Origin of the sequence: Bacteroides sp. D2 (assembly GCF_025147085.1) — a bacterium.
Classification (GTDB): domain Bacteria; phylum Bacteroidota; class Bacteroidia; order Bacteroidales; family Bacteroidaceae; genus Bacteroides.
Window position 1 is genome coordinate 1,441,789 of record NZ_CP102261.1, and the last position, 115,343, is coordinate 1,557,131.

The 115,343-nt window shown below is 43.6% G+C and carries 67 protein-coding genes (2 of these 67 only partly in view); 40 read left to right on the forward strand and 27 right to left on the reverse strand.

Annotated elements, in window-relative coordinates:
- Positions 1–1,638, reverse strand: partial view of a glycoside hydrolase family 105 protein gene (locus NQ505_RS05065; protein WP_009001321.1) — the 5' portion only. 174 nt of this gene lie to the left of the window's left edge; the window shows 1,638 of its 1,812 coding nt (coding positions 1–1,638); it begins with the start codon at positions 1,636–1,638; the stop codon falls past the left edge of the window.
- 204 nt (positions 1,639–1,842) lie between these two features.
- Positions 1,843–3,120: a hypothetical protein gene (locus NQ505_RS05070; protein WP_232293069.1), complete on the reverse strand. Its 1,278-nt coding sequence runs from the start codon at positions 3,118–3,120 to the stop codon at positions 1,843–1,845.
- Between the two features lie 333 nt (positions 3,121–3,453).
- Here NQ505_RS05070 and NQ505_RS05075 point away from each other — a divergent pair, with 333 nt between their 5' ends.
- Complete coding sequence (locus NQ505_RS05075) at positions 3,454–5,406, forward strand: NPCBM/NEW2 domain-containing protein (RefSeq protein ID WP_004324134.1); 1,953 nt, start codon at positions 3,454–3,456, stop codon at positions 5,404–5,406.
- A gap of 441 nt (positions 5,407–5,847) precedes the next feature.
- Here the strand turns inward: NQ505_RS05075 and NQ505_RS05080 are convergent, their stop codons facing one another.
- Positions 5,848–6,375, reverse strand: coding sequence for an RNA methyltransferase (locus tag NQ505_RS05080; protein WP_004324133.1), 528 nt, complete (start codon positions 6,373–6,375; stop codon positions 5,848–5,850).
- Between the two features lie 500 nt (positions 6,376–6,875).
- On the opposite strand from NQ505_RS05080, the gene nadA reads away from it, so the two are divergent.
- Positions 6,876–7,814 carry a quinolinate synthase NadA gene (gene nadA, locus NQ505_RS05085; RefSeq protein ID WP_004324132.1) on the forward strand — a complete coding sequence of 313 codons (939 nt, stop codon included), beginning with the start codon at positions 6,876–6,878 and terminating at the stop codon, positions 7,812–7,814.
- Positions 7,815–7,958: 144 nt separating this feature from the next.
- Here the strand turns inward: nadA and NQ505_RS05090 are convergent, their stop codons facing one another.
- From NQ505_RS05090 to leuS, 4 genes are all read right to left on the reverse strand, one after another.
- On the reverse strand, positions 7,959–8,801 hold the full coding sequence (locus tag NQ505_RS05090; protein WP_004302804.1) for a flagellar motor protein MotB: 843 nt from the start codon (positions 8,799–8,801) through the stop codon (positions 7,959–7,961).
- Positions 8,802–8,832: 31 nt separating this feature from the next.
- Entirely contained in the window at positions 8,833–9,414 is a 582-nt protein-coding gene (locus tag NQ505_RS05095) for a non-canonical purine NTP diphosphatase (RefSeq protein ID WP_032851877.1), read from the reverse strand.
- Positions 9,415–9,464: 50 nt separating this feature from the next.
- Entirely contained in the window at positions 9,465–10,382 is a 918-nt protein-coding gene (locus NQ505_RS05100) for a YitT family protein (RefSeq protein ID WP_004302802.1), read from the reverse strand.
- 122 nt (positions 10,383–10,504) lie between these two features.
- Positions 10,505–13,339 carry a leucine--tRNA ligase gene (leuS, locus tag NQ505_RS05105; RefSeq protein WP_009001319.1) on the reverse strand — a complete coding sequence of 945 codons (2,835 nt, stop codon included), beginning with the start codon at positions 13,337–13,339 and terminating at the stop codon, positions 10,505–10,507.
- A 735-nt stretch (positions 13,340–14,074) separates the two neighbouring features.
- On the opposite strand from leuS, the gene NQ505_RS05110 reads away from it, so the two are divergent.
- Together NQ505_RS05110 and NQ505_RS05115 are read left to right on the forward strand one after the other, a co-directional pair.
- Entirely contained in the window at positions 14,075–16,645 is a 2,571-nt protein-coding gene (locus NQ505_RS05110; RefSeq protein WP_009001318.1) for a family 78 glycoside hydrolase catalytic domain, read from the forward strand.
- Between the two features lie 228 nt (positions 16,646–16,873).
- Positions 16,874–18,103 (forward strand): IS4 family transposase, encoded by a 1,230-nt coding sequence (locus NQ505_RS05115; RefSeq protein WP_008997892.1) that lies wholly within the window; start codon positions 16,874–16,876, stop codon positions 18,101–18,103.
- Between the two features lie 101 nt (positions 18,104–18,204).
- On the opposite strand, the gene NQ505_RS05120 is transcribed toward NQ505_RS05115, so the two are convergent.
- Both NQ505_RS05120 and NQ505_RS05125 read right to left on the reverse strand, forming a co-directional pair.
- Positions 18,205–19,122 (reverse strand): HEPN domain-containing protein, encoded by a 918-nt coding sequence (locus tag NQ505_RS05120; RefSeq protein WP_008646918.1) that lies wholly within the window; start codon positions 19,120–19,122, stop codon positions 18,205–18,207.
- Positions 19,123–19,180: 58 nt separating this feature from the next.
- Complete coding sequence (locus NQ505_RS05125) at positions 19,181–20,932, reverse strand: AAA family ATPase (protein ID WP_004324127.1); 1,752 nt, start codon at positions 20,930–20,932, stop codon at positions 19,181–19,183.
- Between the two features lie 130 nt (positions 20,933–21,062).
- Here NQ505_RS05125 and NQ505_RS05130 point away from each other — a divergent pair, with 130 nt between their 5' ends.
- Entirely contained in the window at positions 21,063–21,959 is an 897-nt protein-coding gene (locus NQ505_RS05130) for a DMT family transporter (RefSeq protein ID WP_004324126.1), read from the forward strand.
- Here NQ505_RS05130 and NQ505_RS05135 read toward each other — a convergent pair.
- Positions 21,956–25,948 (reverse strand): hybrid sensor histidine kinase/response regulator transcription factor, encoded by a 3,993-nt coding sequence (locus NQ505_RS05135; protein ID WP_004324125.1) that lies wholly within the window; start codon positions 25,946–25,948, stop codon positions 21,956–21,958. The two genes, NQ505_RS05130 and NQ505_RS05135, sit on opposite strands and share 4 nt — an antisense overlap.
- A gap of 236 nt (positions 25,949–26,184) precedes the next feature.
- Between NQ505_RS05135 and NQ505_RS05140 the strand changes: the two genes are divergently transcribed.
- The 14 genes from NQ505_RS05140 to mutS all read left to right on the forward strand — a co-directional run bounded on the left by NQ505_RS05140 (position 26,185) and on the right by mutS (position 45,664).
- Positions 26,185–26,625, forward strand: a complete 441-nt coding sequence (locus tag NQ505_RS05140; protein ID WP_004324123.1) for a hypothetical protein — start codon at positions 26,185–26,187, stop codon at positions 26,623–26,625.
- A gap of 32 nt (positions 26,626–26,657) precedes the next feature.
- Positions 26,658–27,098 carry a hypothetical protein gene (locus tag NQ505_RS05145; protein WP_004324120.1) on the forward strand — a complete coding sequence of 147 codons (441 nt, stop codon included), beginning with the start codon at positions 26,658–26,660 and terminating at the stop codon, positions 27,096–27,098.
- Between the two features lie 55 nt (positions 27,099–27,153).
- Positions 27,154–30,399 (forward strand): SusC/RagA family TonB-linked outer membrane protein, encoded by a 3,246-nt coding sequence (locus NQ505_RS05150; protein WP_004324119.1) that lies wholly within the window; start codon positions 27,154–27,156, stop codon positions 30,397–30,399.
- 23 nt (positions 30,400–30,422) lie between these two features.
- Positions 30,423–32,219, forward strand: a complete 1,797-nt coding sequence (locus NQ505_RS05155) for a RagB/SusD family nutrient uptake outer membrane protein (protein ID WP_004324117.1) — start codon at positions 30,423–30,425, stop codon at positions 32,217–32,219.
- A gap of 24 nt (positions 32,220–32,243) precedes the next feature.
- Positions 32,244–33,425: a glycan-binding surface protein gene (locus tag NQ505_RS05160; protein ID WP_229036687.1), complete on the forward strand. Its 1,182-nt coding sequence runs from the start codon at positions 32,244–32,246 to the stop codon at positions 33,423–33,425.
- A 41-nt stretch (positions 33,426–33,466) separates the two neighbouring features.
- Positions 33,467–34,282, forward strand: coding sequence for an alpha/beta hydrolase (locus NQ505_RS05165; RefSeq protein ID WP_032848394.1), 816 nt, complete (start codon positions 33,467–33,469; stop codon positions 34,280–34,282).
- 239 nt (positions 34,283–34,521) lie between these two features.
- Positions 34,522–35,721, forward strand: coding sequence for a glycosyl hydrolase (locus tag NQ505_RS05170; RefSeq protein ID WP_004324111.1), 1,200 nt, complete (start codon positions 34,522–34,524; stop codon positions 35,719–35,721).
- 35 nt (positions 35,722–35,756) lie between these two features.
- Complete coding sequence (locus tag NQ505_RS05175; RefSeq protein ID WP_009001316.1) at positions 35,757–36,827, forward strand: glycoside hydrolase family 26 protein; 1,071 nt, start codon at positions 35,757–35,759, stop codon at positions 36,825–36,827.
- Between the two features lie 18 nt (positions 36,828–36,845).
- Positions 36,846–38,024, forward strand: a complete 1,179-nt coding sequence (locus NQ505_RS05180) for a glycosidase (protein WP_009001315.1) — start codon at positions 36,846–36,848, stop codon at positions 38,022–38,024.
- Positions 38,021–39,388, forward strand: a complete 1,368-nt coding sequence (locus NQ505_RS05185; RefSeq protein ID WP_009001314.1) for an MFS transporter — start codon at positions 38,021–38,023, stop codon at positions 39,386–39,388. The genes NQ505_RS05180 and NQ505_RS05185 overlap by 4 nt, the downstream gene beginning before the upstream one ends.
- A gap of 7 nt (positions 39,389–39,395) precedes the next feature.
- On the forward strand, positions 39,396–40,679 hold the full coding sequence (locus NQ505_RS05190) for an acetylxylan esterase (RefSeq protein WP_032854159.1): 1,284 nt from the start codon (positions 39,396–39,398) through the stop codon (positions 40,677–40,679).
- Between the two features lie 13 nt (positions 40,680–40,692).
- Positions 40,693–41,883, forward strand: a complete 1,191-nt coding sequence (locus NQ505_RS05195) for an AGE family epimerase/isomerase (protein WP_009001312.1) — start codon at positions 40,693–40,695, stop codon at positions 41,881–41,883.
- A gap of 27 nt (positions 41,884–41,910) precedes the next feature.
- Entirely contained in the window at positions 41,911–42,729 is an 819-nt protein-coding gene (locus tag NQ505_RS05200) for an SGNH/GDSL hydrolase family protein (protein ID WP_032854065.1), read from the forward strand.
- 346 nt (positions 42,730–43,075) lie between these two features.
- Positions 43,076–45,664, forward strand: a complete 2,589-nt coding sequence (mutS, locus tag NQ505_RS05205; RefSeq protein ID WP_032854157.1) for a DNA mismatch repair protein MutS — start codon at positions 43,076–43,078, stop codon at positions 45,662–45,664.
- 67 nt (positions 45,665–45,731) lie between these two features.
- Here the strand turns inward: mutS and NQ505_RS05210 are convergent, their stop codons facing one another.
- The 14 genes from NQ505_RS05210 to NQ505_RS05275 form a co-directional block, all read right to left on the reverse strand.
- Complete coding sequence (locus NQ505_RS05210; protein WP_009001309.1) at positions 45,732–46,376, reverse strand: chloramphenicol acetyltransferase; 645 nt, start codon at positions 46,374–46,376, stop codon at positions 45,732–45,734.
- The gene (gene lgt, locus NQ505_RS05215; RefSeq protein WP_009001308.1) at positions 46,373–47,206 is read right to left on the reverse strand and encodes a prolipoprotein diacylglyceryl transferase; all 834 of its coding nucleotides are present in this window, start codon (positions 47,204–47,206) and stop codon (positions 46,373–46,375) included. The genes NQ505_RS05210 and lgt overlap by 4 nt, the downstream gene beginning before the upstream one ends.
- A gap of 49 nt (positions 47,207–47,255) precedes the next feature.
- On the reverse strand, positions 47,256–48,164 hold the full coding sequence (locus NQ505_RS05220) for a ketopantoate reductase family protein (RefSeq protein ID WP_009001307.1): 909 nt from the start codon (positions 48,162–48,164) through the stop codon (positions 47,256–47,258).
- 47 nt (positions 48,165–48,211) lie between these two features.
- Positions 48,212–49,315, reverse strand: a complete 1,104-nt coding sequence (ychF, locus tag NQ505_RS05225) for a redox-regulated ATPase YchF (RefSeq protein ID WP_009001306.1) — start codon at positions 49,313–49,315, stop codon at positions 48,212–48,214.
- Between the two features lie 66 nt (positions 49,316–49,381).
- The gene (gene araJ, locus NQ505_RS05230) at positions 49,382–50,524 is read right to left on the reverse strand and encodes an MFS transporter AraJ (protein WP_009001305.1); all 1,143 of its coding nucleotides are present in this window, start codon (positions 50,522–50,524) and stop codon (positions 49,382–49,384) included.
- A 252-nt stretch (positions 50,525–50,776) separates the two neighbouring features.
- Positions 50,777–52,084 carry a Fic family protein gene (locus tag NQ505_RS05235; RefSeq protein WP_009001304.1) on the reverse strand — a complete coding sequence of 436 codons (1,308 nt, stop codon included), beginning with the start codon at positions 52,082–52,084 and terminating at the stop codon, positions 50,777–50,779.
- A gap of 149 nt (positions 52,085–52,233) precedes the next feature.
- Positions 52,234–53,643 (reverse strand): alpha/beta fold hydrolase, encoded by a 1,410-nt coding sequence (locus NQ505_RS05240; protein ID WP_009001303.1) that lies wholly within the window; start codon positions 53,641–53,643, stop codon positions 52,234–52,236.
- Positions 53,644–53,817: 174 nt separating this feature from the next.
- Positions 53,818–55,029, reverse strand: a complete 1,212-nt coding sequence (locus tag NQ505_RS05245) for an alginate lyase family protein (RefSeq protein WP_009001302.1) — start codon at positions 55,027–55,029, stop codon at positions 53,818–53,820.
- Positions 55,030–55,090: 61 nt separating this feature from the next.
- Positions 55,091–56,341: a glycoside hydrolase family 88 protein gene (locus NQ505_RS05250; protein WP_009001301.1), complete on the reverse strand. Its 1,251-nt coding sequence runs from the start codon at positions 56,339–56,341 to the stop codon at positions 55,091–55,093.
- Between the two features lie 8 nt (positions 56,342–56,349).
- Positions 56,350–58,731, reverse strand: coding sequence for a glycosyl hydrolase family 95 catalytic domain-containing protein (locus NQ505_RS05255; protein WP_009001300.1), 2,382 nt, complete (start codon positions 58,729–58,731; stop codon positions 56,350–56,352).
- 5 nt (positions 58,732–58,736) lie between these two features.
- Positions 58,737–61,577 (reverse strand): beta-glucosidase, encoded by a 2,841-nt coding sequence (locus NQ505_RS05260; RefSeq protein ID WP_009001299.1) that lies wholly within the window; start codon positions 61,575–61,577, stop codon positions 58,737–58,739.
- A 46-nt stretch (positions 61,578–61,623) separates the two neighbouring features.
- Positions 61,624–63,234, reverse strand: a complete 1,611-nt coding sequence (locus tag NQ505_RS05265; RefSeq protein ID WP_009001298.1) for a RagB/SusD family nutrient uptake outer membrane protein — start codon at positions 63,232–63,234, stop codon at positions 61,624–61,626.
- Positions 63,235–63,246: 12 nt separating this feature from the next.
- Positions 63,247–66,396: a SusC/RagA family TonB-linked outer membrane protein gene (locus tag NQ505_RS05270; RefSeq protein WP_009001297.1), complete on the reverse strand. Its 3,150-nt coding sequence runs from the start codon at positions 66,394–66,396 to the stop codon at positions 63,247–63,249.
- A gap of 573 nt (positions 66,397–66,969) precedes the next feature.
- Positions 66,970–71,046: a hybrid sensor histidine kinase/response regulator transcription factor gene (locus NQ505_RS05275; RefSeq protein WP_009001296.1), complete on the reverse strand. Its 4,077-nt coding sequence runs from the start codon at positions 71,044–71,046 to the stop codon at positions 66,970–66,972.
- A 261-nt stretch (positions 71,047–71,307) separates the two neighbouring features.
- On the opposite strand from NQ505_RS05275, the gene NQ505_RS05280 reads away from it, so the two are divergent.
- Positions 71,308–72,756 carry a hypothetical protein gene (locus tag NQ505_RS05280; protein ID WP_009001295.1) on the forward strand — a complete coding sequence of 483 codons (1,449 nt, stop codon included), beginning with the start codon at positions 71,308–71,310 and terminating at the stop codon, positions 72,754–72,756.
- Positions 72,757–72,786: 30 nt separating this feature from the next.
- Entirely contained in the window at positions 72,787–73,557 is a 771-nt protein-coding gene (locus tag NQ505_RS05285; protein WP_009001294.1) for a hypothetical protein, read from the forward strand.
- A 134-nt stretch (positions 73,558–73,691) separates the two neighbouring features.
- Here the strand turns inward: NQ505_RS05285 and NQ505_RS05290 are convergent, their stop codons facing one another.
- Entirely contained in the window at positions 73,692–75,551 is a 1,860-nt protein-coding gene (locus tag NQ505_RS05290; RefSeq protein ID WP_009001293.1) for a BACON domain-containing protein, read from the reverse strand.
- Between the two features lie 308 nt (positions 75,552–75,859).
- Between NQ505_RS05290 and NQ505_RS05295 the strand changes: the two genes are divergently transcribed.
- From NQ505_RS05295 to NQ505_RS05340, 10 genes are all read left to right on the forward strand, one after another.
- Complete coding sequence (locus NQ505_RS05295) at positions 75,860–77,386, forward strand: sulfatase-like hydrolase/transferase (protein ID WP_009001292.1); 1,527 nt, start codon at positions 75,860–75,862, stop codon at positions 77,384–77,386.
- Positions 77,387–77,499: 113 nt separating this feature from the next.
- Positions 77,500–79,158: a hypothetical protein gene (locus NQ505_RS05300; protein ID WP_032854062.1), complete on the forward strand. Its 1,659-nt coding sequence runs from the start codon at positions 77,500–77,502 to the stop codon at positions 79,156–79,158.
- A gap of 21 nt (positions 79,159–79,179) precedes the next feature.
- On the forward strand, positions 79,180–79,584 hold the full coding sequence (locus NQ505_RS05305) for a hypothetical protein (RefSeq protein ID WP_009001290.1): 405 nt from the start codon (positions 79,180–79,182) through the stop codon (positions 79,582–79,584).
- 21 nt (positions 79,585–79,605) lie between these two features.
- A complete protein-coding gene (locus tag NQ505_RS05310) occupies positions 79,606–81,237 on the forward strand; it encodes a DUF1735 domain-containing protein (protein ID WP_009001289.1) in 1,632 nt (543 codons plus the stop codon).
- A 28-nt stretch (positions 81,238–81,265) separates the two neighbouring features.
- Positions 81,266–82,252 carry a glycoside hydrolase family 43 protein gene (locus tag NQ505_RS05315; protein ID WP_032854061.1) on the forward strand — a complete coding sequence of 329 codons (987 nt, stop codon included), beginning with the start codon at positions 81,266–81,268 and terminating at the stop codon, positions 82,250–82,252.
- Positions 82,253–82,392: 140 nt separating this feature from the next.
- Positions 82,393–85,578, forward strand: coding sequence for a SusC/RagA family TonB-linked outer membrane protein (locus NQ505_RS05320; protein WP_009001287.1), 3,186 nt, complete (start codon positions 82,393–82,395; stop codon positions 85,576–85,578).
- 20 nt (positions 85,579–85,598) lie between these two features.
- Positions 85,599–87,485 (forward strand): RagB/SusD family nutrient uptake outer membrane protein, encoded by a 1,887-nt coding sequence (locus NQ505_RS05325; protein WP_009001286.1) that lies wholly within the window; start codon positions 85,599–85,601, stop codon positions 87,483–87,485.
- A 22-nt stretch (positions 87,486–87,507) separates the two neighbouring features.
- Complete coding sequence (locus NQ505_RS05330) at positions 87,508–90,594, forward strand: SusC/RagA family TonB-linked outer membrane protein (protein WP_009001285.1); 3,087 nt, start codon at positions 87,508–87,510, stop codon at positions 90,592–90,594.
- 25 nt (positions 90,595–90,619) lie between these two features.
- The gene (locus NQ505_RS05335; RefSeq protein WP_009001284.1) at positions 90,620–92,416 is read left to right on the forward strand and encodes a RagB/SusD family nutrient uptake outer membrane protein; all 1,797 of its coding nucleotides are present in this window, start codon (positions 90,620–90,622) and stop codon (positions 92,414–92,416) included.
- A 29-nt stretch (positions 92,417–92,445) separates the two neighbouring features.
- Complete coding sequence (locus tag NQ505_RS05340; protein ID WP_009001283.1) at positions 92,446–93,348, forward strand: BT_3987 domain-containing protein; 903 nt, start codon at positions 92,446–92,448, stop codon at positions 93,346–93,348.
- A 103-nt stretch (positions 93,349–93,451) separates the two neighbouring features.
- Here NQ505_RS05340 and NQ505_RS05345 read toward each other — a convergent pair whose 3' ends face one another.
- The gene (locus NQ505_RS05345; protein ID WP_009001282.1) at positions 93,452–97,462 is read right to left on the reverse strand and encodes a two-component regulator propeller domain-containing protein; all 4,011 of its coding nucleotides are present in this window, start codon (positions 97,460–97,462) and stop codon (positions 93,452–93,454) included.
- 208 nt (positions 97,463–97,670) lie between these two features.
- Between NQ505_RS05345 and NQ505_RS05350 the strand changes: the two genes are divergently transcribed.
- From NQ505_RS05350 to NQ505_RS05380, 7 genes are all read left to right on the forward strand, one after another.
- Complete coding sequence (locus tag NQ505_RS05350; protein ID WP_009001280.1) at positions 97,671–99,728, forward strand: alpha-L-arabinofuranosidase C-terminal domain-containing protein; 2,058 nt, start codon at positions 97,671–97,673, stop codon at positions 99,726–99,728.
- 88 nt (positions 99,729–99,816) lie between these two features.
- Positions 99,817–101,364 carry a sulfatase gene (locus tag NQ505_RS05355; RefSeq protein ID WP_009001279.1) on the forward strand — a complete coding sequence of 516 codons (1,548 nt, stop codon included), beginning with the start codon at positions 99,817–99,819 and terminating at the stop codon, positions 101,362–101,364.
- Positions 101,365–101,394: 30 nt separating this feature from the next.
- Positions 101,395–102,525, forward strand: coding sequence for a family 43 glycosylhydrolase (locus tag NQ505_RS05360; RefSeq protein WP_009001278.1), 1,131 nt, complete (start codon positions 101,395–101,397; stop codon positions 102,523–102,525).
- Entirely contained in the window at positions 102,522–104,189 is a 1,668-nt protein-coding gene (locus tag NQ505_RS05365; protein WP_009001277.1) for an arylsulfatase, read from the forward strand. Before NQ505_RS05360 ends, NQ505_RS05365 begins: the two co-directional genes overlap by 4 nt.
- A 5-nt stretch (positions 104,190–104,194) precedes the next feature.
- Positions 104,195–106,399, forward strand: a complete 2,205-nt coding sequence (locus NQ505_RS05370) for a glycoside hydrolase family 2 protein (protein ID WP_009001276.1) — start codon at positions 104,195–104,197, stop codon at positions 106,397–106,399.
- A gap of 781 nt (positions 106,400–107,180) precedes the next feature.
- The gene (locus NQ505_RS05375) at positions 107,181–107,642 is read left to right on the forward strand and encodes a hypothetical protein (protein WP_009001275.1); all 462 of its coding nucleotides are present in this window, start codon (positions 107,181–107,183) and stop codon (positions 107,640–107,642) included.
- A 245-nt stretch (positions 107,643–107,887) separates the two neighbouring features.
- Positions 107,888–109,615 (forward strand): ATP-binding protein, encoded by a 1,728-nt coding sequence (locus tag NQ505_RS05380; RefSeq protein ID WP_009001274.1) that lies wholly within the window; start codon positions 107,888–107,890, stop codon positions 109,613–109,615.
- 433 nt (positions 109,616–110,048) lie between these two features.
- Here NQ505_RS05380 and NQ505_RS05385 read toward each other — a convergent pair whose 3' ends face one another.
- Complete coding sequence (locus NQ505_RS05385; RefSeq protein ID WP_009001273.1) at positions 110,049–111,182, reverse strand: AAA family ATPase; 1,134 nt, start codon at positions 111,180–111,182, stop codon at positions 110,049–110,051.
- Positions 111,183–111,353: 171 nt separating this feature from the next.
- Between NQ505_RS05385 and NQ505_RS05390 the strand changes: the two genes are divergently transcribed.
- Positions 111,354–113,003 (forward strand): DUF6377 domain-containing protein, encoded by a 1,650-nt coding sequence (locus NQ505_RS05390; RefSeq protein ID WP_009001272.1) that lies wholly within the window; start codon positions 111,354–111,356, stop codon positions 113,001–113,003.
- 211 nt (positions 113,004–113,214) lie between these two features.
- Positions 113,215–115,343, forward strand: partial view of a SusC/RagA family TonB-linked outer membrane protein gene (locus tag NQ505_RS05395; RefSeq protein ID WP_009001271.1) — the 5' portion only. The gene runs 871 nt beyond the window's last position; the window shows 2,129 of its 3,000 coding nt (coding positions 1–2,129); the start codon lies at positions 113,215–113,217; the stop codon falls past the right edge of the window.

Genomic DNA, 115,343 nt, shown 5'->3' on the forward strand with positions numbered 1-115,343 from the left:
TGACACTGCATCCCATCCTTTCAATGCAATTGGCATGAACTTTTTCTTATCCAGCCAGCCATACCTGATACCACGTATTATACCCATTGTAAATATAGCCGTACCCGAAACTTCCTTGGGAGAATCGCTACGATCGATTACATTATGCCAGAATCCGTCAGGACTCTGATATTTTATCAGAGAATAGACAAAAGTCTGATATTGCTTGAGTATTGCTTTGTATTTGGGATGATTCTTAGGCAATGCCATTAATACGTCAGACATAGCCCAGATAGCCCACCCGTTGGCACGTGCCCAATGAGGGAGTTTAACATCAGGACGTGATGTATAATTGGCATGCATATAAAGACGAGTGTCTTTATTCCATACGTGTTTCGTAAAGTCTATGATCTGATTGGCTGCATCATCGAAAAATATTTTTCGCAACTCCAGTGAATCGCTGTATAATCCAGCTTGTATCAAGAAAGGAATACCCATAAACATATCATCTACCCATACAGTATATTTTTCCGGCGTATCACGGGTGTAGTTGGTCATTCCTTCACTTCTGATTTGTCCGAAACGTGCATAATTTATCATTTTATCTATGTATGCCTGATAAATATCCCTATTTTTAAAATCCTTATCCATACGCAAACGGTATAGAATGGGAAGTGAGGGAGCTAATGTAAAATCAAGCAATGTGGAGTTAATCACCATTGCATTGGCTGAATTATATGCCCGCAAATGATTGACTTGATAGTCCACAAATGGCATGCCTTCCATCTGATAGTCGCAGAAGTCAGTTGCCCATTGGGTATATTGATGTGCTCCGGTCAATTCACCAAGTTGCTGCATAGCCCAGGCAACACCTCCATTATGGTAATTCCATTGATAAGTAGTTCCCCAAACTTCGGGATCTATCATTTCTCCGAGTACTTCTATTTTAGGAATTGTCCAAGTCACCGGACCATGAAGTCCTTTATACATATATCCAAATTTAAATTCCTGTTCCGGTTCATGCACTACGTCAATGCCACCTTGAAAAGGTCCGATAATGAGCCAGTTGGTAAGATCGGATACTTGTTTATCAACATGATTCAAATTTGTTAATCCTATTTGAGGATAACTTCGGGCAGTGGATAAAACAGCATCATTATCACTGGGTGGTTGTAAGAACACACACCATTCTTTGCCAAAAGTAGCCGACTTAATCAACACATTGTTATTACCACTTTTCAACGGAAGCAAAAATGAAGAAGTCATTTTCATACTTCGTTCCCCCCGGTTTATCTTAATATCCCGTTTCCCTTTATTTTCATAAACCAATTGTCCGTTACACCAGATTTTACAAGCATCGTTATGCTCCGTTTCTACACGTATGGTGGTATCACGTGGAAACGACAGCTGTGTATAGGCATAGGCCACAGCTTCTTGTCCCACCCCAAAGGTACGTCCAAAATCCACAAAGTTTAACGTGTTGAAAGAAGTACTACACGAAGCAAGTCCCAACTTGTAGGCAAAGGGAGTTTCTCTAATCAATTTATCACCAATCTTCTTTACTTTTTCTACAGGTGATTCTTTGCTTTGTTGAGGAAGAGCAGTACCTACCCCCAACAATGCAGATAATAACAAGCATATCCATTTCTTCTTTTTCATCGGATCATTTCAGATTATATAGATTTAGCTAACGTGTCCCAACAGGACAATGATAACAATTGCAAATCTATCCCAAATCATCCGCAACCCTGCAAACAAAAGGCCAAGAAAAGAGAGAAAAAGGTAAAACAAAATGTGAACAAAATATGAACAAAACAAGACAACCATCTATGTATAAGATGGTTGTAAGAAAAGAAAGTGCTATTATCTTTTATCCGGATCGAAATTTTCTTCATATACAACCTTACCGTCAAGATTGGAAACTTTCACATAATCTACAGCACCACATCCCTTAAATCTTAACGTAAGTTCATTGGCATATCCTAAAGGTTCTTTATAATCCATTCCTAACACTTCTTCTCCATCTACGTAGAAGGTAGTTTTCTTATTCACTACTTTGATAGTCATGACGTGCCATTCGGAAGAGTTGAAATTAAACCGGCTTAAGTTGTACTCATCTCCCTTAATTGTATTTTCTCCACTGATGAATTTGATATATGCATATCCGTTTTCATTCATGGCAAAGCCATGCATAGCTGTATCCGAATGTATATACATGATAATATCCGAGCAAGGAACTGCATTCTCCTGTTTTGAATTGCGGACGCGTGCCTCGTATATGAAATTATCTCCGTCTATCAACTTTTCTTTATAAAACACATAGCTGACAAACATGTGATTAGTATGCGCCTCTTGTGGGACATTTTCTATAGGCAAACTTACATATCCCGAATCATTGTAAGCCTGCTCCATCGGAAAAACCCGAAATATTTTCTTTCTTTCTTCACGGACGAAAACCGACCACCCCGTCTTACGGCACTCCACCGGAATGGTCTTTATAATTCTATCTTTATACTTCAGATGACAGAATGCTTCACCTTCATATATATAGGTAGCATTTATCTTATCTATATTTTCATTTAGTTTTCTTTCGGATATATCTCCATTCGCTTCTTCATACATAACAGTAATATCTTCAAATAATGAAGCTGGTATATGATAAGAGAATGTAACTGTAAGCGGACAAATTCCTTTTACTTGCGAAGTGGTAAATTCTATTTTTGAGAGCAGATACTCCACATACATATCTTTCAACTTATACGTATACAACATATATCCACCTATTATCAATAATAGTATAATAGCAAAATTTACATACCATTTATTTTTCTTATAGATACGATTCGATACTTCTTCCGGATCTTTCGTCACTTTATTCGGAGCTTTTTCTAACTGGGAACTATCTGCTTTTTTGTCTGTGTCATTTGTATGTTCCTTCGTTTCTTCAACAACGTCTTCTGTCTGAATATTGGTAGTCTCTTCCTTCTTCGTTTTCTTCATTACAAAGTCAGTATACCCCGAATAACCTAAAAAACGACACAAAGCATCTTTTGTCGCCAACTGCGGATTACCTGTCTTCTGTTGAAAAAATCGTTTAAGTGTGTTAGCATTTACATCGATCTTCGTTGTTTCGAAGATCATATTTTCCAGTGTTTTAAATTGATTTAAGTCCCAGGACTCGGAAGAACCCCACGACTCTAATAAAATATTATATTCTTTTATTATTTCCTTTATGTACCTTTTGTCCTTATATTCGTCCATCATTTATATCAAAATTAAACACGAACCAATTAGTTAGAAATAAAAATCCGCTGTGAAAATACAAATAAAATCTAGTAATTGTCAAGCATAAAGTGGTTTATTTGCGTTTTGTCCAGATTTTGTTTTCATTTTATTCTCTTTTTTATTCAACTTCATCAATCCTATCCTATACTTTTGCAGTAAAGAATTTATTTAATACTAATTTCAAATACAATGAAAAAATACTTCTCCGCATTATTAATCATACTGCTTTCGAGCTTTACAACTGCTCCCCGTATAGTATGGTTAGATGAATTAGATCTCTCTAACGTCGATCAATCTGCAGGTAAAGCAATAGCCAATCAATCAATGTGGAAAACACCACTTTCTATCGCCGGAGAAAAATTTGACCGGGGTGTAGGTACACATGCCGCAAGCGTATTCCGCATAAAACTTGACGGCAAAACAGTCTCCTTCAAGGCATCTGCAGGGATAGATGATTCCGCACCCGAACACGAATTAAAACAAGCCAGTGCCGAATTTATAATTTTAGGAGATGGCAAAATCATCTGGCGAAGTGGAATCATGCATGCAGGAGAAAAAGCAAAACAAATAGATATTTCTGTTAAGGGTATAAAATCTCTAATCTTACGTGTCGATCATGCAGGAGATGGAATAGCCGGAGATCGCACCAACTGGGTAAATGCCAGGTTTGAAGTGAAAGGTGCCGATCCTGTTTCGGTAAAAAAAGAACGTGAACAGGAATACATCCTAACTCCTGCTGTGGCAAGGCAGCCTATGATTAATGCTCCTTATATATATGGTGCCCGCCCGGGAAATCCATTTCTGTTTACAGTACCTGTTTCAGGAGAAAGACCACTAAATATAACTGCAACTAATTTACCCGAAGGATTATCCATCGATAGCAATACCGGCATTATTACAGGAAAAGCGATAAATCCGGGAACCTATACTGTTCATATCTCCGCTAAAAATCAATATGGAGAAACTACTAAAGACTTAACTCTTGAAATCGGGGAAAAGATAAGTCTGACTCCTCCTATGGGCTGGAATAGCTGGAACATTTTCGGAGCAGACATTGATGACAAGAAAATAAGAAGGATGGCCGACCGCATGGTAGAACTGGGACTCGTCAATTATGGATATGCTTATATAAATATCGATGATGGATGGCAAGGCGTACGTGGAGGAAAATACAATGCAATAATGCCGAACGATAAATTTCCTGATATGAAAGGTCTTGTTGATTATGTACATAGTAAAGGTCTCAAAATAGGAATATATTCTTCTCCGTGGGTACAAACTTTTGCCGGATACATTGGCAGCAGTGCTGATACACGTAATGGTAAAGTTGTCAATTCAAGCCGCAGATATGGAGAATTTTCATTTGCTAAAAATGACGTAAAGCAATGGGCAGAATGGGGATTCGATTATATTAAGTACGACTGGGTAACTAATGATATAGCCCATACAGCAGAACTATCATATCTTTTACGCCAATCGGGAAGAGATATTCTATATAGCATCTCCAATGCTGCCCCATTTGAACTGGCAGAAGACTGGAGCAATCTAACAAATGTCTGGCGGACAACAGGAGATATTTATGATTCCTGGTGTAGTATGACTACCATAGGTTTCCTTCAGGATAAGTGGCAACCATTTGCCAAACCAGGCAGTTGGAATGACCCGGATATGCTCATTGTAGGAAAGGTTGGCTGGGGAAAAAATATACATTCTACACATTTATCTCCTGATGAACAATATACTCATATCACTTTATGGAGTATTCTAGCGGCGCCTTTACTGATAGGATGCGATCTGGAACAGATGGATGATTTTACAATGAATCTATTAAGTAACAGAGAAGTAATAGCCATTAACCAAGATATTGCCGGTATACAAGGTAGCAGAGTATATGCTGATAATAATAAAGAAATTGAAGTATGGAGTAAACCATTAAAAGATGGTTCCATAGCAGTCGGATTATTCAATCTATCCGATAATAAACAGGACATATCTATTTTCTGGGATCAACTGAATATTCAAGGTAAACAGAAAGTGCGTAATCTTTGGGAGCAAAAGGATAAAGGAGTTTATATAAATAAATACCAATCTGACGTACCTTCACATGGTGTACTTTTCATAAAAATAGAACCTGTGAAATAAAACAACTTGATATGATTGGCAGGTAAAGACAAACTAATAAAATGTGTTGTGTTAGTGTTGATAGTGAAGAACAAACAGATTTGAATTACACATTCAATACTTATTAACCGACTTTATTAACCGGAGTTAGTAAAGTCGGGGTATAACCTTCCTTATTCTGAATTTACCAACATTTATTCTGCTTTTACAGGACGTACATAAACAATATGTAAGAGCTATAGATGCTACTTGCAGGAACTATAGATCCAATGTACAGCGCATATATGTCCAACACGCAGGATATATATCTCCTGTAAACAGTATCTATATATCCTGCAAAGAGTATAATTACATCATTTGGATTCTATACTTATAAACAATCACACCTCTATTGATTATTAAACAATTAACTATGATATAAACCAGTTATAAACGACTTATTAACCAACTGGATTTATGCTATTAACGTAACTTTTTGAACAAATCCCAAATCACAATACCGGTAGTTACGGAAACATTCAAAGAGTGTTTCGTTCCGTATTGAGGAATCTCTATACAGCCATCCGAATGGTCAATAACCTCCTGCTGTACCCCTTTCACTTCGTTTCCCATTACGATAGCGTACTTCTTGGTTTTATCCAGCTGAAGTTCATCAAGCATGATGCTTCCTTCCGCCTGTTCTACAGAATAAACGATATACCCTTCGTTTTTGAGGTTATCAACAACATCAACAGCGTTATTAACATACTTCCAGTCGACAGTGAACTCTGCCCCCAGTGCAGTCTTATGCATTTCAGGGTGTGGAGGAGTGGCCGTTATACCACACAGATAGATACATTCAATACGGAAAGCATCCGAAGTACGGAACACAGAACCTATATTGTGCAAACTACGAATATCGTCCAGCACTACTACCAGAGGCAGTTTTTCAACTTGTTTAAACTCTTCGGCACTGATACGGTTCAGTTCTGTTATTTTCAGTTTACGCATACGTCTTTTCTTTTATTATGTTCTTGTCCACAAAGGTAATTCTTTTCAGTTAACAAGATGTTGATAACGGTTTAAAACCTGTCAAAACTATCGGCAAAGATTTTGAAAAATAATTCTTGCATTATTCAAAAGAAGGTATAAGAGGCCTTCGTTATGAACATTCCAAAAAACTAACCCAAAACTTTCTACACAGACATAAACATATTTTTCAGCACTTATCTGCCTGTTTATATCCATAAAGTTTTTAACTTTGCACTTTATCAACAGGGAGTTAATAGCAAACTCCTATTTGACGGCATTTAACAATGCTTTCATTGATAATGAAGCAAGTAGGATAGAATATCTTGTCCTTCACATCAGTTCATAACCAACTCATAAAACAGAAGTATGGACTAATAACTTATCCGGCAAGAAAAATCGTATTTATTTGCTAACATTATTAACAGGCTATCATCACTAACAAAGGATTTTTTTAAAAAGAAAGAAATAAGAATATTATTATGAATGAACTCATAAAGGCTATTAACGAGCTAAAGAAAGAAAAGAATGCAATCATTCTGGGACACTACTACCAGAAAGGGGAAATACAAGACATCGCCGATTACGTTGGCGACAGTTTGGCATTGGCTCAATGGGCAGCCAAAACGGAAGCGGACATTATTGTGATGTGTGGCGTTCACTTTATGGGGGAAACGGCAAAGGTGCTTTGTCCGGACAAGAAAGTGTTGGTACCCGACATGGCGGCAGGTTGTTCGTTGGCGGACAGTTGTCCGGCGGATCAGTTTGCACAGTTTGTCAAAGAACACCCGGGATACACCGTTATTTCGTACGTCAACACAACAGCTGCCGTGAAAGCAGTGACAGATGTGGTGGTGACTTCCACCAATGCGAAGCAGATCGTGGAAAGCTTCCCAAAAGATGAGAAAATAATCTTTGGTCCGGATAGGAATTTGGGTAATTATATCAACTCTGTTACGAACAGGAATATGTTGCTTTGGGACGGAGCCTGTCACGTGCATGAACAGTTCTCTGTTGAAAAGATTGTGGAATTGAAAGCGCAGCATCCGGAAGCGTTGGTCTTGGCACATCCCGAATGTAAGAGTACAGTATTGAAACTGGCTGATGTGGTAGGGTCTACGGCAGCATTGTTGAAGTATGCAGTGAATCATCCGGAAAACACCTATATTGTGGCTACCGAATCGGGTATCTTGCATGAGATGCAGAAGAAGTGTCCGCAGACGACGTTTATCCCTGCTCCACCGAACGATAGTACGTGCGGATGTAACGAGTGTAGCTTCATGCGGTTGAATACGTTAGAGAAGCTCTATGAGTGTCTGAAGAATGAGTCACCGGAAATTACAGTAGATCCGGAGGTGGCAAAGAAGGCAGTGAAGCCGATTCAGCGGATGCTGGAGATTTCAGCTAAGTTGGGATTATAAAGAAATTTGGTTTCTATTATTGTTCTTGAATGAATAACAGTTAGAAACTGTCTTAAAATAATTCAATTCTTTAAAGATAAAAAAATCCTCTCGGTTAATAAACTGGGAGGATTTTTTATTGTTGATTATTGAATCAATTATTTTTTATTTGGATTCTTCCGAGCTTTGAAGCATCTGGAACAACTTATCCAGTTTCGGAGCCATGATAATTTCCGTACGGCGATTCTTACTTCTGCCTTCGGCTGTTTCATTATCATCCACAGGCATATATTCACCGCGACCACTAGGCTGAATCTGCAAAGGATTTACATTGTAATTCTTGATGAGGATACGAACTACGGAAGTGGCACGGATCACACTTAAATCCCAGTTATCTTTGAATTGTACAGTATTGATCGGTTTGTTATCCGTATGACCTTCGATAAATACATCAATGTCCGTCTGCTTGTTTAGTACTTCCGCCAGTTTGCCGAGAGCTTCCTCTCCGCGTTTATCCAGGCGGGCACTTCCTGATTGGAATAATAGTTTATCGGACATAGCTACATATACTTTTCCGTCTTTCTCACGAACGGTCAGCTCGTCGGTACTGAAACCAAGTAAGGCATCTTTTACATTGCTCAAAAGATTCTGTACCTTATCGTTTTGCGCTTTAATCATATCCTGCAACTCATTGATGGTACGTTCTCTTTCGTTCAGCTCGTTTTTCTTCTGGCTCAACAGGGCATTTAGTTTTTCCTGTTCAGTCATGTTGACATTCAGCATACTCTGATATTGGCGGATACTGTTTCCCATTTTGGTCGTATCACGCAAAAGGTTCTTGATTTGTGCCGACATTTGCGCGTTTATATTGCGGCAGTCGGTCAATAATCCTTGCAAACTATCTTTGCTTATAGTAGCTGCCATTTCTGCCTGCATGAACTTCTTTTTTGTTACACATGAAGTACATAACAGTAACGTAAGTAAAGTAAATAAAGTAATTTTCTTCATTGTGTTTTATATTTTAAGTGGGTATGTATAATTAGCTTTGCAGAAACTCACAAAGTTTCTGTACAGCCAGTGCACGATGGCTGATTTGGTTTTTTATATCATTTCCCAATTCGGCAAAAGTCCGGTCGTAGCCTTCAGGCTTAAATATAGGATCGTAGCCAAATCCGGAATCACCGCGTTTTTCTTTGATAATTTCGCCTTTTATCACTCCTTCAAAGAGATACTCCTTTCCGTCCAATATCAACGAAATAGCGGTGCGGAATTGCGCTTTACGGTTTTCCTTTCCTTCCAGTTCGTGAAGAAGTTTGAGCATATTAGCCTGGGCGTCATGTCCTTCACCTCCTGCATAGCGGGCGGAATAGACTCCGGGAGCTCCGTTCAAGGCTTCCACTTCCAATCCCGTATCATCGGCAAAACAATCCAGATGATAGTTTTTGTAGATATAGGAAGATTTTAATAACGCATTTCCTTCCAGTGTTTCAGCTGTTTCGGGAATATCTGTTTGGCAACTGATATCATTGAGACTTAGTAATTCCACTTGATCTCCTAAGATAGCGGCTACTTCTTCCAGTTTATGAGCGTTATTGGTAGCAAATACAAGTTTGCGTTTCATCATCTTATTTTTTGTTTTAACAAGGTTGTTCAATACTTTTCAACCAGTTATTATTTCACTTTTAGCTTATCGAATCCTTCGCCATACACGCCGATAACAGAACTTTGAGAGATAAAAGCATTCGGATCAATGCGTTTTACCAAACGGAAGATGTCGAGTGACTGACGTTTCTTGGCAAGTACTACCAATACTTTCACATTGTTTTTACTGTACCATCCCGTACCGTCGAGTACTGTTACTCCCCGGTCGGCATCTTTAATAATCCGGTCGGCTATTTCGTCATATTTCTTTGAGAAGATAAAGAATTGAACCGATTGACGGGCACTGTTGATAATCCAGTCGAGCACAACGCCGATGATAAACAGAGTGACAAAACCGAAAATAACCCGGCGCCAGTCATGAAATATAAAGTAACAGGAACTGATAATGAATACATCACAAATCATAATCATTCGTCCGAGTGATACATCTTTGTATTTATTGACGATAGCGGCGATAATATCTGTTCCACCCGTACTTCCATTGTAGTTGAAAGTGATACCCAGACCTACACCGCACATGGCTGCACCGATAATGCAGGCCATGAAATCCTGCCCTGTACCGAGTAACAACGGTTTACCGTCCGGCGTCATATCCGGCGCTTCTACATAATTGTTCACCACCAACTGGAATAACCAAAGCAGAAAAGTCAGTGTAAAAATAGCATAAGTGGTTTTTATACTAAATCTTGGACCTAATACCCGGATGGCAAAGGTCATCAGAACTGCATTAATAATGAAGTATGACCATTGGATTGGAAATCCCGTTGCATAATAGATAATAGCTCCGATACCGGTAGTTCCTCCGGTAGTTATCTGATAAGGTAACAGGAATGCAGCCCATCCCAAAGAATAGCTTATCAATCCGAGAGTGATGTAGATATAATCTTTCACTTCTCTCATTACTTCTGCTTTTGATAGTTTATGCATAGGATTTTAAGTAATAGGATTTTTAAAGTATTAAGTAATAAGTATTAAGTATTAAGTATTAACCTGGTGGATATATTGGGATAGCGGCTACGGATAATACTTAATACTTATTACTTAATACTTTAAATTACAACGTTTACAATCTTCTTCGGAACGACAATGATTTTCTTTGGAGTCTTGCCGTCAATCCACTTCTGCGAACGTTCGTCGGCCAATACCGCCGCCTGAATAACGTCCGAAGCTTCATCTGCTGCAAATTCCATATTGAAACGTGCCTTTCCGTTGAAAGAGATGGTATAGTTGACAGTATTTTCTTTCAGATATTCTTCATTGTATGCAGGCCATTGGGCGTCGCATACGGAAGTCTCGTGTCCCAATACGTCCCACAACTCTTCGCAGACATGCGGAGCGAAAGGAGCGAGCGTGATAACGAGCTGTTCCAGAATCTCTTTCTTGCTGCATTTAAGGTTGAAGAGTTCGTTTACGCAAATCATGAATGCGCTGATAGATGTATTATAAGAGAACTGTTCAATATCACCTGTCACCTTCTTAATCAATTTATGAAGGCTCTTCAATTCTTCTTTCGTTGCAGGTTCGTCTGTCACCAGATATTCGTCCGTGCGGCTGTAGAACAGCGACCAGAATTTGCGGATAAAACGGTGTACACCGTCGATTCCGTTTGTATCCCACGGTTTAGACTGTTCTACCGGGCCGAGGAACATTTCGTACATACGAAGTGTATCTGCACCGTATTTCTCAACAATCATATCCGGATTGACTACATTGAACATTGATTTACTCATCTTTTCAACTGCCCATCCGCAAACGTATTTTCCGTCTTCGAGGATAAACTCGGCTGTTTTATATTCAGGACGCCATGCTTTGAATGCTTCCAAATCCAAAATATCATTAGATACGATATTTACGTCTACGTGAATAGGGGTAACTTCGTACTGATCTTTCAGGTTCAGTGAAACGAAAGTATTGGTGTCTTTGATACGATATACAAAGTTACTGCGACCTTGAATCATTCCTTGGTTTACTAACTTTTGGAATGGCTCTTCCATTACAGACACATCCATGTCGTACAAGAATTTATTCCAGAAACGAGAGTAGATCAAGTGCCCTGTTGCATGTTCGGTACCACCTACATATAGGTCTACATTTTTCCAGTACTGGTCTATTTTCGGATCAACCAATGCCTTATTATTATGCGGGTCCATGTAGCGGAGATAGTAAGCCGAAGAACCGGCGAATCCCGGCATGGTGTTCAGTTCCAGCGGGAAGACGGTTACATGGTCAATCTTCTCATTTTCTACGACACATTTGTTTACTGTATCCCAAGCCCATTTAGTTGCGTGTCCTAATGGAGGTTCACCTGTTTCGGTAGGCAGGAATTTAGCGACTTCCGGAAGTTCAAGCGGCAGGCTGGCTTCGTCGATCATATAAGGCATTCCGTCTTTGTAGTAAACAGGGAACGGCTCACCCCAGTAACGCTGGCGGGAGAAGATAGCGTCACGCAGACGGTAGTTCACTTTCACACGGCCCAGATTGTGGTCTTTTACATATTTCTTGGTCGTTTCTATCGCTTCTTTGATAGTCAGTCCGTTCAGTGAAAGATCACAGTAAGGAGTGACATCCGGACGCGGAGAGTTACACACGATACCTTCTTTTGCATCGAAACTTTCTTCGCTAACATCACAACCTTCTACCAACGGACGGATTTCTAATCCGAAATGTTTGGCAAATGCATAGTCGCGGCTATCATGAGCAGGTACAGCCATAATAGCTCCTGTTCCGTATCCGGCCAGTACGTAATCGCTGATCCATACGGGTACTGCTTCACCTGTGAACGGATTGATGGCATACGAACCACTGAATACACCGGTAACGCTACGGTCGGCAATGCGTTCACGTTCCGTACGTTTTTTGGTACGGTCGAGGTAAGCGTCTACTTCTGCTTTTTGTTCAGGAGTCGTTAATTGTGCCACCAATTCACTTTCCGGAGCTAATACCATAAAAGTAACACCGAACATGGTATCTGCACGAGTGGTGAAAATTGTGAATTCGAGGTCACTGTCTTTTACTTTGAATTGCACTTCAGCACCTTCCGAACGTCCGATCCAGTTTCTTTGGGTTTCTTTCAGAGAATCTGTCCATTCGATCGTGTCCAATCCATCAAGCAAGCGTTGTGCATACGCAGATACACGCAAACACCATTGGCGCATTTTCTTCTGGATAACAGGAAAACCGCCACGTTCGCTGACTCCGTCTACTACCTCGTCGTTAGCCAGTACAGTTCCTAATTCGGCACACCAGTTTACCATTGTTTCACCCAGATAAGCGATACGATAGTTCATCAGGATTTCCTGCTTTTCTTTTTCGCTTTTGGCGTTCCATTCTTCGGCAGTGAAACTGATTTCTTCGCTGCAAGCGGCGTTCAGTCCTTTGTTTCCGTAGATGGCGAAGGCTTTTTCCAGTTCTTCGATAGGACGGGCTTGCTGTTCATCGTTGCAATAATAGCTGTTGAACATTTTTTGGAAGGCCCATTGCGTCCAGTGATAATATTCCGGGTCGCACGTGCGGATTTCACGGTTCCAATCGAAAGAGAAACCTATTTTGTCCAACTGCTCGCGATAGCGGTCGATATTGTTGACGGTAGTGATGGCAGGATGCTGTCCGGTTTGGATAGCATATTGTTCTGCCGGCAGACCGTAAGCGTCATATCCCATCGGGTTGAGTACATTGAAGCCCTGCAGTCGTTTGTAACGGGCGTAAATATCCGAAGCAATGTATCCCAGCGGATGACCTACGTGTAGGCCGGCTCCTGATGGATAAGGAAACATGTTTAGTACATAAAATTTTTGCTTCGAATCATCTTCCGTAACTTGGTAGGTTTTCTCTTCTACCCACCTTTTCTGCCACTTCTTTTCAATTTCTCTGAAATTGTACTCCATAGTGATAAAGTTTTTATTTATAGTGATTTATACTGTTATTTCTAATTCGAGGCACAAATTTACGTGTTTATTTTCAGATAACCACGCTTTCCCTATTGACTTTCTTCTTTTTATTTTGTATATTTGAGGTCAATAATAATAAAGAAATAACAATGAAATATATAAATTTTATTACATAAAGTTCAATAGGTTAATATGCGAATTGCATAACGAGGATAACGAATGGGCAAGAAACTGTGAAGGTTCTTGCCCATTTTTGTTGCAATAATTCTATTTTAGGTATTGAAAGTGTCAAAAAAGAGTTTATAATAAACTTGGATACCGTTTATAATAAGCCTCTTCGTTATTTATTAAAAACTTGAATAGAGTTTATTCGATTTCGAGGATTTCGTGTAAAGAAGAAAGAATGATTGCAATGAATAACTGGCATCTTCTTTTCTTATTTGGTAAATAATAGGTACAATAGGCTGAATGATTGTATTGATTATATTATTTTACAATATATCATTGTTTTGCTTGATAATCGATCATTCAATGTACAAAGCTCCTGTCGTCTGTTCAATCAGATCGGACTTATGAGTCAGTTCCGGATTGAATAGAAACCAGCATTGAGTCAAAAAAAATGCAGAAATCGTCTGTCATATCATATAATTCTGTAATTTTGTTGTGAAAGCCCTGTAAAACTAAAACAGCATTTCCAAGTTAATCTTTTAATACTAAAAAATACATATAAGTATGAAAATGAATCTGCATTGTTTTGAGAATCTTATCCCGATAATGATTCTCGCGCTTTTCTCGAATAGCGGACTGATAAACGCAACCGAGGTTGGAAAACGTACTGACCCATTGGAAGCATCAGCCTGGAACGAATCCAAATGGATTTCAGCAGTAGACGCCCCTGTAGTGAAAGGACATAACAACGGTCGTGCGGCCGATGGCGCGAGTTGGTTTGTGTCCACCGTGAAAAACGAACAGAAAATTGTCTCCGCCAAGTGGATGACTGCTGGACTGGGAGTTTACGAGTTGTATGTGAATGGGAAACCTGTAGGTGGGGAATTCCTGAAACCGGGCTTCACACACTATGCCAAGACCAAACGTTCTTTCACCTATGATATTACAGACGTTATCCATACCAAGCCAAACGCCGAGAACATGCTTTCCGTACAGGTGACGCCGGGATGGTGGGCTGATAAAATCATAACCCCCGGAGGACATGACGGCATGATAGGCAAGAAATGTGCCTTTCGCGGTGTACTGGAATTGACTTTTTCTGACGGAAGCAAGAAGCGCTACGGTACCGATCTCGAAAACTGGAAAGCCGGAATTGCCGGTCCGGTGAAACATGCCGGTATCTTTGACGGAGAAGAGTACGATGCACGCGAACCGATGGGCTTCGAATGTGTGAACAAACTCTCCATACCCGAAGAGAACACCGAATTTTCTGGCGACATTCTGCCTTCGGACGGAGCGGAAGTCTATCTGCGTACAGATCTTGCTCTTGCTCCTATCAGAGCATATATTTGGAAGAATATAGAAGGAGCGAAAGAGAACGAGTTCGGTAAGGTGATTATCGCCCGTGAGTTCGCATCGGGCAAGGAGATGACCGTAAGTCCGGGAGAGACGTTAGTGGTGGACTTCGGGCAAAACTGTGCCGGTGTACCCTCTTTCGTATTCAAAGCTGCCGAGGGAACAGTGTTGACCTGCCTTCCCGCAGAGTTGCTCAATGACGGCAACGGTGCTAAGATTCGTGGCATGGACGGTCCGGAAGGAAGTTGCCACCGCGAAAACCTGCGCATTCCCTACACTGGTATCCGCCTGGATTACACCTTTGCTGCCGGAGATAATTATGTGACCTACTACCCTCGTTGCACCTTCTTCGGCTACCGCTACGTCTCCATAACTGCCACCGGAAATGTCTCTATCAAGTCGTTGAAGTCCATCCCCGTTACTTCTATCACAAAGGAACTGGAAACCGGCACTATCACCACAGGCAACGACCTTGTGAACAAGCTCATCTCCAACACTTATTGGGGACAGCTATCCAACTACCTCTCCATACCTACCGACTGTCCGCAGCGCGACGAGCGTCTGGGCTGGACAGCAGACACACAAGTGTTTGCCGAAACCGGTACGTTCTTTGCTAACACCATGAAGTTCTTCCACAAGTGGATGCGTGATATGCGTGACACCCAAAACAGTTTGGGTGGATTCCCCGGAGTGGCTCCCTTGGCACAATACGGTGATGAGAAAATGCGTTTGGGTTGGGCCGATGCCGGAATCATCGTGCCTTGGACGGTATGGAAGCAATTCGGTGATACGCAAATTATTGAGGAGAGCTGGAACGCCATGGACCTGTTTATGAACCACATCAACGACACCAAATATAACCACGAGACCCTCTGCGGTGAGAACGGCAACTACCAATGGGCTGACTGGTTGAGCTACGAACCGCTGGAAAGTTGTAGCGGACTGGCTTTCTCTCCCCAAGGTCCGCTTCCCGATGCCGTCAGCTATTGGAACTATTTGAGCGCTTCCTATTGGGTGATAGATGCTTTCATGATGCGGGATATGGCTGCCGCCACCGGTCGCAATGCCTCCAAGTACCAACAAATGGCTGATTCAGCAAAGGCATACATCAAAGAGAACTTCCTCAACGAAGACGGCACCTTCAAAACCGCCATCCTCAACACCATGCAAACTCCTGCCTTGTTTGCCTTGAAGAACCAGCTTGTGGAAGGCGAAGCCAAAGCGAAGATGATAGACCGCCTGCGTGAAAACTTCGCACAGCACGATCTTTGCTTGCAGACCGGATTCTTGGGCACATCCATTCTCATGGCTACCCTCACGGAGAATGGCATGGAAGACATTGCCTATGAACTCCTCTTCCAACGTAAGAACCCAAGCTGGCTATACTCTGTGGACAATGGAGCCACCACCATTTGGGAACGGTGGAACAGCTATATGATAGACAAAGGAATGGGACCACGCGGTATGAACAGCTTCAATCATTATGCCTACGGATGCGTATGTGAATGGATTTGGGAAACTGTTGCCGGCATTGCAGCCGATCCTGCTACTCCCGGCTTCAAGCATATCATTATGAAGCCCATTCCAGACAAGCGATTGGGACACGTAACTGCCGAATACCGTTCCGCCGCCGGACTCATCAAGAGCGCCTGGAAATACGAAGGAGATACCTGGATTTGGGAATTCACCATTCCTAAGGGTGTTACCGCTACCGTAACCCTTCCCGGAGAGATGAAGTCAAAGGAGTATGGAAGTGGAACTTACAAGGTGACCAAATAGTTTTTCATGTAAGAATTTGATAGTAAGGAGATGTATCGAAACTCTCTTTTAACGTGATTACTCTCATTACAAATAGCTGTGATGAGGGTAATTCTTCATTTTTACAATATATGGTTATTATTGCTGTCCGGTAAAACTTATTTCTGATTAAAAATTAGGGCTGATTCCATTTGCAGGAGTCAGCCCTAAATGGTTACTTTAGCTGTTACGACACAAGTTTAAATAACCATGGGTAAAAGTACACATTTTAGCGGACAGCCGCTCTATTGTCAGGTAATAAAATTGCTTGATAAGTCAAAAGTTCTAAATCACAGTCGTTCGAACGGCGGAGAACGGTATGTGAAGCGTTTTGACGGGTGGACGCATCTGGTTGTGATGCTCTATGCTGTAATCATGCGTTTCGACTCCTTGCGTGAGATAACAGCCTCTTTACAGGCAGAGGCACGCAAATTATGTCACCTGGGTATCTCGGTGATGACATCCCGGAGCACTTTGGCGGATGCCAACAAGAGACGTCCGGAATCCGTGTTTGAGTCCATATACCGGGATTTGTACGCCACTTACCGTAATCACCTTTCTTCGGACAGCCGAAGTCACAAAGAGCCCAAATGGATGAAACGGCTGCAGATCATAGATTCCACCACCATCACCTTATTCTCCAACCTGCTTTTCAAAGGCGTAGGGCGGCATCCCAAGACCGGAAAGAAGAAAGGTGGCATAAAAGTTCACACCGTCATTCATGCTAACGAAGGTGTACCTTCCGACATTAGGTTCACCTCTGCGGCTACCAACGACTCATTCATGCTAAAGCCTTCAACCTTGAACAAAGGTGACATAATGGCTATGGACCGTGCCTATATAGACTACCAGAAGTTTGAGCAAATGACCCAAAGAGGAGTTATTTATGTAACCAAGATGAAGAAGGGATTGAAATACAGTGTCTTGAGTGATACTATGTATCAAACTCCTAAGGGGCTTATGGAGGTACGTATACAGCAGGTGACTTTCACCAAACAGCTTAAGAATGGAGAAACTATCAATCACCAGGCATGTGTAATAACGTATGCCGATGAAGAGAAGCACAAGCTCATATCCCTGCTTACCAACGACAGAGAGTCAGACCCTTCTGAAATAATCGCCATTTACCACAAACGATGGGAAATCGAGCTGCTGTTCAAGCAGATGAAGCAAAACTTCCCACTGAAATACTTTTATGGCGAAAGTGCAAATGCCATTAAGATACAAATATGGGTGACCTTGATCGCCAACCTATTACTAATGGTCATGCAGAAAGGGCTGACTCGATCATGGAGCTTCTCGGGACTGGCAACAATGGTCAGGATAACCTTGATGTACTATGTGGACTTTTACAGCCTATTCAATCATCCCGAAAGAGACTGGGAAAGCATCCTGGAAGCCGCATCCGAGTCACCTCATCAGACATCACTTTTCGATTAAGGGCCTTGCGTTAGCCTAAAAAGAAACTCGACCACTGAAAATCAGTAGCCGAGCTATGCATATTATACCTTTGCTAAGTTTTATCGGACAGCAATATATGGTTATATCTTGTCTTTCTCTTCTTTTTCTATCATCTCGTCGTAATACGTCATGCGTGCAGCACATTCCCGGATAGTCACTTCGCGCAGCACCTCTGTTCGTGCCAGCATATACTCGTATTCCTCTTTGTTAACGGTGAACAGCCGGTTGTATCGCGCTTCGATATATGCCCTGCATAATTTATCAAACGCTTTATTTTCTTCGGGAGTATTGGTCGGAAACACATTAGCAAATCCTCGTGAACAACTTCTGACCATCGCTCCCAGTACTTTCAATTCATGAGATTTAGGGCGAATACCGCTATACACAAGAGTAAACGTTTTGTAGTAACGTTCGCAGGCTTGATGTAATAAGAAAGAGCCATATTTAAAATTACCTTTTTCGTAAGCAGTATGCCCCGAATCTAGAAAACATTCTCCCATGTAGAAACATTCTTCATATTCTTCCTCTGCATATTGCTTAATCTCCCGATACGGCAACTTCTCAGGTTTACCAATCTGAAACGTACCATTGTCATACAATAGAATTCCGTCTTTTATAATTTCATAAAAGAAATAATGCTTTCTTCTTATAGCTCTATTAATGGTCACTGGAGTTTCTACAATAATATTAGGCGGTGCCGGATGCCGCTTTCCTTCCATTCTTGTATCATATTTAGGAACGATCACCTCGCGCGCATGCCTCTCTGCTTTATTTGCGTCTCTCGTATCACATATCACCAGAATATCCAAATCACTTTGGTAGTAAGTAGTTACTCCACGTTCGTCGTATGTTTCATCCCAGATGACATATTTTCCCCGCGCATAACTTCCATACAAGATAATCATACGCACATTCGTAAGATTCGACAATATCAGCTCTTGCAACACCGCCAACTCTTCTTGCGTGCGTTTGGGCAAACGTTTTATTGATCTTTTCATATTGTTAGCCTATCTGTTTTTTGCATAATGCGCTTGTAATGCGAGTGCCTTTTTTGTATTAAACCTCTTCGCATATCGGCATATCCATTCCTTTGTACACCACCACAATCTTATGAAGCTGTGTAGTGCCGACTGCTCTCTTCACCGTATCAGTGTCAGCATAGCGATTGGCTTGGTCAATAGCTTCCTGTCGCAGTTCTTCCACGCGGTTTTCGGGATCTTTATACTTGGCATACTTCAGTTCCACAATGTAGCTGTGCTTCATGTCTGAATAGATATCCAGTAGCGGACAGAGGAAAATATCGACATAACCTGCCTGTGTGTCCTGTTCGGAAATGGGACGGTAGAAACGGTTTTGTGCCGTCATGGCAAGCGTAAAGCCGTGGACAAAAAATTCACCTTTCTGCTTGTCTCGCTGGGAAGTGTAGCGTTTCAGGCAGTCGGCAATATAACCGAAATAGGCTTTCCAGTCGCCATCGTAGGCAAGAGCACTGGCAAGTTCGTTTTTTTCGTAACTACTGAAATTGAGTTCGGCTTCGTTATAGGTACTTAGCAGATAAGTGTAGATTTGTTCGCGGACTACCTGATTAGGGATGGTGAGTTTGGTCTTTCCTTTATACGTGCCGCTAATGGTGAGCATACCGAAATAGTAGAGCAGGCTCACAAAGTTGTCGGGGTTGGTGATATTGACAGCAGGAAAACCTTTTTTCAGTTCTCCGGTGACGTAGCCTTCGCTCACCAATGTCTGTATGATGGAGGCATCATGGGCAAACTCTTTGTCCTTCCGGATGAGCATACGTAATTTTTCGTAGTCGATACGGATATTGTCTTCTACCATATCCCGGGGGGCTTTGCCTCGTTGAATATAATTCTTGACGAAGTAGAGTACCATATTAGAGTTGTACATAGTGGTTTCACCATAACATTCTTCCGCAAAGCAGTAGTTGTCATACCAAGGTTTCATTATTTCTATCAATTCGTCCACACTGTGGTTGAATGGACTGGTGGTGGAATAATAAGTGAGCATTTGGCGCACTTCTTCTTCCGTGAAACCTATCATCTCGTTGAATTCCGGTGTGAGCGAGTAGTTGGTTCCGATATTGAAACCACTTGTGAGGTCGTCCATTGTCACGGGGCTTACGCCGGTGATGAAACAACGCTCGATGCTGGAATAGGTTCCGGCTTTGATTTTATTGAAAAAAGCGCGCAGATAACCTTCGCCATGTGTTTCGTCCGTATAGCGGTGCAGGCTTTCTATATCCGAGAGGATAGCATTGGTGAAATGGTCGTATTCGTCGATAAAGAGGTAAATACGTTGGTTGGTCTTATTACATTCTGTGAACAGGTATTCAAATTGTTCGACAGCTCCTTCTTTTTTGTCGAGTTCTTCCTTGATGCCTTTGGGGAGATAGTCGGCGTAAATGTCACAGAAATAGTCGAACATTGTTTGGCAATGCGCGTCCAGCCCCTTGCGATAGTTGTGCAGTTCGCCTACTATTCCGGAGAAGTTGAGGTATAGTACCAGATAGCTGTTCCGGTCGCGCGTAGGGTGCTTTCCGATGTAAAGGTCGCCAAACAGCGCTTCGAACTTATCCTTGGCAAGTATATCATAATAGTGCTGCAACATATTTACAGTGAGGCTTTTGCCGAAACGGCGCGGACGAATAAAGAAGAAAAACTTGTCCGCTTCTTCTATCATGGGTATAAACCGGGTTTTGTCCACATAATAACAGTCGTCGCGGCGGATTACTGCAAAGTTCATCATGCCGTATGGGATACGTTTTCTGTCCGGTGCTATATATTTTTCCATAACTTATACCTTATTTTAGGAGCTTTCTTTGAACATAAACAAAGGTACGGGCTTTTTGTTACTTCTCCAAACAAACATTCCATAACTTCTCGCTATCTTTGCACTCTATTAAACAAACATCACCACCATTATGGAATTGAAGCATGGATATTACCATCTGATTGCGATACTTGTAGTTGCTATCTGGGGATTGACTTTCATATCAACCAAAGTATTGATTAATCACGGACTGACCCCACAGGAGATATTCTTCTATCGTTTTCTCATTGCTTATCTGGGTATTTGGGTGATTTCTCCCAAACGTCTGTTTGCGGGTAATTGGAAAGACGAACTTTGGTTGATGGCAGGAGGTTTCTTCGGTGGTTCACTCTATTTCTTTACAGAGAATACAGCTTTGGGGATCACACAAGCATCCAATGTCGCTTTCATCATTTGCACAGCTCCCCTGCTTACTACCATTCTTTCCCTCCTCTTTTATAAGAGTGAAAAAGCCACCAAAGGTTTGATTTATGGCTCCATATTAGCTTTAATCGGGGTGGGACTGGTGGTCTTCAACGGTAGTTTTGTACTCAAATTATCTCCGGTAGGGGATTTGCTCACTTTACTTGCCGCCCTGTCGTGGGCATTTTATAGTTTGGTGATAAAGAAAATGACAGGGCGTTACCCCACAGTATTTATCACCCGCAAAATATTCTTTTATGGAGTATTAACCATACTTCCCGCCTTTCTTCTTCATCCGTTACAACCTGATTTCGATGTACTTTTAAAACCGGTTGTATTATCCAATCTCTTATTTCTGGCCGTCCTGGCATCCTTGGTTTGTTATGTCCTTTGGAATGTGGTATTGAAACAGTTGGGAACCGTTAGAGCCTCCAATTATATCTATCTCAATCCGTTGGTAACAATGGTGGCATCCATAATCATTCTTCACGAACAAATCACATGGATTACATTATTGGGAGCAGGTTGCATTATTTTTGGAGTCTATCAGGCAGAGAAAAAGTGGAAGAGTAAAACTTGTATTTAGTTTGTATTGTTATTTTTTATGTATTCGGAAGGCACATATCCGAACTCTTCCTTGAAATATTTTGCAAACTGCTTGGGAGAAAGTCCTATTTGATAAGCTATTTGGGAAACATTCAGCTGACTTTGCTCCAACAGTTGTTTTCCGCGTTTGACACGTAGTATTCGTATAAACTCAAGAGGAGATTTGCCGGTAATCATTATTAGTTTCTTATAAAGATGTCCGCGGCTCATCCCTACATAAGAACTTAGTTCTTCAACAGAAAATTCGGAATTATCCATATTTTCTTCAACTGCACGGATCGCTTTTTCTATGAGTTGTTCGTCCAGGGAACTTACGGTTATTTCACTCGGAGATATGTCAATGGTTTTGAACTTCTCGTGGTTGTTTTTCGTCCATTTTAGTATCTTTTGAATACGCAGAAGAAGTATTTCCAAATTGAATGGCTTAGTAATGTAATCGTCCGCTCCTTCTTTTAATCCGCTTAATTCATGTTCGTCGGCTGTGCGTGCCGTTAGTAGAATTACAGGGATATGAGAATAACGGATGTCTGTCTTTATTTTACGACATAGTTCCATTCCATCCATTTCGGGCATCATAACATCGCTGATGACAATCTGTATGGATTGATGGGCAAGTATTTCCAATGCCTCTTTTCCATTGGGTGCGTCAAATACTTGATAAGTGCCTTTAAGGCAGTTGATAAGAAAGTTACGAAAATCGTCATTGTCTTCAACTATTAATAGGGAAGTTTTATGAGTATCTGTTGTGTCGGACACCTCATCAACTGCTTTTTCCCGGATTTCAGCCTCGTCTTGTTTTTCATCATTGACTGCATAATTGTGGGTGACAGGAAGAGTGATGGTAAATATCGTCCCTTGAGGAATATGGTTTTCCACCGTGATTGTCCCGTGATGCATAGTGACATACTCTTTCACAATATGTAGACCGATACCGTTTCCTATATAGGTAGTGGTAGAATGTTGTTCTTGAAAAAAACGGTCGAATATTTTATCTTTATTTTCATCTTTAATGCCGATACCGGTATCGGCAACCTGTATTTGTGCGTTCTCTGTTCCATTGGCTGTTATCTTGTCCAGTGCAACGATGACTTCTCCATTCTCGTAATTGTATTTTACAGCATTGGATAAAAGGTTAAGCAGGATACGCTGTATCTTGTTACGGTCAAAATCCATATCCATTTTCGTTTCGTTTATGTGTAGACGGATGTTTATGCCTTTTTTGACGGCTTGTGGGATAAAGGAACCGCATACTTCTTTTACGAAGTCCGAAAGATTACCGTGGGAAAGCATTAACTGCGTTTTCTGTTGGTCTAATTTCCGGAAATCGAGCAATTGGTTTACTTCATTTAAAAGAGTTTCCGAATTTCGGTGTATCAGTTCCAGCTCTTCTTTTACTCCTTTCTCCAGATTAGAAGACAACAATTTTTCTAAAGGAATGATTATCAACGATAAAGGAGTGCGTAAATCATGACTGACATTCGTGAAAAAGCGCATTTTGGCTTCATCCATCTCATGTTGCTGGATTATCTCCATCTCACGCTTTTGCTGGCTAAGGTTGCGGATGTGCTTACGTTTCATTTTCAGGAAGAAGAAAATGATAACACCTGCTAGAAGTAGGGTATAGCCTATATATGCCGGAACGGACAACCAAAAAGGAGGTAAGACATGTATCGTAAGGCAACTGGCTTTACTGTTCTTATAACTGTTATTATTCTCGTATACTTTTACTTCCAATTGATAGGTTCCGGGAGAAAGCTTATTAAAGTAAATCCGGTTTCCTTCCAGTTTAACCCACTCTTCGTCCTTGTTCAGACGATAAGCATATTGTAATTTATGCAAGGAGTTGTAGTCCATGGAAGAAACCTCTAATGCAAAGTTACTGTCGGAATAGTCCATCGTTATTTCATTCAGCAATTGGATATTTTTGTTTAGTAATATACGTCCGCTACTGTTTTTGCTGCCTACTTCCATGCGCTGGTTGGCGAGGTAAAGACTGGTATATATAACCGGATGGCTTTCATGACGGTAGTTTATGAAACGTGGATTGATACGCAGATAGCCCCCAGAGCCCCCCATCAGGATTTCACCTTGTTGAGTACAAGTAATGGAATGATTGTTAAAAGCCATATTTCCTATTCCGTCTTCCTCAAAATAAGGATAACAGAGAAATTTGGACGAAGGTTCCGGTGAGTTGGTCGCTATGATGTTTGTCACGCCATGGTCGGTAGTAACCCATATGTTTTTTTCTTTATCTTCAGTGATTGCCCGTATATAATCATGAGACAATCCGTTTTTGGTAGACAAATGAATTCGTTCTTTTGTATTTTTGTTATATACATCCATACCTTTCCGGGTGCCAATCCATAAAAGCCCCCTTGTATCCTGATAAATACAGTTGATGTGTACTTCTTCAAATAAATTTGAAGCTGAATTGTTGTTTTCCAGGAGCGATATTTCTTTGGTTTCAGTGTTCATGCAATACAGTCCGCTACTGGTTCCTATATAGAGATTGATTCCGTCCGCACACGAGAATGTGGTGATACTGTTGGTGAGCATTCCGGTTTTTTCCATAGTATAAGGCGTTATATTTCCGGTATTATCCAGACAGTAGATTCCGTTCATGATGGTTCCCAACCAAATGTTCCCATATTTGTCTTCTGTGATGCAGCGGACATAATCGATAGAATATTTTTGTTCATATGTAGTTGCCACTTTGCTGAATTTTCCATTTTGCTCATAGAACGCCCCGTTGCCGTAGCTGCCGAACCAAAGCCGTCCTTTTGAATCCTTATATGAACATACAATTATATCGGAAGGGATAGCATCCTGTTTTTTCGAAATGAAAGTATAGTTGTTTTTTTTCCTGTCATAGTAAGCCAGTCCTTCCCCGTCAAATCCCAGCCATAGATTTCCGTCTTTGTCTTCCACAAGGCAACTTACATCTTCTTGCTGGGGCAACCGGCAGGTTTCAAATGTGACATTGTGCAGACTTGTGAAGGTGGCTCCCAATTTGCTTGTACCTACCCACATTATGTCCGAATGGTCTTTATAAAAACAACAGATATGATTGTTGGGCAATGAAAATGGATTGTCCACTTCTTTGCTAAGTCTCTCATATCCTTTTCCGTCCTGATGATAACTAATGTAAATGCCCTTGTTGTCCGTACCAATCCATATATTCCCTTTTCCATCGTCTATAACGGCTGTGATAAGTTCGTTGGTAATTTCTTTTTCTCCGGGAAAAGAAAACCATTCTTTGGCATTAGGGTCATAACAACATACTCCTTTGGTATGGGGGACATAAAGCCAAAGCCTGGAAAAGGTGTCTATGTACATTCGTTGTTTCCATCCGAGAGGCAGGACAATCTGCACTTCTTTGCAAAGGCTTTGCGCTCTCCAGTCGATGTGATAAATATAGCTGTCCGACAATAGTACATAAGCGTTTGACTGGTAACAGTCGATTTGCAGCACCTGGCAATTTTGAGGAAGAGATAAAGTATAAAGTTCTTTTTGCCTGAATACATAATAATAGAGGGTGGAATTGACTGTGCACCATAAATTCAGGTCTTTATCTATATATAAGTTGTCTGGAGTTCCATATATTCCGAATTGTTCCAGTATAGGAGTTATGTGATCATCAATTTCATCCTTCTCGCGATTATAGAAATAGTAAGATTTGGGAGTTTTTATCCAGATTGTGCCCGAAGCGTCTTCCGCTGTAAATTCAATGTCGTTGTTGTAGGCTCCCAGTTGTGTGGTGGTGTATGTCTTGAATTGATAGCCGTCATATCTGCTTAACCCGTTGAGAGTGGAGAACCACATAAAACCGTATCTGTCGCACAGGATAGATTGCACATAGTTGTCAGCTATACCGGATTTTACATCAAAGGTACGGAAATTAAGTCTTTCGCTAGCTTGCAACGTTAGGACAAATAGACAAAACAATGCAGATAAGAGATGTTTTTTCATATGGATTGATTCGTTTTTTGCAAAGATATGAAAATTAGGAATCGGAAATCCCTTTCCGGTCGTTTCTGATATTCCGAAATGTATCAGGATAGTAGCGCAAATGTATCAAGATACAAAAAGGACAGCCTGAAACTCATTTGGAGAAAGAGGGAGGGCTGCCCTCTCTCTATATTTGCTATCGAAATAAACTATGGATACAGGTATCAAAATAGGAAACCGGAATTAAATAACAGGATATGAAACGAAAACTATTAATAGCTGCAACTTCTTTTATGATAGCATCTTCCGTATGCGGAAAGGACTTTAATGTATTGACAAAAGACTTTCAGCCCTGGGGAAATACACAATTTGACATGGAAGGCATGAAAATAACATGGACACAGAAGTGGCAGGGTGGTGGCTGGTGGTTGGCGCAGGATTGTTCGGAATATGAATCCGCACGGATTGAGTTTCGGGAGGTTTTGCCCATGGATGTCGTGTTCATAGTCATCTATTCGGCGAAGGATGAAAGAAATGAGAAACTCAAATCTAAGGTTACAATTCCTGCCGGAAAAAAAGAGGCGGCGATTATGTTGGATATTACTTATAAGAAATCCATAGACGGTCTGGGTATCAGTGGTTCGAAACCGGGTACGGTTTGTGTGAAATCTCTGGTTTTGGAAGAAATGAAACGATAACTTTTTTATTAATCTTAATAAAACGATGTATTATGAAGAAAAATTTATTAATTGCCGTACTTTTGCTTTTAACTGTATCATCAGTGTGGGCGAAAGATTACAATGTGGAAACCAAAAAGTTTAAATCTTGGGGGGAAGCACAGTTTGATGCGGAAACAGCAACCATTACTTTTACTAAAAATTGGCAGGGAGGCGGATGGTGGCTGTCCCGCCTGGATTGCTCGGCATATGATTGTATTGTGATTGAGTTTGAGGAGGCTTTGCCTATGGATGTCATGTTTATGGCAACTTATTCCGCTAAAGATGATAAAGATCAGAAAATTAAATCCAAGGTTAAGGTTCCTGCAGGAAAAAAGAAAGCTGTTCTTGAACTGGAACCGGCATATAAAAATTCTGTTGACGGTTTGGGTATCAGTGCAACAAAAGCGGGAGTAGTCAAACTGAAATCCTTGAATCTCAAGGAGAAAAAATAGTTGCGGTGTGAAAAGAAATGGCAAATTTTAAAGGTTAACATTTAATTTGATATATATGAAAAAGAATTTTCATAAGAATATGTTGATAACAGGGGCTTGTCTGGCGTTGTTATTCGGAGGAATAGTGAACGTACGGGCTATCGCACCGGAGGAGTATGAAGCTGTACAGCAGAGTAGGACAATTAAGGGTACGGTTGTCGATAAGAATGGTGAGGCGGTCATTGGCGCCAATGTAGTGGTGAAAGGTACGTCCAAAGGTACGATAACCGATGTAGACGGTCGGTTTACGTTGAACGGTGTGCCGGAAAAGGCTGTATTGTCCGTTACTTTTGTCGGCTATAAATCGAAAGAAATAACTTTGAAAAGTGGGCAGTCCCAAATAAAGGTGGAGCTGTCGGATGACGCGGAATTATTGGATGAGGTCGTGGTAGTGGGTTATGGTACGATGAAAAAGAGGGACTTATCCGGCGCTGTGTCACAAATCAAAGGGGATGACTTGATGAGGGGAAATCCGGCGGATTTGAGCCAGGGACTTGCGGGAAAAATAGCTGGTGTGGTAGTGAATCAAAGTGACGGTGCTCCCGGTGGTGGTATCAGTATACAGATTCGTGGTACGAACTCTTTTTCTACGGATTCACAGCCTTTGTATATTGTAGATGGCGTACCTTATGACGCGGGGGGGACACCAAGCAGCGATGCCAATTCCGGAAATAATGAGTCCAATCCTCTGGCATTTATCAATCCGCATGATATACAGTCAATTGAAGTCTTGAAGGATGCGTCGGCTACGGCTATCTATGGTTCACGTGGTGCGAACGGTGTTGTATTGATTACGACCAGGCGTGGAGAACCGGGGGCGGATAAGGTGAGGTTTACTGCTAATTTCTCTTTTTCCCGGATTGCTAACCGCGTAGATGTATTGGATGCTTATCAATATGCGCTATACAGGAATGAGCAAGTAGAGAATAGTTATAAGTATCATGGAAAAGCATACACTTCTTTGCCTTATCCGGGAAAGTGGTCGTATAGCAATTCCGACAAGTCTCAAGGTAAGTACAATCCTGCACCGGAAGATTTTCTGAATCCGGGCATTTACACGGATGAGTACGGCAATGCAACGAAAGTCGGTGTGGCCGATTGGCAGGATTTGATTTATCAGGACGGTTTCTCGCAAGAATATAATATCAGTGTGTCCGGTGGCTCCAGAAACGGTAGCTGGCACTCGTTCTCGGGCAACTATCTGAAACAACAGGGTATTATCAAGGAATCTGGTTTTACACGTTATTCGATTCGTGCCAATATGGGGCGCAAGATTAAGAGTTGGCTTGATATGGGAGTGAATATCAGCTTTTCTCATACGGACACCGACTTTTCCCGGACGAACTCTAATGATTATGGAGTTATCCGTTCCGCGCTCGTGTTTCCGACTACTTATGACCCGAGTGACGATGAGACACTGAACTCGGACGAATTGAGCTGGCTGGCATCCAACCCTTATGCTTATATTAACTCGGCAAAGGATAACCTGAAGTCCAATAATGTATTTACTTCTTCTTATTTGGAAATAAAGCTGTTCCCGTTCTTGAAATTCCGTCAGAACTTGGGTATTAATTATACAAACAGGGAACGCGGCACGTATTATGGTCGCAGGACATCAGAAGGTTCCGAAGCTAATAATATAAACGGTAAGGCAGGACAGTCTACCAACTGGAGTATGGGAATTACTGCCGAGTCATTGTTTACTTTCGATAAGACATTCAAGAAAATCCACTCCGTTAATGCCGTGGGCGGTTTTACTGTCGAGAAGAGGGACTATGGAAGTAAATCGATGTCGGCTACGGGATTCCCCAGTGATTTGACTCAGGAATATGATATGAGCCTAGGTACACTTCCCGGCAAATTGAAGAGCGACCGTACGGATTCGTCATTGGCTTCATTTTTGGGGCGTATCAATTATACGTTGATGGATAAATACATCTTTACGGCATCTTATCGTGTTGACGGTTCCAGCAAATTCACGGAAAACAATAAATGGGCAAACTTCCTTTCGGGAGCTGTAGCATGGCGTTTGTCGGAAGAGAAATTTATTAAGAATCTGAATATTTTCAGTAATTTGAAGTTGCGTCTCAGCTATGGTGAGACGGGTAATCAGGGGATTGGAAGTTACCGGACTTTGCCCATGTTGAATCCTGCTAATTATCCTTTTAGTGGTGGTGCTATCAGCAGCGGTTTCGCAGAAGTGGAATGGCGTGGTCCCGTAGCGGAAGATTTGCATTGGGAGACAACTGCCCAGTATAATGCCGGATTGGATATAGGCTTCTTTAATAATCGCGTCAACCTGACTGTGGATTATTATTATAAGAAAACACGCGACTTGCTGCAGGAGGTGAAAATACCTTCCAGCACCGGTTTCTCAAGTATGATGGTGAACAGGGGATATGTGACGAATGAAGGGCTGGAGATTTCCGGGAAATTCTATGTATTGCGGAATACTCCTTTGAAGTGGGACATCGACGCCAATATATCTTTCAATAAAAATAAAGTTGGCGGACTTGATTCTGACCAGTTTTCCGCAAGACTATGGTATAAAGCGGATGATGTATTCTTGCAGCGTAACGGCTATCCTATCGGAACAATTTTCGGGTACGTAGAAGATGGTTTCTATAATAATCTGGCTGAAGTCATGGCTTCCCCGGATCCAAGTGTCCGTGCGAAAGGAAAGAGTATGATAGGAGAAATAAAGTACCGGAATTTTGACGATGACCCTGCCATAACGAATGCAGACAGGGTAGTGATTGGTGATACGAACCCTGACTATGTATATGGTATAACCAATAATTTCCGGTGGAAGAATTTCACTTTGAGTTTTTTCCTGCAAGGAAGCCAGGGAAATGATATTTTTAATGGTAACCTGATGGAAGTAAAGATGGGCAATACGGCTAATATTCCTGTAGATGCTTATAATACTCGTTGGACAGAAGCAAATAGGGCTTCTGCCAAATGGCCTAAAGCGGTGAATAGTTATGAACGGACTATGTTAATTTCAAATCGCTACGTGGAAGACGGCTCTTATTTGAAGTTGAAGAATCTTAGTATCGGTTATACATGGAGACCTAAGTTTAAAGGTATCAGTTCTATCAATATTTATGGAAATGCTACCAACTTGTTTACCATTACCGGATATAGTTGGTTTGACCCTGAAGTAAACGCCTTCGGTTCTGATACTTCCCGGCGTGGTGTGGATATATATTCTTATCCGAGCAGCCGTACATTCTCATTAGGACTAAAAGTCGATTTTTAAACTGACCATTAAGATATAGAATTATGAAATTATATAAATTGTATGTTGTTTTAAGTCTTTGGGCAACGGGCAGTCTGGGACTGGCTTCTTGCAGTGACTTTTTGAAGGAGGAACCTTATGCTTTTGTCGGTCCCGACCAGTTGGGCAATGATAATGCGGCTGTAGATTTATGGCTGACCGGAGTATATAGTAAATGGGGAAACAATATGTTCCGTTATAGTAGTTTTCCACGTTGCCTGGAACTTGATTCCGATTATATAACCGGGCCGGACTGGGCTTTCAGTAATTTGGGAGCGGGAAACTTTCAGGCGGACGAGTATGCGACTTCTATTTGGACGGGTTGTTATAATTTGATTCATCGGGCAAACGTAGCCATACATTATGTAAATGAAATAACCGGTGCGGATGAGAAAGTAAAACGGAATGCGTTGGGAGAACTTTATTTTCAGAAAGCATTCTCTTATTTCTTGCTGACCCGTGCATATGGTGAAATTCCGTTGTTTGATGTCGCTATCAGTGAAGGAGCCAGCTATAACCAGCCTCGTCGTCCTATTCCTGATGTGTATGCGGAGATTATACGTTTGTTAGAGCAGGCAGCCGGTATGATGTATAAAAATACGGATGCCGAATATCAAAAGGGACATGTCGCTGCGGGCACTGCGATTGGCCTGCTGGCAAAAGTGTATGCCACTATGGGGGCGGGTGCGCTTCCGGCAGGAGAAAAGATGATTGTGAAGTCCGGTCCTTCCTATAGTTATAATGCAGGAACGAAAATATTGACTAATCCGGTTTCGAATACATTCGAGAAGACACAGGTGGCAGGTTATGAATCGCTTAACTGGAAAGACTGTTATGAGAAAGCGGCGTATTATGCAGGTATTATAATGGGGAGGAATCCTGATGTGAGTTATGGGACTTACAGACTGTTGTCTTTTGATGAATTGTGGAAGAAAAGCGGTTTTGATGAAAGTGAACATATGTTTTCCGTACGGACAAGGAGTGCTGACGAAGAGTATGGTAACGGAGTACATCAATGGTACTGCGGCATGCAGGATGCCGGAGGGGTATTGCAGAAAGGCCCTTGGGTAGGCAATCGTTTTCATTGGTATTGCTTGTTTGATAACGAGGATTACCGTATAACGAAAGGAGTCAAGCATCGCTTCCAGTATGACAGTCAGGTGAAGAATGGCAGGGGATATTATTATCCGGGAACCCCGGAATATAAGTTGATGGCTACCGGTAAGAATATGGACGACGTGAAAGTGCAGGAACCTGTAGCGCCATTCAATGACGGACTCACCTATACGAACAGCATATCATCTAATTGCCTCGCCTTTACAACTAAATATGCCGATGTGACAGACCCCACGATTGGCCGTACGGATGCTTATTGGCCATTCTTGCGTTATGCTGATATTGTATTGATTTACGCAGAGGCACAATGCGAATTGAATGACGGGATTTCACAGGATGCGATTGATGCTTTGAATGATATTCGTATCCGTTCGAATGCCAAAGAGGCTTCTGTAACCGGAGACGGTGCTATTGAAACGAAAGTGGAGTTACGTTCGGTCATTTTTGAGGAACGTGCAAAGGAACTGGCTTATGAAGGTGACCGTCGTTGGGATTTGCTCCGTTGGGGAATATATTTGGACGTAATGAATTCTTTGGGTGGAATCAATGAAGATGGTACGCGTACTCCTTATGACGAGGGAAGTATTAACAAACGTCGTGAATTCCGTCACTTGCTGTATCCGTTGCCATCGTTGGAAGTTTCTACCAATATGGCTATTGATAAAAATAATCCGGGCTGGAACTAAGCCGTATGTTCAACCCAATAATTTATGAATAATATGAAGACTTTGAATAGAATATTGATAGGGACAGTGTTGTTGGCAACTCTGTTCTCTTGTCAGGATGTTGTAACTTATAATGATGGTTATGATGATGGCATGAACTCATTTGGAGCACCCGATGTGCAGGGCATCTATTCTCCGGATGATACGGATTTACAGGTTCCGCTGACCAAAGGGGGATTTGGTGAAATGATTGTGTTGGTCGGGGAGAACTTGAGCAATGTGACGAAAATTACTTTCAATAATATGGAAGTGGATTTGTCGGAAGTGTATGCGACGTCAAAAAAGGCGTGTTTCCCTTTACCGGGGGATATGCCTGAAGAAATCACGAACAAATTATATTATGAAACAGAGCGGGGGAATACGACTTGTGAATTCAAACTGGATGTCCCTGTGATGGAAATAAACGGTCTGTATAATGAATTTGCTTTGCCCGGCACGTCCTTACAGATAAAGGGCAAATATTTTGAATTATATGGATTTGGCAAGAATTCGTCATCTGTCATCAAGTTTGGCGATACGGAACTGGAGATAGAAAGCGTGACAGACCAGGTGATTACTGCCAAACTTCCGGGGGATATTCCGGATAACTCGATGATTGTAGTGGAATGGAATGGTACAGAAGGACATTGCTCTTATCAATTACCTTATCGGCAAACGGACAATCTTGTTTGGGACTTGGCTAATCCTTCGGATTATGGTATTTGGGGCGGTAAGGATTTTATAACCGATGGTTCCAATACAGGAGACCCTGTAGCTTTGGCCGGTTCTTTTTTCCGGGTAAAAGGCACTTATAAGGCTTGGAGTTATACAGGATTGCCTTCCGGCAGTATTATATTAGATGAGGAAGTTGCCGCTAATCCTTCTGACTACCTGTTCAAATTTGAAGTTAATTCGGCTTCGGATTATCCGTTCTATGACATTACGTCGAAGACAGGCGGTTATCTGATTAAGCTGAATGGCGGTAATTACCAGTGGAAATATTCATTAGATGAGAATATGAATACATTTGGAGAATGGTATACTGTAACTCTGGAACTTGAAAATGTAGCTACTGCCGGATTGGTTTCCGGAAAAATAGCTTTAACTTTGGCAATGCAACCTAATGTAGAATGGAATGTAGACCATAGTTTTGCCAATATCCGTATTGAAAAGAAGATAGGACAGTAATTCGATAGTGAGTTTGCACTTAACTGATAAATAGAAGTAGAATGATAAAAAGAATTTGTTTTTTATTGAGTCTTTTGATGTGTGGCGTCCTTTATGCCCAGGATATTACGTATCGTACTGTAAAGGATTTGTCATATAGTTCTTCAAAAGACCCTTATGCAACGGAGCGTTGCAAGCTGGATGTTTATTATCCGGAAAATAAGACCGGATGTCCTGTGGTAGTTTGGTTTCATGGCGGGGGGCTTACCCAAGGCAATAAATCAATACCGGGCAGGCTGAAGAAAAATGGAATGGTGGTTATTGCCGTAAATTATCGCCTACTTCCGAAGGTGGCTATTTCCGAATGTCTGGATGATGCCGCTGCTTCTGTTGCGTGGGCTTTCCGGGAAGTGGAAAAATATGGGGGTGATAAGAATAAGATATTTATATCCGGCCATTCTGCAGGCGGCTATCTGACGGCTATGGTCGGTCTGGATAAAAGATGGTTGAAAAAATATGATATAGATGCTGATTCTATTGCCGGATTGATACCTTTCAGCGGGCAGGTGATTAGTCATTTTTCTTATCGGAAGATGAATGGCATAGATAATCTTCAGCCTACTGTTGATGAATTTGCTCCTTTGTTTCATGTTCGCAAGGATGCTCCGCCTTTGGTTCTCATTACAGGCGACCGGGAATTGGAACTTTTCGGACGTTATGAAGAGAATGCGTATATGTGGCGGATGATGAAATTGGTCGGGCACAAAGAAACATTCCTTTATGAAATCGGGGGTCATGGCCATGGCCCTATGGGCGATCCGGCATTCTATATCTTGAAGCAGCATATAAAGAGGATATTAGGAGAGCCTGAAAAATAATTCAAAATAAGACGGCATCCGTTAGTTAGAACGGAACTGCTTGACGAAATCCCTGGCAATGTTTATTTTGTCAGGGATTCTTTTTTCCCCGAATGTATCTGAATACTGTTCCAAATGTATCATGTGACAAATAGGATAGTGTGAAAACCATTTGGGAGCCATATTTCATGTGCACATCTCTACTTTTGCTTTCGGAAAGATAATTCTTTATTACCTACATTAAACTTAAAAATATTACAATGAAAAAAAGTAGACCGACCATTGGTATAGTGAAATCCCGAGTGTTCCTGACAGGGACTGCGTTCGTACTTATGGCATGTTCGTCGGGAGAAGAATTTGCCGGGCATTCGGGCAAAGGAGAGGAACCTGTTATTACACCTGTCCTTTGTACTTCCGGTGCTTCGGAGCAAGCGGTGAAAGTATATGATTTCTTAAGGGAGAACAGGAATAAGAAAACACTGTCCGGAACAATGGCATGCCCGAGTTGGAATGTCAATGAGGCGGAATGGGTATATCAGCATACAGGCAAGTATCCGGCTATTGCTTTTTTTGACTATCTCTCTTTGGAGTATTCCCCTTGTTCGTGGATTGATTATTCGAAAACGAAAATAGTGGAAGACTGGTGGAACAAGAACGGGCTTGTGGGTGCGGGCTGGCATTGGAGAGTGCCATGTGTCCAAGGAAGTGCCGAACGGCACTATACTCCGGGGGACGGTTCTGTAGATCCGGGTACGGGAAAAAGGACGACGACTGTTTTCAGTGCTGCTAACGCTACAAAGGAGGGCACTTGGGAAAACGAAGTCGTCAAGGCCGATTTGAAGAAGCTGGCGGGCTATTTGAAGTTGCTTCGCGATAAGAGAATTCCTGTAATATGGCGTCCTTTGCATGAGGCTGCCGGTAATATCTATAATTATAAGAATGGAAAAGCCTGGTTTTGGTGGGGAAATGACGGGGCGGAAGCGTACAAGAAACTATGGATTTATATTTTCAATTATTTTAAGAAAGAAGGAATCAACAATCTGATTTGGGTATGGACTACACAAACTAAGGATAGCGAGTTTTATCCGGGGGATGAATACGTCGATATGGTGGGGCGTGATATGTATCCTGCAAAGGATGAGTACACTACTGGGGAATACTGTTTCAGGCAGTACGGTACGATAACTGCTTCTTGTCCGGGTAAGCTGGTGGCATTGAGCGAATGTGGAAATGGCGAACAAAGCGGGAAAGTGTATCATCTTGCCCGGATATCCGCCCAGTGGGAGGCAGGGGCAAAATGGACATACTTTATGCCGTGGTATGATTACAGCCGTACGAAAGAATTGGATTCGGAAGCTTTTACTGCGACATCCCATAGGTATGCAGATAAGGATTGGTGGGTGGATGCAATGTCACAGGATTATGTAATCACCCGCGATCAATTACCCTCTTTTAAATAATACTTAATAGCTTGAAGATGAAAAATAAACTAGTTATGGCAGGCGTTTTCCTGCTTGCTTTAGGAATGGGCGGATGTGTGATAAGAGAGCAACAGTCTGCTTCGAAAACTGCGGAGACGGAGGCATTGTTGGATAAGTTAATCCGCTTGCCGAAGAAAGGATTCATGTTTGGTCATCAGGATGATCCGGTATATGGTATCCGGTGGGATGGAGACGAGAACCGTAGTGATGTCAAAAGTGTGTGTGGCGATTATCCGGCAGTGATGGCTTTTGACCTGGGGCGTATTGAAAGGGGAGGAGAGAAGAACTTGGATGATGTTCTTTTCGAACGGATACGAGCAGAGATTATAGCACACTATAACAGGGGTGGTGTTTGCTCTCTTAGCTGGCATGTGGATAACCCTGTGACGGGAGAAGCGTCTTGGGATGTGAGTGATTCAACGGCAGTTGCTTCCGTCCTTCCCGGAGGAGAGAATCATGGGAAGTTTCTTGGATGGCTGGATAGGGTAGCAGATTTTATGAATTCGCTTGTCACGAAGGAAGGAGTTAAAATACCGGTGATTTTCCGTCCCTGGCATGAACATACGGGGAGCTGGTTTTGGTGGGGACAAAATCTTTGTTCTGCCGAAGAATATAAGTCGTTGTGGAAAATGACTTATGATTATCTACAGGAAAAGGGAGTGAATCATTTGCTATATGCTTATTCTCCGGGTAGTGAGCCCGATAATGTGAATGAATATCTGGAACGCTATCCGGGTGATGGCATGGTAGACTTGTTCGGGTTTGACACTTATCAGTTTGAGCGTGAAAAATATGTGGATACTATGGAGAAGTCATTGACGATTCTTACGGAAGCCGGAAGGTTGCATAATAAACCGGTTGCAGTGACGGAGACTGGATATGAAGCTATCCCGGATTCCACCTGGTGGACGGAAACCTTGTTTCCTATAGTTGACAAGTATCCTGTCAGCTATGTATTGGTGTGGCGGAATGCCCGCGAAAAGGAAGCGCATTATTATGCCCCGTATCCGGGACAAATATCTGCACTTGATTTTGTGGAGTTTTATAAGCATCCTAAAACCATTTTTGTGTCTGATTTGAAATGAAATTAAAATACTAAATAGATGAAAACATTTAAAGAAAAAATCCGCGACTTATTTGATGATTACGAGAAACTGGTAACTCGTAAGAATATACCAGTTGAAGGTGGAAATGGAATTTTCACACGTTATCAATATCCTGTTCTGACTGCTGCCCATACCCCTGTGTTTTGGCGCTATGACTTGGACGAAAAGACAAATCCTTTCTTGATGGAACGTATCGGCATGAATGCTACGTTGAACTCGGGAGCTATCAAATGGAACGGTAAATATTTGCTGGTGGTGCGTGTTGAAGGAGCGGATCGTAAATCTTTCTTTGCAGTGGCTGAAAGTCCTGACGGTATAGATAATTTCCGTTTTTGGGATTATCCCGTGACTATGCCTGAAGACATTATTCCTGCGACAAATATTTATGATATGCGCTTGACGGTTCATGAGGACGGGTGGATTTATGGTATTTTCTGTGCCGAACGTCACGATGATACGGCACCTGCGGGGGATCTTTCTTCGGCTACCGCTACAGCGGCTATTGCCCGTACCAAGGATTTGAAGACTTGGGAGCGTTTGCCGGATCTGAAAACGAGGAGCCAGCAACGGAATGTAGTTCTTCATCCTGAATTTGTGGATGGAAAGTATGCGTTGTATACCCGTCCGCAGGACGGTTTTATAGATGCCGGAAGTGGCGGTGGTATCGGTTGGGCATTGGTAGATGATATTACTTGTGCGGAAGTAAAGGAAGAGACTATAATCGACCGGCGTTATTACCATACGATCAAAGAGGTAAAAAATGGTGAAGGCCCTCATCCTATTAAGACATCGAAGGGATGGTTGCACTTGGCGCATGGTGTACGTGGGTGTGCAGCCGGTTTGCGTTATGTGTTGTATATGTATATGACTTCTCTGGAAGATCCGGCGAAAGTGATTGCTTCTCCTGCAGGCTTCTTTATGGCGCCGGAAGGAGAAGAGCGTATCGGAGATGTTTCTAATGTATTGTTTGCCAATGGCTGGATAGCTGATGAAGACGGTACGGTTTTTATTTACTATGCTTCTTCTGACACCCGTATGCATGTGGCGACTTCTACAATAGACCGGTTGGTCGATTATTGTATGAATACACCTGTGGACGGTCTTTTTACTTCTGCTTCAGTGGAGACGCTGAAGAAACAGATTGATAAGAATCTGAAACTGATGCATACTTTATGATAGGGCTCAGGGAAAAGATAGGCTATGGTTTCGGTGATATGGCTTCGTCCATGTTCTGGAAATTGTTTGGCTCTTATTTGATGATATTTTATACGGATGTGTTTGGCATGCCTGCAGCAGTGGTGGGTACGATGTTTCTCATCACTCGTGTTTGGGATTCGGCGTTCGATCCTATAATCGGGATTATTGCCGACCGGACGCAATCGCGGTGGGGAAAGTTCCGTCCTTATCTGTTGTATCTGGCTGTTCCGTTCGCCGTGATTGGTGTGCTGACTTTTACAACTCCCGGTTTCAGTGATGACGGGAAAGTTATATATGCGTATTTTACATATTCGTTAATGATGATGGTGTATTCAGCTATCAATGTACCTTATGCTTCGTTGTTGGGAGTGATGAGTCCGGAACCGAAAGACCGGAACATGCTTTCTACGTATCGTATGACTTTCGCTTACATCGGAAGTTTTATAGCATTACTTCTGTTCATGCCGATGGTGAACCGGTTCAGTATGGGACACGACGAGCAGCATGGTTGGATGATGAGCGTCATTGTAATTGCAGTGTTGTGTACGTTGCTGTTTTATGGTTGCTTTGCATGGACTGCTGAACGGGTAAAACCTATTAAAGAGCAGCAGAATTCCTTGAAAAGTGACTTGCAGGATTTGCTTCATAACCGTCCCTGGTGGATTCTGTTGGGAGCCGGTGTAGCTGCATTGGTCTTTAATTCTATTCGTGACGGGGCAACGGTTTATTATTTTAAGTATTATGTCATAGAAGAAGAATATGCTTCCGTTTCTTTATTTGGAATTTCCTTTGTATTGAGCGGGCTTTATTTGGCTGTCGGGCAAGCCGCCAATATTGTCGGAGTGGTGTTGGCAGCTCCATTGAGCAATCGTATCGGCAAAAAAAAGACATATATGTGGGCTATGTCGATAGCGACGGTACTTTCAGTAATTTTCTACTGGTTTGATAAAGAGCAACTGATGTTGATGTTTATTTTTCAGGTGTTGATAAGTATTTGTGCGGGTAGTATCTTTCCGCTTCTATGGTCGATGTATGCAGATTGTGCTGATTATTCGGAACTTAAAACGGGTAACCGAGCTACGGGACTTATCTTCTCTTCTTCTTCCATGAGTCAGAAATTTGGCTGGGCTATCGGAAGCGCCGTTACGGGCTGGTTGCTGGCTTTTTTCGGTTTTGAGGCTAATGCGGTGCAGAGTGAGGAAGCTATTCATGGAATAAGGATGTTTCTGAGCTGGCTACCGGCTATGGGTACGGTGCTGAGTGTCATCTTTATCAGCCTTTATCCGCTTTCTGAAAAAGAAATGAGAAAAATCACTAACCAATTGAATGATAAAAGAAAATGATAAGATTATGAAAATACATAGATGGATTATTAGCCTGGTATTCTGTTGTTGCGTAACTTTTCTTTCCGCACAAATCCGTGGAACGGAAATTACTGTAGTCGTATCTCCCGACCATACGGACTGGAAGTATCAGTTGAAAGAAAAATGTTCGTTTACAATTCAGGTATATAAGGCACAAAACCTTTTGTCCGAAGTGACAATAGACTATGAGTTGGGGCCGGAATGGTATCCGGTGGAAAAGAAGAAAGGGATTTTATTGAAAGACGGAAAGACAAGTGTAACGGGTTGTATGGATGTTCCCGGTTTTTTACGCTGTAAAGTGCGTGCGTCTGTTGGCGGACATGTATATGAAGGATTGGCTACTGTGGCTTATGCACCTGAAGAGTTGAGGCCACATGCATCGGTTCCTGCAGATTTCAGCCAGTTTTGGAATACTGTTTTGAAGGAAGCCCGGCAGATTCCTTTGCTTCCTGTTATGGAGCTTATTCCTGACCGTTGTACGGATAAGGTAAATGTCTTCCATGTCAGTTTTCAGAATATTTGTAACGGTTCGAGAACGTTCGGTATTCTTTGTATACCCAAAAAGCCGGGTAAGTATCCGGCGTTACTTCGCGTGCCCGGTGCCGGAGTGCGTCCCTATTCGGGAGATGTCCATATGGCTTCCAAGGGAGTGATTACGTTGGAAATAGGCATTCATGGGATTCCTGTGACGATGCCGCAGATGGTATATGACGTATTGTCGAAAGGAGCGCTTAACGGATATCCTCATCAAAATGACAATAGCCGGGATAAGAGTTATTATAAGCGTGTTTTCGCTGGTACTCTTCGTGCAGTCGATTTTATAGCTTCTTTGCCGGAATATGACGGGAAAAATATGGGAGTGACAGGTTCCAGTCAGGGAGGAGCACTTTCTGTTGTAACGGCGGCATTGGACAAACGGATTACCTTTTATGCAGCTGTCCATCCTGCGATGTGTGACCATCAGGCACATTTGAAGAAGACTGCCGGAGGATGGCCTCATTACTTCTATTATTTTCCTCAACCATCAAAAGAGCGGATTACCACAGCAGCGTATTATGATGTGGCAAATTTTGCACGACTTATTACTGTACCGGGTTGGTTCAGTTGGGGATATAATGACGAAGTATGTCCGCCTACCTCTATGTATGCAGTTTATAATATTATTACAGCTAAAAAGGAGTTGCATCCTTATTTAGAGACGGGACATTATCTATATCAGGAGCAATCTGATGAGTGGAATAAATGGCTTTGTCGTCAACTAGGTTTATAAATTGGCAGATGATATGGAAACGACAGTTAGAAAATTAAAGGAAGAAATGCAGTGTATGCTAACGGGCAATATTCTTCCGTTTTGGATGAATCATATGGTGGATTCGGAGCATGGCGGTTTTTATGGACGAATTTCCGGCACAGGAGAACGTATTCCCGGAGCTTCTAAGGGTGTTGTTTTGAATGCAAGAATTTTGTGGACTTTCTCATCGGCTTACCGTTTGTTGCATAAGGACGAATACTTGAAAATGGCGAACCGTGCCAAACAGGAATTGATAACTCATTTCTATGATCACGAATATGGAGGGGTATTTTGGTCAGTATGTGAAGACGGTTCTCCTTTGGATACTAAAAAACAAATTTATGCATTAGGTTTCGCTATCTATGGATTGAGTGAATATCACCGGGCTACGGGAGACGCAGAAGCGCTTGAATATGCTATACGTCTGTTTTATGACATTGAAGAACATAGCTTTGATCGGATTAAGAACGGTTATTGTGAGGCGTTGACCCGTGAATGGAATGAAATAGAGGATAGGCGTTTGAGTGAGAAGGATGAAAATGAGCGGAAAACGATGAATACGCATTTGCATATTCTGGAGCCTTATACAAATCTTTTTCGTGTTTGGAATAATGAGTATCTGGAGCGTCAGCTACGTAACCTTATAGAACTCTTTACCGACCGGATACTGGATCTTGAAACCGGGCATTTACGGTTGTTTTTTGATGATGACTGGAATAGTAGACATGACATAGTTTCGTATGGGCATGATGTAGAAGCATCGTGGTTGCTGCATGAGGCTGCCTTGCTCATCGGTGATAAACGACTGATAACCCGGATAGAACCGCTTGTGATAGAGATAGCGGAAGCGGCTTCCGAGGGGTTTCTTCCAGGTGCGGGTATGATTTATGAAATGAACGGGAGTTGCGGTTCAATAGATGCCGAGCGGCATTGGTGGGTACAAGCGGAAGCGATTGTTGGATATATAAACCTTTACCAGCATTTTGATGACCGTTTGTCACTGTTGAGGGCAGTACGATGTTGGGAATTTGTGAAAAGACATCTGGTTGATTACGACAATGGAGAATGGTTTTGGGGAATACGTGCAGACGGAACAGTGAACCGTGCAGAAGATAAGGCGGGTTTTTGGAAATGTCCTTACCATAATGGGAGAATGTGTATGGAGATAATGGAGCGGTTTTAGATGAATAATAGAGAAAGGAGTATTAAGATGAAGAAATGGATATTAATCATTTTACTTTTTACCGGATGTTCGGCAGACCATCAGGCACAGGAAGGGGGAGTGCAGACACAGGTGAAGGTAGATTTCAGTAAGATGCATTTCGGTTGTGACGGGAATAGCATTACTGCGGGTAATCAGTGGTCAAAAACGGTTGTTGATATACTTGGTTTTGCCACTCATCATAATGTTGCGGTAGGATCGGCAAAATGGGCATGTTATATTGATACGCAAGAATATGGCAGTAAGGACTTTGCCGGTATTTCCGGTGGGTGGAAATCTACAGATGATAAAGTGGAAATACAGAAAAGACACAATAATGTGGCAAAAGTGCATATTCAGAAGTTTATATCAGAAGTAGAAAACGGTAGTTTTCCGGCACCGGATATATTTGTTTTTTCTATGGGTACGAATGATACAAAAATAGGAAGTGCGCTTGACGCTTTGAAAGAGGAAATATTGGATAAAGTAGATCTTACTACTATGGCAGGGGGAGCTCGCTGGTGTATTCAGACTATTATTGAGCGTTTTCCTGAATGTCGGGTATTTCTCTGTACGCCTATCCAGTCGGGAAGTGCGTCTCATAATGAACTGAACTTGAAAAAAATAGCAGTTTTGCGGGAAATATGCAATGCTTTTTCTGTTCCGGTGATTGATTGTTATTCTGAATGTGGCATTAAAGCGGAAGACGAAGTTTGGGGAGAACATGGGCGTTATTTGAAAGACGGGTTGCACCCGGATGTAGAAGGGCAACAATTAATGGGGCGTTATATTGCGAAGAAAATACAGGATTATTTAGAGGTAAATTAACCTATGGACATAAAAAAAGGAGCAACGCCTTGCTCCAACCTTTGTTAACCTTAAATCTAATACTATGAAAAACACATTGCAAAGATACGGACTATTGGGAAATTAGCAAATTATCCAAGAAAAATAGCATGTTTTATAACACGTTTTAATGTTTTTCTCCTACTTGTTAAGAAATAAGCCCTCTTTTTTTGATGGAATGCAACACTAATTGTGAAAATTGAATTGGAGGATACCGTTGATTCTCTGCCGAAAAACCGTTATCTTTGCAAAGATATTGCAATTGTTTACCCTAAATAAAAAAGAAAAGGAGAGAACCGTGAACGAAGAAGAAATCGTCCTCACCCCGATGATGAAACAGTTTCTGGATTTGAAGGCCAAACATCCGGATGCAGTGATGCTGTTCCGTTGCGGTGACTTTTATGAAACATATTCTACGGATGCTATTGTTGCATCGGAAATATTAGGAATCACACTGACAAAACGTGCTAACGGGAAAGGAAAGACTGTTGAGATGGCGGGATTCCCGCATCATGCTCTCGACACCTATCTTCCGAAATTGGTTCGTGCCGGAAAGCGTGTTGCTATCTGTGACCAGTTGGAAGATCCGAAAATGACGAAAAAATTGGTGAAACGTGGCATTACCGAACTGGTGACTCCCGGTGTTTCTATCAATGATAATGTCCTGAATTATAAAGAAAATAACTTCCTTGCTGCCGTTCATTTCGGGAAAGCTTCCTGTGGGGTTGCTTTTCTTGATATTTCTACCGGTGAATTCCTAACTGCAGAAGGACCTTTTGATTATATTGATAAACTGTTGAACAACTTCGCCCCGAAGGAAATTCTTTTTGAACGTGGCAAACGTTTGATGTTTGAAGGTAATTTCGGCAGTAAGTTTTTCACGTTCGAGCTGGATGATTGGGTGTTTACAGAAACGACGGCTCGTGAGAAATTGCTGAAACACTTTGAGACGAAGAATCTGAAAGGTTTTGGGGTGGAGCATTTGAAGAATGGTATCATTGCTTCCGGTGCTATCCTGCAATATCTGACGATGACGCAACATACGCAGATTGGTCATATCACCTCATTGGCTCGTATTGAAGAAGATAAATACGTCCGTCTGGACAAGTTCACTGTGCGCAGTCTTGAGCTGATTGGCAATATGAATGACGGCGGAAGCAGTCTGCTCAATGTGATTGACAGAACGATCAGCCCGATGGGGGCGCGTCTGCTGAAACGTTGGATGGTTTTTCCATTGAAAGATGAGAAACCAATCAATGAACGTTTGAACGTAGTTGAATATTTCTTCCGTCAACCGGAATTTAAAGAACTGATTGAAGAGCAGTTGCATTTGATAGGGGACTTGGAGCGTATTATTTCCAAAGTGGCTGTAGGCCGTGTGTCGCCTCGTGAAGTTGTTCAGTTGAAAGTTGCTTTGCAAGCAATTGAGCCAATAAAAGAGGCATGCCTGGAAGCTGATAATGCCAGCTTAAATCGTATTGGTGAACAGCTGAATCTTTGTATTCCTATTCGTGACCGGATTGCTAAAGAGATAAATAATGATCCTCCTTTATTGATAAATAAGGGCGGAGTAATTAAAGACGGTGTGAATGCAGACCTGGATGAATTGCGCCAAATCTCTTATTCAGGAAAAGATTATTTGCTGAAGATACAACAGCGTGAAAGTGAGTCGACGGGTATTCCGAGCTTGAAAGTTGCTTATAATAACGTATTCGGTTACTATATCGAGGTTCGTAATGTCCACAAAGATAAAGTTCCGAAAGAATGGATTCGTAAACAGACGTTGGTTAATGCGGAGCGATATATCACACAGGAACTAAAGGAATATGAAGAGAAAATTCTGGGTGCCGAAGACAAGATTCTTGCGTTGGAGACTCAATTATATACGGATTTGGTTCAGGCATTGACGGAGTTTATTCCGCAGATACAGGTGAATGCGAATCAGATTGCACGTTTGGATTGCTTGTTGTCATTTGCCAATGTGGCCCGTGAGAATCGTTATATTCGTCCGGTCATTGAGGATAATGATGTGTTGGATATTCGCCAGGGACGTCACCCGGTGATTGAAAAGCAGCTTCCGATTGGCGAGAAGTATATTGCTAATGATGTAATGCTGGACAGCACTACGCAGCAGATTATTATTATTACAGGTCCAAACATGGCCGGTAAGTCTGCGCTTTTACGTCAGACAGCATTAATTACGTTATTGGCTCAAATCGGTTCGTTTGTTCCTGCGGAGAGTGCGCACATTGGTTTGGTAGACAAGATATTCACTCGTGTAGGAGCGAGTGATAATATATCGGTCGGAGAATCTACATTCATGGTAGAGATGAATGAAGCGGCAGATATTCTAAACAATGTTTCTTCCCGAAGTCTGGTGTTGTTTGATGAGTTGGGACGTGGTACGTCTACTTATGACGGTATTTCCATTGCTTGGGCAATTGTAGAGCATATCCATGAGCATCCGAAAGCTAAAGCACGTACCTTATTTGCTACGCATTATCATGAATTGAATGAGATGGAGAAATCCTTCAAGCGTATCAAGAATTATAATGTATCGGTGAAAGAAGTTGATAATAAGGTAATCTTCCTTCGTAAGCTGGAGCGGGGTGGTAGTGAGCACTCTTTCGGTATTCACGTGGCAAAGATGGCTGGTATGCCGAAAAGTATAGTGAAACGTGCCAATGAGATACTGAAGCAGCTCGAATCTGACAATCGCCAACAAGGAATTTCCCGTAAACCGTTGACGGAAGTGAGCGAGAACCGTGGAGGGATGCAGTTGAGTTTCTTCCAACTGGATGATCCGATTCTCTGCCAGATTCGTGATGAGATTCTGAATTTGGATGTGAATAATCTCACTCCGATTGAGGCATTGAATAAGCTGAATGATATCAAGAAGATAGTCAGGGGGAAATAATTATTTCCCCTTAATTTAAAATCTGTAATATGAAGCAATGGGGAGAATGATAATCCTTGTTTGTGCTTTATTTTAGTAACTCTTCTACTTTCCTGTAAAACAATGAAAGATGATGCCCGTCTACAAATCCATGATGAATGGTCATAGCGATAGGCATTACTAATTTGCCTTCTTTGGTGATTGCTTTTCCTGCATTCAGTAGCGGATAATTGTTGCCACTTTGTTTTTCTTGTGTACCCGTGATTGAAGTAAAATATAAATCGGGAGTTGCGCTTAACAGGATCAGACCGTAATCTCCGTGGGCTACCTCTCCATTTTTGGCTGCATACGGATCACCATCCTCGGGAATAGAATCAATAATTTTCCGGGCTTCCTGGTGAAAGGTGTCAAAATCTTCGTGATAAGGAAAGCGTATGGTGAAGAATTTGCCGTTCTCTTTTATTTTGATTGGAGATAGAATATCTATTTTATCATAGAGCACTACGCGACCTTCCGGATCAATGCGATAGCGTAATTCGGGAATCTCATTGGCTGCACGGAGCACAGCATAAAGGTAGTGCAAGAAGAAGAATTGATGAGCCTCTTTGGCCCGTTTCTTTGCTCCTCCGTATTCTACTTCGGAGGTAATGGATAATTGTGGATTCTGGAAGTGGCGGAAGAAGTTGAAATTCTCCTTCCGCTCCCAAGTTTCTATATCTATGATATGTTTCATTTCTTTTCTACTTTCTTCCGGTCATAGAAGAACATGAAATAAACGCCTATGATGACAAATGGAACGCTTAACCATTGTCCCATGTTGAACGTCATGCCGTTCTCGAATGCTTCCTGATTTTCTTTCACGAACTCGATGAAGAAGCGGAAAGTAAAGATGTAAGTCAGACAGAGTCCGAAGAAGAATCCGCGATGTAATTTCTTGCTGTAATTCTTATACAGATAAATCATGATGAAGAACAGGATAAGATAGGCGATGGCTTCGTAAAGCTGTCCCGGATGACGGGGCTGCATATCAATGCGTTCAAAAACAAATGCCCAGGGCACATCAGTCGGTTTACCGATGATTTCAGAGTTCATCAGGTTGGCAAGGCGAATGAAGCAGGCTGTGATTGGAGTAGCTACGGCAATCATGTCTACCACATCCATATAGTGGAGCTTTGTCTTACGGCAATATAACCAGAGCGAAATCATCAATCCCAGTGTGCCACCATGACTGGCCAATCCCTCGTATCCGGTAAACTTCCAGTTTCCGTCCGGCATAAACTTGATGGGAAGAATCATTTCCCAGAAATGTGACAGATAGTATCCCGGATCATAGAATAAACAGTGTCCCAGACGGGCACCGATCAGAATACCAAAGAAACAGTAAAAGAAAAGCGGGTCAAACTTCTTTTCTTCTATCTTTTTATCCCGGAACTGGTAGTGAACAACAACATAAGCAAAGAATATTCCTACTGCCCACAATAATCCGTAATAACGGATAGAAATACCGAACAGGTTGAATAGTTCGGGATTCGGGTTCCAGTTGATGTTGAGAAGTGAATACATAGGCTTGGTAGTATTATTTATTTAATAGGTTTCATTCTTTCTCTAGTGGCTATTCTTTGAATTTTTCTGCAACCATCCGGTAGGTCGGTATGTCAATACCTTGTTCTTCGGCTGCTGCAATCATATCGAAGAGCAGTCCCTGTATCTCGGATTCGTGTCCGCGTGCCAGATCTTTCTGCATGGAAGCAGTGCTTTCGGGATCCAGTTTATCGATAACTTTCAGATTGTAAGTAACAGGAGCTTCCGGGAATTCCACACCTAGCTTCTTTCCTAAAGCAGCGCTCTCTGTAGTGAGCCCGATGAATGTATCCCGTACCTTTCCCGGCTTTTGGACTTCACCCATCGGGACATCGTAGTAAGCCCCTGTTAAAGCCATTGCCGAAATAAACGACCATTTGATAAACGTATCCCGGTTGATATCCGGTGAAAGGTCTACTTTGATACCTGCTTCCTGCAAATCCTGTTGGATAGCTTCCAGTAATCCGGGTTTAACGATAGTGCCGCGATGAGCGCCGTACACCAACCGGAAGATTTTCCCCATTTGGGTGATTTCTCCTGTGCCGGATACAAACCCCACAATATAGATGCAACCATCCAGAACGGTGACTCCCGGAACAAGTTTCTGTATCCGCGGTCCTGTTCCATACACATTCAGTATGGGGATGACAACCGTATCTTTGTGAGCGGCTCTTTGAATGAGTTCTACAATAGAATCGACCGAGTAACCTTTCACGCATACAAATATCACATCCGCTTTTCCATTGAATTCTTCAGCGGTAGTTGCCGGAATCCGGAGCGTATGTTCGCCTTTTAAATCCGACTTCAGTTTTAAACCATCCGTTTGTATTGCTTGCAAATGAGCACCACGGGCAATACAGGTCACATCTTTGCCTGCCAGCGACAAAAATCCTGCGATACTGCCGCCTACACCTCCAGTTCCTGCGATGAGATACTTCATGTTATTAGCGAATTAATAATTAATGAGTCGTTGGTGATTATTGATAATCACACATTGAAACGGAAATGCATGATGTCTCCGTCCTGCACTACATATTCTTTTCCTTCCACACCCAGCTTTCCGGCTTCTTTCACTGCTGCTTCCGATCCGTATTGAATATAGTCCTCGTATTTGATAACTTCGGCACGGATAAAGCCTTTTTCAAAGTCAGTATGGATAACACCAGCACATTGAGGAGCTTTCCATCCCTTTTCGTAAGTCCAGGCGCGTACTTCCTGCACACCGGCTGTGAAATAGGTTTCAAGATTCAATAACTTATAAGCTGATTTGATAAGACGTGCTACGCCCGATTCTTCCAAGCCTACTTCGGCAAGGAACATCTGGCGGTCTTCGTACGTTTCCAGTTCGGCAATGTCCGCTTCTGTTTTGGCTGCAACCACCAGAATTTCAGCATTCTCGTCTTTCACGGCTTCGCGTACCATATCTACGTATTTATTGCTGTTTACTGCACTTGCTTCATCAACGTTGCAAACGTACATCACCGGTTTGCTGGTTAGCAGGAACAGTTCGTGAGCAATCTTTTGTTCGTCTTTCGTTTCGAAAGTCACTGTACGTGCAGATTTACCTTGTTCTAGTGCATCTTTATATTGGACGAGTACATCATAAGCTTGTTTAGCAGCCTTATCTCCACCTGTTTGTGCCTGTTTCTGTACTTTTTGAATACGGCTTTCGATTGTTTCCAGATCTTTCAGTTGGAGTTCGTAATCGATGATCTCTTTGTCACGGACAGGGTTTACACTTCCGTCTACGTGTGTCACGTTGTCGTCGTCGAAGCAACGGAGCACATGGATGATTGCATCTGTTTCACGGATATTGGCAAGGAACTTGTTTCCCAGTCCTTCACCTTTGCTTGCGCCTTTTACCAGTCCGGCGATATCTACGATTTCTACAGTTGTAGGAACAATTCGTTGGGGATGTACCAGTTCTGCCAGTGCGTTCAGACGTTCGTCAGGAACGGTAATTACACCTACATTCGGTTCAATTGTACAGAAAGGGAAGTTTGCCGCTTGTGCCTTTGCGTTCGACAAACAGTTGAAAAGAGTCGACTTACCCACGTTCGGTAGTCCGACAATACCACATTGCAATGCCATTTATCTATTTCGTTTTTATTTAATTATCGATAATTTGACTGCAAAGATAGGCATTTTGGTAGAGTTTTAGTATTTTGCTTGGTATTTCTTATAAAAAATCAAGAACAAAGTGAATCCAATCAAGGCAAACGGTACACCTGTCAGGGCAGGATAACGGTATCCGCCACTAACAGCCAGTCCGCCTACATAGGCACCGATGGCGTTTCCGAGATTGAACGCAACCTGTACGCAGGCTGCTCCCAGCATTTCTCCTCCTTTTGCTACACGGATAATCAATATCTGTTCCGGACTGGATACAGCAAACAGTCCTGCCGTACAAAGGCACATTAACAGGGCGGCTGCCCATTTATATGGAGAGAGAAAGAAGATAAGCAGCAACATCACGCAGATAAGTGCTTGTGCGGCAGTTCCCACCTTTCCGGGAGTGTAACGGTCGGAAAGACGTCCGCTAATCAGGTTTCCCATCACCATACCGAAGCCGGCAAGAATCATTAAGGGCGTAATGCTTTCTACAGAGAAGCCGGACACATTGGTAAGCAGCGGATTGATGTAGCTATACCAACAGAATACACCGCCGTTTCCTAAGGCTGTGGCACCAAGAATCAACCATGGAGCCGGAGTTTTAAGAAAACGGAACTGCCCTTTAAAGCCGGTGTCCTGCAAACCTTCTACATGGGGAACCCATCGCCAGATATAGTACATGATAACAATTCCCCAGATACCGACCAGTAGGAAAGTGGCACGCCAGGAAAGCATGGTACTTAAAGAAGTTCCCAGAGGTACACCGAATAGGTTGGCAATGGTCATTCCGGCAATCATGATGGAGACGGCTTCCGAGCCTTTGCCTTTATCGGCCAGTTTTTCGGCAACAATAGATCCTACTCCGAAGTATGCGCCATGAGGTAAGCCGGAGATGAAACGGGCAGCGAGTAACACCCAGTAATTGGGAGCCATAGCCGCACAGATGTTACCTATCATAATCAAAGTAATTAATACCAACAGAATATGTTTTAATGGATATTTGCGGGCCAATGTCAGTACAGGGGCACCAACGCAGACGCCTAATGCATAAGCAGATATGAAATGCCCTGCGGTAGGAATACTAATACCTAAATCTTTTGCCACATCGGGCAAAATTCCCATCATCACAAATTCGGCAATACCCAATCCCAGTGTACCGAACGCCAATGCAATAAGACTCTTCTTCATACCAAACTTTACCTAATACCTGTTGCTTTTTACCTTTTGATCTGCCGCTTTTTTATTTCGGCTGCAAAGGTAAAACAAAATCTTTCAAGGTGAGTTCAAGCCGGACGATTTTGATTTAAATCAATTTGTACAATATCAGTGTAAACGTCAGGTAATACATTTTGAGGCATCATATGATATATGAACTATGCCTAATTATCGACTCTTTTCAATTCTTGCAAATTCTTCAAATATTTGCAAGAATTGGAAAGACTAAGTAATTGATTTAACAATTTCATCAAACATTTCTCCTTTTACATACCCTTTCTTTACTTTATTGAGTGATATTTCATCTATCAGTTTTCTTTCTACAAGACCGTCAATATCATTTTTAGCAGTAGTATGAGTGACAGAGAACCTGTTCTGCAGTTCTTTTACAGTGAATAATATTTTAGGGTTATCATTAATAAGCCTAAGAATATCTGCCTGGCGTTCGTTGATATTATCTAATTTATAGAATACAGATGCCTGATGTTTCTGGTCTAATTTACGTTTAATATAAGTTTGTAGTTCTTTAAAGGCAAGCTCCAGCACCCGAAGGTTATAAGCTATGAAATATCCCATGTCTTTCTCATCTGCTTCCGTGTATAAGTAAGCATTTTCATAGGACTTTTTTGATTTGGCAATAACCCTTGAAATAGATAAGTATTCAGTCAACCAGTAGCCACTTTTTAGCATATACCAATAAAATAGGGCTCTTGCTGTACGTCCGTTTCCATCCACAAAAGGATGCATATAGGCAATCATAAAATGAATGATAATGCCTCTGATGATCGGATGAATAAATACTTTGGGATTGTTTTCATTGAAGAATGTACATAAATCTTCAATAAACGGAAGAATGTCTTCATATGGAGGAGGTGTATGTACTACTTCATGTGATATGGCATCTTCCACCACTACTTCGTCATTCGTTCTGTATCTCCCAGCATCAGCTGGGTTTTCTAATGTCTTTTCGGTCATTAAGACATGAATTTGTTGTAATAGCCCAGACGATAACGGGGTATTTATATGTTGAGTTATAAAGCGTATGGTCTGATAATTGTTGAATATCATCTGTTGAGACTTGTCTTGTGGAGAAAGGCTTTTTCTCAACATCTCCTTTGCTACTTTTCTGGTAGTTGCGGCTCCTTCCATTTGGCTGGAAGATATGGCTTCTTCCATTAATGAACTAATTAGATATTGTTCTTTGTTTTCTGCTGGGATGATTGAACTACTTCCCCAGGAACCACCGAAGTTCATATCAAACTCGTGACACATTCGTTGCATGGCATTGGTTATACTGATAGATATACCATACTTTTTCCATACGATCATTCGTTTTGCTTTTCGTGATGCTTTTATGTAGCACCACAATTCTTTATTGGATATTCCATCAGGAGTCCTTTGATATTTTACATCAGACCAGTAACTATACTTATCATTGTTTTTTTCTATGATTGCTTTGAGTTTTTCAAGCGGTTCAGTCAGAAGAACACTTAAATATTCTTTCTGACTTATTTGAGGTGGAAGTTCAATCATACTATCACTTGTTTATATTATATTGGGACCTACAAATATAACGTTTTTCTTTCCAATTCTTGCAAATTCTTCAAATATTTGCAAGAATTGGAAAGAATGACGATGTGATATTAAGAAATGTCGTCTGAAAGGTATATCGTAAAATGGGCTTATTGTTTCTTTATCCATTCCATGATATCCTTTAAAACTTCCGGGCTGATGGTTTCTTCCAGTTGCCCGTATTCCGCCAGTGTTCCTTTTTCGCAAGTCTGAAACAGATGGTTTAAGTTGGGATAGGCTTTGATAGTTACATTTTTATTTCCATTTCCAGTGATTCTTTCTTGGATGGCGGTCAGGTTCATGGCGGCATCCACTTGAATGTCTTTTTCTCCGTTCAGTGCCAGAACCGGACATTTTAGTTCCTTCAAGTCTTCGGCCGGGTCATATCGCATAAAATGCAGATACCACGGAGAAGTCATCGAACTGATTTGCGCAGATATCTGCTGGATGGTATTTAAATCTTTCAATTGTTCGGGAGACATTGTTTGGGTAACGTCTGCATACAATTCTTTCTGTAACTCTTCGGGAGTTTTATCCGTTTGTTGCAGTATGGCGTATCTGTTTCGGATAGACGGTTTCACCCCCTGCCAAACGGCATCCGGCATTCCTTGAGACTTAGAGATTAACTCTGCCTGCTTCAACATCAGACTATCACCTTTCACACCGGCTCCTGCCAATGAAACGACAAATGCGATCGACGGATCTTTTTTTGCAACGATGAATGCAATGATTCCACCTGCACTATGTCCGATGATACCGATTTTCTTCGCATTAATTTCTTTTCTGCTGCGCAGATAATTGATAGCAGCCTCCGTATCTGTGGCAAAATCCTCATTGGTAGCTGTTGCATGATTACCTTGTGAAGCGGCAGTTCCCCTATCATCACATCTAAGTACGGCAATCCCGTTCTGGGTCAGATAATCGGCGATGACGAGGAAAGGCTTGTGTCCCATGATTTCTTCATCCCGGTTCTGTGCACCGCTCCCTGTCACCATAACCACTGCCGGAAACTTAGTTCCCTTTTGGGGAAGAGTCAATGTTCCGGCAAGGTTGATGCCATCCTGCTCATTCCTCACAATGACCTCTTCGTTTTTGTAGGGGAAAGGCGGTTGAGGCTCCTGCGGGCGCTTGGGGCGGCTGGCTTCTCCCTTTTCCAAATTCAACGGAATAGGCATTCCCTGTGTAAACGTCCCACTGATTGTTTGATTACTATCCAATTTTCCTTTGTAAGAGGCATGGATAATGGGTATCTGGATTGTCAATATAGAATCATTGAAAGAAGTGGTCTGCGTCTTTATGCCGTTAGCTCCCTGGTCGGGGCTGTCCAATGTCGTCACATAAGTTCCCTGTCCTGTTTGACTGATATGGAATACAATAGTCAGTGAACCGGTGGGAATGGAAAGTTTTCCATGCCAGGTTCCCGAAATGTCCTGGGCAGAAACAGGGGGTGAGAAGAACATTCCGGCTATTACTAGTCCGGTAATGAGGGTAACGATGCGGGCAGCTTTAATTATTTTCATAAGAGGAAAAATTAGATTTGATCTTATTGTAAATATAAGATATAACAAAGGTAATAATTTTCCTCATTATAAAAATAAGACATTACCCAATCTTGTCAGAATCTGGTAATATCTTATTCAGAAACATCTTAATCTATTCCAATATCGTGTAATATTTATAATATACCTATTGAATTATTCTAAACTATATAACAATCGCCTTCTGTCCGTACTGGATGGCTTCAGATATTTTTGGCAGATCTCCTCCCAACCCGATTTATTGTCATAGAAAGAAGCACGGTGCAATATCCAACAACTTGTTTGCAACTCTTTTTCCCAATCCCTGCTTTGCTGGTATGGAAACTCACTTTGTGGCTTTCCGATAAAAGAAGCCATATACTTCAATGCTTTCGCGATGCAACGCCCGTCTTTGGAAGTGCTGTTGTAGACATCTATACCTAATGTATGGCCGATTGCACACATATCCATTATAAGAGCCAGATTGTAGTTTGTGTAACTAAGTCCGTTGGTGCGCTCCAGTTCTCTAAGCTGTCTGCCGTCGGGTTCGATTTGTGGGAACAATCGTAACTTTGCAAACTCACTGATTGTCTTCCGTGCCAGGACGGAATCTCCGGTGAAGAGCGCATATACCGTTTGTTGCACGTCGAAAGATACTCCATGATTATTTTCAGATGTCCTTGCCTCGTCGGCTACAGGACTGGTGCGAATCCATTCCAGATAATCGGTAAACCAATCTTTCAGACCGGAACGGTCTGCTATTGTAAAGTCGGTGGAAGTATTCATCATCTCCACTGCATCCAGTAAATTGATAAACGCATAAACATCAATCATGCCGAATCCTCTGCCCTTGTTCTCATTATGTCCCGGAATCATTTGTGCATAATTCATGTTGGGATTCATGCGAGTTTCAGGGTTCAGAAACCAGATACGGGTGAGTTCAGCAGCTTTGGCTGCATATTTCTCATTGCCGGAGAAATAGTAGGCGATTCCTAAAGTCGATATATCATTAATTGTCTTTCCGATGTTCGTACAGTCACTGGTTGCATTAGGGTTGCGTACTCCGTCTTTGCGGATATAAGGCAGACCGTCGGGCTTCGTCGGATCGGGCCACCAGTAAGGTCCCATACTAACGTAGTCGTGTTTGTCCCCGCTACCCGCAACCATCGTTTTATCCATCACGGAGACAGGTTTACTTTTCAGGGCTTTGTCCGCCTCATTCATCAATTTAGTGATGGCAGACGCATATTCTTTCGACTCCATACGGGCTTTTACCTTAGCCAGTTTCTTTCCGTCGTATATTCTGGTAGATGGAATTTGCGCAGTTACCCTTCCTGCTCCGGTGAATAGGAAGAGAATGACCATCCATAATTTAGCAGATTTCTTCATGTTTTTATCCGTTAGTTTAAACAATTAAATCCTCCGTTTTTCTTACCGATATGATTTAAGATTAAAACTGTTTACCCGTTTTTTCTAATTTGTTTTTACGCATCAACGCTTCTATGAAATAATAGTCGGCATAGACAATAGGTACGTCCACTTCCGTATTAGTCGGTTTGGTCCCCGTGCTGTGCAATAACAGGAAACCGTTGTCTTTCTTTAGCATAGCGCGATAATGCTTCGTCAGGTTCTCTATGATCTTATCCGCATTGCTCCTGTAGCGTTCACCCTTTTCAGGATCATACAAGCTAAGTTCATAAAGTGCCGAAGCGATAACCGTAGCCGCTGAAACATCACGTGGCTCGTCGGGTATGCCAGGCGCATCGAAATCCCAGTAAGGAATAAGATCCTCCGGCATATTGGGATGAGTAAAGAGATACTTCTCTATGTTTTGAGCCTGCTCCAAAAACTCCGGTAACCGGGTTTCGCGATAACACATCGTATATCCGTAGAGCGCCCATGCCTGTCCGCGTGACCAGGCAGATTCATCGGCAAAGCCCTGATGAGTATTCTTTTTTAATACCTGCCCTGTAATTGTATCATAATCTATCACATGATAACTGCTGAAATCAGGCCGGAAATGATGCTTCATCGTAGTTCTTGCATGGTCGACCGCTATCCGGTAAAACGTAGAGTCTTTGCTCTCCTTAGTAGCCCAGAACAGCAGTTCAAGGTTCATCATATTATCAATAATCACCGGACATGCCCATTTGGCCGTACTATGATCCCACGACCGGATAATCCCTGCCGCCGGTTTGAAGCGTGTAGCGAGCGTGCGTGCTGATTGCAGCAAGACCTCCTTATAGTGTTCATCTTGCGTCAGACGGTATCCGTTGCCAAAGCTGCAATAGACTTTAAAACCCATGTCGTGAGTACTTCCGTTCATCTTTTCCTTCTCTAATATATCAGTATGTTGCTGGGCTTTCTTTTTCCAGAAATTGTTTTGGGTATATTCGTAAAGGAACCAAAGTTCTCCCGGAAAGAATCCGCTTGTCCAGTCTTTGGACGGCACCAGGTTCAGTGTCCCGTCCGGTTCCGAATTGCGGGGGTTGGTCAGTTCTCCCCAACCGTTCTTTTCCCGTTTCGCGCGGCTTTCGGGTGACTCATTGACGATGGCATAATCTATCTCATCAAAAGCAAACCGGAGCTGTTGCTGTGCAAACTCCATGTTATCTTCAATGAGGTTGGTTGCCGGTTGGGGAGTGCAGGCGGCGAAACCTGCTCCTAGTGCCAGAATAGCTATTTGTTTTTTCAGTCTCATATCTTTTATTAATGGTTTAAGTAATAGGTATTTCCTTTTTGGGTGGCAAATCTGATCCGGTTCTTACTTTCCCGGATAGTTTTCACTTTCTTTCCTTTGGCGTCTTTGATTGTAAAATTGGCAATATCCTTGTATTGAATGACGCATTCGCCACCCGCTCTGGATAAGACATTCATTTGAGTCATGAGCCCCTGTTTCCAGAAAACGGAAACCACAAAGTTTCCCCGGGCTACCAAACCTTCATAACTTCCGTCTCTCCATGCAGCCGGCAGGGCGGGGAGCGGGTCGATATACCCTTCATGACTTTGAATCAACATTTCTGCTACTCCGGCAGTCCCACCCAGGTTTCCGTCAATCTGGAAAGGCGGGTGCATATTCCACAGGTTTTCAAGGATATACTTCTTCAATAACAGCTGGTATCGTTGGTACGCCATATCCCCGTCTTTTACCCGTGCCCATAAGTTTAAACGATGGGCGACACCCCATCCTGTCGATTTATCTCCCCGGTTGTTTAAAGTTACGGTAGCCGCCTTCAACCATTCAGGAGTCTCCGCATTAATCAGCGTACCCGGATAGAGTGCGCATAAATGCGAAATATGGCGATGGCGCGGATCTCCGATGTCACTATACTTTTTTTCTTCACGATATTCTTTTATCTGCCCCGATTCTCCAATTTGGATGGCATCCAGTTTGCCAATCTGCTCTTTTATCGTCCGGAGAAAAGGCGACTCCTCTTTTAAGATATCCGCTGCTTTCAATACATCATGAAAACTCTCCCAAATCATTCCCTGATCGAATGCACAACCTTTCGTCTGGTAGGTCGTACCATTATGATATTGTTCAGGCGAAGAAGACGGGTCGGCTAGCAAATATTCTTCCTCTGTCGGTTTCAGAGTTTTCGAAAGAAATTTGGCCATACCCAGCATGGCGGGATAAGAGTGTTTCTTCAGTATATCCTCATCCCTGGTGAAATCATAATAATCCCAGAATAATTTGGTGGTGAATCCTCCCGTTCCAGGTCCCGAATGTCCGCCGGGGCTATCTATTGAGAAAGCGTTTGCCCCCGTTCCGATGGTCCATCCGTTTTCTTCGGGGATGGCCGATAAGGCGTCAGGGTTATTCTTTTTGATATAACCTGTCGCTTTCTCGTTGGCCGATTGACGGAAAGCCTCATTGTATTCCACATAAGGAATAAATACTTCCGCCAGATTCGTGTTAAAGGCAGCCCAGTAATTCATTTGTATATTGATGTTATGCCAGTAGCCTCCGGACCAGGGCGCATATTCATACTGGCTCCATGCTCCCTGGAGATGGGGTGGCAACGAACCCTTTCTCGACGAAGCGATTAATAAATAACGTCCGTACTGGAACAATAATTCATCCATATATAAACTTTCTTTTCCTCTCTGATAGTCGTGCAACAGGCTGTCAGTCGGTATACCGGGAGTCTCATTACAAAGATGCAAGTCCACCCGGCTGAAGAGAGACTGATAATCGGCTATATGCTCTTTGCACAATGCCTCATATCCTTTGTCGGCCGCTTTTTGTATGCATTGGCTGACAGCACGGTGCGGATGCTCGTTTCCGGTAAACTTATTTTCCGGAGATGCCGTGAATACCGAACTTTTCAGTTGATAAGCAGTTTGTGCATTAATCAGTAACACTACGCTGTCAGCCTGTTGTATGCGGATGGTTCCGTTGTTTCCCAATTCGTCGTTCATCGCTTTTAGCTGTCCCCCACTGGGAATTACTTTAATCTGCGCTTCATACGGAAGCCGGAAAAACTGTATATCTCCGGTCAGGGTAATCAAGTCATTCTGCGCTGATACCTTGCCTGTACGTCCGGTTCCTTCGTCGTTATATTCGTGCAGGTAAGGAAGCACGGGACGAAGAGTGAACGAAATTTTTCCGGGTTGGTCCGCTTTGAGCTTTACGACGATTACATTGCTTGGGTAGTTGGCGAAATATTCCCTTGTATAGTTCACACCCTCGTATTGGTAGTTTACCCTGGAGATAGCGTCATTGAGGCGCAGTGAACGTTTGTAGTTCAATGGCTGGTCATGGTGAATACCCTCTATATATATTTCCGCAAAGTTGCCGATGCCCCCTTTCTTGTACGGTCCTTTGACGCCGAATGTTTTTTCTGTCAACTGAATACGCTCCGTATCCGTGCGTCCGAATATGCAAGCCCCCATATATCCGTTCCCTATGGGTAAAGACCATCTCTCCCAATATTTGTCATAAGGGAATCCGCGACTCTTTACAATGTTTTCAGCTCCTTCATTAGGTGCAGGCTGACTGTACCACAACGAATATTCTTTCTGTTGTGCTGATGCCGACGGCAGAATAAACAGACACATAATAAATAAGAGGAATAGTCTGGTTTTCATATATCTTATTTTTTAATTTGAGGTAATTTGATTTCTGTAATGCCCACTCTGTCACTGCCTAACACGATACGCAGGTCGCTGGCAGTAGTTCCTTTGAAAGGAAAGTTCAACAGCTTATGATACTCTTTCACTGTGCCGGAGTACACCGTCAGGAACTGTCCGCCACCACTGGAAAGCTGTATTTCAAAATCGGTTTCCAGTCCGTTATCGCGATGAAAGGCAATGGAAATGCCATCCACTTTCGCTTCGTTCTGTAAGGCAAAGGTGATGTAATCCCCTTTGTTTCCCTCCCAAAAAGTGGTAAGGTCGTTATCCACCACGTTATTCACCATTTCCTGATTCGTACTTGCACTTATTGGAGATTCGTTTTCCTTGCTTTGCGGAGTAGAGTCGTTTATGCGGTCAGTCACCGTTAACGTGCCGTTCAGACGAATATCCGTAGAAGAAGCCCCTACCATCAGTGTGAAATCACCGGGCTCTACTACCCAATGCATATCCGCGTTCAGCAACTCTAATGCCTTCCGGTCAATGGGAAAAAAAACTTCCTTTGTTTCACCTGGCTTCAGATGGATTCGTTCAAACCCGGCCAAGTTCTTCTCGTACGTAGTGACGCTGCTCAACACATCGCGCACATAGAGTTGTACTACTTCATCTCCTGCCCGTTTGCCTGTATTCGTCACTTTGCAGGTGACATACGTCTTTTGATTAGGAGTGATAACTGCCGGGGTTATTTTCAAGTCGGAATATTCGAAAGAGGTATAACTCAAGCCATGTCCGAAAGCATACAATGCACCGTTTGCACGTGACATATTGCCATCCATTCCCGGATTCTTCCCCCCATCAATTTGAGAAGATGGTTTGCACGGGAAATTGAAAGGAATTTGTCCGACCGTTTTCGGGAAAGTGACAGTTAGTTTACCACCCGGATTATAATCTCCGAAAAGCACATCGGCTACCGCTTTTCCACCTTTCGCTCCCGGATACCACGCTTCGAGAATGGCGGGAACAAACTTGTCAGCCCAGTTAATAGACAAAGGTCTTCCGTTGATAAGCACCAGTACGACGGGTTTGCCCGTAGCCACTACTGCTTTCAACAGGTCGAGTTGCCTCCCCGGCAGATCGAGACTACTGCGGGATTTGTTCTCTCCGCACGTACGCTGTCCACCTCCCAATACAACTACTGCTACATCCGCCTCTTTTGCCTGACTGACAGCTCTGTCTATTTCCTTTTGCTCTTCTTCCGTCAGCGGAAAATCAATCAATTCCGATTCCGGCCAGTTCGCATCTACCAGTTCGCATCCTTTGCTATAAAGCACTTCCACTTTCCCGTCCGTCTTCTCTTGAATACCTTTCAGTACAGAAGTCACCTCTACCGCCAATGGCCCATAATGTCCCAATGCATAAGAACATTCATCCGCATTCGGTCCGCAAACCGCTATCTTCTTGATACCTGAAATATCCAGCGGCAACACGTCTTGATCGTTTTTCAGCAGTACGATCGATTCTCGGGAAGCCTGCAGGGCGACTTCCTCGTTTTCTGCTTTTTCCACTTCTTCATCCGCCCCTTTCAAATCTGTCTGATACGGATGATCGAACAGTCCGACTAGAAACTTGACACGCAGAATATCCCGTACCCGGTCATTGATGACCTCTTCACTCAATCCCCCCTCTTTTACTAATTCCCTCAACGGCAATACATAAGAATCGGGAGAGCGGAACGTGCAACGGACATTTAATCCGGCTTCTACGCTTTGCCTTACCGCCTCTTTCATATCCTTGGCAGTATTATGTTTGGTATAAAGATACTCCACAGCATCACTGTCGGAAACAACATATCCACGAAATCCCATCTCTCCGCGCAGGCGGGTAGTCAGCCAGTAATAGCTGCTTTGGATAGGAAACCCGTCATAATCATTGTAAGAACTCATCACTCCCAGCAATCCCGCTTCACGGATCACCCGCTTGAAAGGATAAACATGAACCATCTCAACCTCGCGCGGAGACATCTGCGGATCAACGCGGGACATGCCTTCACGTCCGCCTTTGTTGTTACTGTAAGCGATGAAATGCTTTCCCGTGGCAGCCACCTGATAATCCTGCTGCATCCCCCGCACCATTTCAATGCCCAGTTCGGCTACCAGATAAGGAGACTCCCCGTACACTTCTTCATAACGTCCCCACCGCTGGTCGCGCCCCACATCGAGTATGGGTGCGTAAACATTGGTATACCCCAGCATACGGGCTTCCCGTCCGGTGATAACACCGACCTGGCGGATGAGTTCCCGATTCCAGGTATGTCCTAATCCGAGTTGAGTAGGAAAGTTCGTTGCTTTGTAACTTTCTACCCCACGAATCCCTTCGTTGGTGAAATCGGTAGGAATACCCAACCGAGTTTCTTCTATAAAGAACCGCTGCACCTCATTCAACGCCCACGCATGACGGGAAGCAGGCCAGACATATTCATTGTCCGATGGAGGAAGTCCCCATTGTTGAAATCCGTTCAGGTGCTCGTCAATGGCTCCGATACCATCTTTCCACAACTGGTTCTTCCATTCGGGAGTGGGCAGATCATCCTTTAATACCCTCTTATACCCATACAGAGTGACCATCTGACAGGTCTTTTCTTCCAGCGTCATCTGCTTGAGCAAATCCTCGATGCGTGCATCGACAGGTGCTGAAGGATCTTCATAAATGTCCTTCATCCCGTTCTTGTTAAAGTCTATCCATCCCTTTTTATACATCTCGGTACGGACAGGTTTATATATGGCAGGTGTTTTAACTGTTTTCTGTGCAGCAAGAAATCCGCAACTTCCTGACAAAAGGACTGTAATTAATAGCTGTTTCATGGTTTTTCTGTTGGGGGTATAATGTTTCTCAAAACGGGAGATAAGACTATTCTGCTGTGTTACTCCAATAAGAGTTTTGTTTCAGAAGTAAGTTCACTCCCAATTCTTTCATCGGAATAGGCAGGAACTGATGCCTTTCTTCCGTATTGGCTGCATATTCTTTAGCTGCTTTATAATACCCGCTGGTAGTCCACCGTTTGTCGTTCGTGGCTTCAGTCAGTTTGTTATGAGCGGCATCATAATAAATTCCCCAGCGGATAAGGTCGTACTTGCGCAGGCTTTCGAAACAGAGTTCACGGGCTCTTTCGTCGCGCACTTCCTGTTGGAATTCCGCGTATGACAGGTTCTCCACTTTATCGATTCCGGCACGTTCGCGCACCTCATTGATTGCATCGTAGGCCAGGTCAGTAGGGGCTTTACCGGCTTCGTTCTCGGCTTCGGCCAGCATGAGCAGCACATCGGCATAACGCAGCACCGGATAGTTGATCTGGTCGTTGTTCTTCTCTTTAGGAGAAGTAGTGGTCCATTCCCTGCGGTATTTGCCGCAACGGCGTGTCACGATTTCCGTATCTTTCCAGTATACGGCAGCGTCGTTGGTGTTGAGTTTGTAAGTAGCCATTGATAAGTCGCGACGTAAGTCACCGGGGTTTTTCTCGAACAAATCCCATAAGATCAATGAGCCGCAATAGAACCCGTAGGCATATCCCTTACCGGTAGCAGAAGTGTTTTCCTGCCAGTTTCCGATAGTGTTTCCTATGCGTGAGTAGGTAAACTTGCCGTCCACGCGGGTACCGATGAATTCCACTTCCCACATACTTTCATTGTATTCCGTATCATACTTGTCGGAAGCAATGTTTTTCCAGATCGCATAAATATCTCCCTGATATAGCTTGTGCTTATGCGAGTCATATACAGCCTTGGCATACTTGGCCGCTTTTTCATAAAACTCCTTGCCGCCATTGGAGGGCGATCCGGCACGCCATAAGCAGACGCGTGCCAATATGCCTTGAACAGTTGTCTTTTTGACGTGTGATGGAGACAGATCGTATTTGGAGTCATCCACCAGGTCGATGCAGTCTTCCATCTCCTTGATAATCCAGTCAATGGCTTCTGCATGCGGAGTTGCCGCAAGGGAACTGTTATTGATGTCGGTCACGGTTTCCGTGCGGATGGGTACTTCATACCAGCTCTGTACAAGCAGAAAGTGGTAGTAGGCACGCAGGAATTTGGCTTCCCCCTTAATGCGGTTCTTCACGGCTGCATCCGGAATGTTGGCTGCATCGATATTGTCCAATAATACGTTGGCGTTGTTGATGCCGGAATAGAGCTGGGTCCACGTCTGGTAAATATCATTATTACTTGAATTGTGTGAGTTGGTATAAACCTGACCGCTTTGGTTCAGGCGGGCATAATAACTCAAGTCGTCGGTATTGGATAGGATATTCGAGTACCTCTCACCGTATACATGGTCGGTAGCCAGTGTCCAATAAACTCCGGCCAGTGCCATCATACAGTCACTTTCATTTTTGTAGAAGATTTCGGGAGAGACGAAATCATGCGGGTTTCTATCCAGGAAGTCTGAACAGGATGACAGTAGTAAGGACATACATCCTAATGCCAGTACAGCGGTCTTTAAATTGCGATATATCTTTTTCATGTTGAATACTCTTTAAAATGTTATGTTTACGCCAAATGATGCATTGAATGAACGCGGGCAGGAAGACCAGTCGAATCCGGGAGTCAATACGCTGTTGCGGACGGAAACTTCCGGGTCTGAACCGGAATATCCCGAGAGGGTGGCTATATTTTCAGCGGAGAAGTACACTCTGGCTGCCTGAATACCCAGTTTGTAGAGCGCTTTTCTTCCTAAGTTGTATCCTAAAGAGATGGTCTTTAACTTCAGGAAAGAGCCGTCTTCCACGTACAGAGAACTGTAATGTTTGGCGTCCAGAGCTTTCGCTCTCGGCATGTCACTGGTAGGATTGGCTGCGCTCCAGCGGTTGTTGTAAGAGGCGAACATATTCGTATTGGTCCGGTTGCTCGGGTTTTCGAAAACCATTCTGTTTGCATTCAGAATATCGTTTCCATAGCTCCATTGCAGGAAGATGTTCAAGTCCCAGTTCTTATAGACAAAGTTGTTGGTGAATCCTCCCGTGTGTTTCGGTTGTCCGTTGCCGATAATGGTACGGTCGTCGTCGGTGATTTTGTTGGTTCCGTCGTTGGACAGTTTCTTGTATCTGGGGTCACCCGGTTGTACACTGTCGGAGATTCTGGGGATTCCGTCTTTCAGTTTGTATGATATGGAGCCGTCCGAATTAGTGGTCTGGTTAAAATCGTCGTACTTGTAAGTACCCTCGTAGATGTAGCCATACAGTTTTCCGGCAGATTCACCTACGCGGCTGATATAAGCAGGCATATTGTTGTAGGCATTGTCCCATCTGACGTAGCTAAGCATTTCTTTCTGTCCGGAGTTGAGGGCGATAATTTCATTATTGTTGAATGCAATGTTGAAGTTAGAGCTCCATGTGAAGTCTTTCGTTGTGATATTGGTGCTTTCCAGGGTGATTTCAAAACCTTTGTTACGCAGCTTACCGATATTCAGTGTTGCTGTGGCATAACCCGAACTTGCCGGAACTTCCGCGTTCAATAACAGGTCTTTGGTCGTTTTGATATAGTAGTCCAGTGTCAGGTTGATGCGGCCTTTGAGGAAGCCCAGATCGATACCGAGGTCGAACTGTTCGGTCGTCTCCCATTTCAGGCTGGGGTTGGCCATGGAATTCAGTACATAACCGGTAGTGAAAGAGCTGTCCCACGGATATTTATAGTAGTCGCTGTGTGTAATCAGCTGCGCCATATGATCATAATTTCCGATGCGGTTGTTACCCGTCAGACCCCAGCTTGCGCGTAATTTACCGTTTGATAGCCAGGGAAGATTCCCGCTTACAAAACTCTCACGTGAAAAAGTCCATGCCAGCGAACCGGACGGGAAGTATCCCCAGCGATTATCCTTGGCAAACTTGGAAGAGCCGTCGGCACGTATGGTAAAGTTTGCGTAATATTTTGATTTATAATTGTAATTGAAACGGGTGAAGTAAGACATCATAGCATTGTCGCCCAGCGATGCGGTAGTTGTCGGAGTAGCTTCACTCTTACCGATACCAGCCATGCCGAAAGATTCGTTCGTGATGTAATCCTGCGTGATGCTGGTCGTATAGTCGGAATATTTCTGGAAAGTCAGACCGGCCAGGGCGTTGAAACTGTGTTTGTTCTTGTTGAACTGATAAGTCAACGTATTCTCATTCAGGTAATTTCTGGTTTCCTGTTGAGTCAGCTTGGCATTGATACCCTTGCTTTGTGTATTCTTAGGATGCGAGTTACCTGTACGGGTCTGACTGCCGTTGAACTCTTCTCTTTTGATGTCCCGTCCCGTATATCCGGCGGTAGTCTTGAATTTCAGGTTCTTGATAATTTCCCATTCCACTCCTAAGTTGGCTTGCAGGTGATTAGTCGTGTTGCGACGGTATTCATTCCGTGCGGAAAGTACCGGATTGAAACGATAGTCATCGCTCATCGACACATCTTCATCATACATGGCCGCCAACAGGTCGGAACCCGACGGAGAAACCGGACGGTATCCCCAAACACTGTATAATAAGGAATGAGACATCGACGAAGCCTGTGCCGACGGACTGACTCCGTTCTGCACGTTACTGGCGAAATTCGCATTCGCATTTACCTTTATCTTCTTATTGATTTGCTGGCTGAAATTGAAACGTCCCTGATAACGGCTCAAATCCGTATTGATAACAATACCCTGCTGATTGCTGTAAGAGAGCGAAGCCGAATATTTCATCTTGTCGCTACCGCCGTTCAATCCCACATAGTGATTGTGGCTGACGGCTGTACGGTAGATTTCATCCTGCCAGTCATAATCTCTAAAAGTTTTGTAATCTTCCAGGGTGACACCATTCTTCAGATAATAATTGGAGAAGTCGTCTGCCGACATGATTTCCTGTTGTAACAAAGCGAAATCATAACCGCTCATCATATCCATCGTTTTGTTGACTTTGCTTATGCTGACGCTTCCGTTATAAGTCACTTTCGCCTTGCTGGCCTGTCCCTGTTTGGTAGTGATGATAACGACACCATTGGCACCGCGCGAACCGTAAATAGCTGTGGCGGACGCATCTTTCAAGATGTCGATAGATGCGATGTCATTCGGATTGAGGGCGCTCATGCTGGAACTTTCCTGCGGAAATCCATCTATTACATAGAGAGGAGCCGTGCTTTGCGTCAGCGAACCCGCTCCGCGGATGACGATATTGAAGTTATCCCCCAAAGCTCCGTCGGTAGAAGTCACCTGTACACCGGCAATACGGCCACCCAGACTCTCCGCGATATTGTTTACCGGGGTTCTCGTCATATCACTTATATTGGCCTTGCCGATAGAACCGGTCAGGTCCCGCCTTCTGACGTCACCGTAACCCACAGCCACTACAGTTACCTCTTCCAATGTCTGGGCATCTTCTTCCATTACAATATCGAATCTTTTCTTATTGCCCACTTTCACTTCCTGGGTTTTATAACCTACAAAAGAGAATTTCAGAACGTCGCCGGATTTTACGTTTCCCAATTTGAATTCGCCGTCCATGTTTGTAGTCACTCCATTTGTTGTTCCTTTTACCACCACACTGACTCCTGCGAGTTCCCCGGAGGCATCGACAACTTTACCTGTAATTTGGCTTCCCGTCTGTGCTTGAATAGCAGATGCACACCAGAACGAAATAACCAATAGCATGAAAGCTACTTTCTGTTTCATAAATATTAGTTTAATAAATTGTTAAATAAAAGATTTCTGTTCTATTTCTGATAACTACTTCGATCGCAGAGATAAAGAGATAAAACTCCGACGATGTTTTTCTGACTCAAAAATAGGACGTTCCGACGAGAGTCGATTACACAGGCTATTCTAATGCTTGTAAAAACGGACACTCCCTGAAAAATACGTCATTTTACAAACGTATGGTGGAATATTACAAACTAACGTGCGGAAATGCAATCCATCCGTTCCGCCGATGAGGCAATATTTCCAGTCTCCCTCTTGCTTTTTGCTGTTTAATTTTGTATCTTTAGAGTTTCTCATCCTTCTAAAGACAGATAGTCATATTATAAAGTGACTAATGTCATCTTATAAGGTGATATTTATCATTCTATAAGGTGACTATTATCCCCTTACAACGGGACGACTACCCGACTGCATAAAAGCTCACTAATTCCTGCACTGAAAATCCTTAATCTCTGCACTGAAAAACCTTAGATACAACGATGAAATAATAATCTGTTACGGTGCAACAATCAAACATTTAATCGTTTTGAAGGATGACAGTAGGCGTTATTTTCCCTCCGCTTTGTTCTTGAACTCGGTTGGTGAAACGCCATACAATGCCTTGAAGCAATTGGAGAAATAGGCCAGACTGTTATAACCCACCGCACAATATACTTCTGTAATTGTCATATCTGTTTCTTTCAACATCTTGGCAGCAGTTTCCAACCGGAAGTTGCGGATAAATTCATTCGGCGAATATCCGGTGATCTGTTTTATTTTCCGGTAGAGGTTCGATTTACTTAAACCGAGTTCTCTGCAGAAAGCATCCAGGTTCAGGTCGGAGTTGGCAATGTTCTGCTGCAAAGTGGCATACAAGTTCTGCATAAATTTCTCGTCCACAGATGTCATATCCACTCCCAGGGATTCGAGCGAGAAGTTTTTGCTGTACAGGTCTTTCAGCCTTTCCCGGCTTTGGATGATGTTGTCCACTCTGACTTTCAATATCGAAGCGTCGAAAGGTTTGGTGATGTACTCGTCCGCTCCGGCGGCGTATCCCTCCTTAATATCGTTTGTACCCGTCTTGGCAGTGACCATGATGATAGGGATATGGCTGGAATTCATGTCTTTCTTCAGTTGCCGGATCAGTTCGATACCGTTCATTTTCGGCATCATCAGGTCGGTGATAATCAGGTTTGGCAGCAGGTTGATGGCTTTGGCGAGTGCTTCTTCACCATTGGTCACTCCTATTACGTTGTATTTATCCGCCAGACAGGAACAGATATAGTTGTTCAGGTCGCGATTGTCTTCTACTATCAGAATCGTGGCCTGCTTCTTGCCCGAATGCTCGGCTTCGAAAGCAGTGTCCGGAAGTTCCACATTAAATAATACGGTTTCGTTGGAGGATGATTCTACCATCGTTTCCGGGTCGAAACCGTTTTTGTCGATAGGCAGGACAAATTGGAAGACTGCGCCGGAGTCGGGAGCATTGTCTGCCCATACCACTCCGTGGTGCATTTCTATAATGGCTTTGCTTAGACTTAGTCCGATGCCCGTTCCCGATTTGGAATGTTCGTTTTGTGCTACCTGATAGAAAGGACGGAAAATTTTCTCCAGTTCGTCGGGATCAATGCCGACACCGTTGTCCTGAATGGATACGGTGAGGTATTTTATTTCCGGGTTCTTATACTTGTTCAGTCTGGCAGGCACGAAGATAGCAAGTTCGGAGAGTGATTTCACATTCAGTTCCACTCGTATGGAACCTCCGTCCGGTACGTTCTTGAAAGCATTGGAGAGGAAGTTGAAATAAACTTTCTCCAACAGGTTCCAGTCGAACCACACCGGTTGCTCGTCTACGGCATGTTTGAACCTTAAATGGATGTTCCGGTACAGTGCCAGATCCTGGAAAGAGCTTACCGCTTCGTGTGTGAACTTGACGATGTCATGCTCGGAAACTTGTAGTTTCATGGTTCCGCTTTCATTCTTTTGCAGGTCCATCAGGTTGTTGACGATACGGAGCAGGCGTTGCGCGTTGCGCAGCATCAGCTGGGATTTGTAATGAACATCATCCACCAAATCCGTTCGTCTTACGAATTCCTCCAATGGAGCCATGATTAAGGTCAACGGAGTACGCAGTTCATGCGAGAAGTTGGTGAAGAGACGGTTCCGTTCCTGATAAAACTCTTCGTGCACTTCCGCTTCCATCTGTTTGAGCCTGATGTTGTTTTGCAGGCGTTTCTTCTCCGTAAAATAGCGGATGATGAAAGCGATCAGGGCAATGGCGACGGCACTGTATATCAAGTAAGCCCACCAGGTCTTCCACAGGGGAGGCAGGACAACGATTTCCAGTGTGGCTCCCTGTTCATTCCAGATTCCGTCGTTGTTGGAGCCTTTCACGATGAAGTGGTAAGTTCCGGCCGGAATATTGGTGTAGTAGGCAGTGCGTCGGTTGCCGACCTTGTTCCAGTCGGAGTCGAACCCTTCCAGTTTGTAGGAATATTCGTTTTTGCTGTTGAAGATATAGTTCAGCGCACAGTATTCAATGGTTATATTGGTCTGATTATGATTGAGTACGATTTTCTTTTGGGTGGAGATGTTCTCCTGCAGTACATTTTCTTTGTCGTTGGGGCATACCAGTTTGTTGTTGATATATAGTTTGTCCAATATAATGGGAGGGACGTTGGGGTTGGTGACAATATCATTGGGGTTGAACAGGGTAAAACCGTTGTTGCCGGCAAAGAAAATCCGGTTGTCGGACAGGCGGAATCCTGCACAGGGAGAAAACTCCTGTATCTGTATTCCGCTTTCTTTGTTGTAATTGGTAATGCTCCGGGTACGGAGGTCTAATCTCGAAATGCCATTTAGCGTGCTGATCCATAAACTGTTGTCGGCTCCCTCCACCACTTTGCAAACCTGATTGCTTTGCAAGCCGCTTTTCTCATTGTAGGTGGTGAATTGCTCGGTCGTGATGTTGAATTCACTTAGTCCGCCATCCATGCTGCTGATCCATATCCTGCCGGAACGGTCCTTTAGAATACTGCTGATATGTTTGGCAGTTAGTCCGTTGGTGTGGTTGTAGGAAAGCAGGGAGTGATTGATCTTGTCATAAAAGAATAAGCCTTTCTCTTTGGTGCCGATTAGAAACACATCGTTACTGATTTCGCATACACAGATGACACTGGCAAAACGGAAAGTGCCCTCGCCTTTTACGGCAAATTCGGTCTGCACGTGAAGCGATGGGGTATCTGAAATAAACATCAGTCCCTCTTTCGGACTTGTAGAACCTACAATCAGTTCTCCAGAAATGCTTTTACTGATGTGGTAAATCGGATTCCGGTCATTATTCTGGAAAATCAGTGAGAAATGGTGATTGTGCAGGTTGAATTCATAGATTTCCCCGATGCTCGTTCCGCATAAAATCCGGTTCTTGTCGTAATAGACGGTTTTAATGACGCTTTGCATCGACTCACCGGGATTGTGCGGGAGTATGTATTGCTGGAAAGTCTGCTGTTCGAGGTCGAAAGTAATCAATCCTCCTCCTTCGGCTCCGATGTATAAAGTCCCGTCGTGTTCGATGGCAGGACCTAAGATACCCAAGGTTTTGTTTAGGGACGAGCTGGGACTGTAAAAGTCGAAGAGATGTCCGTAAGGGTTATAGTAGCTGATACCTCCTGCATACGTTCCGATCCAGATGGTTTGCATCCGGTCGAACAGAATGCTGTAGATGGAATGATGACTCAATGTGCCCTGTGTGCCGTAGCGATAGGTTTGTATCCGGTTGGTCACCGGATTGAGGATGTTCAGGCCGTCGAAAGTGCCTATCCATATTTTACCCGAGGGAGACTCGTTGATGCAACGGATGTTATTGTTGGATAGTCCGTTCCGGGTATTGTAACACACCACTTCCGCCGGATCGTGTTTGATGACATAGACGCCGTGTGTGTCGTTTCCCAGCCATATATTTCCTTTTCTGTCGATGTGCACTTTTCTGATCCGGTTCGACGGGATAGGCAGTGATTCGGAATTTTGTTGGAAGGAACGGACTACTGCCTGTTGCTGTAAATCGTAGATAAGCAGTCCTTTGTTGTAGGAGGCGATGTAGAGTTTGTGGTCCCTTTCAATAATATCATTTACCCAATTTCCTTTCAGCTCTTTGGTGGAGATGTTTTTCAGGGAATCTCCTTGGGGAGTGTAGGCAAACAGTCCTTCGGAGGCGGCTCCTACCCATAAGGTACCCTGCTGGTCAAGACAAAGTGAGGTAATCTTGTTCTTGTCCTTGTTTTCCTGCTGGTTGATATGATACCGTTTAAACTCGTTCTTATTCTTGTCGAGCCTGTTCAGGCCGTTTTCTGTGCCTATCCACAGGTTGCCTTCTGCATCTTCCGCCATGCAATTAATGATATTGCTACTGATACTGTGCGGATCGTCGGCATGGTTCCAGTAAACCTCGAAGGAATTTCCGTTGAATTTATTGAGTCCGTTGCGTGTACCAAACCATATATATCCTAATTTGTCCTGATAGATACAGGTGACGTTCAGCTGGGATAATCCATCTTTGACAGACAAATGAGAGAAATGATAAGGCTGATTGGCAAAAAGAAACTGTACGGAAATAGCAAGCAGCAATGTACAAAAAAGTCTTTTCATAAGTGGATGATTTTAAGGAAAGAGTGTTTTTACTTGCAACAAAAATAGCAAAAAACAGTAAAACACCTCCCAAAGACTCCCATTATTTTGTGCCCTTTTCCCTATCAGATAGATAGTTGAACGATTCTTATAAGGTTTCGACGGAAAATTATAAGTGCGAAAAGGAATTTGCAATTCTTTGGTGCATATTAGAAAATAGATTGGAAAGGAAGTGCCTATTTTTACCATCGTAGAATTTGTTGAATTGAAAAACATATTATTATGAAAAAAAGCATTCTTTTTAATCGGACACTGCATCTGGTGTCTTATGTATTACTGTCTCTTACGTCCTGCCTGTTTGTATCCTGCGACAAGGACGATGACTGGGACAAGAACCTGGGAAATAACCTGCTGGAGGGAATCTGGACACGCGAAAGCATATCACAGAAGTTTGTAGCGACCTTCAATGCCGATCACACTTCGTACATCTGTACCTATAATATAGAGACGGAGGCACTCGAACATGTGGATTTGCAGGGCAAATATCGTGTGGTGGATGAATCGGTATTGATTTATCAGAGCGGAGACAAGCATCGGTTCAAACTAAGTGAGGACGGCAATACGGTAGAGATCACTTACGGATATGATACGGGCAGTCCGGAAACGGAGAAAACATATACCTATCAGCGGTTTGTTGAAGTGCAGGAACCGGAGCCGGAACCCGAAGAAAAGGAACTTGAGTTTGCAGACGTGAATGCCGCAAAAGCCACTCTGGGTAGTTTGAAAGCCGGTGCTTCGGTAACGGTGGGAATGAGTAACTGGGAAGATGTGGTGGTAACGAAAGTCAGCCTGCGTAAGCAGCTTACTATCGAAGATACTCCGATGACCAACAGTAGTCTGGCAAGTGGAAATCTGACTTTCACCGTTCCGGAGAATATGCCGGTAGGCTCTTATTCTTTGATAGTGGCTTACACGGTGAATGGCAAAGCGAAAGAGGTGATGTTTGATGCGGTAACTTGCACGGTGAAAGAAGAGGTGACGCCTCCCGAACCCGGAGCCAAAGTGTTGGTGTTCAAAAATCAAATGATGGGAAGTGCGCAGAATCGTGATTTCGGCTGTCTGTTGACAGTGACCGATGCCGGCCAGTTGGATATACAGACTGCCTGCTACATGAACGACGATCCTACATTAAATGCCGACGAGAACAAGAAACGCCGTTCGGAGATAGATTTGATTGCAAACACTTATTCCGGTCCTGCTTTTGCTTTTGGTAATTTCGATAAGATTGCTCATAATCTTAGGAACTTCAGATGTAACGGGACGAATCTTTTCACAACGTCCAAAGATGATGCCAAGGATAAAGAGACTGCTATCACGATGTTCCCGGGATATGCCGATATTCAGACTAAATTCCTGGTGCTTCAGGAAAGCATCGAAAAGGAGAAGAACATTATAGATTTAGTCAGAAACGATCAGTTGGCGGAAATTTCGGAAACGGCGACTCCGGCTTTGTTCGATGGAACTTCGAAGATAGACCGTATCACTGTGCAGAGCATCAAGCCTGGTGAGTCTGTGGGAAGAGACCGGTTTGATCTGAATGGCGTAGTTGTTTTCAAGAGTTCTAAGAACGGTAAGATAGGTATTATGCTGATTCGTCAGATCAATGAACTGGATGGCTCCAATGATGCTGCCGACGCTACCATCGTTTTCGACCTTTATTATCAGAAATAAGTGTTTTATCCAAACTAAATAAAATATCGAATGATGAAGAAAGTATGTTTATTGGTAATCATGGTTGCTGTTGCTCTGATGGGGCATGCACAATCCTTGAGGAATAATTTGTTGAAAGGGTATAAACCCGGGGATCAGTTGGAAAAGGGAGTTTATACGAGCGATCAGGATACACCGCGTTTCAATACCTGGTATGGTGCGTTCAATGCGAAAGCGGTGGAAGTGGAAGAGGGACCTGTTATCGGTGAGCCGCTTTCTTATAAAGGTTACAATGAGAGCGGACCGTCGATTAATCTGGCGGGCGAAGGGCAGTTGAACCGGGTGAGTGTTTATCCGTTGACGAAGAGTAATAAGGAGTATGCCCGTGGTGCGTATTATCTGGCTTTTCTGGTCAATTTCGAGAAACTGGGTTCCACTAAGTTTTATGATTTTGCAGGCTTGGATATTAATCCGCTTAGCAGGGCTGTGCGCGGCAAAGTGTTTGTGGCCGGTGAAGGGAAAGACAAGATTAAATTCGGTGTGGCGGTACGTACGGATTGTACCGAGGGTACTGAAACTTACGATTACAACCAGACGCATTTATTGGTACTGAAAGTGGATTACGACAAGAAGCAGGCTGTTTTGTATGTCAATCCGGATTTGAGTCAGGGCGAACCGGCAAATGGGCTGGTTGCAAATGCCGAAGGAGATGAACTGAAAAACGGGCTGAAGTCAATCTATTACAGGTATCGCAAGAACTATAAAGGAAACATCGGTAACTTCCGTTTTGCAACGACATGGGATGCGGTAATCGGTAAATAGACATCTCACAGGTTGAAACTCCTCTAAAGAAAATCCCCTTATTTCTCCCTTTTAATTGATAAGACAGGGTTGAAATAAGGGGATTGTTGTATGTAATTGACAGGTAATGCGTCAACTTCTTTTGCGCAACTTCTTTAATGATAAAGTCTTCCCGTCCGCTTGCGTAATTCCAGTTGTGCTTCGAAGAGAGAGGCAGGTGATACGGTGGCATTGGCCCTTACCCAAACACCGTCCGGACGAACCGGATTCTTAAAGTCTCCTGCATGTTTGGTTCCTTTAGTTCCTATACTATAATTCTTCGCCGATACCCAGGGATTCTGAACACATACTTCTTTGGCGGTGCAGTTCCAGAGTACCTGATTGGCTCCGGCCCAACCGTGTCCTGTTCCCCAGTTACTGCGATCCTGTATATTGATCGGACCGTCGCTGTTGATGTTGTCATAGAGCGTGCCTACATTCCAACGCTGGTGAGGGCCTGTGTCTCCATGTGCATTCCGTATGTTGACTCTGACAAATGCGTTAGGACCGACTCCCTTGCTACCCGTAACACAGTCATGGCGTCCCTCGGTGGCTTCACAGTCTATCACTAAGCATTGTTGTGCCTGATTCATATTGTAAGAATAGCGTCTTCCACCGGTAATGATGGATTTTGCATCCAGGCATTTGCAGTCTTTCACTGTTACATACCGGGTTCCGGAGTTCAAACTAACCAGTCCGTTGCCGAAATACCTGGAAGTGATATTGCGCACCCAGCTCTGCTCCATCTTATTAAATTCTATGGCAACCCATCCGTGGTCTTCATCGGTATCAGACGTATATTCGCTTTCTATCAGCATATCCTCAACTCCACACCGGTTGATTCTTCCTTTGAAGCTCGATTTGAATACGGCACCTTTATTATATGGGGTTTCCATAGCCATCATGATGGGATTGTCGAAGTGCAGCGCATCGTTTATAATATGAGTGATGGTGCGTTCGTAGCTTAGGTTGTAGCTTTCGGGAGTCCATTGTACAATAGGGTCTCCGGTGGTTCTTTCCGGAATCTGATTCATTTTCAGATCACTGATCCACTGGGCGGTTCCGGGACGATAGATGGTCACTTCATCTCCTACTTGAAAAGAGGACGGATTTAAAACCCTCACCCAGAACTGGCCTACCGGAACGTAATCATCCTTTATATTGAATAGAGAAGGACTACTGGGAGAAGAAGAACCCGTACCCTCGAATTTAATGAGAGTTCTTTGTCCTTTTCCTGCAGCAATCAATACGGTTCCCGTTTTAGAATCTTCTCCTTCACCACGAAGTACGATTCCCGATGATCGGATGTTCAACGTTCCTGAAATGCTGTAACGTCCTTTTTTCAGGAGGATGGCTCCTTTGAAACCATTGGTTGCGGAAGTGATTTGAGCCACTTTGTCGATTGCATTTTGGATTAACCGGGTGGCATCTGCCCCGTTTGCGGGTGCTTCGATGGTTTCTACCACTTTTACATCGGGAATCTCCTGCTCGCTACCCATATAGCCGATATTACTGAAATCAGGCAGAATATTCCCCTGTTCATCGGTTAATGAAGAAAGAGGCAGATCTGAATCCACTTGCGGATAAGTGGGCGTGGTGGAGGATGAGGCTGCCCTCTGATAGACTTCCACTCTTTTTTCAGCGGAGCCGGAAGAGATGATTAACCGGGTCAGGCGTTCTTTCCCGGTTTGATTGGCGTCTGTGGATACGGACAGGACAGAGGGTGCATTTTCTTTCATCTTGTAATGACACCATTCTCCCCCTTTGGCCACTGTGACGGTCCATTCCCCTGAAGATTCTATCTGCAGTTCCTGCGTCTCTCCCGTACCGTTAAAGTAGAGCACATCTGCATTGACTTGAATGGATGCGGTTTCTTCATCGGAACATGCCTGTAAGTTTCCCGCTAAAAAGAGTAATAGTCCCAAGAGTTTTACTTTTATACTTTGTAGTGCCAAAGTATGAATGAGTTTTTTCATGATAGTGTGTTTTTTGAGTAAATAGTATGATAATAATTCATCTTTTCCGGACGGTGATTCGTAGGAGTTTTTGATAGAAACAAAGGTAGATAATCTTATAGAGACTGTTTTTTGATATTGAACCAAATAGTTGCAATAATATCCCAAAGAAGAACTGCCAACTTCTTTTGGGTGTTTTCATGAGGTAAAAGATGTATTTTTCGAGGGAATAAGTACAGGATGGACATGACTCCCCATTATTAAACATTTGTTCTATATAAATAGATAAGCGGTGGCTAAATTTGCATCGTTATTAACTGCATAATATGATGAAAACATTAATCTATCTTGTTCCTACATTGTCTTTGGTAGGTTGTACCTCGCAGCAAGTAGAAGAAAAACCGAATGTGATTGTGATTCTTGCCGATGATCTGGGATTTGGCGATGTCAGCGCTTATGGATCGACTACCATTCATACCCCGAATATCGACAGTCTGGCTCATGGAGGAGTCTGCTTCACGAATGGATATGCCACTTCGGCGACGTCTACTCCCAGTCGTTATGCCTTGATGACCGGAATGTATCCGTGGAAAAATAAGGATGCAAAAATCCTGCCTGGCGATGCTCCTCTTATCATCAATGAGCATCAGTTCACTTTGCCAAAGATGATGCAGCAATGTGGTTATGTGACCGGAGCTATCGGAAAATGGCATTTGGGTATGGGCGACGGGAATGTCAACTGGAATGAAACCGTCAAACCGGGTGCCAGGGAAATCGGTTTCGATTACTCTTGCCTGATTGCGGCAACCAATGACCGTGTGCCGACCGTTTACGTGGAAAACGGCGATGTCGTGGGACTCGATCCGGCTGATCCCATCGAAGTAAGTTACGAGAAGAATTTTGAAGGAGAACCGACTGCCATCTCTCACCCGGAGATGCTGAAGATGCAGTGGGCACACGGACACAATAACTCCATAGTAAATGGAATACCCCGTATCGGTTATATGAAAGGCGGTCAGAAAGCCCGTTGGAAAGACGAGGACATGGCCGACTATTTTGTAGATAAGGTGAAGAATTTTGTAACCGAACACAAGGATGCTCCCTTCTTCTTGTACTACGGCCTGCACGAACCTCATGTACCCCGCGCTCCCCACCAGCGTTTTGTGGGCAAAACAACCATGGGACCTCGTGGTGATGCTATCGTTGAGGCGGACTGGTGTGTCGGTGAATTGCTTGCTCACCTGAAGAAAGAAGGATTGTTGGAAAACACACTGATTATCTTCTCCAGCGATAACGGTCCTGTATTGAATGACGGTTACAAAGACGGTGCTCCGGAGTTGGCAGGCAATCATCTTCCTGCAGGAGGACTTCGCGGAGGCAAGTACAGTCTGTTTGATGGCGGTACGCATATTCCTTTGTTTGTCTATTGGAAAGGAAAGATTCAGCCGGTTGTATCTGATGCGCTGGTTTGCCAGGTGGATATCCTTGCTTCTTTGGGTTCAATGGTACATGCCGATTTGCCGGAAGGGCTGGATAGCCGGAATTACCTCGATGCTTTCTTCGGAAAAGCTTCAACTGCCCGCAAAGATGTAGTATTGGAAGCACAGGGACGTATGGCTTACCGTTCGGGTGACTGGATTATGATGCCTCCTTATAAAGGTTCCGAACGCAACCTGACCGGAAATGAATTAGGCAACCTGGGTGAATACGGATTGTTCAATGTAAAAGCCGACCGGACTCAACATCAGAACGAGGCGGCCCAACACCCCCAACTTCTGGATTCTCTGAAACAGAATTTCTTTGCCGAAGTGGATGGTTATTATCGCAGTGAAGTAGAAGAAGAACCATTAAAATAAGGTCAAATGTTTATTCTGAACATAAATCCAGTTGATAAAACAATCGTTCTATTCTAGCGGGATTTATTTCTCTACCTTTGTTCTGTTCGATGTCGGACAATTAACCTTGAAGTATGTATATGAAAATGAAAGCTTTTTTAATGTTTGTATTGCTGTTCTTATGTTCAATGGGAACAAAGGCGCAGGATTTGGGGGCGAACTATAATGAAAATATAGACTACCCGATTACGGAAATAGAGATGCTGAAGCAGTCGAAAGTGAATTGGGTGAGAGGGTTTGTCAATATCCCCACTCTGTTTCTTCAAAATGAAAACGGGAAGATTGTAGGTGTGAAAGAAGAAGCCATCAAGACACATATTCCCACACTGAAATTTATCCAGGCCAAGAAAGCGTTGGGCGACCGCGTGAAGTTCATATTAAGCCTGAAAATACCTTTTGAATTATATACCGATACGGTTCCCAAAGTAGGGACGAAGGAGATGGAGTACATATTCCGGGCAACGGAAGTGTTACTGCAAACTTATCAGATGGCGCAGAATATTGACATTTTGGTTATGGGTAACGAACCGGAGTGGGAAAATGCATTGGATACCGACCTCTGTCATGCCGACGGTGATGATTACCGGGCATTTCTGAATGAGTTTGCCAATCGGCTGACTACTTGGAAGCAGGCGAACGGCTGGACATTTGATATTTATGCCGGGGCATTGAACCGTGTGTCCGAGTTGCCGAAGAGCGAAACGGTGCCTGCGGTAGTCTCTGTGGTTAATAACAATCCTAATGTGGTGGGACTCGACCTGCATGTTCACGCATTGAATATCAATCAGGCGGAAGATGATTTCCGGATCATCCGCAATAAGTACGGTGTAACCAAAAAACTGATTTGCACGGAATTCTCTATGGTGCGTGCGTTGAATCCTCATGTGGCCGATGCGTTGGGAGAATGGGGAACCAAGAATGGTTATACAGCCGGAATGAAAATCTACGAATATCTTAATCTGATAGCTGAAAAGGCGAATGCCGGTACACCGGTTAGTGCTACCGAGTTCAAGAGTCTTTTTGAGAGTTACTCCTGGTATCCGAAGAATTGGTATAAGACTTTTTATGAGGTATTCAAGAAATATGATACGTATGCCATTACCGGGCGTTTTAGCGTTGTTCCCGGTGGGGCGAGAGCTGTTTACGATGCGAATACTGAAATGTGGGAGCTTGGAGGAATTTATTTTTCCCGTTATTTAGGACTGGATGCAAACGGGTTCTACAATCCCAATCCATTATTATATCCTGATTTCATCGCTGCTCAAAATGGGCTGGCTATTTCCAGTCTTGTCGAAGGGCAACAGGAGTTATTTATTAGTTGGGGTAACGGAGCTGATAAGACGGGAGTGTTGTCGGTGACAGACAAGGACGGTACAGAGGTAGTACGTCAGTCGCTTGATTCGGAAAGCGATTATACACTGGTTGAAAATCTTGTTCCCGGCACAACATATCATGTAGCGTTGCTGAAGTCGGATGACAGTGTGTTGTGGGAAGATGATGTCAAAACTAAGCTTGTGACGGGAGAGTTTCCTTTGTTGAAATATCAGCAAGTGGATGGATATGCGTTGGTGCAACTGTTGAATTTGCCGGCTGATGCCGCTTCTTACAAGTTGAAAGTGGATGGACGGGAAATCGATATAGTGAATAAGAACCTGAACGGACAAGTGCTTACGGCCGAAGTGACTTATAAGGATGGATCGGTAGAAACATTGTCGGCAACCATTAGAAAGTAATTATCTTAAATTTATTCGTTTATGAAAGTAATATATGTATTATTGGCATGCCTGTTGGTTTTCGCCTCTTGCGCAGAAACGGATTATGCTGAAAACGGGGTTGATAGAAAGGATATAACGGGATATACCGAAATAGGATTTTATAGTCTGGATGGAGTTTGTACTTTTGCGGAGCAGGAACAGGTTCAGGCTGCAATCAATTCCAAGCGCCTGACTTATCGTTTGCAGAATTCGGATCAAAGCAAATACATTCATGTGAAGTTTACCGGGAAACCTGCAACTGTCGGTCAGAAAATAAGGGTGGCATTCTCATTCCGGGGAGTTTCTTTCCTCAAAGAAGAGATGGAGATTGAAGTAGTTCGGATAGATGGTGGAAAAGTGTGGTTGTCAGGTGACAATGTTGGTATGGTAATCCCTGTTTTTTAATCATTAAAAAAGAATTGAATTATGAAAAGATATATTCCTATTGCAGCGTCGTTGATGGCGTTTTCATTGGTTTCCTGTGGTGAAGTTATGGATTTGACGCAGCCGGAAAAGGCGGAAGTTACTTATTCCGGTATCACTTTGTCACTTAATCAGACTGGCAAGTATGACCTATATCTGGATGAGCCTGAATATGAATATACCATTATGGTAGAGAAGAGCCATTGCGAAAAGGAAGCGAAAGCGGAATTTGCAGTAGTCGATGCCCACTCGTTTGGCGAGGAATACACGCTATTGCCTGCGGCTAACTATGACCTGGATGCCAACAGTCTCGACTTCAAAGGTGACGATGTGTTGCATGCTGTCGGTTTGCGTTTCCATGATCTTACTACGCTGGACAACACCAAGAAATACGTGCTCGGTCTGAAACTGAAGTCTGACGATCTTGCCGTCAACGAAGAGAAGAGTACCATGACTTTCTATCTGCAACAAAAACAGGGTGGTATCGGTAATCCATATATCATCACTGCGCCCAAAGACTTGGCCAAGCTCGGTGAATATCTCAAAGACGGACAGACTACTTACGTACGTCTGGGTGCGGACATCGACCTGCAAGGGATGGACTGGACTCCGGTGGAAGCCACTGCTGTCAGACCTGTGGATTTCGACGGCTGCGGACACGTTATCAATAATCTGAAAATTACATCTTCTTCATCCGGTTATCAGGGCTTCTTCGGTATGTTGACGGGACGATGTGCCAATGTGACGTTTACGAACGCGCAAGTTACCGCTGATAAAAAGCTTGCGGGTATTGTAGCCGGGCAGGCAGGTAACGTTTCCGGTGCGGGTATAGTGGAAAATGTTCGGGTATCGGGCACTATCAATTTAACTTCGGGAAACAATGCATGGGATGACGGTCAGGCAGGCGGTATCTGCGGACGACTTCACGGAGCAGAAAGTAAGATTTATCAATGTGGTTCGGAGACGAAGATTACCGCTTTGTGGTCGGCAGGTGGTATTTGCGGTGAAGTGCGTGAGGGAGCTGCTATAGAACAGTGTTATCATATAGGTGATATCACTACCCAGTCATGCGTCGGCGGTATTGCCAGCCGGTTACTTGGAAGTACTATTTCCCACTGCTATTCACACGGAGTGATGAAAGCGGTTCCCATGGTGGTAGCTAATCCGGGTGGTGGTATTGCAGGATGGGTGCAACCGATGTCCGGTGCTTCTACAACCTCTACTATATCTTACTGCTGGAGCGATTGCGATGTATCGGCACAAAATCAGGTGGGAGGTATCATGGGTAATGCCAACAATACTACCGGGAGCGGCATTACCGTTCATCACTGTGTGGCATGGAATACATATTTATTCTCTCAAGCCGCGCCAAAATCGGGTAAGGTGTGCGGACGGTATAGCCAGAATGTAGCTTATTCCTGTTACGCTAATCCTATGATGGAATGTGTTTTCTCTGGTAATCCCGCACTGCCTGACCAGGCCAGCGTAAACGTGGGTACTATCACTACGGTAGATCGTTACAACGGTCTGACTACGATCAGTAACTTGATGGAAGCCGTTCGTACCCTCGACTGGGATAATTCTATATGGAACCTTGACGGTGAACAACCCCGTTTGGCATGGGAACTGAATTAACAGGAAATAGCATAATAATTATAGACTGATGAATACATTCAATAAAATCCTCTTACGAATGACACTTGCTTTGGGAGCGACATTGATGTCCGTCTCCCAACTGCAGGCTGACGATTGGAAAGAAATATCTTTTGCCGACCCTACTATCTTTGTAGAGAACGGAAAGTATTACCTCACCGGTACGCGCAACCAGGAACCGCTGGGCTTTTCCATTCTCGAATCGACCGATTTGGAGCATTGGACAGTGCCCAACGGTAGTTCCCTGCAACTGATTCTTCGGAAAGGTGACCGCACGTATGGCGAAAAAGGGTTCTGGGCACCTCAATATTTTAAGGAAAAAGGAACCTATTATTTCACTTATACCGCCAATGAGCAAACGGTGATTGCTTCTTCAAAATCGGTATTCGGTCCTTTCCGGCAGAAAGAAGTCAGACCGATAGACGCTTCCGCCAAAAATATCGACTCCTTTCTGTTTAAGGATGATGATGGGAAATACTACCTGTATCATGTCCGCTTTAATAAAGGAAATTACCTTTGGGTAGCCGAGTTTGACATGAAGAAGGGAAGCATCAAACCGGAAACGTTGAAACAATGTATGGACTGCACGGAGCCTTGGGAAAAGACTCCAAACTACAAGTCCGCACCGGTGATGGAAGGACCGACAGTAATGAAGTGGGACGGGGTGTATTACTTGTTCTATTCCGCCAATCATTTTATGAATATTGACTATGCGGTGGGCTATGCTACTGCTACTTCTCCTTTCGGTCCGTGGAAGAAGCATCCGAACAGTCCGATCATTCATCGTAGCCTGGTAGGAGAAAACGGATCGGGACATGGAGATGTGTTTAAAGGGCTGGATGGAAAATACTATTATGTCTATCATGTCCATCGTTCGGATTCTACCGTGCAGCCTCGTAAAACACGTATTGTTCCGCTCATCCTGGAGAAAGGAAATGACGGCTTATACAGCATCACCGTAGATAAAGAACACGTCATAAAGCCAATGTGGAAGTGATTTGTTCAGAAATGTAGTAGAGAAATCTATTTTGCACATTTGTACGGGTTTTAAGGAGATTCTTCCCTTTTATTTGAAGATTTTCCCGCTTAATTTGTGCTATGAGATAAAGAATTTGTTAACAGTTAAAAATAATGTTTATGAAAAGGAACAGACTTTATTTTTCTTTCTTCTGTCTTTGTTGCTTTTTGCTTTGTACATTGAGTGTGCATGCACAACAAATCTATTGGAAGGGACAAGTGAAGGATGCAGTATCCGGCGAACCGATGATTGGTGTCAGCGTTCGCGTGAAGGGTACAGGCAGCGGTACGATTACTGATTTTGACGGTAATTTTTCCGTGAAAGCATCGAAAGGAGACATACTTGTCATTTCTTATGTGGGCTATAAAACTCTGGAACTGGATTTAAAGAATAAGACAACGTTGGGAGTCATCTCTTTGGGAGAGGATGCGGAGACACTGGAGGAAGTTGTAGTGGTAGGATATGGTGTTCAGAAAAAGGTATCCAGTGTGGGTTCCATTGCTACGGCAAAGGGAGACGACTTGTTAAAGGTAGGTAGCGTGAACTCCGTGTCCGAAGCTTTGCAAGGTCAGATGCCCGGTGTGGTTGCCATCAACTCTACTTCGAAGCCGGGAGCCGACAAGGCCTCTTTGTTGATTCGCGGTAAGTCTACTTGGGGAGAAGCTGCTCCGCTTGTGTTGGTGGACGGTATCGAGCGTGATTTCAATGATGTCGATGTGAACGAAATAGAATCCATTTCTGTATTGAAAGATGCTTCGGCCACTGCTGTTTACGGTGTGAAAGGTGCGAACGGCGTTATCTTGCTTACCACCAAGCGGGGACTGGAACAGAAACCGGAGATTTCATTCACTGCCAACTTTGGTTTCAAACAACCGTCTGCCGCTCCCGAATGGTCGGACTATGTGACTTCCATGAAACAGTATAACAGAGCCCAGGCGAATGATGCCAACTGGGGGGCACTGGTTCCCGAATCTACTATTGCCGCATGGGAAAATGCGTATGCTACCGGAAACTATGGCCCTTACAATGACGCTTTCCCGCAAGTGGACTGGTGGAAAGAAATGGTAAAGAATGTAGGTTACGAGCAGAACTACAACCTGAATGTGCGGGGTGGTACGAAGAAAATGAGTTATTTCGTTTCTTTGGGTTATCTGCATGACGGCGATATCTTTAATACGACCAAACAGGAGGAATTTGATCCTTCTTTCTCCTATCGCCGCTATAACTGGCGTAGTAATTTCGACTTCAATATAACGAATACTACCAAACTGTCATTCAATGTGGCCGGTAAGATGGGTTATCAGAATCAACCGTCCTATTATGAGAATGTCGATTCTCCGGATGAACGCTTTTTCGGAACGTTCTTCACAGCTCCGAGTAATGAGTTTCCGATTAAATACAGCAATGGAATATGGGGAGACGGGTTAAGTTCCGATCAGAACATTGTCTGTCTGATGACAGAAGGGGGGAGTCGTAACATTAAGCAACACCAAGGTTTCTATGACGTGATCCTGAATCAGAAACTGGACTTTGTCACTAAAGGATTATCATTGAAAGCATCCTTGTCTTATACCACTTCTTCATCATGGAGTACCCAGATTATGCCGGGTAAGATTCTGGGTAAAGATGATTTGGTTGCTCAACGTACGCATATCCGTATCAATCGTGTGTATGATTATGCCAATCCTATTTACAATCCCGATGGAACCATTACTTATAATTATACGGAGAAACGCTATCCGGATGAAAATGCCCCTGGAGATTTACCTGTCGGTGGTGCTTATGACGGATTCAAGGCTTACGGACGTAAGTTGTATTATGAAGTGGCATTGAATTACAACCGTCAGTTTGGCGACCATGATGTAAGTGCCTTGTTTGTGTTCAACCGTAAGATGAACGAATCGACTAGTGATAATGTGGCCGTTATGAACTTCCCGGCTTATGAAGAAGACTGGGTGGGTCGTGTGACTTACAACTTCAAAGAACGTTACCTGGCCGAGTTTAACGGTGCTTATACCGGCTCGGAAAAATTTGCTCCGGGACACCGCTTCGGTTTTTTCCCGTCCGCTTCTATCGGTTGGCGTATCAGTGAAGAGCCTTGGGTAAAGAAATGGACCAAAGGAATACTGACCAACCTGAAAGTGCGTTATTCGTATGGTGTGGTGGGTAATGATAAAGGTGCTACCCGTTTCAACTATATTCAGAAATTCGAGCAACTCTCCGAAAATACACAGTTCGGTAAATATCAGACCAGTAATTGGGGACCTTTGTATAAAGAAGGCAAGCTGGCCGACCCGGATGCTACCTGGGAAGAATCCGTTAAACAGAATATCGGTATCGAGATAGGTTTGTGGGGCAAGTTGAACTTTACGTTGGATTTATTCGATGAAAAGCGTAATAACATTCTGATGACGCGTAACACGATTCCGTCTTGGGCGGACAGTGGTATCGCTTTCCCGCAGGTGAATCTGGGTAAGACGAAAAATCACGGTCTCGAACTGGATATTGCCTGGAACGACCGGATTGGAAAGTTCAATTATTACGCGAAATTCAATTTTGCCACCAGCGAGAACCGTATCGTCTTTATTGACGACCCGAAGAATCAGAGTGAATATCTGAAGAAAGCCGGGAAATCAATCGGATACGTAAACAAGTACCTGGCAACAGGTAACTTCCAGTCGTTGGACGATATCTATAACTCGGCGCAGTCTACTATTGCCAACGGTGCACACAACACACTGATTCCCGGTGACTTGTATTACATTGATTACAACGGAGACGGCATGATCGATGCCAAAGATATGGTTCCGATGAAAGACCTGAACTATCCGGTAACTACCCTCGGATTTACACTGGGAGGTTCTTACAAAGGATTCGGATTCAATATGTTGTGGTACAGTGCCATGGATGTTTATAAGGAAGCGATTCCGTCTTACTTATGGGATTTCCCTGCAGGTAACATCAAAGCTCAACCCAATACATTGAACACATGGACAGCCGATGCCCCGATTCAGAGCGGAGCCGTTCGCCCTAGTATTCATGTACAGAGAAACTACAACTCGGTGGGCAGTACTTATACGTATACCAACCATGCTTATCTTCGTCTGAAGAATCTGGAAGTGAATTATGAGATTCCGAAACGCTGGCTACAACCTGTGCATCTGACAAAGCTGCAGATATATATCAACGGTACCAATCTGCTGACATTCTCGAAAGGCGATTCACGTCGTGACCCGGAGCATTCGGGACAGAATGTGTATCCGATGGTGAGACGTTATAATATTGGTTTTAGATTAGGATTATGAGACACTTTAAATTTACTGATATGAGAAGACATAAGTTGAATTGGATATGGATCATTATGCTGGGGTTGTTTTTCGGAAGTTGTGAGGACTACCTGGACCGCTCCCCTGATGACGGACTTTCCGAAGATGATGTTTATAAAGACTATAACAGCTTATTAGGGTTCATGGACCGCATTTTTCTGAATGGTGATATATTAATCTTCACACATGGTATCAACTCCTATTCAAATACGTATGTAACGGTAGGTAATTTATCCGATGAATATGCGTCTGTCCGCGATGATGACCCGTCGAAGTTTGTCAATGCAGGCAACTGGCTGGAGAATGCGAGTACACGTTTCGAAATAGGAAGTAAAAGTGATGGAGCGAATTTTAAAAGTGCTATTTCGCGTGCTTATACCGGACTTCGTATCGTGAACCGTGTGATTAACGGAGTCGATCAGGTGAAATCGATTACGGAAGACCAGAAAAGAAAATTGCTGGGACAGGCTCATTTCCTGCGTGCCTATTTCTATTTTGAAATTATCAAACGATATGGTGGAATGCCTATCTTTGACCAGCTTTGGGGAGCATCGGACGACTTCGACTTCCCCCGTAAAACTTATCAGGAATCCAATGCCTGGATGCAGACTGATCTGGATAAAGCCATTGAATATTTGCCATTAAGCTGGTCGGATGTAGAACACGGACGGCCTGACAGAGTGGGTGCTATGGCATTAAAAGCAATGACACAACTTTATGCGGCCAGCCCTTTGATGCAGAATGACCTGAATTCGATTGAAAACAAAGGATATGGAAAAGAAATGGCTGCCGAGGCTGCCCGTAGTGCGCAGAAGGCTATCAATGCTATCGAAAGCCACGAATATTATCGTCTGATGAATCATGACGAATACCGCAGTATTCAGTTAATGCCTAATTCCAACCAGTTCGCACAGCCGGAATACTTATGGTTCCTGCGTTGGCACCACGGCAACTGGTCGGCTTTCGTCAGAGCGCAGTGGTTGACGCAACCTTATGATAACAAGACCGGTGCCGAAGGTACTCCTTATAATGCTCCGACACAAAATGCGGTAGATATGTACGAACGCATGGGAGCTGATGGCAAGTACTATCCGATCACTGATCCGCGTTCCGGTTATGATGCGGTAAAAACTACCGATCCTTACTCGGATAGAGATCCTCGTCTCACTAACAATATCCTTGTCCCTGGTGAACAGTGGGGAAAGAATTTGCAGGGTGTTCCTTATTATGTGACCACTTATTCGGGCGGTTATTCCGAGAACTTTATTTCTACCAACCAGTTTACGAGAGGTTCCCAGCAAACCGGATATATGTGTAAGAAGTTTATCTGGCCGGAAGCAAGTGTTCCTTTGTTTGGTGATGCAGGTTTCCAGTTATATCGCTTGGTGGCTGTGTACATTCGCGTTTCACAGGTTTATCTGGATATGGCAGAGGCTTCTTATGAAGCGACAGGTGATCCGGATGCAATAGTGACAGGTTGTACGATGTCGGCCCGTCAGGCATTGAATAAAATCCGCGTAAGGGCCGGAATCGGTGAACTGCCGGATGGAGTGGACTTTAGAGAAGCTTATCGCCGGGAACGTAGTGTGGAATTGATGTTCGAAGGACACCGCTGGTACGATATCCGCCGTTGGATGATTGCTGAAGACTTGTTTAAGGGTGAATATCCGATTATGGGCGTTAAAGCCACCCCGATCAACCATTCTTATACTCCCGACCAGTTGAAAGTGGAAAAAGCCTGTACTTATAAGTTGACCGACTTCACTTATGAGTATGTTCCGGTGAGGACAGCCGTGCGGACGTTTAACAAGCGTAATTATTGGTATCCGCTACCGATGGATGAAGTGGCGGCTTTGGATAATCTTCAACAGAATCCCGGATGGTGATACCTAAAATAAAGAAAAGTATATGAGAAACAATAATAGATATATAAGACTGATAGGGCTGATATTTGTCCTTATCGTTGGCTCTAATCTGACTTTCGCGCAGAATAAATCAAAGAGAAAGTCGGCGAAGAAGCCTCTGGTGGAAATAGTTTCTATTGTTACCGACGAGAAAGGTAGCCCGTTGAAGAATGTTTCTATCATTTGTGGAGAAGGTGCAGTCGTTCTATATACAGATGCAAAAGGACGTTTTCAGACGAAAGTGGAGAATGATGCAACCGTCATGGTCGAAGCTTTGGGATATGAGGATAAGGTGTATAAACTGTCGGGCAGCAATATAGTGCCTGAAAAGATTGTTCTGAAGAAAGAACCCCTGTTCCTGACTGAAGAATCGCTGGTGAACAGAGCCGATGGCGGAAAGACATATAAAGGAAATGAAGTAGGTGCAACGAGCGTACTGGAGAACGGACAGTTCGGAACATTTCCGGATTTGACTCTGACGAATATGCTGCAAGGTAAAATGTTAGGTTTACAGGTCCGCTCTACGGTCAGCGGATTGGGAAATAATACGCCTGATTTATTTATCCGTGGCCAGCATGGTATGTCGGAGAATACGGCTATCGTTATTATCGACGGTGTGGAGCGTCCGGCAGCGGATTTGATTCCTGAAGAAATCGAACGTATCGAGTTGCTGAAAGATGCCACTGCCAAGATTCTCTACGGAGCACGTGCGGCGAATGGTGTGCTGTGGGTGACTACTCGCAGAGGAAAGGCCAACCGCCGTATTTATAATGCCACTGCCGAAGTAGGAGTGGTGCAGATGACACGCACACCGGATTTCCTGAATTCCTATCAGTATGCTAATCTGTATAATGAAGCGCGTGCCAATGACGGGATGACTCCTTACTATAACCAAAAACAACTGGAAGGATATAAAAACTCCAAAGGAGCCAATGACCTGCTCTACCCGAACGTCGATCTGGCCGACCAGCTATTGAACCAGAACGCTAATTACCGGAAAGTTTCATTCGATATGACGGGTGGTACTGACAGGGTGCGTTATGCGCTGATTGCCGGATATGTAGGAGGGAGCGGATTTGAAGACGTTGGCTATACTCCGCAACTGAACCGCCTGACGCTTCGCGGAAACCTCGACTTCAACGTAACGGATTTCCTGACTATATCTGCAGACGTGGCCGGACGTATGGAAATGCGTAAATGGGGGCAACTGGACTGCGGACAGGTATTTACGGCCTTGTCTACTCATCGTCCGAATGAATACCCGCTGACAATGTCACCGGAAGAAACCGGACTGGCAGGCGGTTCGGACGGGATTCCTTTATTCGGTGCAAGTCTCCGGCAGCCGATGAATGCTTATGCGGAAACCATGTACGGAGGATATACAGACGAACGCTATACACGCAGCCAGACCAATATCGGTTTGAAATTTGATCTTGATATGCTGACAAAAGGATTGAAAGCCGGTGCTTTCCTTTCTTTCGACAACTATGATTACTTACAACTCTCTTTGAGCAAAGTCTATCCGACGTATGCCATCAAGACATACCGTGACTTTGCCGGTGAGGAACAAATCATGTACACCCAGATGAAGAAAACAGATGTAGCCACTTCACAAAGCCGGAAGTCGACTACCTTGCAACAGACATTGGGATGGAATGCTTTTGCCGGTTATGAGAATACATTCAATCAAAAACACGATGTATCGGCACGCCTGACTTATATGTACTCGAAAACAACCAATCAGGGAGTGACCCAGGACATCATCAATGCCAACTACGCATTGCGCCTGAACTATATGTACGACCATCGTTATGCTGTGGAAGCCGATATGGCATTGATGGGAAGCAACCGTTTCAAACCGGGAAACAAATATTTCTTCTCTGCTGCGGGTGGTCTTGCCTGGATTCTAAGCAATGAAGATTTCCTGAAAGACAATGAATACGTGAACTTCCTGAAACTGAAAACGAGTGCCGGTATTCTGGGATATGACAGAAGCACGGAACATTTATTGTATGAACGTGCCTGGGCACAGGACGGCAGTTTCCGGTTCGGAACAACGAACAACGGTGCTACGGCTTACTATTCTACTTTTGTCCGTGCAGGCAATCCGAACCTGAAATGGGAAAAGGCGGCAGAATGGAATATCGGTGTGGAAGGTCTGTTCCTGAACAACCGCTTATATACCGAAATAAACTATTTCCGTGAAAAACATACAGACATCATTGGTTCTGTCGATGCATCTTACGGGGATTATACAGGCAACTTTACTTACCAGGATAACATGGGTTCTGTCCTGAATCACGGTATAGAAGGAATGTTCACCTGGAGCGACCGCGTCAACGACTGGTCTTACTCGGTAGGAGCCAATTTCGTATGGTCAAAGAACAAAGTATTGAAATGGAATCAGGTGAAACATGGTGAAGAATACCGCTACACCGTAGGACGCTCTACCGATGCTATGATGGGATTGGTTGCCGAAGGATTATTTGGTAAAGACGTAGCTATCAACGGGCATGCAACCCAGACATTTGCCGATTATCAGGAGGGCGACATCGCCTACCGGGATCTGAATGGTGATAAGGTTATCGATGGTCGTGATGTGAAAGAACTTGGAAACTCATTCCCGCGCACTACACTGGGTATCGACTTCAGCGTAAGCTACAAAGGTTGGGGCTTGTATCTTCAGGGATACTCCGAACTGGGTGTTCACACCTGGGCAACGAATGCCTATTATTGGAACAACGGAGAAAGTAAATACTCCAAACTGGCATTAGACCGTTACCATCCGGTAAACAACCCGACCGGAAGCTATCCTCGTCTGACGACGACTGCCGGTGAGAACAACTTCCGTAATTCTTCCTTCTGGCTGGAGAATACAAGTTTCTTCCGTATGAAGAATGTCGAGTTGAGCTATACGTTCAATCAGTTCTCTCCGAGTTCGGTAGTGAAGAAGATCAAGGTTTTTGCCCGTGGTGCCAACTTGTTCGTGCTTTCTTCCGTGAAGGATCTGGATCCTGAACTGCTGAATGCCGGTGTGACCAACTACCCGGTGACACGTAGCTTTACAGGTGGAGTCTCTTTTGTATTTTAATTTTGAACAATTAATAGATGGCAATATGAAACATATATTAGGAAGTTGCGTTTTAGCAGGTCTGTTTCTCTTTTGTGCTTGTGACGACACATTGGATACCAAGGTGACGTGGCAGATCGGAGACTCCGATACATGGAGAGTCCCGGAGCTTGCTCAAGGCGTACTATATAAAGCTTATAATGGCATAGCCAACCGTCCGGATTGCTTCGAAGATAACTTTCTGGATTGTGCTACTGATAATGCAATGACCAATTTGCGTAGCTCTTCTGTCTATAAATTAAGTATGGGTGGTATGACGGCGTTTAACAATCCGATTGGAAACTGGAGCAATGCATACAACATGCTGAACTATGTAAATTCTTTCCTCGAAAACGGCTTGACCGACCAGGTGCAGTACAACCGTACCGACACGGAAGTGGACAAGCAAATCAAGTTACGTCTGAAAGGTGAATCGTATTTCCTGCGTGCATGGTGGCATTTCGAACTATTGAAGATGTACGGTGGAAAGGGGAAGAATGGAAAAGCATTGGGTATTCCGTTGGCAGATCATTTTATTTCGCAGGAAGAAGCTGCGCAGAATGGTGAATTTCTCCGTCCTACATATCAGGCAACAGTCAATTTTATCGTAAACGATTTGAATAATGCCATCGAACTGTTGCCGAACGCTTATCAGGGAGATGACCTGGAGTTTGGTAATACACAAATTGGGCGTGCCACGAAAGCTGCTGCGGCTGTTCTGAAAAGCCGTGCGCTTTTATACAGTGCCAGCCCAGCCATGCAGGACGATGACGTGACGAAGATTACCGGTATGGGACAATTCGAAATACTGAACCCTACAGTTTACCAGGCAAAATGGGAAGCGGTAGCTAAAGAGATTAATAAGATTCTGGGTATGGAAGGTTTCGGTACTTTTGTTCCTGTCACGGCTTCTTCCATAGCCGATGTTCAGACGGAAAGTTCCGATTATGCTTTCCGCAGGTATTTTAATAACAATCTGCTGGAGGGTTTTCATTTCCCACCATTTTATTATGGAAGTGCCCGTGCTACTCCTTCTCATAATCTGGTAAAGGCTTTTTATGCGAAGAACGGTTATCCGGCAACCGACGTCCGTTCGGGTATCGACTTGTCTGATCCAGACTTTGATATGATGCAGCTCTATGCCGTACTGGATAATCGTTTTGCATTGAATGTTTATTATCACAGTGCTACATTTGGCGATTCCGGTCAGTCGCTGGATATGTCCGAGGGTGGAAAAGATTCCCCGTCGTTTAGCGAGAATGCTACACGTTCCGGTTATTATCTGGCTAAATTCGTATCCAAGAAATCGGCTATGCTGAATCCGATTCAGACGTTAAATTCGGTTCATTACAATCCTTTATTACGGAAATCGGAAGTTCTTCTTAACTTTGCCGAAGCTGCCAATGAGGCATGGGGCAACCCGACGGTGAAAGGGGAGGGATGTCTGTATTCTGCTTATGAAATAATGAAAACAATCCGTTTGCAGGCAGGAGGCATTAACTTTGATCTTTATCTGGATGAAGTAGCTCAAAGTAAGGATTCGTTCAGAAAGCTGATTCAGAATGAACGCCGCTTGGAGTTTGCTTTTGAGAATCATCGCTATTTTGATATGCGGCGCTGGGTATTGCCGTTGAACGAAGAGGTGGAAGGAGTTGCCGTCACCCGCAATGAAGACGGTACATTCAGCTTCAAAGTGCAGAAGGTGGAGCAACGGAAATATGAAGTGAAAAACTATTTCACTCCGCTGCCATATTCAGAGTTGGAAAAGAACAAGAATCTAATTAATAATCAGGGTTGGGAATAACGTGTGGTTGATATAAATACTTATTTACAATGAAGAAACTAAATATATTATGGATAGGGCTGATAAGCGTTCTGATGACTGCTTGTTATGACGATTATGAAAAGGACTACGATAAGAGTGCGGTGTACTTTGCTTCGCAGAAACCTTTGCGGACACTGGTAGCCGACACAGATATGTCGATAAAGGTAGGAGTGGCCATTGGCGGCAAAAGAGAAGTGCATACCGATGATTGGGCTACGTTCGAGATCGATCCGTCTTTATTGGATGGTACGGGCTTGACACTAATGCCGGAAAACTATTATCAGTTGGCTAATCCGAACAAGATGACGATCAGCAACCCGAACCTGGCAATCGCAGATGTGAAAGTGACTTTCTCCGATGCTTTTTATAATGACGATGCCGCTTTGGATAAGCATTATGCCATCCCTTTCCGGTTAGTCGATCATAATCAGGATGAAGTAAGTACCGACGTGAATGGCAATTTGAAGGATTACAGTATTGTAGTTGTCAAGTTTGTCAGCCAGTATCACGGTACCTACTTTGTGAAAGGGAAAGTAACCAACTTATCCACCCAGCAGGTGACTGAATACAATAACAAGGATTTGAGTCAGAATATGACCCGCGACTTTGTTTCATTAGGCAGAAACAAGGTACGTAGACCGGGCTTCGGACAAACGTTGGAAAACAATGAATCGGTGAATCTGACAGTCAATCCAGATGGAAGTGTAACTATCGAGGCTGGGGGAAGTGTCGCTATCGCAGATGCATCCGCCACATTAGATCCTGCAGCCGAATCACTGGAATTTGTAGGAAAACAGCCTAAGTTTACACTTTCTTATAAATACACGAAAGGCGGCGTTACTTATCAAGTCAATGAAGAACTGATTCGTCGTCAGAATCCGGAGGCCGATTTACGCTTTCAGGAATGGTAGAATAGGTATTAGTCGATTATAGGTGTCTATCTGTCGCCGGTAATTAGCTGAATCAACGATGTTGCAGGCTGATTACCGGTGATGTTTTTTATGATAGTGACTTCTATTTCAATTGCTTGAGAAACTCTGTCGGAGTGATATTAAATTCCTTTTTGAAACATTTTGTAAAGTAGTTCGGGTCTGATATACCGACAGCGAATGAGGCTTCGGAAACATTCATGCCGTTCAGTAAATGGGTTTTGGCTTCCTTCATCTTGATGGTCCGTATAAACTGTGTGATGGAGCATCCCGTGAGTGATTTCAGTTTCATGTGCAGCAGACTACGGCTGATGCGGAGATGGGCTGTGATTTCAGTTACTCCAAAATCTTCCTTGGTGAGGTTCGCCATAATCAGTTCTACCAGTTCTTTCATAAACACCTCATCCCGTGGATTGTTGGTGATTTGCTTGATGTTCAGTTCCTCCGCCTGTTTGAAGTGCTCGATATTCTGTTTCCGGCTCTTTTGAATATTCTGTACCAGCAACTCCAGGTTCTTGGCGTTGAAAGGTTTGGTGATATAGGCGTCCGCTCCCCGCAGATAGCCTTCTGTATGGTCGTTTTCATCCGTCTTGGCAGTCAGCAGGATGACGGGGATATGACTGGTCGTTACATCTTGCTTGACGCGTTCCGTGAATTCCAGTCCGTCCATCACCGGCATCATTAAGTCCGATATAATCAGATTCGGCAGTTGTCTGGCTATCTTCTTGCAGGCTTCCGCTCCGTTGTAGGCACGTATGATGTCATATTTCTCACCGAATATACTGGCGAGGTAATCATTCATCTCTTTATTATCCTCCACAATCATGATAGATTCTCTGCCGGAGTCTTTCTCTTTGTTGGTCAGCTTTTCGGGGATGAGTTCGATTGTCTCCTTGATTCGCTGGTTGTATTTTTGTATTTCTTCTGTCGTGATGTTTTCGGAAGAGCGTTCGTCGGGTGCGTAGGCATCTTCCGATACGTTCAGGGTGACGATAAAGTCCGAACCTTTGTTGACCTCGCTCTCTACCCGTATTTCTCCTTTATGCATGTGGATGAGCGAACGGGTGAGCGACAATCCCAAACCGAATCCCTCGCGGTGGTCGCGTTTTTCGACCTGGTAGTAGCTTTCGAATATTTGTTCCTGAACGTCTTTGGGAATTCCTCTGCCGCTGTCCTTGACGGAGATTTGAACCATGGTTTCTTTCTCCTCTTTAATCAGTTTGGCGCTTAATCTGACGTATCCGCCGGGTTGTGTGTATTTAAATGCGTTCGAGAGCAAATTATAAAGAATCCGTTCCAGTTTGGAAGGCGAGAACCAAACTTCTTCTTTGGTATCTTCCAGACTGACGATAAAGTCGATTTCCCGTTCTCCGGCTACGATGTCGAAGATATGGGAGAGCTCCTCCAGAAAGTGCATGATATCTCCTTTACGGACGCTGATATGCATCTGTTTCATTTCGATTTTACTGAATGTCAATAGTTCGTTAATCAGATAATTCATCCGGTTGGCGTTACGGTAGATAACTTCCAGTTTCTCCTTGTCGTTGTTACTAATCTGCGGCTGCTGGATCAATCGTTGTAGAGGTGATAAAATCAGGGTTAATGGTGTTTTCAGATCATGAGAGATGTATGTGAAGAAATTAATTTTCTGTTGATTCATGTTCTCCATGTTGACACGCTGTTCATGTTCCGTTTTCAGTCGCATGAGCAGGATGATACGCGTTTTGGTATACCGGTAGGCGGCGTAGATGATTAATAAGGAGAGCAATGCATATACAAAATACGCTCCCGGCGATAGCCACCAGGGTGGAAGGATTCTGATGGCAAGGTCTTTTTGTCCCGTTTCGTCCCAGTGAATACCGTCTTTGCTGGCTTTGATCTTTAAGATATACCTTCCTGAAGGCAGGTTTGAAAAGCGTACCTGATGCTGGTTGCCCACAAACTGCCAGTCCTTGTCGATGCCTTCCATTTTCATGGCATATTGAGTGTTGTAGGTATATTGATAATTCAGTCCGGAATATTCGAGACGCAGGGATTGGGCCTGGTCATGTGTCAGGGTAATCTCTGTCAGTTCGGAGATGGAGGACGGAATGGACGCTTTCTCGTTGTTGGGCGACATATATTCGCTGTTGCTCCATATAGCAGTCAGGGCAATGTTGAAATGAGGATTGACGGAGCGTACCTGTTCCGGATAAAAAGAAATCATACCGTTGATGGTTCCGAAATACAGCTCTCCGTCAGGCTTCTTGCAGGCGGAGGAGTAGTTGAACTGGTTAATCGGCAGTCCGTCGGCTGTGGTATAGCGGTCGATATTTTCCATCTGTGGATTGATGCAGCAGAGCCCGCTTCCGGTTCCTACCCAGATGTTGTTCATTTCATCTTCTATGATGCCTTTAATGGCATTGGAGCCGAGTTGCTCTTTGCTGTAAGAAGCGATGATGCTTCCGTTGCGGTCTGATACATAAAGCCCGTTGTTGTCTGTCCCTATCCATATCCGTTGGTGTGAATCGGGGTAGATATAGGTTACATAGAGATCGGTGTGCGGCAAGATAGGGAGTGAGGTAACTTTCAGCGTACGGATATTTATCTGGAACATACTGCCTTTTCGGGTTCCTGCCCAAAGTATGCTGTCATTGAATTGTACCAGGTTAAACACACGGAGCGGTGAAATCTTTTCCGGCCGGGCATTGGCTTTTTTCTTGTCGATCAGGAATAAGCCTGAAGGCCCTCCGTACCAAACGTGGTCGTTCTTGTCTTCGATGATGCAGAAGCCAGACGAAACCTCTTCCGACAATAGATTATAGTCCACCGTACGGTTCAGATGCGGTATATAGTGAAGAGCTCCTTTCAGGAACAGTCCGAGCCATAGGCTGTTATCTTTGTCGAGCCATAGAGAGTGTATGTTCTTGGCGTAGATTTGCATCTGTTTGTGAAGCCGTTCGGCGCGGGTAATCTCTTTTTTACTGTTCAGGTAATTCAATCCGCCATCCTCCGTGGCGATGTACAATCCGTTGTCCGGCGCATTGATAATCTGGCGGACTGCTTTTCCACTCAAATGATTGAAACTGCCTCCGTATGGATATATCTGGAACTGGTCGGAGCCGAATATATAATAGTTGACTCCTCCGAAATAGGTTCCCACCCACATATTATGAGCCTTGTCCTGATAAAGACTGTAAATGGGCGAATCGTTCAGGGCACTTAAATCCCGTTCGGATTGTTCGTAGTGTGCAATCAGTTGGTAAAGTTTATTGAACACGAAGATGCCATACTCCGTTCCTACCCATATATTCCCGGTATGGTCGGTTGACGCACACCGGAAATCTTTTACTTCCAGGTCTTTGGAGAGATTACACAGGGTGTTGCTTTGTATGTGATAAATGAAGAAGTCATTATTGGTATTGAATAAAAGCTGGTTGGACGAGATCAACACGGCATTGTTACATTGGTGTGCAAAAGGTTGGATCAGGGTAGGGAGCGAAACGAACTGTTTCTTTTCCAGACTGTATCGCATCAGTCCTTTGTTGGTGTCTATCCACAGGGTTTTATCCCCGTCTTCTGCAAAATACCTCACATGAGGTTTCTCTTCATTAAGCAGAAAAGGGACGAACAGGCTGTCCTGTTCATTGTAACGGTAGAGTCCGTTGCTACAGGCCGCCAGGAGCATTCCATCGCTGGTGTTCAGGAAACAAACATCATCTTTGGTATTTCCTTTGATCCGATAACGGGTAAAATCTTCCGTCCGGTAGTCGTAGCTGCAAATACCCTGGTCGGTGGAGATCCATAGAACATTGCGCAGCGAATCGTTATACAGACGGGTGATAAAGTCGTGGCAGAGCGAGGTACTGTCGGCCTCATTGTGTGCAAACAGGTTAATATTATAACCGTCGAAGCGGCACAAGCCGTTGCGTGTGCCGAACCAGATGAATCCGTGATTGTCCTGGGTAATCGCATTGATCGTATTATGCGGGAGTCCTTCGGCTATGCTTAGCTGTTTGAAGCGTATATTATTATATTGTATCTGTCCTGTCGACAGGCTGGCGTTTAAGAGCACGAGACTAAAGGAGAGGACGATTTTAAGGGCGGTGGTTCTCATGGCTTTACGGATTTAATTTCATGACCAAAGATACGTCTTTTTTTGTTTTGAACAGTCGTAGGATTGTTCAAACGGACAGCACTCATGTTCAGATTGTTGTCTGGCAGCTGATTTTTATACATGATTGCAGGTATTAAGCATTATTTTTCTGTTTTTCTTGGATAGAAAAGACCACATTTGCAATGTGAAACTCTAAAAACACAATGCTATGAATCATCCGACATTAAAATCCCTTACGTTGGGTATCGGTCTGTTCTTCACATTACCTCTGGTATATGCGAATAGTTCTTTTCCGTCTTCATCCGATGGAACATTGTACATCAATAAATCGAAAACCCGCAAAGTGGCTCCCGTAAAGTACGGTTTCCATTATGAGGAAATAGGAATGATGGGTGAGGGCGCCCTGCACGCCGAACTGATACGTAACCGTTCGTTTGAAGAAGCAACACTGCCTGCCGGGTTATCAGTAAAGAACGGGCTGTATGAAAATGTTCCGGCTCCCCGTGTTAAAGAGAAGAAAGTGTTTCAGGCCGATCCGTTGATTGGATGGACGACTTATCCGTTATCTTATGCACCTGTGTTTGTCAGTCGCACGGAGGAAGATCCGATGAGTGAGGAAAACAAGTATTCGATGCTGGTGAATGTTACGGAAGATATTGCGAATCACCCGGATGCTTTGATTCTCAACCGTGGATATTATGGAATGAATCTGAAAACAGATACGTCTTATCGCCTTTCCCTGTTTCTGAAAAGCAGGAATTATTCCGCCCCGTTGCGTGTATTTCTAGTTGACGAACTGGGACAGCGGGTGAGCAATGTGGTCGAAGTGAATATAGAGAATCGGGACTGGACAAAATATACGGGCGAACTGAAACCGGAAAAGAACGTCCAGCGCGGAATGCTTGCTATTCAGCCTATGTCGAAAGGACAATTTCAGATAGATGTCGTTTCCCTGTTTCCTTCCGATACCTGGAATGAGGGGAAATCCGTATTCCGTAAAGATATTGTTCAAAATCTGAAAGAATTTGCTCCCAGTTTCATTCGTTTTCCGGGCGGATGCATCGTACACGGAGTCAATGAAGAAACGATGTATCACTGGAAGAAGACGCTCGGACCGATCGAAAACCGTCCGGGACAGTGGAGTAAATGGGCGCCTTATTACCGTACGGACGGAATCGGTTATCATGAGTTTTATGAATTATGCGAATATGTGGGGGCCGATGCGATGTATGTCATGCCTACGGGCATGATTTGCAGCGGTTGGGTAAAGCAAAGTCCGCAATGGAACTTCAGGCATATTGACGTCGATTTGGATGTGTATATTCAGGATGCGTTGGATGCCATAGAGTATGCTATTGGCGATACGACTACGAAGTGGGGAGCCGAACGTGCAAAGAACGGTCATCCTGCCCCTTTCCCATTAAAATATATCGAGATTGGAAATGAAGATTTCGGACCTGTATATTGGGAACGTTATGAAAAGATCTATCAGGCATTGTCCACTAAATATCCCGATTTGATTTATATCGCTAATAGCGTTATCCGGGTAGTGGGGAGGGAGAATGACGACAAACGGAAAGATATTGGCAATTTCATCAACCCGAAGAATGTAAAGGTATTCGATGAACATTACTATAATTCGATTGAATGGGCCTGTCAACAGCATTATCGTTTTGACAACTATAAACGAGGCGTCGCTGATTTATTTATCGGCGAATTGGGAATCAGCGGAAAATATCCTTATAACTTGCTGGCTACCGGGGCAATCCGTATGTCAATAGAGCGTAACGGCGATTTGAATCCTTTGTTTGCCGAACGTCCGGTGATGAGGCATTGGGATTTTCTGGAACACCGTATCTTTCTGCCGATGCTGATTAACGGAGTAGATAGTAGCGTAAAGACTTCTTTCTTCTATCTGGCGAAGATGTTCAGGGAGCACACGTTTGATGTGTGCCTGGATGCAGCGATTAAAGATATGGAAGGTATGCAGAATATCTTTGTAACAATGGGATATGATACGGCCAGTAAGCAATATATCCTGAAACTGATAAACCTGCAGGATAAGAAAGTCACCTTGCAGCCGGAAGTCTCCGGTTTCAAACGTCCGGTCAAGGCTCATAAGACAAGCCTGGTACTGGTTCCGGGAAAAGAAAACACACCGGCTACTCCGAATGAAGTCGAACCGGTGGAGACTGAAGTCGGACTGGACCTGAACAAACCGCTCGAACTGGAGGCCGCTTCCATGACTGTGTACCGTTTTAAATAGGAGAACCATAAGATTCAATAAGCGGATATAAGAGATTTAAACAAAAGAATATGAGGTTTACATAAATAGGAAATTAAAAGAAGCAAAAATGAAAAATACACTCTTTTGTATTACAGGACTTGCCATACAGGGGTTGGCTATGTCAGCCGCGGCACAAACCGGCAAACCAAATATTGTGGTCATTATGACCGACCAGCAACGTGCCGACTTGTGCGGCAGGGAGGGTTTTCCTTTGGAAGTGACTCCTTATGTAGACCAACTGGCACAGGAGAATGTATGGTTCAACAAGGCATATACTGTCATGCCGGCCAGTTCTCCGGCCCGTTGTTCCATGTTCACCGGGCGTTTTCCTTCTGCCACCCACGTACGTACGAACCACAATATCCCCGACATCTTCTATAAACAGGATTTGGTAGGAGTATTGAAAGAAAACGGATATCAGACAGCATTGGTCGGCAAGAATCATGCTTACCTGAAACCTGCCGACCTGGACTTTTGGTCTGAATACGGACACTGGGGAAAGAACAAAAAGGCGACTCCCGCCGAGAAAGAAACTGCCCGTTTCCTGAATCAGCAAGCCAGAGGCCAATGGCTGGAACCCTCTCCAATCTCCCTGGAAGAGCAGCATCCCACCAAAATCGTGAACGAAGCACTGGCATGGATTGAGAAACAGAAAGAAAATCCTTTCTTCGTATGGGTATCCTTTCCGGAACCCCACAACCCTTATCAGGTATGCGAACCCTATTACTCCATGTTCTCGCCCGACAAACTTCCCGTATTGAAGACATCACGCAAGGACTTGGCAAAGAAAGGAGAGAAATACCGTATTCTGGCAGAACTGGAAGATGCATCCTGCCCCAACCTGGAACAGGACCTGCCCCGAATCCGTGCCAACTATATCGGAATGATCCGGTTGATAGACGATCAGATCAAAAGGTTGATCGAATCATTGAAAGCTAGCGGACAATATGAAAATACCATCTTTGTTGTACTCTCCGACCACGGTGATTATTGGGGAGAATACGGATTAATCCGTAAAGGAGCCGGACTTTCCGAAAGCCTGGCACGTATTCCGATGGTATGGGCGGGCTATCAGATCAAGAATCAGCCTGCACCTATGGATGGCCACGTGTCGATAGCCGACCTTTTCCCTACATTCTGCTCTGCCATCGGTGCCGAAATACCGACAGGCGTTCAGGGACGTAGCTTGTGGCCGATGTTGACCGGGAAGGCTTATCCCAAAGAAGAATTCTCCAGCATGGTGGTTCAACAAGGCTTCGGTGGAGCTGACGTCGGACTGGACGCTTCCCTGACTTTCGAACAGGAAGGAGCATTGACTCCCGGCAAAATAGCCCACTTTGACGAACTGAACACCTGGACACAAAGCGGCACTTCACGCATGATAAGAAAGGATGACTGGAAACTGGTCATGAATCATTATGGAAACGGTGAACTTTATAACTTGAAGAAAGACCCTTCGGAAGTTCATAATCTGTTTGGCGAGAAGAAATATAGCGAAATTCAAACGGAACTTCTGACCCGGTTGCTGGCATGGGAATTACGTCTGCAGGACCCGCTACCTCTTCCGCAAAGACGCTATCATTTTAAACAGAATCCATTTAACTATCTTAAATAGGAAGAATACGTAAACATAAAACAGGAATATATGAAATTGATTGGACGATTAGGATTGATCTTGCTTACAGGATTTATTTCCATCTGTACAGCATCAGCGCAGTTATATGGAACGGCAAATACAAACGCTCCGGAGCTACGTGTTCCGAAATTCGTAAAGCCGGCATTTGATTATTGGATGAGGGACACCTGGGCTACGCTGGGGCCCGACGGCTATTATTATATCACAGGAACCACCTCTACCCCCGATCGACATTTTCCGGGACAGAGACATTGCTGGGACTGGAACGACGGTTTGTACCTGTGGCGTTCCAAAGACATGAAGTCTTGGGAAGCTATGGGGCATATATGGTCGATGGAAAAAGACGGCACGTGGCAAAAGAAGCCGAAAGTATATAAAGCAGGAGAGAAATATCAGAAAAAATCCATCAACGGTGATCCGATGGACAACCGTTTCCATGCTGTATGGGCTCCAGAAATGCATTATATCAAAAGTGTGAAGAACTGGTTTATCGTTGCCTGCATGAATGAATCGGCAGGCGGAAGAGGTTCTTTCATCCTGCGGAGTAAGACCGGAAAGCCGGAAGGCCCATACGAGAATATCGAGGGGAATAAAGACAAAGCCATCTTTCCGAACATCGACGGAAGTCTGTTTGAAGATACGGACGGTACGGTTTATTTTGTCGGGCACAACCATTATATCGCCCGCATGAAACCGGATATGAGCGGTTTCGCCGAGGAACTGAAAACCTTGAAAGAGAAGAAATTTAATCCGGAACCGTATGTTGAGGGAGCGTTTATCTTCAAATACGATAACAAGTATCATCTGGTACAGGCTATATGGTCGCACCGTACGTCAGAGGGAGATACCTATGTCGAGAAAAAGGGAGTGACTTCGCCGAAAACCCGTTATAGCTATGATTGCATCATATCAACCGCCGATAATGTGTATGGCCCCTACAGCGAACGCTACAATGCCATCACGGGAGGAGGACACAACAATCTTTTCCAGGATAAGAATGGAAACTGGTGGGCTACCATGTTCTTCAATCCGCGTGGGGCGCAGGCGGCAGAGTATAAGGTAACGTGTCGTCCCGGATTGATTCCGATGATCTATGAGAATGGTAAATTCAAACCCAACTTTAATTATAATACCAAATGAAAACTTCTTTATTGATAGCAGGCAGTCTGGCTCTGGTCCCGATGACTTATGCGCAGGACAAGCCGAATATTATTATCATACTGGCCGATGACCTGGGATTCTCCGATCTCGGCTGCTTCGGTGGTGAAATTCATACACCGGTACTGGATAAACTGGCAAAGAATGGTGTCCGGATGACGCAGATGTACAATAGTGCACGCAGTTGCCCGTCCCGTGCCAACCTGTTGACGGGACTTTATCCCCATCAAACAGGACTGGGACACATGGACGGCAGTCACCCTGCATGGCCGAAGGGGTATTCGGGATTCCGTTCCAATTCGGATAATGTCACGATTGCGGAAGTCCTGAAAGACGCCGGATACTTTACGGCTATGTCGGGAAAGTGGCATCTGGGGAACAAGTCGAACCCAATTCTTCGTGGTTTTCAAGAATACTACGGACTGTTGGGTGGATTCAATTCTTTCTGGAATCCGGAAGTATATACCCGCTTGCCGAAAGACCGTACCCCCAGACACTATGAAGAAGGAACCTTCTATGCAACGAATGTGATAACGGATTATGCGATTGACTTTATCGACCAGGCACATCAGGAAAAGAAACCGCTGTTCCTGTATCTGGCTTATAATGCTCCCCATTTTCCTTTGCACGCACCGAAGGAAGTGACCGATAAATATATGTCTCTCTATATGCAGGGGTGGGACAAGATTCGTGACGCACGTTGGAAACGGATTGTTGACCTGAAACTGATGCAAGGCAAACCGGAACTTAGTCCGCGCGGCGTGGTTCCCGAAAGTCTGTTTGAAGATGAAACGCATCCGTTACCGGCATGGGACTCATTGACGAAAGATCAGCAGACCGACCTGGCACGTCGTATGTCCATTTTTGCAGCGATGGTGGATGTGATGGATGCGAATATCGGCCGGGTAGTGGATGAGTTGAAAAAGAATGGTGAGTTGGACAATACATTTATCATGTTTATGTCCGATAACGGAGCCTGTGCCGAATGGCACGAATTTGGTTTCGACAAACAGACCGGAGTCGAATATCATACGCATACGGGAGCCGAACTCGACCAGATGGGCTTACCCGGAACTTATCATCATTACGGCACAGGCTGGGCGAATGTTTGTTGCACACCGTTCACGCTGTATAAACATTATGCTCACGAAGGAGGTATCTCAACCCCATGCATCATTTCCTGGGGGAATCAGGTGAAGAACAAAGGCGGACTGGATCATCAGCCTGCACAATTCTCCGATATCATGTCTACCTGTGTGGAACTGGCAGGAGCCACTTATCCGAAAGAATATCAGGGAAGAGCGATTCTGCCTACGGCAGGTAAATCCATCCTCCCGATTGTGAAAGGAAAGAAGATGCCCGAAAGGTATATTTATGCGGAGCATGAAGGCAACCGCATGGTGCGTAAAGGTGACTGGAAGCTGGTTTCGGCCAATTTTAAGGGAGATGAATGGGAATTGTACAATATCAGGGAAGATCGTACCGAGCAGCACAACCTGATCGGCAAATATCCTGAAATGGCAAAAGAATTGGAAACGGCCTATTTCGAATGGGCAGACAAGAGCGATGTCTTGTATTTCCAGAAAATGTGGAATACCTACAATAAGAATCGACGGAAAGATTTTAAAGAATATAAAACCCGCTAACGCTTATGGATAAGAGAATCTTATTTACTCTGGCTTTAGGAGCCATCTCGCAGGTGTTTGCCCATGCATGGGAGCCTAAAGGAGACAAAATCAAAACAGTATGGGCTGAACAGGTGACGCCGGAAAATGTGTGGCAAAGTTATCCCAGACCGCAGTTGCAACGTGCCGAATGGATCAATCTGAATGGATTGTGGAAATATGCCGTGACGGATCAGAACACGGTCCGGAAGAATGTTTCCTTTGAGGGGGAAATCCTCGTCCCGTTTGCGATTGAATCGTCTCTGTCCGGAGTGCAGAAAACATTTCTTCCTACGGATAAACTATGGTATCAACGTGAGTTCACACTAAATCCCTCCTGGAAGAATAAATCTACTATCCTGCATTTCGGAGCGGTGGATTATGAATGTCAGGTGTGGGTGAATAACCGGTTGGCCGGCACGCATAAAGGAGGGAATAATCCGTTCTCGTTTGATATTACTAAGTTTTTGAAGAAAAGCGGGCCTCAAAGCATTGAGGTAGCTGTAACCGATCCGACAGATATGGAATCTATTTCCCGTGGCAAGCAACAACTCAATCAGGAGGGAATTTGGTATACACCCGTATCGGGTATTTGGCAGACAGTCTGGCTGGAAGCGGTAGATAAAACTTATATCCGTCAGGTGCTTCCTTCCACTGATATTGAAAAGAAGTCCGTAAAGCTGAACTTCGACATAGCCGGAGCTAAAGGTAATGAAGAGGTAAAAATAGAAATATTGGATGATGGCAAAGTAATCAGGACGGTGGAACAGAAGTTGAGTAATACGATGGAGATAGACGTTCCGGATGCTGTCTTATGGTCTCCGGAATCTCCGAAACTGTATCGTCTGAATATTTCCTTATCCAATGGAGGGCGTGTTTTAGATCAGGTAAAGAGTTATTTTGCTTTGAGAAAAGTAGATGTACGGAAAGATGAGTGCGGATATAATCGTATTTGCCTGAATAATCAACCCATCTTCCAATACGGTCCCCTCGATCAAGGCTGGTGGCCCGACGGATTGCTGACTCCTCCTTCCGAGGAAGCGATGCTGTGGGACATGGTGCAGTTGAAGAAGATGGGATTTAATATGATCCGTAAACATATCAAAGTGGAGCCGGAACAGTATTATTATTACGCCGACTCTCTCGGTCTGATGATGTGGCAGGATATGGTATCCGGTTTTGCTACGTCAAGGAAAAAAGAGGAGCATGTCAATCCGTTGGCTACTACTGATTGGAATGCTCCCGAAGAACACACCCGCCAATGGCAAAAAGAAATGTTCGAGATGATTGACCGTCTCCGTTTCTATCCCTGTATCACTACTTGGGTTGTATTCAATGAAGGATGGGGACAGCACAATACGGTGGAAATCGTGAATAAAGTGATTAAGTACGACGATACACGTCTGATAAACGGAGTGACCGGATGGACGGATAGAGGTGTAGGCGATATGTACGACGTGCATAATTATCCTGTCACTTCCATGATTCTGCCGGAGAATAACGGTAACCGTATTTCCGTATTAGGAGAGTTCGGCGGTTATGGCTGGGCGATTAAGGAGCATATCTGGAATCCGAATATGAGAAACTGGGGGTATAAGAATATCGACGGGGCAATGGCATTGATTGATAGCTACGGTCGCCTGTTATATGATTTGGAAACGCTGATTGCCCAGGGATTGAGTGCGGCAGTCTATACACAAACTACCGATGTGGAAGGGGAAGTGAACGGCTTGATTACTTATGACCGGAAAGTGACTAAAATACCGGAAGGCTTGTTGCACCTGATGCACAATCGTTTGTATGAAATCACCCCCGTGAAAGCTGTTACTTTGATTGCGGACGGCCAGAACGGAAGCAAGAATACCCGCCTTGTCGGTGTGAACGGTCAGGAACTGAAAATGACTTCTTTGCCTTTCGAATGTCCCCCTCGTTCCACAATAGTATCTGAAGCTACTTTTAATGTAGATAAGGACTTCAACCATCTGTCTTTATGGCTGAATGTTGCCGGAGAAGCAAAAGTGTGGTTGAATGGAGTGGAAGTCTTTGTACAGGAGGCAAAACAGACCAGGCAGTACAATCAATACAATATCAGTGATTATAGCCGTTATTTGCGAAAAGGAAACAATCTGTTGAAAATCGAAGTGAAAGATAGCAAGAAGATGAGATTCGATTATGGGTTGAGGGCTTATTAACAGAATTGTATTTCTTTTGTCTGTTTCTATTGTAAGGTACTTACCTTTGTATTCTTCTTCTCGAATAGGCTTAGGAATCGAAACACTGTAGAATTTCTTGGCATTTGGGAGAAGCTGAACAATCCCACTTTTAATTGTGTAGAATTCGACATAATTAAAAGTGGGATTGAACAGTTATCGCCTTAGCGCAAAAAAATGGATACAAAATACAAATACCATTGGTATCATATCAAAACTGGTAGATATGGTGGAACATGCCCACAAAGGCATTGATTTTATAAACATTCAGTGCAAAACTTCTTGTATTTATTGCCTTATTTCCAATATATTCCAAATAAATCATTTATCTTTGTCACACGCTTTCCGCCCATCGGCGTGATGAAATAGGTGGAAAGTGATTTTATTTCTTATTGGAGTAAAAGCGTATTATCTCTCGCTCATGAAAATTAGCTACTTTCGACCAAAGAGAGATGATTCAGCAGATACTCCACGCGAACGGTGTATATCAACATATCCGTAAGAGATGTGTTATATATAAACGATTGGCGTGGGTGTCTGTTGTTATCATTATCCTTTGGAAAGGTCTTGCTAAGCCTCATGAGCGGATAATGGTGCAACAGCATCTACGCCTTTCTTGTATCCGGTTGGTTTATTCATAATACCCCAATATAACCTAACCAATTCCCGCCCACCGGACTGCAGGAAGCGTAGATGCCCGTTGTGCTAATATAATAAAAAGAGTATCCCTCTTTCATTGTATCACACATAAAAAACGAACATTATGTCAGAATGGATTAGCGTAGAAGAAGCGGCCACGAAATACGGTATTGAAAAAGAGTATATCCAACTTTGGGCGGATATGCAGGTAATCATGTCATATTTCAAGGATTACAGAACCGTCGTAAACGATCAGAGTCTCCGTGGATTCTTGAAGATTAGGGAGAAAGGAATTAGCCCGGAATATGTGAAAGTCTTGGAGCAGCTTTGTATCAGTAAATCTGAAGTGTGTTCGGCGTATGCTTTTCTCTTAGGGGCACGCGACAAGGAACTCGAAATGTACAGGGAAGCCAAATCACAGCGGGATGCATTGCGGGGCATGTGGATAGAACTAAACGAACGGACACGGGATTTAGAAATAGAACTTGAATTGGGACGGAGCGGTTGTTATAAATGCCCGTTAAAAAAGCTGTGTATAGGGATCAAAAGAATAAAACTGAATTGGGCTACAAAGATGCAGAAATGAGTAATATCTGCTTATTATATGATAGAAAAAAGGTAAGATTAGGTTCTTCAATCATTTTTTAATTCTATTATGGATACCCATTATAAACATTATTCGGCTAATGGCATGAAAAAGTAAGAGGGATTATATCCATTACTCTGGTGCAGCAACACTCCAACTTTCTTTCCCTTTCTTTGTTCTTTCTGCGGGAATATGCTACTTTTGCATTATCTCATAAATATGAGAACTAAAGAAAGGAACAAATTATGGAAGAAGTAAAAAGAATCCCTTATGGAGTTTCCAACTTTGTGGAAGTGGTGGAACAGAATCAATATTACGTGGACAAGACTATGTATCTGCCGTTGTTGGAAAAACAACCTAGCAATTTGTTCTTTATCCGCCCCCGCCGTTTCGGCAAGAGCATCTTTCTGAGTATGCTCCGAACTTATTATGACATCGCCCAAAAAGAAAAGTTCGAAAAGCGTTTCAGCAATTTATGGATAGGCAGTCATCCTACACAGTTACAAGGGACTTTCCAAATACTCTTTCTTGATTTCTCCAGAGTGGGAGGTCTTGACGGGACACTTACCCAAAACTTTGATGATTATTGCTGCGGCGGACTGGATGATTTCGCTTCTATTTATGAGTCCTATTATTATCCCGGCTTCGAAGAGGAAATGAAAGCGCAGTGCGGCACTACCAACAAATTGAACTTTCTGGACCGCAAGGCACGTAATAACGGCTCCAAGCTTTATCTGATAGTGGATGAATATGATAATTTCACTAATGTGGTGCTAAACGAGCAGGGTGACAGAGTCTATCACGCCCTAACCCACGCCAGTGGCTTCTACCGCGAAATCTTCAAGAAGTTCAAAGGCATGTTCGAGCGCATCTTCATGACCGGTGTCAGCCCCGTAACGCTGGACGACCTGACTAGTGGATTCAATATCGGTTGGAATATCAGTATCGATCATCAATTTAATATGATGTTGGGATTCAGCGAGACTGATGTACGCGAGATGCTCCAATATTATAAGGATGCCGGGCAGTTGCCGGGCAATACGAATATAGATGCGATGATAGAGGAGATGCGACCATGGTATGACAATTATTGTTTTGCCGAAGAAAGCTTGGAGCGTGACCCAAAGATGTTCAACTGTGACATGGTGTTTTATTATCTGCGTCATTATATGACTTTGGGTAAATCCCCCAAAGAAATGATAGACCCTAATACTCGCACGGATTATAATAAGATGAAAAAACTTATCCGACTGGACAAGTTGGACGGTAACCGCAAAGGAGTGTTACGTAAAATCACCGAAGATGGGCAGATTGTTACCACGTTGACAACTACCTTTCCTGCTACGGATATTACCAAACCTGAAATTTTCCCCAGTCTGCTTTTTTATTATGGTATGCTTACCATTACTGCCACTCGCGGCAACTATCTGGTGTTAAGTATTCCCAATAATAACGTGCGTAAACAATATTACGAATTCTTGTTGGAAGAATATCAGGACAATCGACATATTAATCTGAACGACCTTGGTCTGATGTATTACGAAATGGCTTACAACGGCCATTGGCGTGAAACGTTGGAATTTATCGCCCATGCCTACAAGGAAAACTCTTCCGTGCGCAGCGCTATTGAGGGAGAGCGCAACCTGCAAGGTTTCTTTACTGCTTACCTGAGTACGAATGCATATTACCTGATAGCCCCGGAAGTAGAATTGAACCACGGTTATTGTGATCTGTTCCTGATGCCTGACCTGATACGCTATGACGTGAAGCACAGCTATATCATCGAACTAAAATATCTCTCTGCCAAAGACTCGGGAGCGAAAGCCGAAGCCCAATGGAAAGAAGCTGTAGAACAGATAAAAGGTTATGCTGCCGGTCCTAAGGTACGCCGGATGATATACGGCACCGAGTTGCATGGCATCGTCATGCAGTTTCGCGGATGGGAGTTGGAGCGGATGGAAGAAGTCATATAGAAATTCTGTTTGATATAATTATTCTGAATACACAAATTTTATTTGAGGTACTACAGTCTGACAAAAGAGAGATTGTAGTATCTCGGATTGTTTGGATGGTACTGCTTGGTCAACTATTGTAATAACCCCAATATACAAGTTCCCATTTATATCACTATACTTTCATTCAATACGGTGCGGAAAGGAGCCAAAGATACTATCGCTGACAATAACTTGTCAATATGCAACTTTTATTTCTTTCTCTTGTTTATATTACTTTTTCAATTGCCTAACAATAGGTAAACGATTGCTTAAAAGTAACTAAGAAACTTATTAGTAATAATAAGCTCATTACCGTGCAGTCATGAACAAGATTCACCTCTGTGTCCTCTGTGGTGAAAACCGTATAGGAATGAAACCTTATTCTTAACTATTAATTTCTAGGATTTATAACCTAATAATTCTTTTGTAGCCAGGCTCCCAATAGTTTATCAGCTATTTCATAGTGATTTTGTTCCTGTGAGACTAGATTCTTTTCCAGTAACCCCTTGAGTGCAGCTTGTACGGAACTCGGAGTACTTAGCTTGTATTTTTTTATGAATTTTCCTGAAGTGACTCCGGTTGCTTTTTGTTCTTTTCCGATAGCAATCAGCACCTCTTTCTGTTTTTCCGGAAGGCGGGAGAAAATCTCCTGATATGTGAAGTCCTGCATCTGCAGGATATTGGTCAAGGCAATACTTTGGAGGGAACGATCACACACTTCCCCTTTTCCGGTCAGTATATATAATTCATTAAACATGAGTTGTACATACCAGGTATGTCCTTCAAAGAAATTATATACTTCGTCTATCAGTTCTTCTTCAATACGTTTCTCATTTTCAAGGAAAAGCCTTTCAACAAATGGCCTGTATGCCGTAAGCGGAATGCTCTTTAGTTGCATCATATTGACACTTTGATAAAAAGGTCGGGCCGGGCTGTTGAACATATTCATCATAATGTGTTTCTGGCTTCCGGCAAAGATGAAACGAGCATTTTGGCAATGCTGGACTTTAGTTCTCAATATGGCTTCTACATTCTTCTCTGTGTAATTGCCTATTTGCTGAAATTCGTCAATGGCTACGATACAAGGTTTATCAGCCTGTTCTAAATAAGCGAAGATTTCATCCAGTGTTGTTTCTGCTGTATGGATGTCTCCTAATCCAATATCGAAGGTGGGCTCTCCCGTAACAGAATCCAACTTAAAACCTGCGCGCAGCGAGGAAATGACGGAGAAAAAACGTTCGATGAACTTCATTCCTTTGGGTTTGAGTTTCTCGAAAATCTCTTTTCCCAAGGCGAATACAAATTCCCTAAGGCTGGCTGTCGCATAAATATCAATGAAGAATGTATAGTAATGCTCTTTGATCTCATCCTGATAAAAGCAATGACGAATCAGACCTGTCTTTCCCATGCGACGCACAGAAATGATAACGACATTTCTTCCATTTGTTATGTTACGTATCAACTGTTCTGTTTCCACTTCGCGGTCACAAAAGTAATGGGGAGATAGGTATCCACCTACAATAAAAGGGTTATTAACGATTGCCATACTGATTATTATAAATACAATTATTGCAAATATAATAATTATGTTTATAATAAATCCGATTTACCTCCTCTTTTTAATAAAGATTGTTCTTTCTACCTGCAATAATCTTCTCCTGAAAGCCGGAAGTTTCTGAAAGACTTTTATCTTTGCAGATATAATACATACGGCACTATGAAAAAAGTTATTCTGATTTTTGTGACAATCGTCCTTTCTGGTCTGCTTTATGCAAAAGATAATAAGAGTACCGATGCGTTACTTCGTGAGATTGATGGTATCATTAAAAACCGTCAGACTTATGGAGCGGAAAAGGAGGCACGAATTGCTGACTTGAAGAAATTGTTGGTTGAGGCTGCTTCTGATGAGCAGCGATATGGTTTTTGCGGACGTCTTTTCGATGAATACCGGGCTTATAATTTGGATTCGTCTTTTGTCTATGCCCAACGGAAAGAGGAACTGGCACATCGTTTAAATAAACTGGACTACTTGGATGATTCTGCCATGAATATGGCGGAAGTGATGGGAACTACCGGAATGTACAAAGAAGCCCTCGAGTTATTGGGGAAAATTGATAAGAAAACACTGCCCGACTATCTATATGGCTATTATTATCATCTATATCGCACTATTTATGGATTGATGGGTGATTATGCCGTTACGGAGAAAGCCAAGAAAGAATATTACCGGATGACGGATTTATACCGGGATTCCCTGTTACAGATCAATGCTTCCGACTCTCTGGGACATGCATTGGTGATGGCAGATAAGTACATCGTTCATGCCCGATACGATGAAGCGATTGATATGCTGATGAAATATTACAGTAAACCGTCTTTGGATGACCATGCACAGGCAATGATTACTTATACCATTTCCGAAGGCTATCGGTTGAAAGGAGATAAGCAGGGGCAAAAACATTACCTGGCTCTTTCGGCCATCGCCGATTTGAAATCAGCGGTAAAAGAATATGTATCTTTGCGCAAACTCGCTTCTCTTGTTTATGAAGCAGGAGACATCGACCGTGCCTACAACTATCTGAAATGTTCCCTGGAGGATGCCACTCTTTGCAATGCCCGTCTTCGTACTTTGGAAATCTCGCAGGTCTTTCCTATCATTGACCAGGCCTATCAATTAAAAACCAAACGTCAGCAACAGGAGATGAAAGTTTCGTTGATATGTATCAGTCTGCTTTCCGTTTTCTTGCTGGTTGCCATTTTCTTTGTCTATAAACAGATGAAAAAGGTAGCTGCTGCGCGCCGCGAAGTGGTCGATACCAATACGCTCCTGCAAGAACTGAACGAAGAACTTCACGATTCCAATTCGCAACTGAAAGAAATGAATCATACGCTTTCGGAAGCCAACTATATCAAGGAGGAATATATCGGGAGATACATGGACCAATGTTCCACTTATCTCGATAAGATGGATTTATACCGCCGTTCCCTGAATAAGATTGCCGCTGCCGGAAGGGTGGAAGAACTATATAAGGCTATTAAATCTTCCCAGTTCCTTGATGAAGAACTGAAAGAGTTTTATGCGAACTTCGACGTGACTTTCCTGCAACTCTTCCCCAGTTTTGTGGAGGAATTTAATGCCCTGCTTACCGAACCGATGCAACCCAAACCGGGAGAACAGCTGAATACCGAACTTCGTATCTTCGCTCTCATCCGCCTGGGAATTACGGACAGCACTAAAATAGCGCAATTCCTTCGTTACTCCGTCACTACCATTTATAATTACCGGACCCGTGTCCGTAACAAGGCTGTGGGAGAAAGAGATGAATTTGAGGCTAAAGTAATGCAAATAGGGAAGGTGGAAGAATAAGAAAACCACTACTTTTTTTGTCTGACTTCTATTTTGTAACGTTCTTATATTTAGTGGTTTATACTGTGAGATACTGTATAAATCACTATATTTTTGCTATCTGCTTTAAGAAGCAGTATGAAATGTAGATACTTTTGTTTCACGGTCATTTCAGCAATGACACAGAGAGTAAAACAAAAGTAACCCTAATATTAACTTTAAATTAATGTACATGAAACAGAGTATGAAGTCGAAAGGCTTTGAACGCCGCCTCTTACTAATAATGTGGGGCTTGTTCCTATCTCTTAGTGCATTCGCACAACAGATTTCAATAAAAGGACATGTCGTAGATGCCACGGGCGAACCGGTGATCGGTGCCAGTGTGGTAGAAAAAGGTACAACGAACGGTACAATTACCGATGTAGACGGTAATTTCTCATTAAGCGTTCCGGCTAACAGCACGCTGACTATCTCTTTTGTCGGCTATAAAATGCAGACAGTTCCGGTGAACGGGAAAAACTCTTTGAAAGTAACCTTGCAGGAAGATACGGAAGTATTGGACGAAGTTGTAGTAGTGGGTTACGGAACGATGAAAAAGAGTGATCTGACCGGAGCTGTATCTTCTGTCGGAGTGAAGGACATCAAAGACTCTCCGGTGGCCAATATCGGTCAGGCAATGCAGGGAAAGGTGTCCGGCGTGCAGATTATCGATGCCGGTAAGCCGGGTGATAATGTCACCATTAAAATTCGTGGCTTGGGAACAATCAATAACAGTAACCCGCTGATTGTCATTGACGGAATACCTACCGACTTGGGATTGTCTGCTCTGAATATGGCCGATGTAGAACGGGTGGACGTATTGAAAGATGCTTCGGCAACAGCTATTTATGGTTCGCGTGGTGCGAACGGTGTGGTGATGATTACCAGCAAACGTGGTGCCGAGGGTGCCGGAAAGGTGACGGTAAACGCTAACTGGGCGATTCAGAATGCCACTAAAGTGCCCGATATGCTGAATGCTGCGCAATATGCCGCTTTGAGCAATGATATGCTGTCTAATAATGATGATAATACAAACCCTTATTGGGCAGACCCTTCTTTATTGGGAACAGGAACGAACTGGCTGGATGAAATGCTGCGCACGGGAGTGAAGCAAAGCTATTCGGTTAGCTACTCCGGTGGTACGGAAAAAGCACATTACTATGTGTCCGGTGGTTTCCTTGACCAGTCTGGTATTGTGGAAAGCGTTAATTACCGCCGTTTCAACTTTCAGGCAAATAGCGATGCTCAAGTTAATAACTGGCTGAAATTCACTACCAACCTGACATTCAGTACGGACGTGAAAGAAGGAGGAACTTATAGCATCGGTGATGCAATGAAAGCACTCCCCACCCAACCGGTGAAGAATGAGGACGGCAGTTGGAGCGGTCCCGGACAGGAGGCGCAATGGTACGGAAGCATCCGTAACCCGATCGGTACGCTGCACATGATGACCAATGAAACAAAAGGATATAACTTCCTGGCAAACATCACCGGAGAGATTACCTTTACCAAATGGCTGAAGTTGAAAAGTACATTCGGTTATGACGCCAAATTCTGGTTTGTTGACAACTTTACTCCAGCTTACAACTGGAAACCGAATCCGGTAGAAGAATCTTCCCGCTATAAGAGCGATAACAAATCATTTACCTATTTGTGGGATAATTATTTTGTATTCGACCACACTTTTGCGCAGAAACACCGGGTAGGGGTGATGGCAGGTTCTTCCGCCCAGTGGAACAACTACGATTACCTGAATGCTCAAAAGAATATCTTCATGTTTGATAATATCCATGAGATGGACAACGGCGAGAAGATGTACAGTCTTGGCGGTAGTCAGAGTGACTGGGCACTGCTCTCTCTGATGGCACGTCTCAACTATTCTTACGAAGATAAATACCTGCTTACAGCTACTGTGCGTCGTGACGGCTCTTCCCGTTTCGGTAAGAACAACCGTTGGGGAACATTCCCTTCCGTTTCGCTGGCATGGCGTATTTCCCAGGAGAACTGGTTTCCGAAAGACAACTTCCCGGTGAATGACCTCAAACTGCGTATCGGATACGGTGTGACCGGTAATCAGGAAATCGGTAACTACGGCTTTGTTGCTTCCTATAACACAGGAGTCTATCCTTTCGGCAACAACAACTCCACCGCTCTGGTATCTACTACTCTCTCCAATCCGAATATTCATTGGGAAGAAGTGCGCCAGACCAACTTTGGTGTAGACATGAGCCTGTTCAATTCACGTGTTAACCTTTCGCTGGACGCTTATATCAAGAAGACAGCAGATATGTTGGTGAAGGCTTCCATTCCTATCACTTCCGG

Excerpts from the sequence above, each read along its gene's own strand:
- NQ505_RS05070 (WP_232293069.1), bottom strand. The coding sequence starts at position 3,120 with ATGATCTTCGAAACAACGAAGATCGATGTAAATGCTAACACACTTAAA.
- NQ505_RS05075 (WP_004324134.1), top strand. The coding sequence starts at position 3,454 with ATGAAAAAATACTTCTCCGCATTATTAATCATACTGCTTTCGAGCTTT.
- NQ505_RS05080 (WP_004324133.1), bottom strand. The coding sequence starts at position 6,375 with ATGCGTAAACTGAAAATAACAGAACTGAACCGTATCAGTGCCGAAGAG.
- nadA (WP_004324132.1), top strand. The coding sequence starts at position 6,876 with ATGAATGAACTCATAAAGGCTATTAACGAGCTAAAGAAAGAAAAGAAT.
- NQ505_RS05090 (WP_004302804.1), bottom strand. The coding sequence starts at position 8,801 with ATGAAGAAAATTACTTTATTTACTTTACTTACGTTACTGTTATGTACT.
- NQ505_RS05095 (WP_032851877.1), bottom strand. The coding sequence starts at position 9,414 with ATGAAACGCAAACTTGTATTTGCTACCAATAACGCTCATAAACTGGAA.
- NQ505_RS05100 (WP_004302802.1), bottom strand. The coding sequence starts at position 10,382 with ATGCATAAACTATCAAAAGCAGAAGTAATGAGAGAAGTGAAAGATTAT.
- leuS (WP_009001319.1), bottom strand. The coding sequence starts at position 13,339 with ATGGAGTACAATTTCAGAGAAATTGAAAAGAAGTGGCAGAAAAGGTGG.
- NQ505_RS05110 (WP_009001318.1), top strand. The coding sequence starts at position 14,075 with ATGAAAATGAATCTGCATTGTTTTGAGAATCTTATCCCGATAATGATT.
- NQ505_RS05115 (WP_008997892.1), top strand. The coding sequence starts at position 16,874 with ATGGGTAAAAGTACACATTTTAGCGGACAGCCGCTCTATTGTCAGGTA.
- NQ505_RS05120 (WP_008646918.1), bottom strand. The coding sequence starts at position 19,122 with ATGAAAAGATCAATAAAACGTTTGCCCAAACGCACGCAAGAAGAGTTG.
- NQ505_RS05125 (WP_004324127.1), bottom strand. The coding sequence starts at position 20,932 with ATGGAAAAATATATAGCACCGGACAGAAAACGTATCCCATACGGCATG.
- NQ505_RS05130 (WP_004324126.1), top strand. The coding sequence starts at position 21,063 with ATGGAATTGAAGCATGGATATTACCATCTGATTGCGATACTTGTAGTT.
- NQ505_RS05135 (WP_004324125.1), bottom strand. The coding sequence starts at position 25,948 with ATGAAAAAACATCTCTTATCTGCATTGTTTTGTCTATTTGTCCTAACG.
- NQ505_RS05140 (WP_004324123.1), top strand. The coding sequence starts at position 26,185 with ATGAAACGAAAACTATTAATAGCTGCAACTTCTTTTATGATAGCATCT.
- NQ505_RS05145 (WP_004324120.1), top strand. The coding sequence starts at position 26,658 with ATGAAGAAAAATTTATTAATTGCCGTACTTTTGCTTTTAACTGTATCA.
- NQ505_RS05150 (WP_004324119.1), top strand. The coding sequence starts at position 27,154 with ATGAAAAAGAATTTTCATAAGAATATGTTGATAACAGGGGCTTGTCTG.
- NQ505_RS05155 (WP_004324117.1), top strand. The coding sequence starts at position 30,423 with ATGAAATTATATAAATTGTATGTTGTTTTAAGTCTTTGGGCAACGGGC.
- NQ505_RS05160 (WP_229036687.1), top strand. The coding sequence starts at position 32,244 with ATGAATAATATGAAGACTTTGAATAGAATATTGATAGGGACAGTGTTG.
- NQ505_RS05165 (WP_032848394.1), top strand. The coding sequence starts at position 33,467 with ATGATAAAAAGAATTTGTTTTTTATTGAGTCTTTTGATGTGTGGCGTC.
- NQ505_RS05170 (WP_004324111.1), top strand. The coding sequence starts at position 34,522 with ATGAAAAAAAGTAGACCGACCATTGGTATAGTGAAATCCCGAGTGTTC.
- NQ505_RS05175 (WP_009001316.1), top strand. The coding sequence starts at position 35,757 with ATGGCAGGCGTTTTCCTGCTTGCTTTAGGAATGGGCGGATGTGTGATA.
- NQ505_RS05180 (WP_009001315.1), top strand. The coding sequence starts at position 36,846 with ATGAAAACATTTAAAGAAAAAATCCGCGACTTATTTGATGATTACGAG.
- NQ505_RS05185 (WP_009001314.1), top strand. The coding sequence starts at position 38,021 with ATGATAGGGCTCAGGGAAAAGATAGGCTATGGTTTCGGTGATATGGCT.
- NQ505_RS05190 (WP_032854159.1), top strand. The coding sequence starts at position 39,396 with ATGAAAATACATAGATGGATTATTAGCCTGGTATTCTGTTGTTGCGTA.
- NQ505_RS05195 (WP_009001312.1), top strand. The coding sequence starts at position 40,693 with ATGGAAACGACAGTTAGAAAATTAAAGGAAGAAATGCAGTGTATGCTA.
- NQ505_RS05200 (WP_032854065.1), top strand. The coding sequence starts at position 41,911 with ATGAAGAAATGGATATTAATCATTTTACTTTTTACCGGATGTTCGGCA.
- mutS (WP_032854157.1), top strand. The coding sequence starts at position 43,076 with ATGATGAAACAGTTTCTGGATTTGAAGGCCAAACATCCGGATGCAGTG.
- NQ505_RS05210 (WP_009001309.1), bottom strand. The coding sequence starts at position 46,376 with ATGAAACATATCATAGATATAGAAACTTGGGAGCGGAAGGAGAATTTC.
- lgt (WP_009001308.1), bottom strand. The coding sequence starts at position 47,206 with ATGTATTCACTTCTCAACATCAACTGGAACCCGAATCCCGAACTATTC.
- NQ505_RS05220 (WP_009001307.1), bottom strand. The coding sequence starts at position 48,164 with ATGAAGTATCTCATCGCAGGAACTGGAGGTGTAGGCGGCAGTATCGCA.
- ychF (WP_009001306.1), bottom strand. The coding sequence starts at position 49,315 with ATGGCATTGCAATGTGGTATTGTCGGACTACCGAACGTGGGTAAGTCG.
- araJ (WP_009001305.1), bottom strand. The coding sequence starts at position 50,524 with ATGAAGAAGAGTCTTATTGCATTGGCGTTCGGTACACTGGGATTGGGT.
- NQ505_RS05235 (WP_009001304.1), bottom strand. The coding sequence starts at position 52,084 with ATGATTGAACTTCCACCTCAAATAAGTCAGAAAGAATATTTAAGTGTT.
- NQ505_RS05240 (WP_009001303.1), bottom strand. The coding sequence starts at position 53,643 with ATGAAAATAATTAAAGCTGCCCGCATCGTTACCCTCATTACCGGACTA.
- NQ505_RS05245 (WP_009001302.1), bottom strand. The coding sequence starts at position 55,029 with ATGAAGAAATCTGCTAAATTATGGATGGTCATTCTCTTCCTATTCACC.
- NQ505_RS05250 (WP_009001301.1), bottom strand. The coding sequence starts at position 56,341 with ATGAGACTGAAAAAACAAATAGCTATTCTGGCACTAGGAGCAGGTTTC.
- NQ505_RS05255 (WP_009001300.1), bottom strand. The coding sequence starts at position 58,731 with ATGAAAACCAGACTATTCCTCTTATTTATTATGTGTCTGTTTATTCTG.
- NQ505_RS05260 (WP_009001299.1), bottom strand. The coding sequence starts at position 61,577 with ATGAAACAGCTATTAATTACAGTCCTTTTGTCAGGAAGTTGCGGATTT.
- NQ505_RS05265 (WP_009001298.1), bottom strand. The coding sequence starts at position 63,234 with ATGAAAAAGATATATCGCAATTTAAAGACCGCTGTACTGGCATTAGGA.
- NQ505_RS05270 (WP_009001297.1), bottom strand. The coding sequence starts at position 66,396 with ATGAAACAGAAAGTAGCTTTCATGCTATTGGTTATTTCGTTCTGGTGT.
- NQ505_RS05275 (WP_009001296.1), bottom strand. The coding sequence starts at position 71,046 with ATGAAAAGACTTTTTTGTACATTGCTGCTTGCTATTTCCGTACAGTTT.
- NQ505_RS05280 (WP_009001295.1), top strand. The coding sequence starts at position 71,308 with ATGAAAAAAAGCATTCTTTTTAATCGGACACTGCATCTGGTGTCTTAT.
- NQ505_RS05285 (WP_009001294.1), top strand. The coding sequence starts at position 72,787 with ATGATGAAGAAAGTATGTTTATTGGTAATCATGGTTGCTGTTGCTCTG.
- NQ505_RS05290 (WP_009001293.1), bottom strand. The coding sequence starts at position 75,551 with ATGAAAAAACTCATTCATACTTTGGCACTACAAAGTATAAAAGTAAAA.
- NQ505_RS05295 (WP_009001292.1), top strand. The coding sequence starts at position 75,860 with ATGAAAACATTAATCTATCTTGTTCCTACATTGTCTTTGGTAGGTTGT.
- NQ505_RS05300 (WP_032854062.1), top strand. The coding sequence starts at position 77,500 with ATGTATATGAAAATGAAAGCTTTTTTAATGTTTGTATTGCTGTTCTTA.
- NQ505_RS05305 (WP_009001290.1), top strand. The coding sequence starts at position 79,180 with ATGAAAGTAATATATGTATTATTGGCATGCCTGTTGGTTTTCGCCTCT.
- NQ505_RS05310 (WP_009001289.1), top strand. The coding sequence starts at position 79,606 with ATGAAAAGATATATTCCTATTGCAGCGTCGTTGATGGCGTTTTCATTG.
- NQ505_RS05315 (WP_032854061.1), top strand. The coding sequence starts at position 81,266 with ATGAATACATTCAATAAAATCCTCTTACGAATGACACTTGCTTTGGGA.
- NQ505_RS05320 (WP_009001287.1), top strand. The coding sequence starts at position 82,393 with ATGAAAAGGAACAGACTTTATTTTTCTTTCTTCTGTCTTTGTTGCTTT.
- NQ505_RS05325 (WP_009001286.1), top strand. The coding sequence starts at position 85,599 with ATGAGAAGACATAAGTTGAATTGGATATGGATCATTATGCTGGGGTTG.
- NQ505_RS05330 (WP_009001285.1), top strand. The coding sequence starts at position 87,508 with ATGAGAAACAATAATAGATATATAAGACTGATAGGGCTGATATTTGTC.
- NQ505_RS05335 (WP_009001284.1), top strand. The coding sequence starts at position 90,620 with ATGAAACATATATTAGGAAGTTGCGTTTTAGCAGGTCTGTTTCTCTTT.
- NQ505_RS05340 (WP_009001283.1), top strand. The coding sequence starts at position 92,446 with ATGAAGAAACTAAATATATTATGGATAGGGCTGATAAGCGTTCTGATG.
- NQ505_RS05345 (WP_009001282.1), bottom strand. The coding sequence starts at position 97,462 with ATGAGAACCACCGCCCTTAAAATCGTCCTCTCCTTTAGTCTCGTGCTC.
- NQ505_RS05350 (WP_009001280.1), top strand. The coding sequence starts at position 97,671 with ATGAATCATCCGACATTAAAATCCCTTACGTTGGGTATCGGTCTGTTC.
- NQ505_RS05355 (WP_009001279.1), top strand. The coding sequence starts at position 99,817 with ATGAAAAATACACTCTTTTGTATTACAGGACTTGCCATACAGGGGTTG.
- NQ505_RS05360 (WP_009001278.1), top strand. The coding sequence starts at position 101,395 with ATGAAATTGATTGGACGATTAGGATTGATCTTGCTTACAGGATTTATT.
- NQ505_RS05365 (WP_009001277.1), top strand. The coding sequence starts at position 102,522 with ATGAAAACTTCTTTATTGATAGCAGGCAGTCTGGCTCTGGTCCCGATG.
- NQ505_RS05370 (WP_009001276.1), top strand. The coding sequence starts at position 104,195 with ATGGATAAGAGAATCTTATTTACTCTGGCTTTAGGAGCCATCTCGCAG.
- NQ505_RS05375 (WP_009001275.1), top strand. The coding sequence starts at position 107,181 with ATGTCAGAATGGATTAGCGTAGAAGAAGCGGCCACGAAATACGGTATT.
- NQ505_RS05380 (WP_009001274.1), top strand. The coding sequence starts at position 107,888 with ATGGAAGAAGTAAAAAGAATCCCTTATGGAGTTTCCAACTTTGTGGAA.
- NQ505_RS05385 (WP_009001273.1), bottom strand. The coding sequence starts at position 111,182 with ATGGCAATCGTTAATAACCCTTTTATTGTAGGTGGATACCTATCTCCC.
- NQ505_RS05390 (WP_009001272.1), top strand. The coding sequence starts at position 111,354 with ATGAAAAAAGTTATTCTGATTTTTGTGACAATCGTCCTTTCTGGTCTG.